Origin of the sequence: Pontixanthobacter luteolus (assembly GCF_947494915.1) — a bacterium.
GTDB lineage: Bacteria > Pseudomonadota > Alphaproteobacteria > Sphingomonadales > Sphingomonadaceae > Pontixanthobacter > Pontixanthobacter luteolus.
The window spans coordinates 1,369,934-1,481,989 of sequence record NZ_CANLWR010000001.1; the positions used below are offsets into that span (position 1 = coordinate 1,369,934).

General features: G+C 59.5%; 118 protein-coding genes, 1 tRNA gene and 1 pseudogene (2 of these 120 only partly in view). 57 read left to right on the top strand and 63 right to left on the bottom strand.

Features of this window, described 5'->3' with window-relative positions:
- On the bottom strand, positions 1-24 hold the beginning of the coding sequence (locus PO778_RS06635; RefSeq protein ID WP_160730152.1) for a cytochrome b. Its footprint begins 525 nt before the window's first position; only the first 24 of its 549 coding nucleotides appear in the window; the start codon lies at positions 22-24; its stop codon lies off the left edge, out of view.
- A 102-nt stretch (positions 25-126) separates the two neighbouring features.
- Here PO778_RS06635 and PO778_RS06640 point away from each other — a divergent pair, with 102 nt between their 5' ends.
- Positions 127-795 carry a prolyl hydroxylase family protein gene (locus PO778_RS06640; RefSeq protein ID WP_160730153.1) on the top strand — a complete coding sequence of 223 codons (669 nt, stop codon included), beginning with the start codon at positions 127-129 and terminating at the stop codon, positions 793-795.
- A 9-nt stretch (positions 796-804) separates the two neighbouring features.
- On the opposite strand, the gene PO778_RS06645 is transcribed toward PO778_RS06640, so the two are convergent.
- Positions 805-2,421, bottom strand: coding sequence for a lysine--tRNA ligase (locus tag PO778_RS06645; RefSeq protein WP_271438999.1), 1,617 nt, complete (start codon positions 2,419-2,421; stop codon positions 805-807).
- Between the two features lie 103 nt (positions 2,422-2,524).
- Positions 2,525-2,926 carry a nuclear transport factor 2 family protein gene (locus PO778_RS06650; protein ID WP_271439000.1) on the bottom strand — a complete coding sequence of 134 codons (402 nt, stop codon included), beginning with the start codon at positions 2,924-2,926 and terminating at the stop codon, positions 2,525-2,527.
- Between the two features lie 94 nt (positions 2,927-3,020).
- Here PO778_RS06650 and PO778_RS06655 point away from each other — a divergent pair, with 94 nt between their 5' ends.
- Positions 3,021-5,774, top strand: a complete 2,754-nt coding sequence (locus PO778_RS06655) for an ATP-dependent DNA helicase (RefSeq protein WP_271439001.1) — start codon at positions 3,021-3,023, stop codon at positions 5,772-5,774.
- Positions 5,771-6,298 (top strand): SixA phosphatase family protein, encoded by a 528-nt coding sequence (locus PO778_RS06660; protein WP_160730157.1) that lies wholly within the window; start codon positions 5,771-5,773, stop codon positions 6,296-6,298. Before PO778_RS06655 ends, PO778_RS06660 begins: the two co-directional genes overlap by 4 nt.
- On the opposite strand, the gene soxR is transcribed toward PO778_RS06660, so the two are convergent.
- Positions 6,295-6,735 (bottom strand): redox-sensitive transcriptional activator SoxR, encoded by a 441-nt coding sequence (soxR, locus tag PO778_RS06665; RefSeq protein ID WP_271439002.1) that lies wholly within the window; start codon positions 6,733-6,735, stop codon positions 6,295-6,297. The genes PO778_RS06660 and soxR overlap by 4 nt on opposite strands.
- 113 nt (positions 6,736-6,848) lie before the next feature.
- Between soxR and PO778_RS06670 the strand changes: the two genes are divergently transcribed.
- Together PO778_RS06670 and PO778_RS06675 are read left to right on the top strand one after the other, a co-directional pair.
- Complete coding sequence (locus PO778_RS06670; protein ID WP_271439003.1) at positions 6,849-7,220, top strand: VOC family protein; 372 nt, start codon at positions 6,849-6,851, stop codon at positions 7,218-7,220.
- Between the two features lie 129 nt (positions 7,221-7,349).
- Complete coding sequence (locus PO778_RS06675) at positions 7,350-8,612, top strand: Xaa-Pro dipeptidase (RefSeq protein WP_271439004.1); 1,263 nt, start codon at positions 7,350-7,352, stop codon at positions 8,610-8,612.
- Between the two features lie 11 nt (positions 8,613-8,623).
- On the opposite strand, the gene PO778_RS06680 is transcribed toward PO778_RS06675, so the two are convergent.
- Both PO778_RS06680 and ubiA read right to left on the bottom strand, forming a co-directional pair.
- Positions 8,624-9,244, bottom strand: coding sequence for an SOS response-associated peptidase (locus PO778_RS06680; protein WP_271439005.1), 621 nt, complete (start codon positions 9,242-9,244; stop codon positions 8,624-8,626).
- 6 nt (positions 9,245-9,250) lie between these two features.
- The gene (gene ubiA / locus PO778_RS06685; RefSeq protein WP_271439006.1) at positions 9,251-10,189 is read right to left on the bottom strand and encodes a 4-hydroxybenzoate octaprenyltransferase; all 939 of its coding nucleotides are present in this window, start codon (positions 10,187-10,189) and stop codon (positions 9,251-9,253) included.
- A 38-nt stretch (positions 10,190-10,227) separates the two neighbouring features.
- On the opposite strand from ubiA, the gene PO778_RS06690 reads away from it, so the two are divergent.
- Genes PO778_RS06690 through PO778_RS06700 form a run of 3 tightly spaced genes read left to right on the top strand, consistent with a single transcriptional unit; the run spans position 10,228 to position 12,723 of the window.
- Positions 10,228-10,986, top strand: coding sequence for a 16S rRNA (uracil(1498)-N(3))-methyltransferase (locus tag PO778_RS06690; protein WP_271439007.1), 759 nt, complete (start codon positions 10,228-10,230; stop codon positions 10,984-10,986).
- A gap of 54 nt (positions 10,987-11,040) precedes the next feature.
- Positions 11,041-12,411 carry a glutamate--cysteine ligase gene (locus PO778_RS06695; RefSeq protein WP_271439008.1) on the top strand — a complete coding sequence of 457 codons (1,371 nt, stop codon included), beginning with the start codon at positions 11,041-11,043 and terminating at the stop codon, positions 12,409-12,411.
- A gap of 12 nt (positions 12,412-12,423) precedes the next feature.
- Positions 12,424-12,723, top strand: a complete 300-nt coding sequence (locus tag PO778_RS06700; RefSeq protein ID WP_160730165.1) for a putative quinol monooxygenase — start codon at positions 12,424-12,426, stop codon at positions 12,721-12,723.
- A gap of 18 nt (positions 12,724-12,741) precedes the next feature.
- On the opposite strand, the gene PO778_RS06705 is transcribed toward PO778_RS06700, so the two are convergent.
- From PO778_RS06705 to PO778_RS06725, 5 genes are all read right to left on the bottom strand, one after another.
- The gene (locus PO778_RS06705; RefSeq protein ID WP_271439009.1) at positions 12,742-14,124 is read right to left on the bottom strand and encodes a methyltransferase family protein; all 1,383 of its coding nucleotides are present in this window, start codon (positions 14,122-14,124) and stop codon (positions 12,742-12,744) included.
- Between the two features lie 92 nt (positions 14,125-14,216).
- Positions 14,217-15,566 carry an outer membrane protein assembly factor BamB family protein gene (locus PO778_RS06710; RefSeq protein WP_160730167.1) on the bottom strand — a complete coding sequence of 450 codons (1,350 nt, stop codon included), beginning with the start codon at positions 15,564-15,566 and terminating at the stop codon, positions 14,217-14,219.
- A gap of 21 nt (positions 15,567-15,587) precedes the next feature.
- A complete protein-coding gene (locus PO778_RS06715) occupies positions 15,588-16,376 on the bottom strand; it encodes a tetratricopeptide repeat protein (protein ID WP_271439010.1) in 789 nt (262 codons plus the stop codon).
- 109 nt (positions 16,377-16,485) lie between these two features.
- Positions 16,486-17,667: a glycosyltransferase family 4 protein gene (locus PO778_RS06720; protein ID WP_271439011.1), complete on the bottom strand. Its 1,182-nt coding sequence runs from the start codon at positions 17,665-17,667 to the stop codon at positions 16,486-16,488.
- Positions 17,667-18,539: an alpha/beta fold hydrolase gene (locus tag PO778_RS06725; RefSeq protein WP_271439355.1), complete on the bottom strand. Its 873-nt coding sequence runs from the start codon at positions 18,537-18,539 to the stop codon at positions 17,667-17,669. Before PO778_RS06725 ends, PO778_RS06720 begins: the two co-directional genes overlap by 1 nt.
- Positions 18,540-18,613: 74 nt before the next feature.
- Between PO778_RS06725 and PO778_RS06730 the strand changes: the two genes are divergently transcribed.
- A complete protein-coding gene (locus tag PO778_RS06730; protein WP_271439012.1) occupies positions 18,614-20,014 on the top strand; it encodes a protein adenylyltransferase SelO family protein in 1,401 nt (466 codons plus the stop codon).
- A 209-nt stretch (positions 20,015-20,223) separates the two neighbouring features.
- Positions 20,224-21,639 carry a succinylglutamate-semialdehyde dehydrogenase gene (astD, locus tag PO778_RS06735; protein ID WP_438944381.1) on the top strand — a complete coding sequence of 472 codons (1,416 nt, stop codon included), beginning with the start codon at positions 20,224-20,226 and terminating at the stop codon, positions 21,637-21,639.
- Between the two features lie 8 nt (positions 21,640-21,647).
- On the opposite strand, the gene PO778_RS06740 is transcribed toward astD, so the two are convergent.
- A complete protein-coding gene (locus PO778_RS06740) occupies positions 21,648-22,376 on the bottom strand; it encodes a hypothetical protein (protein WP_271439014.1) in 729 nt (242 codons plus the stop codon).
- Between the two features lie 254 nt (positions 22,377-22,630).
- Positions 22,631-23,104, bottom strand: coding sequence for a glycine zipper 2TM domain-containing protein (locus tag PO778_RS06745; RefSeq protein ID WP_271439015.1), 474 nt, complete (start codon positions 23,102-23,104; stop codon positions 22,631-22,633).
- A 202-nt stretch (positions 23,105-23,306) separates the two neighbouring features.
- Between PO778_RS06745 and rarD the strand changes: the two genes are divergently transcribed.
- A complete protein-coding gene (gene rarD / locus PO778_RS06750) occupies positions 23,307-24,215 on the top strand; it encodes an EamA family transporter RarD (protein WP_271439016.1) in 909 nt (302 codons plus the stop codon).
- Here the strand turns inward: rarD and pyrC are convergent, their stop codons facing one another.
- Together pyrC and PO778_RS06760 are read right to left on the bottom strand one after the other, a co-directional pair.
- Positions 24,216-25,247, bottom strand: coding sequence for a dihydroorotase (pyrC, locus tag PO778_RS06755; protein ID WP_271439017.1), 1,032 nt, complete (start codon positions 25,245-25,247; stop codon positions 24,216-24,218). It abuts the gene before it with no gap.
- A gap of 86 nt (positions 25,248-25,333) precedes the next feature.
- Positions 25,334-26,164 (bottom strand): annotated as a pseudogene (locus PO778_RS06760) (patatin-like phospholipase family protein).
- A 51-nt stretch (positions 26,165-26,215) separates the two neighbouring features.
- Between PO778_RS06760 and ygfZ the strand changes: the two are divergent.
- Entirely contained in the window at positions 26,216-26,956 is a 741-nt protein-coding gene (gene ygfZ / locus PO778_RS06770) for a CAF17-like 4Fe-4S cluster assembly/insertion protein YgfZ (RefSeq protein ID WP_271439020.1), read from the top strand.
- Positions 26,957-26,977: 21 nt separating this feature from the next.
- On the opposite strand, the gene PO778_RS06775 is transcribed toward ygfZ, so the two are convergent.
- The gene (locus PO778_RS06775; protein WP_160730177.1) at positions 26,978-27,574 is read right to left on the bottom strand and encodes a TetR/AcrR family transcriptional regulator; all 597 of its coding nucleotides are present in this window, start codon (positions 27,572-27,574) and stop codon (positions 26,978-26,980) included.
- A 28-nt stretch (positions 27,575-27,602) separates the two neighbouring features.
- Here PO778_RS06775 and PO778_RS06780 point away from each other — a divergent pair, with 28 nt between their 5' ends.
- Both PO778_RS06780 and PO778_RS06785 read left to right on the top strand, forming a co-directional pair.
- The gene (locus PO778_RS06780; RefSeq protein ID WP_271439021.1) at positions 27,603-28,523 is read left to right on the top strand and encodes a metal-dependent hydrolase; all 921 of its coding nucleotides are present in this window, start codon (positions 27,603-27,605) and stop codon (positions 28,521-28,523) included.
- Between the two features lie 86 nt (positions 28,524-28,609).
- Positions 28,610-29,488: a metal-dependent hydrolase gene (locus PO778_RS06785; RefSeq protein ID WP_235903620.1), complete on the top strand. Its 879-nt coding sequence runs from the start codon at positions 28,610-28,612 to the stop codon at positions 29,486-29,488.
- Between the two features lie 68 nt (positions 29,489-29,556).
- Here PO778_RS06785 and PO778_RS06790 read toward each other — a convergent pair whose 3' ends face one another.
- The 3 genes from PO778_RS06790 to rplU form a co-directional block, all read right to left on the bottom strand.
- Positions 29,557-30,105, bottom strand: coding sequence for a GNAT family N-acetyltransferase (locus PO778_RS06790; RefSeq protein WP_271439022.1), 549 nt, complete (start codon positions 30,103-30,105; stop codon positions 29,557-29,559).
- 194 nt (positions 30,106-30,299) lie between these two features.
- Positions 30,300-30,569, bottom strand: a complete 270-nt coding sequence (gene rpmA / locus PO778_RS06795) for a 50S ribosomal protein L27 (RefSeq protein WP_160730181.1) — start codon at positions 30,567-30,569, stop codon at positions 30,300-30,302.
- A 26-nt stretch (positions 30,570-30,595) separates the two neighbouring features.
- Positions 30,596-31,057, bottom strand: coding sequence for a 50S ribosomal protein L21 (gene rplU / locus PO778_RS06800; protein ID WP_160730182.1), 462 nt, complete (start codon positions 31,055-31,057; stop codon positions 30,596-30,598).
- Between the two features lie 217 nt (positions 31,058-31,274).
- On the opposite strand from rplU, the gene PO778_RS06805 reads away from it, so the two are divergent.
- Together PO778_RS06805 and PO778_RS06810 are read left to right on the top strand one after the other, a co-directional pair.
- On the top strand, positions 31,275-31,787 hold the full coding sequence (locus tag PO778_RS06805; protein ID WP_271439023.1) for a hypothetical protein: 513 nt from the start codon (positions 31,275-31,277) through the stop codon (positions 31,785-31,787).
- Positions 31,784-32,479, top strand: coding sequence for a Crp/Fnr family transcriptional regulator (locus PO778_RS06810; RefSeq protein WP_160730184.1), 696 nt, complete (start codon positions 31,784-31,786; stop codon positions 32,477-32,479). The genes PO778_RS06805 and PO778_RS06810 overlap by 4 nt, the downstream gene beginning before the upstream one ends.
- On the opposite strand, the gene PO778_RS06815 is transcribed toward PO778_RS06810, so the two are convergent.
- The 16 genes from PO778_RS06815 to coxB form a co-directional block, all read right to left on the bottom strand.
- Entirely contained in the window at positions 32,480-32,914 is a 435-nt protein-coding gene (locus PO778_RS06815) for a hypothetical protein (protein WP_271439024.1), read from the bottom strand.
- Between the two features lie 98 nt (positions 32,915-33,012).
- Positions 33,013-33,462 (bottom strand): molybdenum cofactor biosynthesis protein MoaE, encoded by a 450-nt coding sequence (locus PO778_RS06820; RefSeq protein ID WP_438944382.1) that lies wholly within the window; start codon positions 33,460-33,462, stop codon positions 33,013-33,015.
- Between the two features lie 4 nt (positions 33,463-33,466).
- Complete coding sequence (locus tag PO778_RS06825; protein ID WP_271439025.1) at positions 33,467-33,679, bottom strand: MoaD/ThiS family protein; 213 nt, start codon at positions 33,677-33,679, stop codon at positions 33,467-33,469.
- 31 nt (positions 33,680-33,710) lie between these two features.
- A complete protein-coding gene (gene moaA / locus PO778_RS06830; RefSeq protein ID WP_271439026.1) occupies positions 33,711-34,712 on the bottom strand; it encodes a GTP 3',8-cyclase MoaA in 1,002 nt (333 codons plus the stop codon).
- Positions 34,705-35,022, bottom strand: a complete 318-nt coding sequence (locus PO778_RS06835; protein ID WP_271439027.1) for a Rossmann fold domain-containing protein — start codon at positions 35,020-35,022, stop codon at positions 34,705-34,707. The genes moaA and PO778_RS06835 overlap by 8 nt, the downstream gene beginning before the upstream one ends.
- Before the next feature lie 5 nt (positions 35,023-35,027).
- Complete coding sequence (locus PO778_RS06840) at positions 35,028-35,399, bottom strand: dihydroneopterin aldolase (RefSeq protein ID WP_160730190.1); 372 nt, start codon at positions 35,397-35,399, stop codon at positions 35,028-35,030.
- An 8-nt stretch (positions 35,400-35,407) separates the two neighbouring features.
- Complete coding sequence (locus PO778_RS06845) at positions 35,408-36,298, bottom strand: class I SAM-dependent methyltransferase (RefSeq protein ID WP_271439028.1); 891 nt, start codon at positions 36,296-36,298, stop codon at positions 35,408-35,410.
- Positions 36,298-37,698, bottom strand: a complete 1,401-nt coding sequence (gene thrC, locus PO778_RS06850) for a threonine synthase (RefSeq protein WP_271439029.1) — start codon at positions 37,696-37,698, stop codon at positions 36,298-36,300. Before thrC ends, PO778_RS06845 begins: the two co-directional genes overlap by 1 nt.
- An 83-nt stretch (positions 37,699-37,781) precedes the next feature.
- Positions 37,782-38,360: an SURF1 family protein gene (locus PO778_RS06855; protein ID WP_271439030.1), complete on the bottom strand. Its 579-nt coding sequence runs from the start codon at positions 38,358-38,360 to the stop codon at positions 37,782-37,784.
- Complete coding sequence (locus tag PO778_RS06860; protein ID WP_271439031.1) at positions 38,357-38,743, bottom strand: DUF983 domain-containing protein; 387 nt, start codon at positions 38,741-38,743, stop codon at positions 38,357-38,359. Before PO778_RS06860 ends, PO778_RS06855 begins: the two co-directional genes overlap by 4 nt.
- Complete coding sequence (locus PO778_RS06865; protein ID WP_160730195.1) at positions 38,743-39,609, bottom strand: cytochrome c oxidase subunit 3; 867 nt, start codon at positions 39,607-39,609, stop codon at positions 38,743-38,745. The genes PO778_RS06860 and PO778_RS06865 overlap by 1 nt, the downstream gene beginning before the upstream one ends.
- Before the next feature lie 91 nt (positions 39,610-39,700).
- The gene (locus tag PO778_RS06870; protein ID WP_160730196.1) at positions 39,701-40,309 is read right to left on the bottom strand and encodes a cytochrome c oxidase assembly protein; all 609 of its coding nucleotides are present in this window, start codon (positions 40,307-40,309) and stop codon (positions 39,701-39,703) included.
- Positions 40,310-40,311: 2 nt separating this feature from the next.
- Complete coding sequence (locus tag PO778_RS06875; RefSeq protein ID WP_268893572.1) at positions 40,312-40,437, bottom strand: cytochrome c oxidase system small membrane protein; 126 nt, start codon at positions 40,435-40,437, stop codon at positions 40,312-40,314.
- Positions 40,434-41,360, bottom strand: coding sequence for a heme o synthase (locus PO778_RS06880; protein WP_271439032.1), 927 nt, complete (start codon positions 41,358-41,360; stop codon positions 40,434-40,436). The genes PO778_RS06875 and PO778_RS06880 overlap by 4 nt, the downstream gene beginning before the upstream one ends.
- Positions 41,361-41,472: 112 nt before the next feature.
- Positions 41,473-43,176, bottom strand: a complete 1,704-nt coding sequence (gene ctaD / locus PO778_RS06885; RefSeq protein ID WP_160730198.1) for a cytochrome c oxidase subunit I — start codon at positions 43,174-43,176, stop codon at positions 41,473-41,475.
- Positions 43,177-43,213: 37 nt separating this feature from the next.
- Positions 43,214-44,257, bottom strand: coding sequence for a cytochrome c oxidase subunit II (gene coxB / locus PO778_RS06890; RefSeq protein WP_271439033.1), 1,044 nt, complete (start codon positions 44,255-44,257; stop codon positions 43,214-43,216).
- 181 nt (positions 44,258-44,438) lie between these two features.
- On the opposite strand from coxB, the gene pyrE reads away from it, so the two are divergent.
- The 10 genes from pyrE (at position 44,439) to PO778_RS06940 (ending at position 51,180) form a co-directional block, all read left to right on the top strand.
- The gene (gene pyrE, locus PO778_RS06895) at positions 44,439-45,017 is read left to right on the top strand and encodes an orotate phosphoribosyltransferase (protein WP_271439034.1); all 579 of its coding nucleotides are present in this window, start codon (positions 44,439-44,441) and stop codon (positions 45,015-45,017) included.
- Between the two features lies 1 nt (position 45,018).
- Positions 45,019-45,759, top strand: a complete 741-nt coding sequence (locus tag PO778_RS06900; protein WP_271439035.1) for a pyridoxine 5'-phosphate synthase — start codon at positions 45,019-45,021, stop codon at positions 45,757-45,759.
- Positions 45,756-46,289 (top strand): riboflavin biosynthesis intermediates N-glycosidase, encoded by a 534-nt coding sequence (ybiA, locus tag PO778_RS06905; protein WP_271439036.1) that lies wholly within the window; start codon positions 45,756-45,758, stop codon positions 46,287-46,289. Before PO778_RS06900 ends, ybiA begins: the two co-directional genes overlap by 4 nt.
- On the top strand, positions 46,286-46,693 hold the full coding sequence (acpS, locus tag PO778_RS06910) for a holo-ACP synthase (protein WP_271439037.1): 408 nt from the start codon (positions 46,286-46,288) through the stop codon (positions 46,691-46,693). Before ybiA ends, acpS begins: the two co-directional genes overlap by 4 nt.
- Positions 46,694-46,716: 23 nt before the next feature.
- A complete protein-coding gene (gene lepB, locus PO778_RS06915; RefSeq protein WP_271439038.1) occupies positions 46,717-47,589 on the top strand; it encodes a signal peptidase I in 873 nt (290 codons plus the stop codon).
- Complete coding sequence (locus tag PO778_RS06920) at positions 47,586-48,680, top strand: AI-2E family transporter (protein WP_271439039.1); 1,095 nt, start codon at positions 47,586-47,588, stop codon at positions 48,678-48,680. Before lepB ends, PO778_RS06920 begins: the two co-directional genes overlap by 4 nt.
- The gene (locus tag PO778_RS06925) at positions 48,670-49,806 is read left to right on the top strand and encodes a DUF3089 domain-containing protein (RefSeq protein ID WP_271439040.1); all 1,137 of its coding nucleotides are present in this window, start codon (positions 48,670-48,672) and stop codon (positions 49,804-49,806) included. The genes PO778_RS06920 and PO778_RS06925 overlap by 11 nt, the downstream gene beginning before the upstream one ends.
- Positions 49,803-50,273 (top strand): Holliday junction resolvase RuvX, encoded by a 471-nt coding sequence (ruvX, locus tag PO778_RS06930; RefSeq protein ID WP_420849994.1) that lies wholly within the window; start codon positions 49,803-49,805, stop codon positions 50,271-50,273. Before PO778_RS06925 ends, ruvX begins: the two co-directional genes overlap by 4 nt.
- 66 nt (positions 50,274-50,339) lie before the next feature.
- Positions 50,340-50,786 (top strand): PaaI family thioesterase, encoded by a 447-nt coding sequence (locus PO778_RS06935; RefSeq protein WP_160730205.1) that lies wholly within the window; start codon positions 50,340-50,342, stop codon positions 50,784-50,786.
- The gene (locus PO778_RS06940; protein WP_271439041.1) at positions 50,779-51,180 is read left to right on the top strand and encodes a PaaI family thioesterase; all 402 of its coding nucleotides are present in this window, start codon (positions 50,779-50,781) and stop codon (positions 51,178-51,180) included. Before PO778_RS06935 ends, PO778_RS06940 begins: the two co-directional genes overlap by 8 nt.
- A gap of 7 nt (positions 51,181-51,187) precedes the next feature.
- Here PO778_RS06940 and PO778_RS06945 read toward each other — a convergent pair whose 3' ends face one another.
- Both PO778_RS06945 and cobS read right to left on the bottom strand, forming a co-directional pair.
- The gene (locus PO778_RS06945) at positions 51,188-53,410 is read right to left on the bottom strand and encodes a transglycosylase domain-containing protein (RefSeq protein WP_271439042.1); all 2,223 of its coding nucleotides are present in this window, start codon (positions 53,408-53,410) and stop codon (positions 51,188-51,190) included.
- A 45-nt stretch (positions 53,411-53,455) separates the two neighbouring features.
- A complete protein-coding gene (cobS, locus tag PO778_RS06950; RefSeq protein ID WP_160730208.1) occupies positions 53,456-54,439 on the bottom strand; it encodes a cobaltochelatase subunit CobS in 984 nt (327 codons plus the stop codon).
- Positions 54,440-54,530: 91 nt separating this feature from the next.
- Here cobS and PO778_RS06955 point away from each other — a divergent pair, with 91 nt between their 5' ends.
- Complete coding sequence (locus tag PO778_RS06955) at positions 54,531-55,376, top strand: oxygenase MpaB family protein (RefSeq protein ID WP_271439043.1); 846 nt, start codon at positions 54,531-54,533, stop codon at positions 55,374-55,376.
- A gap of 51 nt (positions 55,377-55,427) precedes the next feature.
- On the opposite strand, the gene PO778_RS06960 is transcribed toward PO778_RS06955, so the two are convergent.
- Positions 55,428-56,015, bottom strand: a complete 588-nt coding sequence (locus PO778_RS06960) for a J domain-containing protein (protein ID WP_160730210.1) — start codon at positions 56,013-56,015, stop codon at positions 55,428-55,430.
- Between the two features lie 53 nt (positions 56,016-56,068).
- Here PO778_RS06960 and PO778_RS06965 point away from each other — a divergent pair, with 53 nt between their 5' ends.
- The 4 genes from PO778_RS06965 to PO778_RS06980 are packed head-to-tail and all read left to right on the top strand — an operon-like array spanning position 56,069 to position 58,934.
- Positions 56,069-56,335: a BolA family protein gene (locus PO778_RS06965; RefSeq protein ID WP_271439044.1), complete on the top strand. Its 267-nt coding sequence runs from the start codon at positions 56,069-56,071 to the stop codon at positions 56,333-56,335.
- Positions 56,328-57,218, top strand: a complete 891-nt coding sequence (locus PO778_RS06970) for a pirin family protein (RefSeq protein ID WP_271439045.1) — start codon at positions 56,328-56,330, stop codon at positions 57,216-57,218. The genes PO778_RS06965 and PO778_RS06970 overlap by 8 nt, the downstream gene beginning before the upstream one ends.
- Positions 57,215-58,030 (top strand): SDR family NAD(P)-dependent oxidoreductase, encoded by an 816-nt coding sequence (locus tag PO778_RS06975; protein ID WP_271439046.1) that lies wholly within the window; start codon positions 57,215-57,217, stop codon positions 58,028-58,030. Before PO778_RS06970 ends, PO778_RS06975 begins: the two co-directional genes overlap by 4 nt.
- A gap of 1 nt (position 58,031) precedes the next feature.
- Positions 58,032-58,934, top strand: coding sequence for an alpha/beta fold hydrolase (locus PO778_RS06980; protein WP_271439357.1), 903 nt, complete (start codon positions 58,032-58,034; stop codon positions 58,932-58,934).
- Here the strand turns inward: PO778_RS06980 and PO778_RS06985 are convergent, their stop codons facing one another.
- On the bottom strand, positions 58,935-59,996 hold the full coding sequence (locus PO778_RS06985; protein ID WP_271439047.1) for a DUF2332 domain-containing protein: 1,062 nt from the start codon (positions 59,994-59,996) through the stop codon (positions 58,935-58,937).
- Between the two features lie 53 nt (positions 59,997-60,049).
- Here PO778_RS06985 and hisG point away from each other — a divergent pair, with 53 nt between their 5' ends.
- The 8 genes from hisG (at position 60,050) to PO778_RS07025 (ending at position 68,782) form a co-directional block, all read left to right on the top strand.
- On the top strand, positions 60,050-60,703 hold the full coding sequence (gene hisG, locus PO778_RS06990; RefSeq protein ID WP_160730214.1) for an ATP phosphoribosyltransferase: 654 nt from the start codon (positions 60,050-60,052) through the stop codon (positions 60,701-60,703).
- Positions 60,703-61,992, top strand: coding sequence for a histidinol dehydrogenase (hisD, locus tag PO778_RS06995; protein WP_271439048.1), 1,290 nt, complete (start codon positions 60,703-60,705; stop codon positions 61,990-61,992). The genes hisG and hisD overlap by 1 nt, the downstream gene beginning before the upstream one ends.
- Positions 61,989-62,435, top strand: coding sequence for a transcription antitermination factor NusB (gene nusB / locus PO778_RS07000; RefSeq protein WP_271439049.1), 447 nt, complete (start codon positions 61,989-61,991; stop codon positions 62,433-62,435). Before hisD ends, nusB begins: the two co-directional genes overlap by 4 nt.
- Positions 62,432-63,319, top strand: a complete 888-nt coding sequence (thiL, locus tag PO778_RS07005) for a thiamine-phosphate kinase (protein WP_271439358.1) — start codon at positions 62,432-62,434, stop codon at positions 63,317-63,319. The genes nusB and thiL overlap by 4 nt, the downstream gene beginning before the upstream one ends.
- Positions 63,320-63,449: 130 nt before the next feature.
- On the top strand, positions 63,450-65,558 hold the full coding sequence (locus tag PO778_RS07010; RefSeq protein ID WP_271439050.1) for a sodium-translocating pyrophosphatase: 2,109 nt from the start codon (positions 63,450-63,452) through the stop codon (positions 65,556-65,558).
- Between the two features lie 158 nt (positions 65,559-65,716).
- Complete coding sequence (locus PO778_RS07015; RefSeq protein WP_271439051.1) at positions 65,717-66,889, top strand: GNAT family N-acetyltransferase; 1,173 nt, start codon at positions 65,717-65,719, stop codon at positions 66,887-66,889.
- Positions 66,890-66,975: 86 nt separating this feature from the next.
- Positions 66,976-67,824 carry a transcriptional regulator gene (locus tag PO778_RS07020; RefSeq protein WP_271439359.1) on the top strand — a complete coding sequence of 283 codons (849 nt, stop codon included), beginning with the start codon at positions 66,976-66,978 and terminating at the stop codon, positions 67,822-67,824.
- Positions 67,825-67,855: 31 nt separating this feature from the next.
- Positions 67,856-68,782: an acyl-CoA thioesterase gene (locus tag PO778_RS07025; protein WP_271439052.1), complete on the top strand. Its 927-nt coding sequence runs from the start codon at positions 67,856-67,858 to the stop codon at positions 68,780-68,782.
- A gap of 49 nt (positions 68,783-68,831) precedes the next feature.
- Here the strand turns inward: PO778_RS07025 and PO778_RS07030 are convergent, their stop codons facing one another.
- Positions 68,832-69,647 (bottom strand): universal stress protein, encoded by an 816-nt coding sequence (locus PO778_RS07030; protein ID WP_271439053.1) that lies wholly within the window; start codon positions 69,645-69,647, stop codon positions 68,832-68,834.
- A 183-nt stretch (positions 69,648-69,830) separates the two neighbouring features.
- Positions 69,831-71,783: an excinuclease ABC subunit UvrC gene (gene uvrC, locus PO778_RS07035; RefSeq protein WP_160730220.1), complete on the bottom strand. Its 1,953-nt coding sequence runs from the start codon at positions 71,781-71,783 to the stop codon at positions 69,831-69,833.
- Between the two features lie 223 nt (positions 71,784-72,006).
- On the opposite strand from uvrC, the gene PO778_RS07040 reads away from it, so the two are divergent.
- On the top strand, positions 72,007-73,653 hold the full coding sequence (locus PO778_RS07040) for a WS/DGAT/MGAT family O-acyltransferase (RefSeq protein ID WP_271439054.1): 1,647 nt from the start codon (positions 72,007-72,009) through the stop codon (positions 73,651-73,653).
- Positions 73,650-74,453: an esterase/lipase family protein gene (locus PO778_RS07045; protein ID WP_160730222.1), complete on the top strand. Its 804-nt coding sequence runs from the start codon at positions 73,650-73,652 to the stop codon at positions 74,451-74,453. Before PO778_RS07040 ends, PO778_RS07045 begins: the two co-directional genes overlap by 4 nt.
- Here PO778_RS07045 and PO778_RS07050 read toward each other — a convergent pair.
- The gene (locus tag PO778_RS07050) at positions 74,450-77,230 is read right to left on the bottom strand and encodes a TonB-dependent receptor (RefSeq protein ID WP_271439055.1); all 2,781 of its coding nucleotides are present in this window, start codon (positions 77,228-77,230) and stop codon (positions 74,450-74,452) included. The genes PO778_RS07045 and PO778_RS07050 overlap by 4 nt on opposite strands.
- A 253-nt stretch (positions 77,231-77,483) precedes the next feature.
- Between PO778_RS07050 and infA the strand changes: the two genes are divergently transcribed.
- The 6 genes from infA (at position 77,484) to PO778_RS07080 (ending at position 81,365) form a co-directional block, all read left to right on the top strand.
- The gene (gene infA, locus PO778_RS07055; protein WP_011413465.1) at positions 77,484-77,741 is read left to right on the top strand and encodes a translation initiation factor IF-1; all 258 of its coding nucleotides are present in this window, start codon (positions 77,484-77,486) and stop codon (positions 77,739-77,741) included.
- Positions 77,742-77,753: 12 nt separating this feature from the next.
- Entirely contained in the window at positions 77,754-78,329 is a 576-nt protein-coding gene (locus tag PO778_RS07060) for a Maf family protein (protein ID WP_271439056.1), read from the top strand.
- Complete coding sequence (locus PO778_RS07065) at positions 78,322-79,308, top strand: ribonuclease E/G (RefSeq protein WP_271439057.1); 987 nt, start codon at positions 78,322-78,324, stop codon at positions 79,306-79,308. Before PO778_RS07060 ends, PO778_RS07065 begins: the two co-directional genes overlap by 8 nt.
- Positions 79,305-79,487, top strand: coding sequence for a DNA gyrase inhibitor YacG (locus tag PO778_RS07070; RefSeq protein ID WP_160730226.1), 183 nt, complete (start codon positions 79,305-79,307; stop codon positions 79,485-79,487). Before PO778_RS07065 ends, PO778_RS07070 begins: the two co-directional genes overlap by 4 nt.
- Before the next feature lie 116 nt (positions 79,488-79,603).
- Positions 79,604-79,679: transfer RNA gene (locus PO778_RS07075), tRNA-Phe, on the top strand.
- Positions 79,680-79,745: 66 nt separating this feature from the next.
- On the top strand, positions 79,746-81,365 hold the full coding sequence (locus PO778_RS07080) for an AMP-binding protein (protein ID WP_271439058.1): 1,620 nt from the start codon (positions 79,746-79,748) through the stop codon (positions 81,363-81,365).
- Here PO778_RS07080 and PO778_RS07085 read toward each other — a convergent pair.
- From PO778_RS07085 to PO778_RS07095, 3 genes are read right to left on the bottom strand one after another with little or no spacing between them, the layout of a single operon-like run.
- Positions 81,362-82,261 (bottom strand): SDR family oxidoreductase, encoded by a 900-nt coding sequence (locus PO778_RS07085; protein WP_271439059.1) that lies wholly within the window; start codon positions 82,259-82,261, stop codon positions 81,362-81,364. The genes PO778_RS07080 and PO778_RS07085 overlap by 4 nt on opposite strands.
- Positions 82,262-82,291: 30 nt before the next feature.
- Entirely contained in the window at positions 82,292-83,044 is a 753-nt protein-coding gene (locus PO778_RS07090; RefSeq protein WP_271439060.1) for an enoyl-CoA hydratase/isomerase family protein, read from the bottom strand.
- A gap of 6 nt (positions 83,045-83,050) precedes the next feature.
- A complete protein-coding gene (locus PO778_RS07095) occupies positions 83,051-84,013 on the bottom strand; it encodes a hypothetical protein (RefSeq protein ID WP_271439061.1) in 963 nt (320 codons plus the stop codon).
- 94 nt (positions 84,014-84,107) lie between these two features.
- Here PO778_RS07095 and PO778_RS07100 point away from each other — a divergent pair, with 94 nt between their 5' ends.
- The 5 genes from PO778_RS07100 to purQ all read left to right on the top strand — a co-directional run bounded on the left by PO778_RS07100 (position 84,108) and on the right by purQ (position 90,254).
- Positions 84,108-85,412: a cation:proton antiporter gene (locus PO778_RS07100; RefSeq protein WP_271439062.1), complete on the top strand. Its 1,305-nt coding sequence runs from the start codon at positions 84,108-84,110 to the stop codon at positions 85,410-85,412.
- A gap of 118 nt (positions 85,413-85,530) precedes the next feature.
- A complete protein-coding gene (purC, locus tag PO778_RS07105; protein ID WP_160730232.1) occupies positions 85,531-86,331 on the top strand; it encodes a phosphoribosylaminoimidazolesuccinocarboxamide synthase in 801 nt (266 codons plus the stop codon).
- A gap of 59 nt (positions 86,332-86,390) precedes the next feature.
- Positions 86,391-89,240, top strand: coding sequence for a M16 family metallopeptidase (locus PO778_RS07110; RefSeq protein ID WP_271439063.1), 2,850 nt, complete (start codon positions 86,391-86,393; stop codon positions 89,238-89,240).
- A gap of 97 nt (positions 89,241-89,337) precedes the next feature.
- On the top strand, positions 89,338-89,577 hold the full coding sequence (purS, locus tag PO778_RS07115) for a phosphoribosylformylglycinamidine synthase subunit PurS (protein WP_160730234.1): 240 nt from the start codon (positions 89,338-89,340) through the stop codon (positions 89,575-89,577).
- Positions 89,577-90,254 carry a phosphoribosylformylglycinamidine synthase subunit PurQ gene (gene purQ / locus PO778_RS07120; RefSeq protein WP_160730235.1) on the top strand — a complete coding sequence of 226 codons (678 nt, stop codon included), beginning with the start codon at positions 89,577-89,579 and terminating at the stop codon, positions 90,252-90,254. The genes purS and purQ overlap by 1 nt, the downstream gene beginning before the upstream one ends.
- A gap of 36 nt (positions 90,255-90,290) precedes the next feature.
- On the opposite strand, the gene PO778_RS07125 is transcribed toward purQ, so the two are convergent.
- The 4 genes from PO778_RS07125 to PO778_RS07140 form a co-directional block, all read right to left on the bottom strand.
- Positions 90,291-92,642: a putative bifunctional diguanylate cyclase/phosphodiesterase gene (locus PO778_RS07125; RefSeq protein ID WP_271439064.1), complete on the bottom strand. Its 2,352-nt coding sequence runs from the start codon at positions 92,640-92,642 to the stop codon at positions 90,291-90,293.
- A gap of 132 nt (positions 92,643-92,774) precedes the next feature.
- Complete coding sequence (gene glmS, locus PO778_RS07130) at positions 92,775-94,598, bottom strand: glutamine--fructose-6-phosphate transaminase (isomerizing) (protein ID WP_271439065.1); 1,824 nt, start codon at positions 94,596-94,598, stop codon at positions 92,775-92,777.
- Positions 94,599-94,690: 92 nt separating this feature from the next.
- On the bottom strand, positions 94,691-95,593 hold the full coding sequence (locus tag PO778_RS07135) for a DMT family transporter (protein ID WP_271439066.1): 903 nt from the start codon (positions 95,591-95,593) through the stop codon (positions 94,691-94,693).
- 75 nt (positions 95,594-95,668) lie between these two features.
- Entirely contained in the window at positions 95,669-97,111 is a 1,443-nt protein-coding gene (locus PO778_RS07140) for a sulfatase-like hydrolase/transferase (RefSeq protein WP_271439067.1), read from the bottom strand.
- A gap of 137 nt (positions 97,112-97,248) precedes the next feature.
- On the opposite strand from PO778_RS07140, the gene PO778_RS07145 reads away from it, so the two are divergent.
- The gene (locus tag PO778_RS07145; RefSeq protein ID WP_160730240.1) at positions 97,249-98,784 is read left to right on the top strand and encodes a TadA family conjugal transfer-associated ATPase; all 1,536 of its coding nucleotides are present in this window, start codon (positions 97,249-97,251) and stop codon (positions 98,782-98,784) included.
- Positions 98,785-98,811: 27 nt separating this feature from the next.
- On the opposite strand, the gene PO778_RS07150 is transcribed toward PO778_RS07145, so the two are convergent.
- Complete coding sequence (locus PO778_RS07150) at positions 98,812-99,045, bottom strand: hypothetical protein (RefSeq protein ID WP_271439068.1); 234 nt, start codon at positions 99,043-99,045, stop codon at positions 98,812-98,814.
- 82 nt (positions 99,046-99,127) lie between these two features.
- Between PO778_RS07150 and PO778_RS07155 the strand changes: the two genes are divergently transcribed.
- Positions 99,128-100,045 carry a DMT family transporter gene (locus PO778_RS07155; RefSeq protein WP_271439069.1) on the top strand — a complete coding sequence of 306 codons (918 nt, stop codon included), beginning with the start codon at positions 99,128-99,130 and terminating at the stop codon, positions 100,043-100,045.
- A gap of 70 nt (positions 100,046-100,115) precedes the next feature.
- A complete protein-coding gene (locus PO778_RS07160; RefSeq protein ID WP_268893573.1) occupies positions 100,116-100,244 on the top strand; it encodes a hypothetical protein in 129 nt (42 codons plus the stop codon).
- A 1-nt stretch (position 100,245) separates the two neighbouring features.
- Here the strand turns inward: PO778_RS07160 and PO778_RS07165 are convergent, their stop codons facing one another.
- The 7 genes from PO778_RS07165 to PO778_RS07195 form a co-directional block, all read right to left on the bottom strand.
- Positions 100,246-100,701, bottom strand: a complete 456-nt coding sequence (locus PO778_RS07165; RefSeq protein ID WP_271439070.1) for an ABA4-like family protein — start codon at positions 100,699-100,701, stop codon at positions 100,246-100,248.
- 17 nt (positions 100,702-100,718) lie between these two features.
- On the bottom strand, positions 100,719-101,411 hold the full coding sequence (locus PO778_RS07170) for an NAD(P)H-binding protein (protein WP_271439071.1): 693 nt from the start codon (positions 101,409-101,411) through the stop codon (positions 100,719-100,721).
- Positions 101,412-101,419: 8 nt separating this feature from the next.
- Positions 101,420-102,580: a deoxyguanosinetriphosphate triphosphohydrolase gene (locus PO778_RS07175; RefSeq protein WP_271439072.1), complete on the bottom strand. Its 1,161-nt coding sequence runs from the start codon at positions 102,578-102,580 to the stop codon at positions 101,420-101,422.
- 85 nt (positions 102,581-102,665) lie between these two features.
- Entirely contained in the window at positions 102,666-103,361 is a 696-nt protein-coding gene (locus PO778_RS07180) for an aspartate/glutamate racemase family protein (RefSeq protein ID WP_271439073.1), read from the bottom strand.
- A 96-nt stretch (positions 103,362-103,457) separates the two neighbouring features.
- The gene (locus PO778_RS07185; RefSeq protein ID WP_271439074.1) at positions 103,458-104,435 is read right to left on the bottom strand and encodes an alpha/beta fold hydrolase; all 978 of its coding nucleotides are present in this window, start codon (positions 104,433-104,435) and stop codon (positions 103,458-103,460) included.
- On the bottom strand, positions 104,432-105,451 hold the full coding sequence (locus tag PO778_RS07190) for an SO2930 family diheme c-type cytochrome (RefSeq protein WP_271439075.1): 1,020 nt from the start codon (positions 105,449-105,451) through the stop codon (positions 104,432-104,434). The genes PO778_RS07185 and PO778_RS07190 overlap by 4 nt, the downstream gene beginning before the upstream one ends.
- Complete coding sequence (locus PO778_RS07195) at positions 105,448-106,662, bottom strand: parallel beta-helix domain-containing protein (RefSeq protein ID WP_271439076.1); 1,215 nt, start codon at positions 106,660-106,662, stop codon at positions 105,448-105,450. Before PO778_RS07195 ends, PO778_RS07190 begins: the two co-directional genes overlap by 4 nt.
- Positions 106,663-106,764: 102 nt before the next feature.
- Here PO778_RS07195 and PO778_RS07200 point away from each other — a divergent pair, with 102 nt between their 5' ends.
- Positions 106,765-107,193 carry a DUF2147 domain-containing protein gene (locus tag PO778_RS07200; protein WP_271439077.1) on the top strand — a complete coding sequence of 143 codons (429 nt, stop codon included), beginning with the start codon at positions 106,765-106,767 and terminating at the stop codon, positions 107,191-107,193.
- A gap of 6 nt (positions 107,194-107,199) precedes the next feature.
- Here PO778_RS07200 and PO778_RS07205 read toward each other — a convergent pair whose 3' ends face one another.
- The 6 genes from PO778_RS07205 to PO778_RS07230 are packed head-to-tail and all read right to left on the bottom strand — an operon-like array spanning position 107,200 to position 110,868.
- Positions 107,200-107,538, bottom strand: coding sequence for a hypothetical protein (locus PO778_RS07205; RefSeq protein ID WP_271439078.1), 339 nt, complete (start codon positions 107,536-107,538; stop codon positions 107,200-107,202).
- Between the two features lie 3 nt (positions 107,539-107,541).
- Positions 107,542-109,125, bottom strand: a complete 1,584-nt coding sequence (locus PO778_RS07210) for an NAD(P)(+) transhydrogenase (Re/Si-specific) subunit beta (protein WP_271439079.1) — start codon at positions 109,123-109,125, stop codon at positions 107,542-107,544.
- The gene (locus tag PO778_RS07215) at positions 109,125-109,409 is read right to left on the bottom strand and encodes an NAD(P) transhydrogenase subunit alpha part 2 (RefSeq protein WP_006833497.1); all 285 of its coding nucleotides are present in this window, start codon (positions 109,407-109,409) and stop codon (positions 109,125-109,127) included. The genes PO778_RS07210 and PO778_RS07215 overlap by 1 nt, the downstream gene beginning before the upstream one ends.
- A complete protein-coding gene (locus tag PO778_RS07220) occupies positions 109,409-109,540 on the bottom strand; it encodes a hypothetical protein (protein ID WP_271439080.1) in 132 nt (43 codons plus the stop codon). Before PO778_RS07220 ends, PO778_RS07215 begins: the two co-directional genes overlap by 1 nt.
- Positions 109,537-110,658, bottom strand: coding sequence for an NAD(P) transhydrogenase subunit alpha (locus tag PO778_RS07225; RefSeq protein WP_271439081.1), 1,122 nt, complete (start codon positions 110,656-110,658; stop codon positions 109,537-109,539). Before PO778_RS07225 ends, PO778_RS07220 begins: the two co-directional genes overlap by 4 nt.
- A gap of 12 nt (positions 110,659-110,670) precedes the next feature.
- Entirely contained in the window at positions 110,671-110,868 is a 198-nt protein-coding gene (locus PO778_RS07230) for an aa3-type cytochrome c oxidase subunit IV (protein ID WP_268893574.1), read from the bottom strand.
- 91 nt (positions 110,869-110,959) lie between these two features.
- Between PO778_RS07230 and PO778_RS07235 the strand changes: the two genes are divergently transcribed.
- Positions 110,960-112,056, top strand: partial view of a sigma-54-dependent transcriptional regulator gene (locus PO778_RS07235; protein ID WP_160730254.1) — the 5' portion only. Its footprint extends 325 nt past the window's final position; the window shows 1,097 of its 1,422 coding nt (coding positions 1-1,097); its start codon is at positions 110,960-110,962; the stop codon falls past the right edge of the window.

Here is a 112,056-nt window from a genome sequence, read left to right on the forward strand (position 1 = left end):
ACGTGCCTGTGTCGATGTATTCATGCCGGGGCCTTCCTGATTGTTTCTGGGCTGATTCTATCATCCCTGACGCTGCCGACAAGACAGCCTGTTGAAGGGCGGCATTTCGGTGCTAGACAGCGGCCGATGACAAAGACTGCAAATACACCCGACAAGGATGCGCTCAAACGTGTAGGCGCGAATGTTCGCAAGCGTTTGGAAGCCGACCCGAAAGCTTACAAGGTCAAGACTGACAAGGCGGAAATCTTCGCAATTGGCGGGTTTTTGACCGGTGCTGAATGCCAGCGTCTGTGCATGATGATCGATCTGGTCGCGCAGCCCAGCGAACTGTTCAATGTCGATTATTCAACCGGATTTCGAACGTCGTATTCCGGAAATCTCGACCCACGCGACCCGTTTGTAACCGGTATATCGCGCCGGATCGACGACCTGCTGGGCATCAAGGCGGAATGCGGCGAGGCGATTCAGGGCCAGCGTTATATGCCTGGCCAGCAGTTCAAGCCGCACAATGACTGGTTCTATACCGATCAGGATTACTGGAAGGCAGAACGCAAACGCGGCGGTCAGCGCAGCTGGACAGCGATGGCGTTTCTCAACCCGGTTGAAAAAGGCGGAGCGACGCACTTCACCGAAGTGGGCGTGAAGATCGACCCGAAGCCGGGTGTGCTGCTCGTGTGGAATAACGCGCTGCCAGACGGCACGCCGAACGAAAACACGATGCACGCAGGAACCCCAGTCGAGGCAGGCACGAAATACGTGATCACCAAGTGGTACCGCACGCGCCGCTGGGGCTGATCCCGCAGCTTAGCGTGCGAGCGCTTCCGCAATCAGGCTGCGCGTGTTTTCGATTCCATAAAGCGCGATGAAGCTGCCCATGCGCGGCCCTGCGGATGATCCAAGCAGCGTTTCATAGAGCGCCTTGAACCAGTCACGCAGACTCTCGAACGCAAACTCTTCCTGCTTGCCGATCTCGTAAACCTTGGTCTGCAGGTCTTCCGCAGACATCGATCCCGCCAATCCTGCCAGTTCGGCATCCAGCGCGCGCAGCGCCGCGGCTTCGTTTTCGCTCGGCGCGCGCTTGTTCAAGGTCGGCGCGATGAAGTCGCGGTTATAGGCAAGCGCTGCCCGAACCATTTCGTCCACCGCCGGATGCTTGTCCGGGTCTGCATCGGCAACATAGTTGGCGAGGTAGGACCAAACCTGATCCCTGCTCGCCTCTGCGCCAAGCACGCCAACCAGATTGAGCAGCAGACCGAATGTTACCGGCACCGTATCCCCGGCACCAGGGGCGTCCGGCCCGTCGAACTTCTGGTTCGCCCGCAGCAAGTGCCACACAGGGTTGCCCAGTTGCTTGTCGAGCGGCTGTTCGGCCAGACGTTCGCGGAACTGCCAGTAATCATCGACCGCACGCGGGATCACGCCGACATGCAATTGCTTGGCGCTTTTCGGGTTCGGGAAAATGTAGAAACCCAGGCTTTCTTCCGTACCGTATTCGAGCCATTGCTCGATTGTCAGGCCGTTGCCCTTTGACTTGGAAATCTTCTCGCCGTTTTCATCCAGGAACAGCTCATAAATCAGGCCTTCGGGCTTGCGGCCGCCCAGCACCTTGGCAATCTTGCCTGACTGGACACCAGTGTCGGTCAGATCCTTGCCATACATTTCATAATCGACGTCCTGCGCGACCCAGCGCATGGCGAAATCGACCTTCCATTGCAGCTTTGACTGGCCGCCCAGAGCGCTTTGCTCGACCACGCTGCCATCTTCGTCGGTGAAGCGGATCAAACCGGCATCAGCATCAACCACTTCGACCGGGACCTGCAACACGGCACCCGTGGTCGGGCTGATCGGCATGATCGGCGAATATGTCGCCGCGCGCTCTGCACGCAGCGTCGGCAGCATTATGTCGAGAATGGCCTGATTGTGGCGCAGGACGTTCCTCAGCGCATCGTCGAATGCGCCCGAATTATACCGTTCCGATCCGGCAACGAATTCATATTCGAACCCGAACCGGTCAAGGAATTCGCGAAGCTTCGCATTATTGTGGTGCGCAAAGCTTTCATATTTTTCGAAAGGATCGGGAATTCGGCTTAGCGGCTTGCCGAGGTTTTCGGTCAGCATCGCCTGGTTCGGCACATTGTCGGGCACCTTGCGCAGGCCGTCCATATCATCGCTAAACGCGACCAGCCGCGTCGGTGCGCCGCCCGTCAGCGCCTCGTATGCCCGGCGAACAAAGGTCGTCCGCAAGACTTCCTGAAATGTACCTATGTGCGGCAGGCCCGATGGGCCATATCCGGTTTCGAACAGCACCGGCTCTCCGTTCGGCTTGGTGCCGTCCGGATACCGTTTGAGCAGCCGCTGCGCCTCCTGAAAAGGCCATGCCTTGGAGTTTCGTGCGGCTTCGATCAAAGTGCTGTCAGTCATGGGAGCGCTTTTGCGCGCTTCGTCCCATGTTGCAAGTGCGAAGCGCAGGACGAAGCAGAAATAGCTGTACCGTTAAGTTCGGACACAGCTATCTCAAAACGGCTCAGGCGGTGCGGGCAACCAACATTGTGATCTTGCCGTTTTCAACCGTGTATTCGGAATATCCGCAGCACAGTTCCGAGCCGTCCTGGAATACGTAGCCAGATTCGAACCACACCACGCCGTCTGCTTGTCCGCTGGAAATCATCTTCAATTTCGGAGCGCCGGGCGCGAAATTTAGCGAATACAGCTCACGGATCTGCGCGTGTCCCTGCACCGCCACTCCGTCAATCACCACCACCGCATCGCTTGCGAAGCTACGCATGAAGGCGTTGAGATTCCTGGCCCGGTACGCATCGATGTGGCTCTGCACCACCGCAACCGGACTCTCCTGCGCGGCAGCTGGCGCATAAGCGGCAGGCACGGCGATGGCCGAAGCAGCAATGAAAGTACAGAAAGACCGCATTCGTCGGCTCCTTTGCAATTCTGGAAGCGCGGATTTCTGGAAAGCTAAGGCGCAAACGTTTACTTTTCGTTCCTCCCAAATCATAGCTGCGGAAATGCCTGCCCCTCTACCCCTCCCCGCGCTGCATTCGAGCCATGCCGGAACCTGGCTGCGGGATGCGAATGGCAGCACGAGAGGGCTATCCAAGGGCGAGGCGATCATGGCTGCCGCCGATACGCCGGCGTTGATCCTAAACGCACCGCTGGTTGCAACGCGGCTTGGCTATCCGGATCTGTCTGGTCTGGACCTGCTGGAGCTCTATGCCTTCGTTTTTCCGGCCAAATTCTGTGTACCCACGCCCAAGGGTCTTGCCCATGCGCTGGGGCTGGAAGAGCCTGCCAGCGATGATGCGGTTCCTGCGTTGCTGCAGACTGCCGCCGGTGCGATATTGGAGGTTTGCGAGAGCGAGAACTGGGAACAGCGCGATGGTGCCTGGTCGGCACTGCAATCGCTGACCAAAGCACGCTGGCCGTGGGCACAGGTTCTGGCACCGCATATCCGCAAGCCGGAACGGGCCGAAAGATGGCTGTTTTCCAAATTGCCGGAGTGGGATGAAAGTCCTGAACGTCCGCAACCCGCCCAGATCATGATGGATGACAGCGAGGTCGAGGCCCAATTAGAGCGGCTGACCGGCGAAGGTGCCGAACGCCGTGATGGCCAGCGCGCCTATGCCAAAGCCGTCGGCAAGGTTTTCGCCCCGCGCAGTTCGCAAAAGCTGCCCCACGTCCTGCTCGCCCAAGCAGGGACCGGTATTGGCAAGACGCTTGGCTATCTCGCGCCGTCATCGCTTTGGGCCGAAAGCGCAAAGGGGACCGTGTGGGTGTCCACTTTTACCAAGAACCTGCAGCGCCAACTGCGCAGCGAAAGCCGCCGCGCATGGCCGGAAAAACGCGCGGACGGGACGCAGCCAGTGGTGGTTCGCAAGGGGCGCGAGAACTACCTCTGCCTGCTCAATCTGGAGGACGCCCTGCAAGGCGGCTTCGGCGGCCGCGCCGCAATCCTGGCGCAGCTGGTCGCCCGCTGGGCCAGCTTTTCGCGCGACGGCGACATGATCGGCGGCGACCTGCCGGGCTGGCTTGGCACGCTCTATCCGAAAAGGGGTATTGCCGCACTGACCGACCAGCGCGGCGAATGTGTCTATGCCGGCTGTCCGCACTACCGGAAATGTTTCATCGAACGGGCTGCCCGCGCCTCTGCCCAGGCCGACCTCGTGATCGCCAATCACGCTCTGGTGATGATCAATGCGGCGCGCGGCCGTGATCATGCACAGCGCCCGAGCCGCATCATCTTCGACGAAGGGCATCATGTCTTTCAGGCCGCCGATTCGACATTCGCGGCGGCTCTCACCGGGGCAGAGGCGATCGAATTGCGCCGCTGGATCATCGGCCCGGAACGCAAAACCAAAGGCCGCAGGCGAGGACTGGCCGCAAGGCTGGCCGACGTCGCCAGTTACGACGATGCCGGCGGCGAAGCGGTCGAGGCTGCGATAGAGGCGGCGCAGGCCCTGCCCTCCGATGGCTGGTTGCAGCGCCTCAATGACGGCGAGGCTTACGGACCGCTGGAAAAGCTGCTCGGCGCGGTCCGCGCGCTCACTTATGCGCGCGATGAAAGCGGCGGGCAGGAAGCCGGCTACGGCATCGAGACGGAAGCCGCGCAGCTGCCGGGTAATTTCGTCCAGCTGGCCGGAGAGGCGGAGGAGGCTCTCGCCCGAATTCGGCACCCTCTGGTCAAGCTCGGCGTCCGGCTGGAGGCGATTGTAGAGGATGCACCCGACTGGCTCGACGGACAGGGCCGTGCGCGGATCGAAGGAGCCCGTCACTCGCTCGCCTGGCGGGTTGATCTGATTGGTGCATGGGAATCGCTGCTCAACCGGCTTGGCGGGCCAAGCGATCCGCAGTTCGTCGACTGGCTGGCGGTGGATCGCAGCGATGCGCGCGAATTCGATATTGGGATACACCGGCGCTGGCTCGACCCAATGAAACCCTTTGCCAAAGTCGTCCTCGAACCATCGCACGGGGTGATGCTGACATCTGCCACGCTGACCGACCGCGGGCCGGACGGCAAAGACTGGGAAAGCGCGGTAGCCGCCAGCGGCACTCCCTACATCGAGGTCAAACCGCAGATGTCGTCGGCGGAAAGCCCGTTCGATTACGCCAACCGGGCAGAGGTACTGATCGTTACCGACATCAAGCGCGGCGATCTGCCGGCACTGGCCGGCGCCTATGCCCGTATCATCGAGGCCGCCGGCGGCGGTGTGTTGGGGTTGTTCACCGCGATTCGCCGGTTGCGGGTCGTGCACGGGCGCATTGCTGACCGGCTTGCCCGGGCGGGGTTGCCGCTGTTCGCGCAGCATGTCGATCCGATCGACACCGGTACGCTGGTGGATATCTTTCGCGACGATCCTCGCGCATCCCTTCTCGGCACAGATGCCTTGCGGGACGGTGTCGACGTGCCTGGCGAAAGCCTGCGGTGCGTGGCGATGGAAGGCGTGCCATGGCCGAAACCCAGCATCCTCCACCGCGCAAGGCGCGCGGCGGGCGGCGGCAGCGCATATGACGACAGGCTTATTCGCGCCCGCCTCGCGCAAGCATTCGGGCGCCTGATCCGCAGCAAGGATGACAAGGGCCACTTCATCGTCCTGTCCGCTGCGTTCCCCAGTCGGCTGCTCAGCGCCTTTCCCGAACGCACCCCTGTCATACGCCTTACACTGGAGGAGGCTTTACAACGCGTCGCAGAAGGTGTTTCGGGAGAACGCAGATCTGCGGAGGTTCCCGCGCTGGACATCGATGAGGACGAAATCCCCTTTTGAAAACTCTTGCCCTTCTCCGCCATGCGAAGTCCGACTGGGATGATCTGGGGACGCGCGATTTCGACCGCGGTCTCAATGATCGGGGGCAGAAGGGTGCGCGTCTGATCGGCAGGCATATCGCCGATTACGGGACCAAGTTCGACGTCGTCATTGCCAGCCCGGCCCAGCGTGTAAAATTGACCGCGCAGTCTGCCCTGCCCGATGCAGAGCCGGTTTGGGACAAACGGCTTTATCTGGCCAGTACCGATACGATCATCGAGGCGATTCAGGACCATGCAGGCGATGCAGATGCGCTGCTAGTAGTAGGGCACAATCCTGGTCTTCAGGAAATGCTTTTTACGCTGGTCGCACCGTCAGCCGAAAATGCCCTGTTCGATGAGGCAGCGACAAAATATCCAACCGCGACCTTTGCGGTATTCGAACTGGATATCGACGACTGGGCTGATTTACAGGAAGATTGCGGAAAGCTCGTGCATTTCAAACGTCCGCGCGACCTTGATCCCGATTTGGGCCCAGAGTTTTAACCGAGCGCATTGCGCGGCCCCGGCCCTTCGGCAGCAAGCCGGTCATCCTTGTTGTAAATCCGGCATTTCTTCAGGCTCAGGCAGCCGCAACCTATGCACCCGTCAAGCGTTGAACGCACGCGCTGCAGTTCGTCGATTCTCCGGTCAATCTCGGACCGTATCGACGTGCTTATTCGCGCCCAGTCCCGCGCGTTCGGGGTCCGGCCATGGGGCAAACGGGCCAATTCGGCCTCGATCTGGTCAAGCGCCAGCCCCAGCCGCTGGGCGATCATGACAAAGCTGAGCCGGCGAATGTCGGAACGCAGGAAACGGCGCTGGTTTCCGCTGGTCCGCATCGCTTCGACAAGGCCGCGTTCCTCGTAGAAGCGGATTGCCGAAACGCTCAGTCCGGTGCGCCGGGCAAGGTCACCAATCGTCAGGGTATCGTTCGCTTTCATCGATTACAGTCATAGGGATTTACACACTTGACCTCAAGTTAGCTTGAGGTTGTATCTGATTCTGCATCGCAAGAACGAGGCTGATTTCGGGCCTCCCGAACAGGAGAATAGCGATGCCGAATGGACAACTCGAACACGCCAATATTTCCGTCACCGATCCGGAAAGGAGCGCCGCATTGCTGATCGATATGCTCGGCTGGAAAGAACGGTGGCGCGGCCCGTCGATGAAATACGGCAGATCGGTGCATGTGGGGGACAGCAAAACCTATCTTGCCCTGTACACCGGCAGCCATGTCTCCGGGGGATATGAGAAAGGCAATCCGCTCAACCACATCGCCTTGGTTGTGGATGATCTGGATGCAGCCGAGAAAGTCGTCGCAGACCACGGACTGACACCATTTGGCCATGATGATTACGAACCCGGCCGCCGGTTTTACTTCTTCGACTGGGACCGCATCGAATTCGAGGTGGTCAGCTATGAATGAGCCGATCCTGAGACGCCCGCTCTTCAACCCGGCTGGTTCCAAGCCACACCGGCCCGGCGGCGCAAAGCCCGTTCACAACACCGCTCTTGCCTGTATGAGAGGAAGGGGAAAATTACAGGGGACTTGATTATGAAGCATCTTTCAATCGGCATCGGCGTGGCGGCAGCAGCTTTGCTGGCAAGTCCGGCATTGGCCGAAACCACGTATGTCACCGCTGACCGGATGCTGGATGTGGAAAGCGGCCGCTATGTCGCTGCCCCCCTGATCACGATCGAGGACGGAAAAATCGTTGCAGTCAGCAGCGGCGCTTCGCCAGAAGGCGCCAATGTGATCGACCTGTCCGGCCATACGCTGATGCCGGGGTTGATCGACATGCATGTCCACCTCGACGGTCGGCCGGAATATGGCGGCTATAGCGGGCTGCAATTCAGCGACCGTTTCTGGACCGTCATCGGCGCTGCCAACGCCCGCAACATGTTGCATGCCGGTTTTACAACTGTCCGCAATCTGGGCGCGTCCGATTACAATGTGGTCGGGCTGGATCAGGCGATCGAGGCTGGCTGGGTGGAAGGACCGCGGATTGTTGGCGCGGCCCACGCGCTCGGCGCAACCGGGGGACACTGCGACCAGACGTTCCTGCCGCCGAGTTTTGACGCGAAGAGTCCAGCGGTGGGCGACAGCCCCGATGAACTGCGCAAACGTGTGCGCGAACAGCGAAAATACGGCGCAGAAGTCATCAAGGCGTGCGCAACCGGCGGCGTATTCTCTCGCAATACCGCGCCCGGCATTCAGCAGCTTACACTTGAAGAACTCACCGCTATCGCAGACGAGGCGCATTTCTGGGGCCTGAAAGCGGCAGCCCACGCTCACGGAGCAGCGGGTATCAAGGCGGCGATCCGCGCAGGGTTCGATACCATCGAACACGCCAGCTATGCCGACGCTGAAGCGATCAAGCTTGCCAAGGAACGCGGCACGTTCTTTTCCATGGATATCTTCAACACCGAATACACCCTGTCACAAGGCGCGGCGAACGGTGTGCTGGAAGAAAACCTCAACAAGGAACGCGAGCTGAGCCAGGCACAGCGCGACAATTTCCGCCGTGCTCACAAGGCCGGTGTCCGCATGGTATTTGCCAGCGATGCCGGGGTGATGCCGCACGAGGATGTGGGCGGCCAGTTCCGCGTTATGGTCGAATACGGGATGACCCCTGCAGAGGCTTACCGGGCGGCGACGGTCAATGCAGCAGAAGCTCTGGGGCAGGCAGGCAAGGTCGGCGTGATCAAGCCGGGTGCATGGGCAGACATGATCGCAGTCGACGGCGATCCGCTGAATGATGTCAGCCAAATGACCGACGTAGATGCCGTGATCAAAGGCGGTGTTCGGGTAAAATAACCGGCGGCTTTTTAAAGCAGCGATGCCTGGCTGCTGCGCGACCACGGTTCATCCGTCCGGTCGATCAGCAGCCGGTCATTCCACGGCCTGCACAGCCGCAATGCCGCCTCGGGTTCGCCTGTAAGCCAGGTTTCGTAAGTTTCCGGCGCAAGCAGCACCGGCATACGCGAATGGACCTCGGCAGCGGTGCCGGCGGCCTCGGTCATGATCATCGAATAGACGTCGCCCCATTCGTCACTGGTTCGCCAGATACCCGCTGCGGCGAACAGGTCGGTGCCGGGCATTCCCATCCATGTCCGGGTCATCGCACCCTTTGGGCCTTCCGCCTCCGCCCAGCCGGTCAAGGGGATCAGACAGCGCCGTTTCTGGAAACTCGATTTCCAGAAAAACCCGTCGAGCTTGTCCGTCCGGGCATTGTTCACCGGCTTGGGCTTCAACGGCTGGCCCGACGCGCCCTTGCGCTGCAGCGGGAAACCCCATCCCATTTGCGTGACCGCGCCGCCTGCGACGACCAGTCCGGGGTAACCGGGATAAACCTCTCCGCCGACATTCGACCCTGCCGCTTCGTTCACAGCATCGAACCAGCCTGCCACCTCATCCGGAGTTTTCGTCATACGGTAGAGATTGCACATCGGCGTTCAGGCTCCTGCATTTCCTATCACGAAACAGGCGGCGGCCATTAGCGCCCCTGCCCAGCGATTCGACCGGAACCGGTCCAGCGGATTGGATGGGTCGTCCGGGTCGAGAGTGACAACCTGCCAGATCAAATGCACCGCAACCGGCACCAAAGCCAGCAGCGCCACCCAGTCTGCCCTGAGTAGCCAGAAGCCCAGCGCCCAAAGTCCGACCGCGCAGCCGTAGAACAACGTCACCCCGCCCTTCACGCTGGCGCCCAGTCGCAGCGCAGAGGATTTGATCCCGACTATCGCGTCGTCCTCGCGGTCTTGCAGCGCATAGATCGTGTCGAAACCGATCACCCACAGGGCAGCTCCCGCATAGATGGCCGCGATTGCATCCAGATTGTCAGTGCGGAGCGCAAACCAGCCCACCGGAAGGCCCCACGTAAAGACCATGCCCAGCCATGCCTGCGGCCACCAGGTAATGCGTTTCATGAACGGATAGGCTGCCACGAGGGCCAAACTGCCCAGCGCGACAATCTGCGCCTCGATCCGCAACTGCAGAAGGACGGTTAGGCCAATCAGACACAGGAACAGCAGCCATGCCCAAGCCGCTTTCTTGCTGATCCGGCCACTGGCGACGGGCCGCGATGCGGTCCGTTCCACCTGCCGGTCCAGTTTCGCATCAACGATGTCGTTATAGACGCAGCCGGCACCGCGCATGGCAATGCTTCCCAGCAGCAACCAGCCCAGCAAATCCAGCTGCGGACCTGCCCCTGCGAGCCAGACGCCCCATGCGCAGGGCCAGAACAGCAGCCACCAGCCAATCGGGCGGTCAAACCGTGCTAACTGAGCGAGATCGCGCGGCACCTGCGGCAGGCGCGCGACAAGGCCGCGATGCTCTGTATCCGGCACGATATCTTCAGCATGCGCCGGATTGGGGACGGTCTGATCACTCATACTTGCCTACTACCGCCTGCCGGGCTTAGTGCAAAGCCATGCCCGCTACTCCCGCATGGCCTCCGCGCAGCGCACCTCGCCTATTTGTCGAAACACAGCTGAATCCGGGCGCCTCGATAGAGCTCGACGGGACCAGGGCCCACTACCTGTCGCGGGTAATGCGGGTGCGCGAAGGCGACGCGATTGTCCTGTGCGATGACCAGACCGGCGAATGGGCGGCAACCGTGACGGATGCGGGCAAACGGTCGGTCAGCGTGGCGGTCGATCAGATGATGCGGGAACGCGAACAAGTACCTGATTTCTGGCTTTGTCCGGCTCTGCTAAAAAAGGACCGCTTCGATCTGGTTCTGGAAAAGGCGACGGAACTGGGTGTTCGCCGGATCGCCCCGATCGTCACGCGGCGCTGCGTTGCGGACAAGCTTAATATGCAGCGTGCGCAAACCATTCTGACCGAGGCGGCAGAACAGTGCGCGCGGACCGCCCTGCCCGAATTGTCGCCGGTCATCCGGTTTGCGGACATGATCGGAAACTGGCCTGAAGACCGCACACTGTTTTTTGCCGACGAACAGGGCGGTGAAGATGCAGCGGCGGCGTTCGCCTACATTCGCGGTCCTTGCGCATTGATCACCGGGCCAGAGGGCGGCTTCGATGACAGCGAACGCGAAATTCTCCGATCGCACGAGCGCGTGAAACCAATTTCACTCGGCCCGCGAATACTACGAGGAGAGACCGCGACCATCGCGGCGGTGGCGCTATGGATGGGCATCGCGGGTGACTGGACGCAAGAGAGGGGTTGAGATGCGGAACTTTACATCTGGTCAGGCGCGCGCCGGTTGCCTATCGAAACTGATATGAGCACGCGCGATACCTCAGTGGTCGATGACCCGATAATCGAAAGCCGCGACCAATTGGTCGCACCAATGCAGGCAGGTGAAAAACCGCGCGATGCATGGCGGATTGGAACAGAGCACGAGAAGCTCGTCTATAAACGAGAAGATTTCCACGCCCCGTCTTACGATGAAGACGGAGGAATCCGGGATATCCTGCTGAGTTTGCAGGACTTTGGCTGGACCCCGGTCGAAGAAGGCGGCAAAATCATCGCGCTGAAGGGTGAAGACGGCGCCATCAGTCTTGAACCGGCAGGTCAGCTTGAACTTTCCGGTGCACCGCTGGAGAACCTGCATCAGACATGCGCTGAAACCGGACGCCATCTGGAACAGGTCAAGAAAATTGGCGAACGCTGCGGGGTCGGTTTCCTAGGGCTTGGCATGTGGCCCGACAAATCGCGTGACGAATTGCCGATCATGCCCAAGGGCCGCTACGACATTATGCTGAAGCATATGCCAACGGTCGGCGATCTTGGCCTCGACATGATGCTCCGCACGTGCACCATCCAGGTTAATCTGGACTATTCGTCCGAACCCGACATGGTGAAGAAATTCAAGGTCGGCCTGGCGCTCCAGCCTTTGGCGACCGCGCTGTTTGCAAACTCGCCGTTCACCGAAGGCAAGCCCAACGGATATCTTTCCTATCGCAGCCATATCTGGTCGGACACCGATCCGCACCGTACCGGCATGCTGCCGTTCGTGTTCGAAGACGGTTTCGGTTACGAGCGGTGGACCGATTATATGCTGGATGTGCCGATGTATTTCGTCTTTCGCGACGGGAAATATATCGATGCAGCCGGGCTTAGCTTCCGCGACTTCCTTAACGGTGAACTTTCTGTTCTGCCGGGGGAAAAGCCGCGCGAAGGGGACTGGTGGGATCACCTTTCCACCGCTTTCCCCGAGGTGCGCCTTAAAAGTTTCCTCGAAATGCGCGGCGCCGATGGTGGCCCGTGGAGCCGCATTTGCGCCTTACCCGCATTCTGGGTCGGACTGCTCTATGATCAGACTGCGCTCGATGCAGCGTGGGATCTGGTCAAGGATTGGTCGATGGAAGAGCGGGAAGCACTTCGCAATTCGGTCCCCAAGCTAGCTCTTGACGCGCCGATCCCCGGTGGGCGCAAACTTCGCGAACTGGCCAAGGAAGTGCTCGCCATTTCACGCGCCGGACTTGCTGCACGTGCGCGGCTGAACAGCGGCGGCGACAATGAAACCGGGTTTCTTGAAACGCTGGATGAAATCGTCGCCAGCGGGAAAGTGCCGGCACAGCGCCTGCTGGACCGATACCACGGCGAATGGGGCGGCGATATCAAGCGCATCTACAAATACAGTTTCTGACAGGAAATCAGCATGATCCAGATAAATGGCCGCATCACATTGCCCGAAGGTACGCTGGAAAAAGCACGAGCAGCAATCGTCACAATGGCCAAGGCGTCACAGGCGGAAGACGGCTGTCTCGATTATACATTCGCAGAAGATCTGACTGCGCCGGGCACGCTAATCCTGTTCGAACGCTGGCGTGATGAAGCCGCGGTGGATGCGCATGGCAAATCGGATCACATGGCGGTTTTTCAGGAGGAACTGGCCAAATATGACGGCATTAGCCGCGATATCCGGATGTACATTACGGATGACGGCCAAGCACTTTAACGCGCGCTGGGCTTCGCCTCATTCGGCAGGCTGGGCGATAACAGGGCCGCGTGGACGCAGCCTTTTGCGGATCACAGACAGCGGGCGCGTAATTATCCCGTTCTGTTCCATCCACGCGTGATATTCGCGGTATTTAGGGTCTTCCTGAAGCAAATGCGCTTCCTCCGTCCGGGCGCGCCAGTAATAGATCGCACTGACACATCCGAGGAAGAACGTGTTGCGGACCAGGTCTGTCAGCGAGTCGCTGGTCACCAGAAACGGCAGGGTCGAACACCACCAGAACAGGTTTTTCGACAGATAGGCCGGGTGCCGCGTGAACCGATACGGCCCGTTGGTCAGCACCCCGCGATAGGTCAGGTTTGAGAACCGGATGCCGAACGCAATCGTCGCCCAGGCGTACACACCTGTCAGGAACACCAACAGGGCCGCCCATATCCATAGCAACGTCGTGCTATCGGCAAACCAGAATGACCAGCCAGCCGTATTCACTTCGTAGGCCAGCATCCCGTCAGCACCCATGAATGCGAAAACGAGCGGCGGATAACAGATCAGCGCAGCGAGCCAGCCGCTGAGGAACGGATTTCCGCTGCGGATATGTGCATCGAGCGGGCGCATGGTGACCAGATAACCTACGGTGCCTATCTGCACATCTATCACGAACAACAGTTCGATCAGGCTGCGGGCCAGACGGACAGGGTCACTCGTAATTCCGGCTAGGTCAGCCGATACGATATAGGCAAAACCACCCGGCAGGATCGAGATCATGAAGGCACCAAAGAAACCCTTGATGATCCATGCCCGCCAATGCTTTTTCACTTCATCAGGATCATATGCTTCCCGCCCCAGCAGCATCGCGCCGAAATGCCATGCATGGTCGCGCGGATTAACCATCACCCGGTCAAGCCAGATGACATAGGGGATGGAGAGAATGAACATCGGTATCGCCGCACCTGCTATGACTTCCATCGCGAACAGATACTGGCCGGACCAATACCATCGCGCGACGCAGTAGAGAAAACCGATCATGGCCCATGTGGCCCAAAGGCCCGCTATCTTGACGATGGATATTTCGAGCACCGTGCTGGCCGGACGGGGATTATCCCAATCGATTCCGGTCGACGGATTGCGGTGAACCTTGTCCACAAGCACCGACCACAGCACCATCGGAATGCTCGAAAAGGCGAGCGCTGCCAGCGCCGCATACGGACCGGTCAGCGGCGCGCGCGGCCCGCCTATTCCGAAAAAGCCTGCAAAAGCCGGATAGTTACGGCAAAAAATGATCCATGCCAGCAGGCCCAGTAGGCCCACGAAACCAGTCGCCGCCGAGACATCGCTCTTGGGCGGCCGGCTGGCGTCAGGAGTGGCAGTATCCGTGCCGGGTGAAGAAGATGTCGCGCTCATCGCACGCACGGCTAGCTGAAAAGGGTTAAAGCGAGTGTAACGACTGCACAGGCCGGACCGAAACGGCCCGCCTGGTCAGCGCACCCTCACGGTCAGCGAAACGCGTGGATCGTGCCGTCATCATCCATGATGTAGAGCGTGTTGTTCGCTACAACCGGTGCCAGCGAGATCGGAGATTTCAAATCCTGATAAAGCGCCGCCGAACCTTCTGTCGTGCTGATCTTGTACACTTCGCCTTCGGTGCTTGCGACCCAAAGGGAACCGCCTGCCAGAACTGGCCCGGTCCAGAAGATCGGGCCTTTCTTGTCCTTTTCATCGCGGAAACGCTCAAGCTGGGTCATCCAGCGGATCTTGCCGGTCGAACGTGCAATTGCGAGCAGCCGAGCATCGTCTGTCAGAGCAAAAATCCATTCGCCAGCGATCGCGGGGGTGGAAATGCCTGCAACGCGGATTTCCCAGATGCGCTGGCCGGTGACCAGTTCATAAGCCGCCATGCGGCCGCCCTGCCCCAGAGCATAGACGCGGCCATTATCAACAATCGGATCAGCATCGATATCGGTCAGAGCGCCGACTTCAGTTGAAATCGATGTGCGCGCCAAGGCATCCGACCACAGGACGCGGCCATTTTCATAACGGTACGCAATCAGTTCGCCCGAGCTGTAGCCAGCGATAACCGTGCCTTGCCCGGCTGCTGGCGCCGCAACGCCGAATACGCCCGCCTGGGCGCTGGAACCGGATTCCTGCCAGAGGTTCGCGCCGTCAGCAGAATTGAGCGCAATGATCTGGTTGTCCTGCGTCATCACGAACACGGCATTGAACGCCACGGTCGGTGATCCGCGCAGAGGCCCGGCAGGTTTTACCCGCCACAATTCATTCCCGGTCGCAGCGTCGATTGCAGCAACCTCGCCAACACCGTTCGTCGCGTAAACGCGCCCGCTGTCATAGCTGGCACCACCGCCGAAAGCAGAGGATTCAAGATCGCCGTCGACCTTCATCTGATAGGCCCAGCGCCGCGAACCGGTTTGCGCGTCCAGTGCATGGACGACACCATCGGTGCCCACGGCAAACAGCATACCGCCACCGATCACAGGTGACGCGGCCAGACGGCGGCGATTGGTCGAGCCAGTGATATTGGCCGACCACGCCTTAACCGGATTATTCGCAAGCTGAAGGTGGCCGTTGGACTTGCTGGCATTGCCGCCCGCCTGCGCCCATTCGGTGTTAGCCTGTGCCGGCGGCAGTACGATCGAAACACCGGAAAGCGCCGGATCGACCACCGCACCGCTTTCGATCCGTGACAGGATCGGCGTGCGTTCACCCACAGTCGGCGTCGTTTTGGGATCCTTGCCGCCAAACAGGCCGCCGCTGCATGCTGCAAGACTACCTAGCAGAGCCAAACCCGCTGCCGTCTTGGCGATTGTCGAGATGTTTTTACCGATCATGGGTCTGGGTAATCCTAAATTTTACTGGGCGGGCTGCTGCGGGGCTTCGCCCGAGGCGGCAGCAACTTCGTCAAGAACTTCATCAACGTCTTCGATTGCATCAACCCCGAGCAGGCCGGCAAGCTGGCGGGTGCGCGACCGCATGGAATCGGGCACTTGGTCATTCTTCGAAATTTCCGCAAACAGAGCTCCGGCTTCCTTGCGTTTGCCTTGCTCGAGATAAGCCATCGCGACCATTTCACCGGCGCTGCCGAACCACGCATTGCCGGGTTCTACCATCGGCTTGAGCCGGGTGATCACATCTTCGGGTTTCATGGTATCGAATTTGGCGGAAACTTCACGGATCGTGGCCAATTCGCGGAGCAGTTGCGGTGCATCGGTGTCGGCAGCGATCTGGGCGAACAGACGCGCGCCCTCCTCGGTCTTGCCCTGTTCCATCGCGATCCCGGCCTGCAGCATCATGGCGTTCGCCTTGACCCCTGCATCGCCGCCATCCACCAGAGTGCTGAGCGTAGTAGTGGCAGTGTCGAGGTTGCCAGCTTCCAACTGATCCAGCGCGCTGGTCATTGTTTCCGACTGCTGTTCCAAAGCAGATTCCTGCTGCCCATCCCAGTAGAGGTAACCCGCGAACGCCGCGAGGCCGATCAAAACGACCGCAAGAAGCGGCTTGCCATAGCGAGCGACAAGGTCGGAAAATTCATCCTGCCGGACAGCTTCGTCGACTTCGCGCATCAGGACATCTTCCTGTGCGGCGGCGCGATCCTTGCGCTGGTCAGAGGGATTGGCGGGTGTCGTTGGTGTCAGGGCCAAGGGTGGCTCATCCGATTTGCTGCAAAATAAGGGTTTCGCGTCTTTAGACGATGGGCGCAGTGATGCAATTCATGTTTGCAACCCTGTCCCCCACCGCGTGAACCGGCAATTAAGGTAATCTGTCCGCTGAAGCCGATAATTTGATGCCCATCGCGGAGCTGTAGAGCCGCCGATACGCGTCGATCATCACCTTCTGGTCATACTCTGCCGCAGCCTTCACCCGGTTGGCCTCGCCAATCTCGCGTCGCAATTTCCGGTCCGCTGCAAGTTCGCGGAGCGCCGCCGCCAATGGCTGCGTATCGGCATCTTTGCCCTTGCATGATCTTATGAACGGGCGGTTCTGGTCGCTGACCATTTCCGCAATATCGCCAACATCGGTCGCTGCAACCGGCACCGATGCCGCCATCGCCTCGATCACGGAGATCGGGAATTGTTCGCTGTCGGACGACAAAGCGAAGATATCGAACAGGCCCATGATCCTGGCCGGTTCGCTTGCAAACCCGGGCAGGTGAACCCGGTGCCCCACATCCAGCCGGAATGCCTCATCGCGAATCGCGTCTTCTTCCGGCCCTTCACCTACGATGACCAATTGCCATTCTTCGGGCAGGTTTGCGAATGCGCGCACCAGCCGCTTCAGGTTCTTGACCGGCCTCAAGCCTGCAAGCGTGCCGACCCAATATTCATCGCTTCGTTTTACGACACCGCGCAGCGCGTCGGGTTTGGGCACCTTGGCAAATGCTTTGGTGTCGATGCCGTTCGATATCCGTTTAACCCGGCCCATTGGCTGCTGCCATGTGTCGAGCGCGATTTCCTCCAGCACTTCGGACGGGACAACCAGGCCCGACGCCTTGCCCAGCGCGATCCGGCGATACCAGTTGCGGGTCGGTTTCAGCCGCTCGCGCTCATCCTCGTTGAACCCGTCTTCATGATGGATCAGCGGGGGAAGCCCCATCGCATTGCTGAACAGCGTATGCGCCATCACCGCGTCCATCGCGCCCCAATTATACGTCAGCACCAGATCATAACCCTGCATGGCGCTGGCGATCTTGTGCAGCCGGCCCGGGGTGGGACGCCCCTTCAGCGGCGGGAAATTGCGGGGGTACGTGACCGGAATGCCCTTCGATATCAGCTGGGAGGCGCCCATTCTATCCGGTTCAGCCGAAACTATTGTGTGCGAAACACCCGGTCCGAAGGCATTGATGAGCTGCGCACAGCGGACTTCTTTTCCGCCAGCCGAAAAGGTCGAGTGCAGATGCAGGATCCGTGGCGGATCAGACCGGTCAACGCTCATCAGATTCTGGCAAGCAGATCGTCGATCGCCTTGACCGCGACCGGTTCTTCCAACAGCGGTGCGTGTCCCACATCGGGCACGGTAACCGCTGATGCATCGGGCAGCCGCCGCTGCATTTCCGCCAGCGTTTCTTTTGAAAACAGGTCTGACAACGCGCCGCGTACGATCAAGACCGGGCGCCCTGCCAGCGCGTCCAGTGCGGGCCACAAATCTGGCGGGGCGGCGCTGTCCGGCTCCTGAAATGGTTCGGCGATGCTCATGTCATAGTCGAAGCCGATCCGGCCATTCTGTTGAACCACCATGCCGCGTTTCGCCATCGTCAGCCAATCCTCGATCGCGAAGGTAGGATACGAGGGCGAATGAACCTCCTGAAGCGCGCGCGCAGCATGCATCCACGATGGATAGCTGCGGCCCTGCCCAACATATTCGCGAATCCGGTCTATCCCGCCAGTGTCCACAACAGGTCCGATGTCGTTCAGAACCGCCCCGGCAATCCGGTCCGCGTTCATGCCTGCCATGATCATTGTCATCAGACCGCCAAGCGAAGTTCCAATCGCGACGAACCGCTCAATTCCTTCCTGTGCAAGCAATGCCTCCACATCGATAACGTAGTTCAGCGGATTGTAAGTGGCCGAATCTTTTGCGTATTCGCTGTCGCCGCGGCCGCGCATTTCCGGGACCAGCACACGCCGCTTTTCCGACAGGCGTTCCGCCAACACCTCGAAATCGCGTGAATTGCGGGTCAGGCCATGCAGGCACAGAACAGGCGGGTATTCCTCGCGATCGCTGCTGCTGCGCGCAGGGTAATCGCGAAAATGAAGTTTGAGGCCGTCAGGGCTTACCCAGAAACGGTCGGTGTAGGCTTTATCCATTGCGGCGAGCTGTTTCCCATGGTCAGACACACGCGCTCCTTGCGAATTGCAGCGCGTTTCCCCACTATCGCCTGATGAAGGCCGAACCGCAAGCCGCCAACTATCGGCCAGACCCCGCAATCTCAGAACTTGCCGGATGGCTGGGTGATGCCGTGGATGCGGCTGATTTTCCGCAAACCATTGTCAGGTTTCGCAACGACCGGGCCGCCGCCACCGTCGGCCTTTCCGGACTAGACGATACGGAGTGGCAACGCCATTTCGGGCGGTTCGAGCCTTTAGAAGGCAATCTGCCCCGCCCTCTGGCGCTGAAATATCACGGGCATCAGTTTCGCACCTACAATCCGGAGATCGGCGACGGCCGGGGATTTCTGTTCGCGCAGATACGTAGCGCGGATGGCCGTCTGCTGGACCTTGGCACCAAGGGATCGGGAACGACGCCCTACAGCCGCACTGCCGATGGCCGGTTGACGCTGAAAGGCGGGGTCCGCGAAATCCTGGCGACTGAAATGCTGGAGGCCCTGGGGGGCTACACCTCGAAAACGTTCTCCATCGTCGAAACGGGCGAGGAACTGTGGCGCGGCGACGAGCCATCTCCCACCCGTTCGGCGGTGATGACACGTCTGAGCCACGGGCATATCCGCATCGGCACCTTCCAGCGGCTCGCAGCCTTGGAAGAGAGCGATCACATGGCGCAGCTGGTCGATTACTGCCTGAAACAATATCCCGGCCCGCCGCCGCCCGCAGACGCGCCAGGCCGCGATGAGCCTGCGGTGCAGTTGATGCATCTGGTCGTGGAAAGAATGGCCGATCTTGCCGCTGCATGGATGGTTGCAGGTTTCGTCCACGGCGTTCTCAACACCGACAACATGAACATTACCGGCGAAAGTTTCGATTACGGGCCGTGGCGCTGGCTGCCCAAATGGGACCCGGCCTTTACCGCCGCATATTTCGATCAGACCGGCCTTTACGCCTTCGGCCGTCAGCCAGAGGCGCTGCACTGGAATTGCGGGCAGTTCGCGGTTGCGCTGCGATCGCTGGCCGATGCGCCCCCCTTGCTTGCCGCGATGGAGCGGTTTGGACCGCTTTATATGGACGCAGTCGCACGCCGCTGGTGCTGGCGTCTGGGCGTTGTGCAGGCCAGCCCGGAAACCGATGCAGCACTGGTTGCCGCCTGCGAGAAGGAAATGCGCGAAACCGGCGAAAGCGTGGACGATTTCTTCTATCGCAACCGCGCCGGCAAAGGTTCGACTGGCGGGGTAGCAAGCGTAATTGCCGAATACGATCCCGCAGGCCCCGATCATCCATACTGGGGTGAAGGCGCACCGCAATCGATGCTGATCGACGAGGTTGAAACCCTGTGGTCAGCAATCGCTGAACGTGACGATTGGGCTCCGCTACAGGCAAAAGTCGATGCGGTCAGGCGTATGGGCGATGCGCACGGTGTGCCGCCGCGACCTGCCGGGCATTCCGGCTGACGCTTCTCCATAGATAATCATGCGAGCGCCAATCTGTCGGGTGCCTAAAATGATAGTTATGCGCAGTCAGGCGGCCCCAGCCTGTTGGCAGTCTGCCGAGTAAATTTGACCCGCTGGAAACTCTAGCTAGAAGCGAAGTGCTTCGGGCTGGAATTACCGCCTGTAAAGCCAATATAATGAATGCTTGTATGCGAGTGAGGACGACACGCGTGGCTGATAACGAGATCATTTCCTTCGAACCGGCGACGGGGGAAGAGCTTTGGCGGCGCAAGGTCGACGATGTCGATGCAGCGGTCGACCGTGCGCGCCGTGCATGGCCCGCCTGGGCCGCGCAGCCACTTGCCACACGAATCGAACTGGTACGCCGGTTTGCCAATGAAGTGCGCAAGGCATCGGACGAGATGGCCCAGCTAATCTCGAAAGAAACCGGCAAACCGCTGTGGGAAGCGCGTACCGAAGTCGAGGCCGTCATAAACAAGGTCGAGATTTCCGTGAACGCCTATGCAGAGCGGACCGGACAGAAAAGGCTCGACGGGGCGCTGCAGGGTTCATCCGCGGTACGGCACAAGCCGCACGGCGTGATGGTCGTGCTCGGCCCTTACAACTTCCCTGCCCACCTGCCCAACGGACACATCGTGCCAGCTCTGATCGCGGGCAATGTGGTGATTTTCAAGCCAAGCGAGAAGACACCGGCCGTTGGCGAATTGCTGATGACCTGCTTCAACCGCGCCGGAATTTCTGCCGCTGTCGCACAATTCGTCGTGGGCGGCCCGGAAGAAGGCAAGGCGCTGGTCGCGCATCGCGGGGTCAATGGCGTGCTGTTCACCGGGTCTGCACAGGCAGGCATTGCGATCAACAAGCGGCTAGCCAACAATCCGGGCAAGATCGTCGCGCTGGAAATGGGCGGCAACAATCCGATCGTCGTGATAGACACGCCGAAGATCACCGATGCGGCGACTTTGATCGTCCAGTCGGCGTTCACCAGTGCAGGGCAGCGCTGCACCGCCGCGCGCCGCCTGATCATCAAGGAAAGCATGTACGAACCGGTCATCACCGAGCTGAAATCGCTTGTTAGCCGGATAATCGTGGATGAGCCCTTTGCCGATCCCGCCCCTTTCATGGGTCCGGTTATCGACAACATGGCGGCAGAGCAACTTGTAGAAAGCTTTCTCTATTTCCTGTCGAATGGCGGAAAGGCAATTCGCCACATGACCCGTCCGAAAGACGACCTGCCGTTCCTCTCGCCCGCGATAATCGATACAACGGAAATGTCGGACCGGCCCGATGTCGAACTGTTTGGCCCGCTGCTTCAGGTGATCAAGGTCAAGGATTTCGACGCGGCAATCAAGGAAGCGAACCGGACGCGATTTGGCCTTTCAGCCTCGCTGATCGGAGGCAGCCCGCAGGATTACAACCGCTTCTGGGCGAATGTACGCGCCGGGATCATCAACTGGAACCGGCCGACAAACGGTGCGTCATCAAGCGCGCCATTCGGCGGATTGGGATTGTCAGGCAACCACCGACCGGCAGCATTCTATGCCGCTGACTATTGTGCCTATCCCGTTGCCAGCACCGAGATGGAACAACCGCGTGCCAATATCGGAGTCGGCCTGGGCGACAGCTGAGCGGCTGATCAACTGCCGCTGGTCACCAGGTCAACTTCGGTCAGACCGTTGGAGAGCTTGCGCGCATAGATCACATACGACGCATCGCCTTTGGTACCGGACACTATATTGTCGCCGCCGCGCAGCACATGTTCTGCGGAATATCCGCCAGTGACCGCACGGCTGTAATAGAACGCCAGCACTTCTTCCATCGGCACCGGCGTGAGGTAATTCACCACGCGAAGCGCGCAATCACCCATGTCGGTGCCCGCAGCTTCCTTAGTAGTACCGCGTGGATAGACCGGGAAAATCGCTGGCAACTTTGCTGCCCAGGACGCTGAATACTTTACACTTTCAGAACAATTTGCCCCGCCCGGCGAGACCGCGGCGCGGGCCGCTGCTGTCAGTGCAGCACTGTCGGGCAGCGCGCCTTCCATTTTCTTCGCAGCCGGAAGCTCTTTCAGTCCGTCACTGCCACCAACCAGCGCAAAGGCTGCATCGCGTGCTGCCTGGAGCGCTTCGGGTGTCATGTTTTCCTTGGGTATCGACTGGTCGGTTCCGCCAGTCAGGGCAGCATTGCCCTCGTTCTGGCCCGCCAGGTCGGGATCGACCATGATTTGATCGTTAAGCGCTTGCTCCGATGCCGGGTCCATCGTCCCATCGGCGGCGCCCTCCGGTGTGTCGTCACAGGCCGCCAGCAACAGCATGGGCGCGAGAGCGGCAGACAACATAAGGCGTTTCGATACGGGCTTTGACATGAGCGGGACTCCATCCAGGAAAATCAATTTCCACTCGCCTCGCCTGCCAAGGTTAATCAAACGCTACCAGACATGGTTAAGATTTGCGCTGTCCCTATTAGGGATGGTTTTGCCCGCAATTCCTACACTTCCTGAAGTTCCCGCAATCGTACGCAAAGAAGCGCCCGGCCGCCTGAATGACGACCGGACGCTTCACACGGATCGGTGGGAACCGCGCTGCGGCTGCTGGTGGGTGCAACCGTAGTTGAGAAATTTTAGCGGCAGCGCGAATTGCTGCGGTCGATTGCCCTGCCCAGGATTGCACCGCCTGCTGCGCCAAGGATCGCGCCGAGCGTCTTGTCCCCGCGGCCGGCAACTTCATTGCCGATCAGGCCGCCGACAGCACCGCCGATAAGCAGGCCTGTGGTGCCATCTTCCTTGCGGCAATAATAGCGGTTGTCGCGTCCGCGCCAGATGCGCGTATCGCGGTAAACCGGCTGGCCATAATCGCGGTAGTCACTGCGATAGTTGCGATAGCCACGGTCGTCGTAGCCTCGCCCGCGATTGTAAGCGCGGCGATGCTTCTTGCGCTTGTGCTCGAACACTTGGTGATTGTCGCTCTGCGCGGAGTGATAGATTTCGACGCCGTACTGGCCGTGGGAGGCAGGTGCCGCGGCTGCCGGAGTAGCCAAAATGGCGCAGGGTACTGCGGCTGCCAGGGCGAACATTCTGAATTTTGTTAGCTGCATGATTCTTTCCTTAACTGTCATCAAAGTCGGGCGAGACAGTGTGTTTTCGTCCGGCATGTTCAGGAATAGGCCGCGCTTCCTGAACAGAGTGCAACCGCACAGTCAGGAATCGAAAGCTGCGGCGAGATGAGTGAAAAACACGGTTGGACCGTTTCATTCCGGCGGACTTGCGGGAGGAATCATGCACGACTAAGGGCTGGCGATGAGCACACAGCCTGAAAACTCACCCCCATCGGGACTGCCAGCCGCGCTGGGTGCCTACGTAATCTGGGGCTTGTTGCCACTCTATCTCGTGCTGGTGAAGACGGTGCCGCCCTTCGAATTCGTCGGCTGGCGAATTATCTGGACGCTGCCCTTCTGCCTTTTGATCGTCGCCTTTCGCAAACAATTTGCTGAAGTAATCGCCGCGCTGGGCGACCGGCGGGTGGTGATGACACTGTGCGCCAGTGCGACGCTGATCGCGATCAACTGGCTGGTTTACGTCTGGGCCATCCAGAACGGGCATATTTATGCAGCCAGTCTTGGATATTACATCAATCCGCTGATCAACGTGCTGCTCGGCACGTTTGTGCTGGGTGAGAGGCTGAGCAAGCGGCAATGGCTTGCCGTGGGTCTGGCTGCATCCGGCGTCGCAATCCTGGCCGCTGGCGCGCTGACCACCCTATGGATCAGCCTGACCCTGGCCTTCAGCTTTGGCACTTACGGGCTGCTGCGCAAACAGGTTGCGGTCGGCTCTCTCCCCGGACTGACCATCGAGTCGGCGATCCTGCTGCTACCCGCAGCCGGAGTTGCACTTTTCTATGCGCAGGAACCGGCCGGGTCTTCTTTCACCGTGGATCTTTGGCTTAGCCTCGCGATCATGCTGGGCGGCGTATTAACCGCTGTACCGCTGCTGATGTTTGCGGTGGCCGCGCGCCGGATGAATTATTCGACGCTGGGTTTCATCCAGTTCCTCGCCCCGACCATCGTGTTCCTGCTCGGCCTGTTCGTGTTCAGGGAAGATCTGAAGCCTGTTCAACTGGCCTGCTTCGTAATGATCTGGACCGCCTTGGCGATATTCGTCTGGGATATGTGGGCCCGCCGGGCCAGAGCGGTAAAAACCGCGGCCTGATCAGGCGTATTTCCACCCTATCGTTTCGCCTGCATGGAACGGCACAATGGACGTCCCGTTGGCGTCGACAGTCTGCGGGACTTCATTCGCCGTTTTGGTCAGCGTGATCGTCTGCTCGTTTACCGGCAGGCCGTAGAATGCGGGGCCGTTTAGCGATGCGAACGCTTCGAACCGGTCCAGCGCGCCCTCTTCCTCGAAGACGGTCAGGTAACTTTCCAGCGCGAACGGCGCATTGAAAATACCGGCACAGCCGCAGGCATTCTCTTTCGCATCCTTTGCATGAGGCGCGCTGTCGGTGCCGAGGAAATATTTCGCAGAACCCGAAGTCGCCGCTTTGCGCAGCGCAAGCCTGTGATGTTCGCGCTTGGCAACCGGCAGGCAATAGGCGTGCGGCCTGATCCCGCCGACCAACATCGCGTTGCGGTTGATGTGCAGGTGCTGCGGCGTGATCGTCGCGCCGACATTCGCACCGCACGATTCGACGAAATCAACCGCATCAGAGGTGGTGATGTGTTCAAACACCACTTTCAAATCAGGAAAGTCGCCCACCACGCGCTTCATGTTGCGCTCGATGAAGACTTTCTCCCGGTCGAAAATGTCGATGTCGGCATCGGTCACTTCGCCGTGGATCAACAGCGGCATCCCGATCTGTTCCATCACGGCCAACACATCACGCAAATTGGCGATGTCGCTGACACCGTGCGCGGAATTCGTTGTCGCGTTCGCCGGATACAATTTTGCGGCGGTGAAAACGCCCTGGGCAAACCCGCGCTCAATTTCTGCCGGATCAGTCTCGTCAGTCAGATAGCAGGTCATCAGCGGGGTGAAGTCCATATCCGCTGGCACCGCAGCCATGATCCGGTCGCGATAGGCGGATGCGGACGCCGCATCGGTCACAGGCGGTGACAGGTTCGGCATAACAATCGCACGAGCGAACTGGCGCGCAGTGTAGCGGGCCACACCTTCCAGAATCGCGCCATCGCGCAGGTGTACGTGCCAATCGTCGGGCCGGCGGATGGTAATGCTGTCCATACTACTCATACTTGCAAATTACGCGGTTCAGGGTTGGCCGTATCCATAGGGACGAATTGCCGCAGAGTCCCGACTTAAGCGCATCATCAGGCGTCGCAGCCGCCGCCGAGCCAGCTGCGCGCATCGCGCTGCCCCTGCTCCCAAGTTCGGGTTACCTTGGTTTCGTCGGTGAAATCGATCTTGTCTGCCGCCACTTCCTTGCTTGGCTGGACATAGATATGCCGGTCACTCACGGGCAGATTGCGATAACGCCGGGTCAGCAAAACGAGAGTTCTTCCCTCGTCCGGCTGCGGCAGAGGGGCCTTGTCGAGCATTCCCCCATCGAGCACGTCGCGCCCTTCCCATTTGGGCACATCAAACACGGGCGGTATCGTCGCTGCGACGCAGATCAGATCGACCAGCCGGCCTTGTTGTGCCGCCTGCCTGGCATCGACTCGCAGCGATCGCATGCCCATCGCGCGCGGCAAGGCAAGGTGCGGGGTCGAACGGACCTGCTGGTCCAGCTGATAGGCAATTCCGGCAAAAACCGCCACAAGACGCGGGTACAGCCATTGCGGAGGCAGACCCAGTATCACCTCGAATTGCGGTCCGTCGGCAATCCGTTCGATCGCCCGATCATCGAGCGTAGTGGACACAACCGCACGGTACATTTCCTGATGCGGGGTGAAATTGGAGCGACCGGATTTCAGGTTGGCGTCGTTTTACTGAAACGCTTGCCGCATCAAATCGTAGAGGTCTTCCTCGACCTCCCCGATCCACGCGGCACCAGACAGAGCGCCGCCGGAAACGCCGCTGATCCGGTCGGGCCGCAGGTCGGCATAGCTTCCCACCTCAGACAGAAAGCCGCCATGCCAGAAACAGCGGATCCCTCCGCCCGAGAAGGCAACCTGATCAAATCCGGTGTCTCTGCTGCTCATCTGCTTGTCCTTGCCCCTTCCCTTAGGAAACCCGCGCCCTATGTGTAGCGTATGTCAGCACACAGATTGTTCCAACGCGCGGTTATCCGTTTGGCTCCTCAGGACGACACGGAAAACGTGGCCGATTTCCTGCAAGGCCTCGTCACCAACGATGTGAAGGGACAGCTACCTGTCTGGGCCGGATTGCTCAGCGCGCAAGGCAAGACGATGTTCGACTTTCTAATATGGCCTGCCGGCGATGGGCAATTGCTGATCGATTGCGAAGCTGACGCCGCAGACGATCTGGTCAAGCGCCTTTCTCTGTACCGGCTCCGCCGCAAGATCGACATCAGCCGGGACGATACAATCGGCGTCTACTGGCAGGCAGAACAGGGCGACGGGGGTGCTCGCGATCCGCGTCTCGCCGATCTTGGCCAGCGCTGGCTGTCACCCGTATCCGAAGATGACGCCGCGGCAGACCATGCCTGGCTGGAACACAGGCTGCGTCTTGGCGTGCCGGAGGGGCGCGGCGAGCTTGGCGATATTCTCTGGCTGGAAACCAATGCAGCCGAACTGCACGGCGTCAGCTTCGAAAAGGGCTGCTATATTGGTCAGGAGAACACCGCGCGCATGAACTGGCGGCAAAAGGTCAATCGCCGCCTGCTGGTGGTTCCGGCAAGCGACTCTGATCCGAAGCGGCAAAAGATAGCCTATCCCGAGCTTGGCTTTGCCATCGATCACCTGCGCGTTGCAGATATCGATCCGGCCAGCACTCCGGAATGGATGAAATTAACGGCAGGCGAGGCTGGCTGACGGTCCGAAGGCCGGCTGAAGTCAGCCCTGCCCGACCAGATCGAGCGAATCGGTCAGCAAACGCTCCGCCCGGTCTCGCGCCGCGCTTTCCGGCAGGTTGAGCGACCGGGCCAGCGCCTTGCCCATCAAAGCATCACCCAGCGCCAGCAGAACCAGCGTAAGCGTGTTTTCATGCATCGCCATCACGCCCTGATGATCGCTGGCTTCTTCCGGTGCCAGTTCATCAACCAGTTCGTGGATCGTTTCGATAATCGGATCGAGCGCATCTTCGTTACCTGTAAGCAGCATCCAGCTGGCGAGCCCGCCCGCGCCTTCCTTGTCAAAAGCGTCGAAAGCCAGATCGACCACTTCGCGCGGGCTGCCGAGTCCCGCACGGCTGGCGCGAACCGCGTCCTTGATCGTCTCGCAGACGGTTTTTGCCAAATGTTCGGCCAGCGCCTTCTGCAATCCAGAAGCTGACCCGAAATGGTGCAGCAGGTTAGCATGTGTGCGCCCAACCCTTGCAGAAACAGCCTTAAGAGTGACTGATTGCGGACCCGTTTCGATAAGTAACGCGCGCGCCGCTTCTAGCGCAGAATTGCGGGACTCTTCGGGGGTTAAACGTTTGCGAGTTGCCATTAACACTTATGCCTAGTAGATTCTTAACATGAACAAGCAGACCTCGATCGACGTAAAGCGGACCGCGGCTCTCGACAAGCCAGCGACGCAGGCCTTCACCGCGATTGATAGCGCAACGCCCGCAGAACACGAACTCATTGTTCGCGACCAGCGTTTCGACCGCAATCACAGAACGCCGCGCTGGTGGCATTCGGGTGATCCGGTGGCAACCGCATGGTACAATTCGGTGTCCGCCAGCCTGCCGCGCGGTGAAGCGTTCTTCATCGATACGATGCGGATGTTTCGCGATTCGGTGCCTGCCGAAATCGCTGCTGAGATGAAGGCGTTCACCACACAGGAAATCAATCACACCCGCGAACATGTCGCGTTCAACCGGCTCGTGTCCGATCACGGATACAATGTCGAAAGCATCGACCAGGGCATCCAGGCAATGCTGGAACTGACCGAAGGCCGGCCGAAAGAATTCAACCTCGCCATCACCATCGCACTGGAACATTTCGCCGCGATCATCAGCCATCATCTGCTGTCCGATCCGCGCTATCTGGAAGGTGCCGATCCGGTTGCCGCGGATATCTGGCGCTGGCACGCGACGGAAGAGATCGAGCACAAGGGTATCACCTATGATGTGTGGCTCCACGCGACGAAAGACTGGAGCCGGTGGAAGCGATACCGCGTCAAGACCTTGATCGCGATGCTGATCACCCGCAAATATTTCGGAAACCGCATCCGCGATGCGATCGGCTTGCTGGAACAGGATGGCTACAGCCGCCGGAAAGCCAAATGGAAGCTTTATGCGTTTCTGTGGTGGAAACCGGGCATGATGCGCCGCATGTTCTTCGAATGGGCAAAGATCCTGATGCCGGGCTTCCACCCTTGGAAGCTGGATGACCGGGCATTGATCGGCAAGCTCGACAGCCCCTATGCAGACGCGGTGATGCCCGCCGAATAACGCCGTCTCAAGCGCAACCAATCCTTATTGACATTGATGTAAGTAAGGGCTACTTACATCAATGTCAGTTATCAATGGAGTTTGCCTTGAACGCCCCTGCCAAGATCAATCTGGATGCGACAAAACGCAGCCCGACACCTAACGACCTCGACATCGTGGTCCGGGACGAACGCTTCAATCGTGAAACGACGCCAAACCGTTGGTGGGCCGGCGATGCGTTCGGAACCGCTTGGCACAACGCTCTTTCGGCGACTTTCCCTCGCGGAGAGGCTTTCTTCATCGAAGCCGTAAAGGCACACCGCGAAGGCGCCGAGCCGAAACTGGCCGAAGAAATCCGCGCTTTCGTAAAGCAGGAAATCAACCACACCCGCGAACACATTGCCTTCAACAAACTAGCTGAAAATGCGGGTTACGACATCAAGGCAATCGATCAGCGCGTGAAAGAAATGCTCGACCTGACAAAGGACCGTCCGGCGATCGCCAATCTGGCTGTGACGATGGCGCTGGAGCATTACACCGCGATGATGGCGCACGAATTCCTCGCCAACCCCAAGCATTTTGAAAATGCCGATCCGGAAGTGCGCGACATGTGGCGCTGGCACTCGGTCGAGGAAGTCGAGCATAAAGGCGTGGCGTATGACACCTGGAACCATGCGACCAAGGATTGGTCCGACTGGCAGCGCTGGAAAGTTCGCAGTCTGGTGATGGTTTCGGTGACTGGCCGGTTCTTCAAGAACCGCTGGAAAGACTCGCTGAACCTGCTTGCGCAGGACGGTATCACTGGATGGAAGGCGCGCTGGGGTCTGTTCAAATACCTGACAGTCACTCCCGGTGTCGTTCGCCGGATTTTCCCGGCATGGCTCGCCTATTTCAAACCGGGCTTCCACCCATGGGATCATGACGACCGCGAACTGATCCAGAAATATGAAGGCGAATTTGCAGACGCACTGATGCCTGCTGAGTAACAATCCCCTTTAGGACTTACGAAAAAGCCCCCGGCCTCACGGTCGGGGGCTTTGTCATTTGTGAAACATCAGGCGGCCTGTTTCATGTCTTGCGGACCGATATCATCGTCTCCGTCAAGCTTCGCCTCAAAACAGGCCACCGGATCGCGCCGACCGCGGGCAAGGCTATATGCGGGCCGGATTCGGCCAGTCGGTGTGAAACCCGCTTTCCGCAGAACCTTGCCCGAGGCAGGGTTATCGATGAAATGTGATGCCGTGATACGCTTGTGTCCAAGCGTGCCTGCGATCTGCAGCAGGGAACGGGCCGCCTCTGTCGCGAAACCCTTGCCCCACCATTCGCGTGCGATCCAATAGCCGAGCTGGACATTGCCGGTATCGTCACCAATGCCGATTCCCGCCCCACCGATGAGACCTGCTTCGGGCAAAGTGACCACGAAACTGGGCAGAAAACCATCCTGCTTGCGCGCGGCGAAATTGCGGGCGTCCTCTGCCGTATAGGGCCACGGCGCGGTGGCGAGGTTCATCACGACCTGTTGATCAGCCATGCCGCGATAGATCTCTTCCCAATCCTCGGGCCAGGCTGGCCGTAGAAACAGCCGTTCAGTGCGATGGAACATGGCGTCTTCTCCTCAAGGCCCCGCACCAGCCCCCTAAGCATGATGCGTGACATTCACATTGCGGCGAAAGCAATTTTCGCCGGTTCGTGAGGGAGATACGACAAGAGGGAGACCGGATGATCCGATCTCCCTCTGGAGTTGCCGAGTGTTCGGCGGACCATCCTGTCGGATAGCCCTGTCAGTGAACTATCCAGTTATTCGGCGGCTTCGGCCATCATGTCCACGGACACGTATTTGCGGCCTTGTTTACCTGAGTGGAATCGCACGCGACCGCCTTCGAGGGCGAAGAGCGTGTGGTCCTTGCCCATTCCGACATTGGTGCCCGGATAGAACTTGGTGCCACGCTGGCGCACGATAATGTTGCCCGGAATCACTTCCTGGCTACCGAATTTCTTCACACCAAGGCGGCGACCTGCTGAGTCGCGACCGTTGCGGGATGAACCACCTGCTTTTTTATGTGCCATTGTCTCTTACTCTTTCGAAACTTGTCTTAGTCCGCTTTCTTAGCGGGCGCCTTCTTGGCAGCAGGCTTCTTTGCAGGAGCCTTCTTCTCAGCGGCTTCCTTCTTGGGAGCAGCCTTCTTAGCCGGAGCCTTGGTCTCTTCAGAAGCTTCCTTCTTTGGAGCGGCCTTCTTCGTCGCAGCCTTCTTCGAACCTTCACCAACGTCGGTGATGCGAAGCAGGGTCATCTGCTGACGGTGACCAGCCTTGCGGCGGTAGTTATGGCGGCGGCGCTTCTTGAAAACGACGACCTTTTCGCTCTTGGCCTGCGCAATGATTTCAGCCGAAACCGAAACCTTGGAAGCATCAGCGATCGAATCGCCTTCACCGGCAAGCAGCACGTCACCCAGGGTAACGGTATCGCCAGCTTCACCAGCCAGCTTTTCAACTGCGATCTTGTCTCCTGCGGCAACCCGGTACTGTTTGCCGCCAGTGCGCACTACTGCGAACATGGTTTTGTCACTTTCAATTTATCTGCAGTGCCGCACCCATCATGAGTACGGCGCACCCGAAAAGCCGCCGAAATGGCGGGCCTGCCGGAAAGAAAGGTGCCGTTAAGGGATAGCCCCGCTCAAGTCAACGTTTTCAGGCCTGCTTTTTTCACGATCTGCTGCAACCAGCGGCACTCTCTGGATGGAAAGCCGGGGATTGCGTGCTAAGGCAAGGCCGATGTCTAGTCGAACAGCAGCGATCACACTTTTGCCTCTGGCGCTCTGCGCCGCTGGATGCGCGTCTTCAGGCAAGACCTACCCCTCGCTCGCTATCCGCGATGCCGAGCGGGTATCGGGGACTCTGCCGGTAGGCGGAGTGGATGCAGTCCAAATGGCCCCGTCCCCATTACCTGGCGATCTTATAGGCCGCATTGCCGCGCTTGAAAGCTCCGCCCGTGAATCCCATCAGCGTTTCCTCGCCGCAGCCCCCGACGCGCGCGGTGCGGTTAGGTCTGGCAGGAATGCAGCAGTCGCAAGCAATTCATGGGCGAGCGCGCAAGTTGCTCTGGCAGACCTCGATTCGATCAGGAGCCTCACCGCAATTGCCTTGGGCGACCTCGACCTCATCTTTACCGACGCGACTCTCGATTTTGTCGAACGGGGCCAGATTGCACAGGCACGGGACAAGGTATTAGCCATGGTCCGCGAAGAGGATGCAGTTCTCGCGGAACTTCGCGGCGGCGCGCAATGAGCCTTGCCTGCGCGACCTGCCCAGTACGCGACCGTGCTGCCTGCTCAGTATTGTCCGAGGCTGACCGCGACACGCTTTCCAAATCAGGCCGGCATGTCGATCTGAAGCGCGGCGATACGCTGTTTCATGCAGGTGACGAAGGCAATGCATGCGCTACCCTTCTGACCGGCGCGCTGAAAGTTACCCGGATCGACAGTGAAGGAAACGAGCGGATACTTGCGCTGATCCACCCTGCCGGTTTCATCGGCGAGTTGTTCCGCCCGTTTTCCGATTATGACGTTGTTGCGCTGGGCGAAAGCAGGCTGTGCCTGTTTGGCCGCGGAGATATGGAAAACGCGCTTGATCAGCACCCCGCCCTGGCCCGGGCGCTGCTCCGCCGTGCGCAGGAGGATTTGCACGCATCACGGGAATTGCTGGCGATGGCAGGCAAGAACAGCGCTGAAGAGAAAATCGCCACGCTTATTATGGCTCTGGCTCAGGCAGCGAGCGATTCGCCCTGTCATCCGGCCCAGCGATTCGAATTGCCGCTGACCCGCGGCGAGATTGCTAACCTTCTCGGGGTCACTATCGAAACGGTCAGCCGGCAATTATCCAAATTGGAAAAAACCGGCGTGATCGTCAAAAACGGCTCGCGCGGGATCGAGATTGTCGACCCCGCGCGGCTGCGCTTCATGAGTGATCTTTCCTCTTAATCACACCAGCGCAGCTATGGTCACGACTGTCAGACCCCACATGACAATCAGGACCGGAAGAATCAGCATCTGGATCGCCACATCCTTCATCGACAGTCTGCCAGTGTGGGTCATCACACCGCGGCTGCGCAGCTGGCCTAAGCGCATGATCTTCGCACGGGCTGCGGGGTCGGTCCGCACAAAGATGGTCGCGATGCCAAAAAACGCCGTCAGCAAGACAACCATGATCCCGATTGGCAGGATCAGGCCGGGTGTGGAAAACCCGACCGACATGATGCCGAGAAATGCGAAATAGGATCCAGCGGTCGCGACATATAGGCCGGTTGGAAGATTGAAACTGCGGTCCGCCTCGGGAACAGCCGAGGCAGAGATGGCGATCTCTTCACGGACAATGGCCTTGTCGGCAACGAGTTCGCGAGTGCTGTATTTGGACATGATAGGCTCCTTTGCGTCGGAGACCTTTGTGAACCGTGCGCCGGGATCACGCTTTGATCTGAATCAAAGGATCGAATCAGCTTGGCTAATTGTGCGCATTATTTCCAGCGGGCGAGGCTTGCATGATCGCTGGGTCGCGGCTCGATCCAGTGCCAGCCGTCGGAGCGTTTTTCGCGTTTCCAGAACCATGCTGCGCTTTTCAGATGGTCCATGCAAAAATCGGCCGCATCAATCGCATCGCGGCGATGCATCGCTGCGGCAGACACGCACACGATATCGTCCCCCGGCACCATCTGCCCGATCCGGTGAACCATCAGCAGGCCCAGCAAATCGAATCGCGTAATGGCAGCATCCGCCAGATCATGCATCCCCGGCAGGGTGAGCGGTTCATAATGCGTCAGCTCAAGTGCCTCGACACCGCCGCTGCGCCGAACCATGCCGGTAAAAGTGCAAACACCGCCAGTGTCGGGGACTTCGCTGAATGCGCGCTCCACAAGTTCGGCCGAATCGAATGGCTCGGCCACCAGCCTGACGTCGCGCAATGCCATGCAGCTATCCGCCGCTGACCGGCGGCAAAAGCGCGACTTCATCGCCGTCCTGCGCTGCGAGAGTGCGCTTGTCCGATAGAACTCTCCCGCCGCAGGCGACGTTCACACGGTCTTCGGCGATCTGATCGGCAACTTCTGCACCGACCAGCGCGAGCAGTCCGGCCCAGTCGAGCGGCGCAGGTGCAGCCAGCTCCTGCCTGCCGGCAATATCAGCCAATGGGCCAAGGAAGAGAATCCGAACCGCCATTCTACCCGCCCGTCATCGACATATGGCGGGCAAGTGCCGGCTCAGTCTCAGCATCGCCTATGCGGAAATTATGCCGCTCAGGTTTGATGTGCATCGCTGTATCAAGCGCCCGTGATAGCTCTTCTGCAGGGTTCTGCGACCGTAGCGCCGCACGCAGATCCACTTGTTCGCGCCCGCCGAGGCATGGGAAAAGCTGACCGGTCGCCGTTACCCTGACGCGGTTGCAACCGGCGCAGAAATTCTCCGTCAGCGGAGTAATCACTCCCAGTCTGCCGCCGGTCGCGTTGATGTCGTAATACCGGGCAGGTCCGCCAGTCTTGTACTGAGACGGAGCCAGTGCCCAGCGATCTTCGAGCTGGCGCACCACTCCGGGTAACGGAAGATAATGATCGGTCCTGTCTTCATCGACCACACCAAGCGGCATAGTTTCGATCAGGGTGATGTCGCACCCACGAGAATGCGCCCACTCGATCAGCGCAGGGATTTCATGCTCATTGATCCCCTTCAGCGCCACGGTATTGATTTTCACACTCAGCCCAGCGGACAGAGCGGCGTCGATCCCGGCCACTACATCATGCAAACGGCAGCGCCGGGTGAGCCGCTCAAAAATCGCTCCATCCAGCGTATCGAGCGAAACATTCACGCGCCTCACGCCGGCATTCGCCAGATCGGCGGCAAATTCGCTCAGCCGGGTGCCATTTGTGGTGAGAGTGACCTCGCGCAGCCCCTTGCCGATCTGCCCGCACATAGACCCGACCAGAGACATGATCCCGCGCCTGACCAAAGGTTCGCCGCCGGTCAGGCGGATGCGATCAACCCCGCGCTCCACAAATCCCATCGCAAGGGTGTGAAGCTCCTCCAGCGAAAGCACTTCGGCCTTTGGCAGGAAGGTCATTTTTTGCGGCATACAATAGGTGCAGCGCAGGTCGCACCGGTCAGTGACCGAAAGCCTCAGATAGCTGATCCGGCGGTTGAAACTGTCCAGCAGCGGCGCTTCATTCATCGCGCGACAGTTCCAGATACTGACCTGTCACGCCCGGAGCCTTGGCGAGATAGTCCGCCGTGGCCGAAATGCGCAAGTCATCGGACCCGGCAATGATATTGATCCGCGCCGGGGCGTGCGCCCGGGCCAGATCGCGGGCCAGGGCCCGGCGCCAGTCGCGGTGATCATACGGCGCTCCCGGCAAGACAATCGTGAGATCAGCCCCGCCCGCCAAAGTCTCCCGCGCGCTGGTCAGATATTCGCGGGTGAAAGCAGCCGCGGCATCGAGTGCCTCATTAGGCAGTGTTTCTATCCGCAGCAGTTCGTGCACTGCGATCAGCGCCTCTCGCGCGTCATGGTGATGCCGATTTTCTCGTTCGCTTCTGCAATTGCGAGTTTCACGATCTTGACCGTGATTGCCTCCACCCGGTCATCCTGCACGAACAGGGTTTCGCAGATATGATCAGCCACCGCCTCGATCAGTTTGAAATGCACCCCTTCGGGCAGCGCATCGGTCGCTGCAAACTTCAGGTCCATGTAATTCTTGCTCGCTTCCAGCGGCGTGTCCGGATCATAGCGATCGGCGATCTTCATCTTCGCCTGAATGGTAATGCGGAGCGGCTGGGGCTTGCCAGTTTCTTCGGAGTAGATGCCAGTCAGAACATCATGCTCCAGATCGGCAACTTCCAAGATTAGCGAATCGGCCATAAGGTTCCTTAGCCTTTATTCGACCAGCGCGCGAAGATCGCGGTTGGCAGCATCCTGCCGCCCTCGCCCTCTTCCCGGACCGCCAGATCGCCGTGTTCGATCGTGCCGGGCAGGTCGGCGAATTTTTCCGCGAGCAATCCGGCAAGGGCCAGGCTGGACATTCGCACGGCATAAACGGTCAGGAACAGGAACCTGCTGTCAGCATCGAGCAACTGGCGGCAATCGGACACCAGATCGGGCAGCCCTTCCTCCAGACGCCAGGTTTCGCTTTTCGGCCCCCGCCCGAACTTGGGCGGATCGAGGATGATCCCGTCATACCTGCGTTCGCGCCTTACCTCGCGCGCGGTGAACTTTGCTGCATCATCAACCAGCCAGCGAACCGGCCTGTCAGCCATTCCGGCAAGCTCAGCATTCTCACGTGCCTGAGCGACCGATTTCTTCGACGCATCGACGTGTGTCACCTTGCCGCACTGCGACAAGGCCAGCGAACCAACCCCGGTATATCCGAACAGGTTGAGCGTTTCGGCATCGGGTTTCCCATCTAGCTGCCCGCGCATCCAGTCCCACACAGGCGCCATGTCGGGGAAGAAACCCAGATGGCGAAACGGGGTGCACTGCGCGGTGAAGGACACATCGCGCCATATCATCGGCCACCCAGCCTCTGGAACCTGTTTGCTGTAATGCCAGCGTCCGCCGCCATCTTCGTCCGATCCCGGGATGAATTCGCCATGCGCATCCCAGTCTTCGAAGCGCGGTTGCCACATTGCCTGCGGTTCCGGGCGGATGAAGCGATATGGACCGTATCGCTCGATCTTGCGGCCGTGACCGCTATCGACCAGACCGTAATCGTCCCACGATTCGCCGGTGAGGAGGCTTGGCTGCTCAATCAGCTGGGCCATCAGCGGGACTCGGTCGCACGCTGCGCCACATAATCGGCAACGGCATCATAATCGCCGGGCAGCTCGTCAAACCGCTCCTCGCGCGCGAACAGGTCGCCAACGCGGGATGGCAAGGCAGGCCGCATTCCCGTTGCGCGTTCCACAGCATCGCTGAACTTCGCCGGATGCGCTGTTGCAAGCGTGACTACCGGGATATTCTTGGCCAGTTCGGTGCTGCGCGCAGCATAAAGGCCAATGGCGGTGTGCGGATCGATGATCTCGCCGCAATGGTCGCTGGCCCAGCGCATTGCCGATGCCATGTCATCTGCCCCTGCGCGGGTACTTGTAAACAGGCCGGAGGCTCCCTCACGCTGCGAATTGGTGAGCTGCATGGCCTTGCTTTGCTCAAACGCGCGCATCTGTTCGCCCAACGCGGTTCCGTCGCGGCCGCCGCAATCGAAAAGCAGCCGTTCAAAGTTCGAACTGACTTGAATATCCATCGACGGTGCGGCGGTTGGGGTTACGCTGCCAGCGGAATAGTCACCATCCGACAGCGCGCGGTGGAGAATGTCGTTCACATTGGTCGCCACAATCAAACGTTCGATCGGCAGGCCCATCTTCGCCGCGACATAGCCCGCGAAAACATCGCCAAAATTGCCGGTCGGGACGGAGAAAGCGACCTTGCGCTGCGGCGCACCCAATTGCAGGGCGGCGGCAAAGTAATATACCACCTGCGCCATCAACCGGGCCCAGTTGATCGAATTGACTGCGGTGATGCGGAAACGGCCGTTCATTTCGCTGTCGCCGAACATCCGCTTCACCATGGCCTGCGCATCGTCGAAGCTGCCATCGATGGCAATGTTGTGAACATTGGGCGCGAGCACCGTGGTCATCTGGCGGCGCTGCACGTCGCTGACCCGCCAACTGGGATGCAGCATGAAAATGTCGATCCGCTCACGCCCGGCAACCGCGTCAATCGCGGCAGAGCCGGTATCACCGCTGGTCGCGCCGACAATCGTCAGGTGATCATTGCTGCGCGACAGGAAAGTCTCGAACAGCAGCCCCAGCATCTGCAGGGCGACATCCTTGAAGGCCAGCGTCGGGCCGTGGAACAGTTCAAGCAACCATTGCTGTTCGTCGAACTGCTTGAGAGGGGTCACAGCGGCGTGGGAAAAACGGCCATAGGCCGCGGCGCATAACTCGCGCAGCTTGTCCTGCGACAGGCTGTCTCCAATGAACGGTGTCATAATGCGCGCAGCAAGCTCGGCGTAAGGCAGGCCCGCCATCGCAGCGATCTCGCTTTCAGAAAAGCGTGGCCATTCAGCCGGGATATACAGCCCGCCATCATTGGCCAGACCTGCAAGGGTTACCCCTTCGAAATCGAGCGCCGGCGCGCTTCCTCGTGTCGAAATATACTGCATCGTTCTGCGCGGTTAGCGGCAGCGGCCAGACTGGGCAAGCGAGGCACGCTTTACCCGGCCATAGCTTGCCTCTGGACCGTGTATTAGCCAGCCTTCTTGCGCACTGCCAATATGAAGATAACCAGCGCGGTCAGCGCGAACAGGAACCACTGCACAGCGTAGGACAAGTGATTGTTCGGCAAGTCGGCCGGATCGGGCTTTGCCAGCGGGCCAAGTCCCGCAAGGGGCGGATCGGCAACAATCTTGCCGCCGGGCGCCAGAATGCCGGTTACTTCGCCGCCCGCCCAATCGGGGCCTTGCGGTGTCCGCGACCAACCAAGGGCGATTTCTGCTTCGTCAGCGCCTTCGCCTGCACTGGCAAGTCGGCAGGTCGCGAGGTGCGCCCAGCCTTTGACCCCCACACTGTTGGTGCCGACGATGTCGCGTTTTGAAACCACCTCTCCGCACTGGACTGTCGTTGCCCGGTAGAGGTTCTGCTCGATCCCCTCGTCCGTCAGAGGATATTCGACCGGAGCGGCATCCTGCGGAACATTGCGGTAACTGGCCAGCAGCGCTTCTTTCTCGTCCGCCCTGCCCAATTGCCAGAAACCCAGCGCAATCATGGCGGCAACTGCAGCCGCCACGATCAGGCTCGGCAAAACCGGGAGGGACCGCAAGTTCATTCTCCGCGCCCCGCTTCGCCGGCGTTCCGATCATATTCTGCGTAGAGAAGCGCAGCCTTGGCAGCGCGCAGACCAAGAATCACTGCTGCAAAGGTGATCGGCGTCCAGATCATCGCGTGAACCCAAAATGGAGGCGCCAGGGAAACTTCCAGCCACAGGGCGAGGCCAACGATAATTGCGCCAATTATCAGGGTCAGGAAACCTGCCGGACCATCGCCGACATTGAAGCGGGTAAAATCAAGCTGGCAGGAACTGCATTTCGGCGAGAACTGAGCAACGCCTTCAAACAGCGTTTTCGAACCGCATTGCGGGCACAAACCGAAAAGGGCAGCCTGTCCAATGGACGGCTGCCCCTTCGTTTTCTCCGGAACTTCCGAAGACATTAGTGAATTTCGGCGCCCCAGCCACCCCAGACGTAGACGGCGATGAACAGGAACAGCCATACGACGTCAACGAAGTGCCAGTACCATGCCGCAGCTTCGAAACCGAAGTGCTGACGCGGGGTAAAGTGACCCTTGTAGGTACGGACCAGGCAGACGATCAGGAAGATCGTGCCGATCAGAACGTGAAAACCGTGGAAGCCGGTCGCCATGTAGAAAGCCGAGCTGTAGTTGCTCTGACCGAAGCCAAAAGCACCCAGAGCGTGCGAATATTCGTATGCCTGAATTGCAGTGAACAACGCGCCAAGTGCGATGGTCGCCCACAGACCTTTCTTGAGGCCATCGCGATCACCGTGGATCAGCGAGTGGTGCGCCCAGGTTACGGTGGTGCCCGAGCAGAGCAGGATCAGCGTGTTAAGCAGCGGGAGATCGAAGGCATTGAGAACTTCGAGACCCTTTGGCGGCCACTGTGCGATCGCCGCAGCGCCATCTTCGCCGAAGCGCGAAATTACCGCTCCATCGACATATTCGATCGGGAACGGAAACAGCGAGAAGTCGAACCAGCTCCAGAACCAACCGACGAAGAACATGACTTCCGACGCGATGAACAGGATCATGCCGTAACGCATGTGAAGCTGGACAACTGGCGTATGATCGCCGCCTTGCGCTTCACGAACGATGTTGCTGAACCAGCTGAAGAACGTGGCGATGAGGCCTGCGATACCAAGGCCGAGCACCAGATAGGCGTTAGCCATCTCGTGCATGTAGAAAACCATGCCGGTGGTGAAAGTCAGTGCCGAAACCGAGCCAATCAGGGGCCAGATGTCGGGAGCCAGAATGTGATAATCGTGGTTTTTCGTACCAGCCATGGAAATTCTCGTCCTGTCAGAGCGCCTTTGCCATACGGTGCGCCGAGATTGATGGGATGCCCTTAATCATCTGCGGGCCGCAGGTCCAGCCTCAGGATTCAGGTTTTTGGGCAGCTTTTTCGCCTTGAACCGCCGCGCCCTGGGCCGCCTTGTGGAATGTGTAACTCAAAGTGATCTGTTCGACGTCCTTGGCATTTTCATCCTGCAGGATTGCCGGGTCGACATAATACAGGACCGGCATACGGATTTCTTCGCCCGGTTGCAGGGTCTGCTCGGTGAAACAGAAACACTGGATTTTGTTGAAATAGGCACCGGTCTGTTCGGGTTCGACATTGAATGTCGCGGTACCGGTGATCGGCACATTGCTGTTGTTTTTTGCAGTGTAGAACGCAAGGTCGCGCTGCCCGATCTGGACCTTGTCGGTGACCTGAGCCGGTTTGAATGTCCACGGCATGTCGGCAGCGGTCGTCGCATCGAACCGGATCGAAATTTCGCGCGCGCCCGCACTTTGCGCCAATCGCGCGGCAATGTCGGCATCAGCCTCTGTCGCTTGCTGCGTAGTCCCGCCAAAACCAGTTACGCGGCAGAACAAATCATATAGCGGTACCGCGGCATATCCCAGTCCGAGCATCGCGAGCGCGCCGGCAAAAGCATAGATCGCGACCTTCAGGTTCTTCTGTTCGAGCGCGACAGTCGACATCGTCAGTCTCCCATTCTCACAATTGTAATGGCGTAAAACAGAACCACGAAAAACAGCAGCACAGCACCAACTGCGATGTTGCGGCCTTTGCGGCGCTTGGTGATTTCTTCCTGTTCTTCGGGTGTCATGCGATGAATCCCTGATAAAATGCTAGCCTGTCCGCCACCAGCGCGGTGAACAGGGCGAAAAGATAGATGATACTGAAGGCAAACAGGCGCTTTTCCGGTTTCATCGTGTCGCCCTCAACAGAACGGCGAAAGCTGACCGGGACGGCGAGCGCCAAGAACATGAGCGACAAGGCCAGCGCAGTTATACCATAAACAGCGGTCGTGCCGCCGATAAACCACGGGGTGGCTGCGAGGGGAACCAACAGAACGCTGTAAACGAAAATCTGCTTGCGGGTCGAAGCCTCCCCTTTGACAACCGGCATCATGGGAATGCCGACCTTGGCGTAATCGCTCTGCACGAACAGCGCGAGCGCCCAGAAATGCGGCGGGGTCCACATGAAGATGATTGCGAATAGCAGCACCGGCATCAGTGTGATGTCGCCTGTTACCGCGATCCAGCCAATCATGGGTGGAAATGCGCCGGCTCCGCCGCCTATGACGATGTTCTGCGGGGTCCGCGGCTTCAGCCAGATGGTGTAGACAACCGCGTAATAGACGATCGATACGGCTAGTATGCCCGCCGCCAGCCAGCCAACGGCCAGCCCCATCACCCCGACCGAAGCAGCCGAAAGCAAGATGCCGAAATCGCGCGCATCGGTGCGTTGCATCCGGCCTGCCGGAAGCGGCCGGGCAGATGTGCGCTTCATTCCCGCGTCGAGATCCGCTTCCCACCACTGGTTCAATGCAGCAGCACCGCCAGCGCCGATGGCAATGCAGAAAATTGCGGTAAACCCGATGACGGGATGGATGGATCCTGGCGCAGCCAGCAGTCCGCACAGACCGGTGAAAATCACCAAAGTCATCACGCGCGGCTTCGTCAGCGCGAAAAAATCGCGCCAGTCGGCGGGCAGCGCCTGTGTGGATGTTGGGTTCGCCTGTTGCATCAAATGTTCAAGCTGCCTGCTCGGCTTGCTCCTATAAAGGGGGGCGCGCCGTATCCGACGCGCCCCTCCCCGTTTTCAAATTCACGCTTCCTTCGGGGAAGCTCCGACTGGCTTATGCCGTTGCCGGACGGTGATCGTGGTAATCGTGGTGATCCTCGATAACCGGAAGAGTTTCGAACTGGTGGAACGGCGGCGGTGAGGACAGTGTCCATTCCAGCGTCGTTGCACCTTCGCCCCATGGATTGTCGCCCGCCTTGCGGCCTGCAAGGAATGCATAGGCAAGGTTGACGAAGAAGATCACCATCGAACCGGCCATGATGATGTAGCCGATCGAGGAAACCTCGTTCCAGTAGGCGTAAGCTTCCGTGTAATCCGGATAACGGCGCGGCATACCCTGGATACCCAGGAAGTGCTGCGGGAAGAAGATTACGTTCACGCCGATGAAGAACGTCCAGAAGTGCAGGTGCGAGAGAAACTCGCTGTGCATCTTGCCGCTCATTTTCGGGAACCAGTAGTAGAAGCCCGCGAAGAGCGAGAACACCGCACCCATCGACAGCACGTAGTGGAAGTGAGCCACAACGTAATACGTGTCATGAAGTGCGTCATCAACGCCGCCGTTTGCGAGGACCACACCGGTCACACCGCCAACGGTGAACAGGAAGATGAAGCCCAGCGACCAGACCATCGGCGATTTGAATTCAAGCGAACCGCCCCACATGGTTGCGATCCAGCTGAAGATTTTCACGCCGGTCGGAACCGCGATAACCATCGTCGCTGCGGTGAAGTACATCTTCGTGTTCACGTCGAGACCGACGGTGTACATGTGGTGAGCCCACACGATGAAGCCGACGACACCGATTGCGACCATGGCATAGGCCATGCCGAGATAGCCGAACACCGGCTTGCGGCTGAAGGTGGCCACGATCTGGCTGACCATGCCGAAGCCCGGCAGGATCATGATGTAAACTTCAGGGTGACCGAAGAACCAGAACAGGTGCTGGTAGAGAACGGGATCGCCGCCGCCAGCCGGATCGAAGAAGGTGGTTCCGAAATTACGGTCGGTCAGCAGCATGGTGATCGCAGCAGCAAGCACGGGAAGCGCGAGCAGCAGCAGGAATGCAGTGACCAGCACCGACCAAACGAACAGCGGCATTTTATGCAGGGTCATGCCCGGCGCGCGCATATTGAAGATGGTGGTGATGAAGTTGGTCGCACCAAGGATCGAACCTGCGCCCGCCAGGTGGAGCGAGAAAATCGCAAAGTCGACTGCCGGCCCCGCAGAGCCGCTGGTCGATAGCGGCGCATAGACGGTCCAGCCAGTGCCCGCACCATTACCCGTACCGCCCGGCACGAACATGGAGAAAAGCAGGCTGCAGAAACCGGCAACGGTGAGCCAGAACGAGATGTTGTTCATGCGAGGGAACGCCATGTCAGGCGCACCGATCATGATCGGAACGAACCAGTTACCGAAGCCGCCGATCATCGCCGGCATGACCATGAAGAAGACCATGATCAGGCCGTGGGCAGTGATCAGCACGTTCCACATGTGCAGGTTCTGGTCGAAGGCCGCTTCGCCGCCAAGCATGGTGACAACACCGCCAAGAACCTGAATGCCAGGCTCTGCCAGTTCGGCACGCATGATACCGGAAATGGCACCACCGATGATACCCGCGAAGATCGCGAAGATCAGGTAGAGCGTACCGATATCCTTGTGGTTGGTTGACATGAACCAGCGCGCGAAGAAACCGGGCTTGTGATCTGCATCATGCCCGTGATCTTCACTGTGGACCGGGAAATTTTCGGCTGTGGTTGCCATGGCTTTTCTCTAGACCTTCTTTGAAATTCGTTCGGGCTTATTCAGCAGCTGCGGCGGCGTTCGCTGCAGCAACACCTTCAGCATCGCCAGCTTCGGCAGCATCTTCAGCCGATTGCGCGTCTTCTACCGCAATTTCAGCTTCTTCGCCAATCGTGCCGCCTTTCGACAGCACCCAGGCTTCCCACTGATCGCGCGGGAGCGCTTCAACAGCGATCGGCATGTAACCATGACGCGCACCGCAAAGCTCGGAACACTGACCGTAATAGATGCCCGGCTCCTTGATCGTCAGAAGACGTTCGTTGAGGCGGCCAGGCACAGCGTCGATCTTGAACCAGAGCGACGGGACAGCGAATGAGTGGATCACATCTGCACCGGTTGTCTGAATGCGCAGCGGTGTATTTGCCGGAACAACCATGCGGTTATCGACTGCCAGCTGCGCAGGAAGACCAGCAGCAATCGCGTCTTCTTCAGGCATCATGTTCGAGATAACTTCGAAACCGCCATTGTCGGGATATGCATAACCCCAATACCACTGATAACCGATTGCCTTGATGGTGACGGCGTCTTCCGGCGGGGTTTCATACTGCCGCGCCAGCAGAGTGATAGACGGGATGGCAATGGCGACCAGCACCAGAACCGGGACCAGCGTCCACACGACTTCAATCAGCGTGTTGTGCGTCGTTTTCGAAGGTACAGGGTTCTTGGCACGGCGATAGCGAACCACAACCCACAGCAACAGACCAAGGACGAACAGGCTGATCACGGTGATGACCGGAACCAGCAGATAGGTGTGCATCTTGTATGCGAACTCACCATCGTCGGTGTATTGCGGCTGGAAATCGATCGCACCCGGCTCCGGCTGCCCCTTGATCATGTCGGGGCCGAGCGGCGTGTAGCCAGCACCGGCGTCGGCAGCTTCGGTCGTCGCAGCAACATCGGCAGAGGCATCAGCCACTTCGACAGTGTCAGCTGCGGCCACATCCTGTGCTGCGGCAGCCTGAGGTGCCAGCGCAAGCATTGCTGCCATCCAGAGTGTGGTTATCGTTCGCATTGCCCCTTTGGGCAGATCACCGAAATTCATGCGTTGACGCTTTCCGTTTTCATTTGTGGACTGCGGCAAGCAGCCCAAACCATCCCGTTCAGGGACTTTTCAGCCGCGCCTATACGCATGGTTGCCCCCTGCCTCAAGCGCTTCTAGGAGAAAAATCCGCAACCAATGTTGTCTTTGGGGCAATGAGCAATGGGATCACCGGTAAATCACCATGACTGAAGAAGAAGTTTTGTCCGAGTTTCGCGCCAGTGAAGCGCTGCTGGAAGGGCATTTCAAATTGTCCTCCGGTCGTCACAGCGCACATTATCTTCAATGCGCGCGCGTGTTAATGGACCCGATGCGGGCCAGCCGACTCGCAGCCGCCCTTGCCGCCAAACTGCCGCGCGAACTGCGCGCTGAGATCGACACGGTCGTCTCGCCTGCGATGGGCGGCATCATTATCGGCCACGAAATGGGCCGCGCACTGGGCAAGGAAGCGATGTTCCTCGAACGCCCCGATGGCACGTTCGGATTTCGCCGGGGATTCGGCCTGAAGCCGGGCGAGAAGGTGATCGTGGTCGAAGACGTGGTCACCACCGGTCTTTCATCGAAAGAGGCAATGAAAGCGGTGGAAGATGCCGGCGGCGAAGTGCTGGCGCTGGCCTCCATCGTCAACCGGTCGGTCGGCGATGTCGAATTCGACGTTCCCTATCATGCGTTGATCGAGATCAACTTCCCCACCTATGCGGAAGGTGAGATCCCCGCCGAACTGGCCGCCGTGCCGGTGACCAAGCCGGGGAGCCGCAAGTAAAGTGTCAGGCAGATTGCGTCTCGGTGTGAACATCGATCACGTCGCCACCATCCGCAATGCGCGCGGCGGTGACCATCCCGATCCGGTTCGCGCAGCACAGATTGTCGCGGCCGTCGGCGGCGACGGGATCACCGCGCACCTTCGGGAAGATCGCCGCCATATCCGTGACGACGATCTGAAGCGCATTCAGGACGCAACCGATCTGCCGCTCAATCTGGAAATGGCGGCGACTGACGAAATGCTGGAAATCGCGCTGCGACATAATCCGCACGCGGCCTGCATCGTGCCAGAGAAACGCGAAGAACGTACGACCGAGGGCGGTCTGGATGCTGCGGGCCAGCACAACCGCCTGGCACCGATCGTCTCGCGGCTTCGCGATGCGGGCATCCGGGTGAGCCTGTTTATCGAGGCGCAGGAACGCCAACTGGACGCGGCCCTGCAGCTTGGCGTTCCGGTGGTTGAGTTCCACACCGGCGAATACGCCCACGCCCACCTCGACAACGACCGCGAGCTGGTCGCTGCGGAACTCAAGCGTATATCCGACATGTCGGCCCTAGCAGCGAAGAATGGAATCGAGCCACACGCCGGCCACGGACTGACATACGAAAATGTTCAGCCGGTGGCCGCGATACCGCAGCTCGCCGAACTCAATATCGGCCACTATCTGATCGGTGAGGCTGTGTTCACCGGCCTCGAGCCCGCCGTGCGCAAAATGCGCGAACTGATGGATGAAGCGCGGTGAGTGGCGAGCGTTTCACCTTCTTTTGGAGCGGACCGTTCTCGCAGTGGTATCACAGCCCCTTCACGCTAGAGGGCGATTATTACAACACCGCCGAGCAGTACATGATGGCAGAGAAGGCGCGCCTCTTTAACGATCCGGAAATGCGCGCTCGGATTTTGGACGCTCAGGAACCGGGCGTTCAAAAAGCACTGGGCCGAAAAGTGAAGAATTTTGATCAAGGTACATGGGAAGCCGAAGCACGCAACGTAGTCTATCGAGGGAATCGGGCAAAATTCACGACCCATCGCGACTTGCTTCAAATGCTGCTCGACACGGCTGGCACATCTCTCGCGGAGGCGAGTCCAATTGACACGATTTGGGGCATCGGCCTAGCCGCTGACGCCGAATATGCGACGGATCGCTCTAAGTGGCTCGGCAAAAATTGGCTTGGCGAGACATTGCAGAAGCTTCGGGACGATTTTCTGCGCGAGAAACAAGAAGGTGGGATTCCAGAAATAGTCGAACGCACCAAAAGGAAAGCCAAGCGGTGATCATCGGCCTCGGATCAGACCTGTGCAATATTGAGCGTATCCAGGGCGTTCTCGACCGCCACGGAGAGCGCTTCGAGAAACGCAGCTTTACCGATATCGAGCGCGCCAAGGCTGCCAAGCGGCCCTTCACTCGCGCCGGAACCTACGCCAAGCGGTTTGCCGCCAAGGAGGCATTTTCCAAGGCGGTCGGCACTGGATTCTATCGCGGCGTTTACATGAAGGATATCGGCGTGGTGAACGCCAGGTCCGGCGCGCCCACCCTCGCCCTCACCAATGGCGCGGCAAAGCGGCTTGCGGAATTGACGCCCGATGGCCATGAGGCAGTTATTCATCTCACCCTCACCGATGATCATCCATGGGCGCAGGCCTTCGTAATAATCGAAGCCATTCCCATCCTCCGGTAAAGATACGAGTTTCGGCAGCAAACGTGACAAAACAGACCACCAGCGCAAACGGCGAATCGTCTGAAAAGATCAACTGGATCGCGGAAATCCGCGGGCTGGCGCTGATGCTGCTCGCGGTGCTGGCATTTCACAGCCTGGTCGCGAAACCGTTTTACATTCCCAGCACCTCGATGCTGCCCAATCTGATGGTTGGTGACCGTCTGGTGGTGAGCAAATACCCGTACGGCTGGTCGTGGGTTTCGGCATCGTTCCACGTTCTGCCGCGCGGTGATTGGCGCGTTTGGCCCGGCACGCCTGAATATGGCGATATCGTGATCGCTGTGCCGCCGGTCCGCGATGAAGATTACATCAAGCGCGTTGTCGGCCTGCCGGGAGACAGGATCGCCGTGGTCAACGGCCAGATCATCCTCAACGGAAACCCTGTTCCCCAGGCCGTCGAACCGGCCATCAGGCTGCCTATCGATCCGCAGCAAACCTGCGATGGCGGGCCATGTCTGGCCTATTTTGAGCAATACCGCACCACTTTGGATGATGGCCGCGAAGTATACGAAGTGCCGACCTACCGCGAGACGCTGCCCAACGGCGCGAGTTACCTGATTATTGACCACATGAACCAGTCGCTCGACAATTTTGACGAGATCACCATCCCCGCCGGGCACATCTTCATGATGGGCGACAACCGCGACCATTCGGCCGATAGCAGGGCAGCAACGTTCGAGCTTGGTCTTGGCGGGCCGGTTCCAATGGAAAACGTGGGCGGGCGTGCAGAATTCCTGACCTTCTCGCTGGATGGAAGCACGACCTGGAACCCGGCCAGCTGGTGGTCTTCCTTGCGCAGCGGGCGTTCCTGGACCACGCTGCGTCCGGCAATCTCGGAAACGCCGGAGAACGAATGAGCCAGGAACCAGACGAGCAGGCCTTTGACGAGGGGATTGGCGGCAGCCCTTCCCGCATCTCAAGCCCCGAACTGAGGTTCGAAGCGCAGCGTGCATTTGTCTGGACCAGCGTCATCGGCCTGGTGATCCTCGCCGTTTACATCTCACAATCGCTGTTGGTCATTTTCGGCGCGATGGTTGCCGCGACGATTATCGATGGCGGCGCGCGCCTGCTTGGCCGGGTTGTTCCCCTGCCCCGCACATGGCTGGTCGCAATCGTCCTGTTCATCGGCGGCGGATTTTTCTATTGGCTGGCCGGGTATGCCGGGTCGCAGATTTCGCGCGAGGCAGCGCAGCTTCCTGAAATTATCGAAGCGCAAGCGACGGTGGCGTTTGGCTGGCTACGCGCGCAGGGTTTCGCAGTGGCCGTCGATGATCTGCAGGGCATGGCCGGGCAGCTGATCAGCGGTGTTGGCACCGTCACTCGCGCCATTGGCGGTATACTGGGCGGGCTGACCACATTGCTGCTGATCAGCATCATCGGAGTGTATCTTGCGATGGAACCGCAGCTGTATGAACGCGGCGTCGCATGGATGCTGCCGCGCCACCGCCGCGCAGAGTTTTTCGAAACTGCATCGAAGATGGCTTATACCATGCGCCGCCTGATGGCGGGCCGTCTGGTGGGCATGATTTTCGAAGGGATTTTCACCTGGATATTGCTGGCATGGTACGGTGTGCCAATGGCGGCGTTGCTGGGCATTCTGACGGGCCTGCTGGCCTTCATCCCAAATCTCGGCGCACTGGTCGCAGGGTCGCTGATGGTGCTGGTCGGCTTTTCAGGCGGAACGGACATGGGCGTCTACACCATATTCGTCTATTTCCTTGTTCAGACATTCGACGGCTATGTAGTTATCCCGATGATCGCCAAGAAGACCGTCGATCTTGCCCCTGCACTCGTTCTCGCAGCCCAGCTGATAATGGGTATTCTGTTTGGGATCATCGGCCTGTTTCTGGCCGATCCGATGCTGGCCATGCTGAAGGTTGCCCTGGAACAGCGTGCCCAGCGTTACGACAACCGCGAAAAAGTGGAGCCTGCCAAAAATGGCGCGTAAATTCCTTTATTCCATTGCCATCATCATTGTGTTGGTGATCGCGGGCGGGTTCGTTCTGAATATCTGGTCGAAAGAACTGACCCGGCTCGCCATGGTGCCCAGCAGCGGCTTCGTGGAACAGTCCCCGCTCGAAGAGAACGCCTATCAGGATCCAGCGATGTGGTTTTCCCGGCCCGGTATCGGCCTGGACGATCCGGCTCGCTGGCAACCGGCGACGCGCGGGGAAGAACGCGCCTTGCCCCGCACAGCGAAGCCCGATCCGGAATTTGCGGTTTTCTTCGTACATCCGACAAGCTACCTCGACCGCAGCAACTGGAATGCGCCGCTGGAAGAGGGAGAATCGCAGCGCATTGCGAAACTGTATGTCCGCGGCATGGCCAGCCCGTTCAACCGCGCCAGCGAAATCTGGGCACCGCGATACCGGCAGGCAACATTCGGCGCGTTCCTGACCGACAGCGCGGATGCGCAAAAATCCATCGAAGCGGCGTATTCGGATGTGAAGCAGGCGTATGATTTCTTCATGGCGACGGTCGACGCTGACACGCCCGTTGTACTGGTCGGGCACAGCCAAGGCTCTCTGCACCTTCTCCGCCTGCTGCGCGAAGAAGTCGCCGGTAAGCCCGCGGCAGACCGGATCGCGGCGGTCTATGCCGCCGGCTGGCCCATTTCCATCGCGCACGATCTGCCCGCTCTCGGTCTGCCGGCCTGCGCCACGGCCCAGCAGGCTGGCTGTATATTGAGCTGGTCCAGCTATGCAGAACCGGCCGATCCCGGTCCCGTTCTGGAGGCATATGCTACCTCGCCCGGTTTCGACGGTCAGCTTCGCGGCGAAAGCGAAATTCTTTGCACAAACCCACTGACCGGCTCTGTCGGCGGGTCTGCACCTGCCAGCAGCAATGCCGGCACGCTGGTGCCGCAGGATGATCTATCCAATGGCGAGCTTGTCGAAAGCTATGTTCCCGCTCGCTGCGCGGATAACGGCCTGCTGTTGATCGGCCCGCCACCGGAAATGGGCAATGCGGTGCTGCCGGGCAACAATTACCATGTTTATGATATTCCGCTGTTCTGGAAGAACCTGCAGTCCGACGTTGTAAGCCGCGTCGGCAGCTGGAGTTCGGGCCGCTGATTACCGACATCGCAAACGAGTTTCGTGACGCGCTCCCCGATGGCGGTGCGTTGCTCGCGCTCGACCTCGGAACAAAGACAATCGGCCTCGCAACCTGCGATGCAGGCTGGCAATTCGCGACCGCCGGAAAAACGCTGGAACGGGGCAAGTTCGGACGCGACCGTGACCGCCTGGCCGAGCTTGTCAAAGAACGCACGATCAGGGGTATGGTAATCGGCCTGCCCCGCAACATGGACGGCAGCGAGGGACCAAGGGCACAGGCCAGCCGCGCTTACGCTCGGAACCTGTCGGCTGCGTTCGAATTGCCGGTGCTTTTGTGGGACGAACGCTGGTCCACATCATCGGCAGAACGCGACATGATCGGTCAGGATATGAGCCGCCGCAAACGTGCGGAACGGATCGACAGCCACGCGGCGGCGGTTTTCCTGCAGGGCGCAATCGACGCGCTTGCCGGCGGCGTCCTTTAATCGTTCACCCACGCTTTTGCGAAAACTACCATTGAATTGAACGGCCCACAGGATAACAGCGTCACCATGTCCGAGCCCCACAAATTCGATCCAAGCCAGGCCGCGCAATTCATGCTCCGCCATGGGCACTCTTCTGCGCTGGGTCTCGAATATCATGATCACGGGGATGACTGGGTCGAACTGGAGCTGCCTTGGCGCGAAGATCTGGTGGGCGAAGCCGACCAGGAAATTCTCGCATCGGGCCCGATCATCAGCCTGCTCGACATGGCGTCCGGCCTCTCGATCTGGACTGCGAACGGCAAATTCGTAGGCATTGCAACGATGGACCTGAGGGTGGATTATCAGCGCCCTGCCCGTGCTCGCAGCGCAGTGATTGCGCATGTGGAATGCTACCGCCTCACCAAATCAGCGGCCTTCGTTCGCGGTTACGCGCATGATGGCGATCCGGAAGATACGGTTGCAACCATGTCTGCGGTGTTCATGTCGATCAGTGGGGAGACGCGCAATGTCTGATGCAAGCACAGACCTAACCCCCTATGCGAAATCCATCGGCATCCGGATCGAGGGTGAAGAAGACGGCGCCCCCGTCCTCGCATTTGAGTTTACCGGTGATGTAGAGGGACGCCCGGAACATCTTCATGGCGGCGCGACCAGCGGCCTGCTGGAAACCGCAGGATATGCGCTGCTACGCAAGGAATTGCAGCAGCGCGGCCGGACCCACCGGCTTAAACCGATCAACATCACGGTCCAGTTTCTGTCTGCGGGGAAGCGCCACACGACCTATGCCAAGGGCCGGATCACCAAGCTAGGCCGGCGAAACGCCAATATCTCTGTAGAAGCATGGCAGGATGACCGCGACAGGCCAATTGCCACCGCCATCATGAATATCCTGATGGCAGGAGAATAACTCAGCGCTAGTTTCGCGGTGCCCGATCGTCTTCCGACCTGCCCGGATTGACCACCAGCCCGTTATCATCGAGCCGGATTTCCAGCGGCACGCCTTCGACCTGAGTTGAAATGGTCACCCCCTCGCCTTCATCGATGCGCAGACGCGATCCATTGTCATCGAGAGGGATATCTTCGAGGTTGGGCACGTCCAGCGGCTGGACCGGGCCTTCGGGATTGGTGGGTGTTGGCACAGCCTCCACAACCGTTGCACCGATAGCCTGGCGCATGAAATCGCGCCAGATACGCGCAGGAAGCCCGCCGCCACTGACCCCCGCGAGCGGCGAATTATCGTCATTCCCGATCCACACGCCGACCACCAGATCGCCCGCATAGCCGACGAACAGCGCATCACGGTTGTTCTGGCTGGTCCCGGTTTTGCCGAAATTGGGCACGCTCAAGACAGCAGCCCTGCCAGTGCCCCGGTTCACCGCAGTCCGAAGCATCTGTTCCATGTCGGCATGCGAGGACGAGGACATGCTGCCCGGCATGTTCCACAACCAGTCGAACCATCCCTGCTCTTCGCGCGGGAAAGCGTGCGGTTCGATTGGATAACTGTTTGCCGCGACTCCGGCATACGCTGCGGTGAGTTCAAGCAAGGTTACTGTCGACGTGCCCAGCGCCACGCTTGGGTCGCCAGCCGGCATCGGGGATGATATGCCGTATTCACGGGCTTTCTCGCGCACCGCTTCATCGCCCAACTGGTTGAACAACCGTACTGCTGCGACATTGCTCGACCGGGCAAAAGCATCTTCCAGCGTGATATTGGCCGAATATCGCTCACCCGCATTTTTTGGCCTGTAGGAGCCGGCTTCTATTGCAGAATTGTCGATCAGGTCATCGGGTTCCATCCCCGCATCAAGCGCTGCCAGCCAGACGAACAATTTGAAGGTCGAGCCGGGCTGCCGCTTTGCCTGAGTAGCGCGGTTGAAGGTCGATTTGCTGTAATCCTTGCCGCCGATCATGGCGACGACCTCACCATTCTTCCGCATCGCCACCAGCGCGATTTGCGCATCGCCCAGCCGGGCATTTTTGACGACCCTGCCCGCGATATTCTGCAGCCGCGAATCGAGCGTGGTCGTAACCTGCTGGCTGGAATATCCGCCGCCGGCCAGATCGCGCGCCTCGGGTAGCGCCCAATCGGCGAAATATGTGCCCGTCGGCAAATCCCTGATGGTCCGGCTGTCGACCTTGGGAAATGGCATCGCTCTGGCTTCGTTCTCTGTCAGATAGCCTGCCGCGACCATGGCATTCTTGACCATGACCATGCGGTTCTTGGCCCGGTCGTAATGGCGTGTCGGTGCGAAGCGCGATGGGGCTTGCACAAGGCCCGCCAGCATGGCTGCCTGTTCCGGTTTCAGGTTCTCGGGATGGCGATAGAAATAGTGCAGCGATGCGGCGCGAAGACCGTAGACATTATCTCCGAAATACGCGTTGGAGAGGTAGCGTTCGAGGATCTCCTCCTTCGTAAGCCAGGCCTCCAGCCAGAACGCGATCAGCATTTCGCGAGCCTTGCGCGACAATGTCTGATCCGGCGTAAGGAACGTGAATTTAGCCAACTGCTGTGTGATGGTGCTGCCGCCTTGCATCGGTCCGCCCGACACGCGCGCCCATACTGCCCGGCCCAAGCCGCGCGGATCAACACCCCAATGATCAAAGAAACGCCGGTCCTCAATTGCGAGAAATGCCTCGGTCACGTGATCAGGCAGTTTTTGCAGGTCCACCGGTTCGCCCATGATCGCGCCATTGCGCGCGATCGGGGTCCCATCCGCCGCCAGCAGGGTGATCTGCGGCGGGGCGATCGGTTCAAGCGACTTCGACAGCGGAGCAGTGACCGCCAGCCACGCAACGATCAGGAAAAATGATAGAAGAAGCGCTGCAACAATACGCGCGATCCACCAGCGCTTGCGGCGCTGGCGCCAATAACGCGGCTGCCACCACCGGTGACGCGTTCGATCGGGCGCCACGACCTGACCGTCGATCTGATCCAGCCGTTCGTCCCAGGCATCGAAATCAGGCCTGGTCGCGCGCGGTGTAGCACGCGGCGCTTCGTGCAGATCGAAATCGTCGTCATCATCTGCCCATGCGCTACCGTAGGGCTCCTGCACGGAATAATAGTCGTTGCCGCGCGGCTCCGTTTCCGGAGACGCACGCCGGCCATTTTTCAGAAAGCTCAGAAAGCGCGCAACCATTACAACTGTATTAGCAGACTAATACGCTGAATGCGAGACGCAATTTCAGCCTTTCGAGACAACACTCTCGGGCAGTTCGGTGCCGAACACGCGCTGATAATATTCAGCCACCAACATACGTTCTGCCTCGTCACATTTATTCAGGAAACTGAGACGGAACGCGAAGCCGACATCCTTGAAGATGGCCGTGTTCTGCGCCCAGGTGATGACCGTACGCGGGCTCATCACGGTGGAGATATCGCCATTCATAAAACCCTGACGGGTTAGGTCGGCAACCTTGATCATGTCGGCGATCTGCTTGCGGTCGGTGTCCGGGTTCTTCGCAGATACGATGTCCAACTCGGTCTCGGCGGGCAGATAATTCAGGCCGACAACGATGTTCCAACGGTCCATCTGGCCCTGGTTGATCTGCTGGGTTCCATGATAAAGCCCGCTGGTATCGCCCAGTCCCACCGTGTTGGCGGTGGCGAACAGGCGGAAATTCGGATCCGGGCGGATCACGCGGTTCTGGTCGAGCAGCGTCAGCTTGCCCTCTGTTTCAAGGACACGCTGAATCACGAACATCACGTCGGGGCGGCCAGCGTCGTATTCGTCGAACACGAGTGCCACCGGATGCTGGAGAGCCCACGGCAGCAGACCTTCGCGGAATTCAGTGACCTGCAATCCGTCACGCAGGACAATGGCATCCCGTCCGACAAGATCGATACGGCTGATATGCGCATCGAGGTTAATGCGGATACATGGCCAATTGAGGCGCGCTGCGACCTGTTCGATGTGGGTCGACTTACCCGTGCCGTGATAGCCCTGCACCATCACCCGGCGATTGTGCGCAAAACCGGCGAGGATCGCGAGTGTCGTGTCCGGATCGAACACATAGCTTGCGTCGAAATCGGGAACGCGTTCATCCGCTTCGCTGAAGGCCGGAACCTGCCAGTCGATATCGATGCCGAATGTGTCGCGCACATCAACAGTGGTATCGGGCGCGGCCAGCGATGTCTTGGAGGTCGGGTCGAAAGTCTTGTCTGTCATATCGCCGCAACGCCTAGCGGCGCGATAGGGTCCCTGCAAGCGCTGACACAATAACATTCCCTTGACCGCAGATTAGCCTATATTCGCCAAGATGCCTCTGCCGCTTCCATCCGATTATATTCGCACGAAATTGGTGGTCCGTGTGCGCGCGGTTTTTAACGACACCGCTTCAGGTGAAAAGCCTGTTCCGCCGTCCGATGATGCGTTGTTCGCAAAGGATTCCCCGATCCGGCTGGTTCATGCCGATGCTGTCTCGATGATGATCGGCGGTATTCGGAGCCTGCTGCTGCAGATGCTGCACCCCCACGCGCTGCAAGGGGTGCTGGATCATTCGAACTTTCGTGAAGACATGCATGGCCGGCTGCGGCGGACCGCAAAATTCATTGCGGTAACGACCTTTGGCCACAAGGATGAAGCGGAAAAGGTGATCGACAGGGTGAACCGGATCCATGCCGCAGTCGCGGGTACACTTTCCGACGGGACGCCCTATTCAGCGCAAAACCCCCGCACGCTGGCATGGGTTCACGTGGCAGAGGCAACCAGCTTTCTCGACGCCTACCTGCAATATGTCCGCCCTAGGATGAGCCTGGCCGATCAGGACGAGTATTTCCGCCAGTTCGCCGTGATAGCGAGAAAGCTAGGGGCAGAACCTGTCCCGGAAAGCAAGCGGGCAGCGGACGCCTTGATGCGGGAATTTCGCACCGAACTTCGCCCTTCTGCAGAGGCCAGACAGGTCGCTGATCTGGTCCTGACACAGCGGCCTGAGGGGACACCGCCCGGCGTGCAGCAGATGCTCGGAACCGCCGCAGTCGACATGCTGCCCGCCTATGCCCGCTCGATGCTCGGCCTGAGCAGCCCGGGGATCACCGCGATCCCGGCAAAATTGGCCGCACGCACTGCCGGACGAACACTGCGCTGGGCATTTCGGCAGGGCTGACCGGGCCAAGCAAAAGTATCGCGATGGCCGAACATATTTCAGGCTCTTAAATCAGGCGAAAGCGGCGCTTTTCCTCAGCAACTGGTACGCATCGACGACTTTCCCCAAACGCGCCTCGTGGCTTCGGTCGCCGCCATTGCGGTCCGGGTGATAGCGCCGGACAAGTTCCGAATACCGCCGGCGCAGCTTCTGCCGGTCAATATCGACTTTGAGCCCCATGACATTCAGCGCCTCCCGCTCGTGCGGGGTGAAACGCCCATATTCGGCCGTGTTTCCCGCGGCGCGCGCCCTGATATCTGCGGCCCGTCCGCCAATCGCATCGAGCGGGTCGCTGAAATCAGCCCAGCGCGGCATCCCGTCGATCCCGGCATCGGGGCGAAAGGCCCTGCTCTCGCTCGCCCAGCCTGCGGCAGGTGACTGGGCTGCCAGAATTTCTTCGGCATTCATGCCTTCGAACCAGTCGTACCCGGAGTTGAATTCGCGCACGTGCTCCAGGCAGAACCAGCGCCATTCACCCGGCCCATCAAAACTGTTTCCGCGCGATCCCGGGGCGCGGAATTCCCCCGCCTCCCTGCATCCGGGCGCCTGGCATTCTTGCCCTACATCTTCAAACCGACCATGGAACCTGTCACCGCGCATAGGGCTTTAGGATGGGGAGCCCTGCTGAAATTGCAAATCTGGAGTTTGACCTGATGACCGTTGCCCAAGAAATGGAAACCTTGCTGAAGGGCGCGTTCGCCCCGTCAAAGCTGGAAATTATCAACGACAGCGCCAAACATTCCGGCCACTCCGGCGATGATGGCAGCGGGGAATCGCATTTCACCATCGTTATCGAGAGTGAACATTTTTCCGGCGTGTCACGGCTGAACCGGCAGCGCATGATCATTGGCGCGTTGGGTGATATACCGGGGCAGCGGGTACACGCGCTCGCGATCAAGGCCAGTGCCCCTGATGAATAATATCGTCGAACAGACCATCACACCGGCCACGCACGACCTTGGTGCGTTCGAAGTGCGCCGCGCGATACCTTCCAGAGATCGCACCATGGTTGGTCCGTTCATCTTCGTCGACCAATTCGGTCCCGGCTCGCTCGATATCGGAACCGGAATGGATGTTCGCCCGCATCCGCACATCAATCTTTCCACCGTTACATGGCTGTTCCAGGGCGCAATCGATCACCGCGATTCCATTGGCAGCTATTCGACCATTCGACCGGGTCAGGTGAACCTGATGACAGCGGGCAGCGGCATCGTTCATTCAGAACGCAGCCCGCAGGCCGAACGTGACGCAGGGCCGCAGCTTTATGGAATGCAAACCTGGCTCGCGCTGCCTGATGGCCGTGAGGAGATCGACCCCGCTTTCGAGGCTGTTTCGGACCTGCCGGTGATCGAGGGAGGCGGTGCCAAGGCGATCGTCATCATGGGTGACCTGTGGGGTCAGCGGGCGGCAACCACCACGCACGCAGAAACGATTTACGCTGAGATTGCCCTTTCAACGTCAGGATCGATCCCGATCGATGACAGCGCAGACGAACGCGCGTTGATGCTGGTCGGTGGCGAGGCAGAGATCAATGGGCAAGCCTTGGGCCTTTATCAGCTGACAGTGCTCAAACCCGGAACAACGATGACTCTTGCCTCCAAATCAGGCGGGCGCGTCATGTATCTTGGCGGCGAAGCATTTGCCAGCAAGCGCCATGTGTGGTGGAACTTCGTCAGTTCCAGCCGCGAGCGAATCCAGCAGGCAAGGGAAGACTGGGACCAAGGCAGGTTTGCAGAGGTACCCGGTGACAGAGACGAATATATTCCCATCCCCGACACCCCAAAGACAGTGAGTTACCCATGAGCTTCAAAGACAAGACCATCTGGATCACCGGCGCATCGTCGGGAATCGGAGAGGCGCTGGCCAGAGAATGGGCCTCGCGCGGCGCCCGCATTATCCTCTCGGGACGCGACGAGAGCCGGCTTTCCGCAGTGGCTGAGAACCTCGGCACGGATAGCCTGATCCTCCCCTTCGACGTGCGTGACGATGCCGCGATGCACGACGCCGTCACCAAGGCGACCGCATGGACGGGCAATGTCGATGTCTTTGTCGCCAATGCGGGTATTTCCCAGCGCAGCCAAGCGCTGAAAACCGACATGCAGGTGTACCGCGACATCATCGAAATCGATCTGACGGCCCAGATTGCAGCGACGCAGGCCCTACTGCCGCATATGGCGGAGCGCGGATTCGGCAATCTGGTCTTTATCAGTTCTATCGCGGGCAAGGTCGGCGTGCCGATGCGCACTGCCTATTGCGCCGCGAAATTCGGCCTCATCGGTTATGCTGATGCGCTGAGGGCCGAATTGTCCGTAAAAGGCGTGGAAGTGCACGTGATTGCGCCCGGCTCTGTCGCAACCAATGTCTCCCGCAATGCGCTGGCGGCAGACGGATCAAAGCGCGGTAAGAGCGATGATGTAATCGACAACGGTATCCCGCCCGCTGAAGCGGCCAAGACTATGGTCGACGCGATCGAAGCCGGACAGCGCGAAATCATCGTGGCACGCGGGATGGAAGAGGCGATGGGCGAGATGCGCCGCACCCCTGACCAATTGCTCGATCAGGTCGCCGGGATGGTCGCTGCCGGATATATGGAAAAAATGGAAGCGGATGGCTGACATGGCTCTCACCCAGAAACGCGTTACGCTGGCCAACGGCATCGAACTGGATGTGGTCGATGAGGGGCCGCGCGGCGGTGAAACGCTGATTTTCCTGCATGGTTTTCCGGAATCGCACCGCACCTGGCGGCACCAGATTCCGCATCTTTCGGACCGTTATCGCTGCATCGCGCCCGATCAGCGCGGATATCGCGGTTCGTCGCGTCCAGCCGGGATCGATGCCTATACCCCTGACAAGCTGATCGGGGATGTGTTCCTGCTCGCAGATGCTCTGGGCGTCGATAAATTTACGGTGGTTGGACATGATTGGGGCGGCGCGATTGCCTGGGGTGTGGCAATCGGCGGTCAGGGCGCACGAGTAGAACGGGCGATTATCGCCAATGCGCCGCATCCGGTGATCTTTCAGAAGCTGTTATACACCAACCAGGTGCAGCGACAGGCGAGCCAGTACATGCGCGCTTTTCGCGATGCTGGTCATGATCCCTTTATCCTAGAACACGGCTTGGCCGAATTCCTCAGGCGCGAAGCCGAATGGGAAAGTGCGTCGGCAATGGAGCCGGAAGAACGCGCGGCGCAGCTGCGTGACTGGTCCGATCCGGAAACGAGCATTGCGATGCTGAACTGGTACCGCGCCAGCCAGATCGACGTACCGCCAATGGACGCCCCGTTCGATGTGCCCGAAGGGTTTGCTCCGCCGATGTTACCCAATCTGGATATTCCGACGCTTGTCATATGGGCGCTCGACGACATGGCGCTGCCGCCGGAAAATCTGGATGGTCTGGATCGGGTGATCAAAGACCTGACATTGGTAAAAGTGCCCGATTGCGGACATTTCGTCCCGTGGGAGGCACCGGAAAAGGTCAACGCGGCTATCGACGATTTTCTTGGCCGGACAGGCGGCTGATCAGCCGTCCCATTCAACCCAGGCACCATGCGGATGGCCGCAGCCCAGCGTCGCCGTATCCTCCCCGTCAGGCCAGTAACGTACGCTAAGCTCATGCCGGAAAGTTTCGCGGTTGGTTTCGAGAGCAACCCACGCAAGCGGGCGTTCCGCAGTGGCCTTCGCGCCGGCCTGTTCCATAATGTGCATGATTGTCTGCTGCGTCGCTTCCGGGATATATTGCCAGACTATCGAATGGCTGAGGACCCGCGTGACACCCGACGGCTGTTCCCGTTGAAGCATCTCGGCCACGAAATCCCCGGCATCCTGTTTGACCAGATCGGGCGGGCATTTCCCTGCTAGCTCGATCGCCGCCTCGATCCGTGCCATGCGCTGCGCCGCCTCGGGCCAGACGTAACTCTTCAGCCTTAACGCAGAATCCGGGTCGGACAGATCAACCGGAGCTTGATCGCATCCACGGATAGACACAATCTCCACCGGAAAATCAGGAGGCGGCGGCCCTTCCCAATCCGGCTCAATCCTCATCGGTGACGCACTCGGCCCGGCCGTCACGCCGCCAAGATTGAAATGATAGCGGTCCATCATTGTGTTGACGCCTGCGCTCGCGCCCAGCTCGTTTATCTCGAATTTTGGCCCAAGCTTTTCCGACAGCCATTTCAGCGCAGCCATAAACGCCCAGGACCGTCCGGCTTCGTTGGTCTGCGGCGGCCCATCCAGCCATGGCAGCAGGCGCGCATCGAATTTCTCAACCAGATCTACCACGATTGCATCGACAGCATCCTGTCCCGCGACCAGCCCTGCGTAAACCGGTTCCAGACGCCGATCCTCGCCGGTCAAAAGCAGATTGTGCAACCCGCCGGTAATCCTCAGCGGCATGGCGTCTTTCACACTCAGCCCTTCCCAATTCGCAATCCGGCGACCCACCGCCGTATCGCCTTGGAGGATCGCAAGAAGCGCCCGGACGACTTTTGCCGTATTGGGCGCGCCTGCTTCTTCCGCATGGACAGCCTGCCATTCAATCGCTTCGGCCACATTACCGATGTCCATGATCGCATTCGCAGCCATTTGGCTTCCTTTCCATTGCCCTTTGCCCCGGCTCTGCCTATTTGCCGCCCGTTATGACAGCGCAGCTTACATTTGCCGTGCCCAAGGGGCGTATCCTTGACGAAGCTCTGCCAGTGATGGCCGATGCCGGAGTAATTCCGGAGGATGGCTTTCACGACAAGAGCAATCGTGCGCTCAGCTTTGCAACGACGCGCGACGATATGCGGCTGATCCGCGTGCGCGCATTCGACGTTGCAACGTTCGTAGCACACGGCGCGGCACAATTGGGAATTGTCGGTTCCGACGTGATCGAGGAATTCGACTATTCGGATCTTTACGCTCCGGTCGATCTGGAGATTGGCAAATGCCACTTGTCAGTGGCCGAGCCGGTTGAGGGTGCAGAAGGCATCGACGGCGCGAGCCACGTCCGCGTAGCCACGAAATACCCGAACCTGACGCGCCGCCACTTCGAGGCGCAGGGTATCCAGGCGGAATGCGTCAAACTGAACGGCGCGATGGAGCTTGCCCCCAGCCTCGGCCTGTCAGGCCGTATCGTCGACCTTGTATCCACCGGGCGCACGCTGAAGGAAAACGGCCTTGTCGAGACATCCAAAATTATCGACATTTCCGCGCGTTTGATCGTCAATCGTGCAGCGCTTAAGACGGACGGGCGCGTTGCCGCGCTGGTCGAAGCCTTCCGCGCAAACGCGGCACAGGCAGCGGCCTGATGCAGCGCCTGTCTATCAGTCAGCCGGACTTCGCGAAGGCATTCCGCAGGATAGTAAATTCACGCCGCGAAAGCGACGAAGGTGTCGCCGATCAGGTGAAGACGATCCTTTCGAAGGTCCGGGCGTCCGGAGATGAAACACTGGTCGAATTGACCGCCCGTTTCGATCAGCACAACCTGTCCAGCGATGCCGACTGGTCTATTTCAAAAGCCGACTGCGAAGCGGCTTTTCACGCACTGGAGCCAAGCCTGCGGCAGGCGCTCGAACTGGCTGCGGACCGCATCCGCACATATCACGAAGCACAATTGCCTGCTGACCGGGATTACACCGACGACGCAGGCGTCAGGCTGGGCGCTCGCTGGTTGCCGGTCGACGCCGCCGGTCTTTACGTGCCGGGCGGACGCGCAGCCTATCCCTCCAGCCTGCTGATGAATGCGATCCCCGCAAAGGTGGCCGGTGTCGCACGGCTTGCCGTGGTGACACCCACGCCGCGCGGGCAAATCAATCCTCTGGTTTTGGCCGCTGCGCACCTTGCTGGCGTAGATGAGATATGGCGCGTCGGCGGCGCGCAAGCAGTCGGCGCTCTCGCCTACGGCACAGAGCGGATTTCCCGCGTCGACGTCATCACCGGCCCCGGCAATGCCTGGGTGGCCGAGGCAAAACGCCAGCTATACGGCGTGGTCGGCATCGACATGGTCGCCGGGCCAAGTGAAATTCTGGTGATTGCCGATGGGCAGAACAATCCGGACTGGATCGCCGCCGACCTGCTCAGCCAAGCCGAGCACGACCCCGTCGCGCAGTCTATCCTGATCACTGACGATGCGAACTTCGCCAGTCAGGTCGAAGACCGGATTGACGTACAATGCGCTATGCTTTCCACGCAGAAGACCGCAAAGGCCAGTTGGGATAATCACGGCGTTGTTATCGTGGTCGATGACCTGGACCAGTCAATCGCGCTCGCCAATGCTCTGGCCGCCGAACACGTCGAACTGGCCGTTGCCGATCCAGCGCCGCTGTTCGAGGGCATCCGCCATGCAGGCAGCGTGTTCATCGGCCGTTTTGCACCGGAAGCGGTGGGGGATTACGTGGCCGGGCCCAACCATGTTCTGCCGACCGGGCGGCGCGCCCGCTTCGCCAGCGGACTTTCCGTGCTCGACTTCATGAAACGATCCAGCTTCATTGAACTGGACGAAGCTGCACTAAACGCTATTGGCCCGGCAGCCATCGCGCTGGCCGAAGCCGAAGGGCTGCCAGCGCACGCACAATCTATCGAGAAACGTTTGAAATGAGCACATCCAGATCACAGGCCCGCGCAGCTGCGCGGCTCGCCGCCGTCCAGGCGCTTTACCAGCAGCATATGGAAAAAACCCGGCTGGCCAAATTGCTGGACGAATTTCACCAGCACCGCCTTGGCCGCGAGATTGAAGACGATCAGTATGCCGATGCCGATACCGACCTGTTCGACGATATCGTCGCGGGCGTCGACGCGCGCCGCGATGATATCGATGCGAAGCTGACCGAAAAACTGGCCGATGGCTGGACTGTCGCCCGTCTGGACAAAACCATGCTCCAAATCCTGCGCGCCGGAGCATATGAATTGATGGCCCGCGCAGACATCACGGTTGCGACCGTGATCAGCGAATATGTCGATGTCGCGAAAGCTTTCTTCGACGACCGCGAGGCGAAATTCGTGAACGGGGTTCTCGACGCGGTTGCCAAGGCGGTCCGCTGACCAGCGAAAGCGCCTTCATCCAGCAATTGCGGGCCATCGCCACGCATCCCGCCGCACGCGGACTCGCCGATGATACGGCGGTGCTGGAAATCGGCGGGGAAACGCTGATCCTGACACATGACGCGATGGTCGAAAACGTCCATTTTTTGCCCCAACAGGATATGGCCGACGTCGCATGGAAGCTGGCAGCGGCCAATTTGTCCGACCTTGCCGCCAAAGGCGCGCAGCCGGTGGGCGTATTGCTCGGCTATATGCTGGGCGAACAGGATGATCGCTTCCTTGCCGGGTTGGCAGAAGTACTCGATGAATATCAGGTGCCGCTGCTTGGAGGAGACACCGTTTCCGGCGATGGCCCGCGCAATTTTGGCATGACCGCAATTGGCACAGCGACAAGCGTGCCGGTCCCATCCCGTAGCGGCGCAAAGGCCGGTGACGCGATTTTCGTCACAGGTCCTGTCGGCGGGGCAATGGTTGGTTTCGAAGCCATGCGGAACGCAAAGAGCGGATCTTTAAGTGCAGAAGAAACAGCGGCCTACAGGCGCCCGCTGCCCTTGCTCGGTGCCGGTCAGGCCCTGGCGCCGCACGTAACCGCGATGATGGATGTGTCGGACGGTCTGCTTCTGGATGCAAGCCGGATGGCTTCTGCTTCAAACGTGACTATCAACATCGAGACCAGCCAGGTTCCTATTGCTGCGCCCGAACCACGCCGATCCGACGCGCTTCGCTGGGGCGATGACTACCAGCTGCTTTTCACGGCAAATCAAGAGGTTGCCCTTCCGGTTGCAGCGCACCGTATCGGCTCGGTTCTTGACCCTGCCCGAAGCCCTTTGCTGATTAACGGCAGCGAACCAGATCCCGGCGACACGCTCGGTTATCAGCACTAAACACGTGAAAACGCGGTGAGCCGTGCATTTCTGCCGCTTTGGGGTTGCGCGCCGTAACTCCGCCCCTAAAGTCCAACCACCTTTTTGGACCCGTATAAGCGGGCCAAATCATCTGCGTGAGGGGATTAATGTGCAAATTGTCTATATAGCAATCGGACTGGGATTGCTGGCCGTGGTTTACGGCTTCATTACCAGCCGCCAGGTGCTCGGCGCTGCAGCCGGCAATGAAAGAATGCAGGAAATTGCCGGCGCTGTTCAGGAAGGCGCGCAAGCCTATCTGAAACGCCAATACACGACGATCGGCATGGTCGGCGTTGTGGTCGCAATCATCGTATTCGTGTTTCTCGGCCCAATTTCGGCATCCGGTTTTGTCGTCGGCGCGATCCTGTCGGGTGTGGCTGGCTTTATCGGGATGAACATCTCGGTTCGTGCCAACGTCCGTACGGCCGCAGCGGCCCAGACAGGCCTTCAGGAAGGGCTGACCGTGGCTTTCCGCGCTGGCGCTGTCACCGGGATGCTCGTGGCGGGCCTCGCACTGTTGGCGATCGCCGGTTTCTTCTGGCTGCTGACCGGGCAAATGGGGCTCGACCTCACCGTCCTTGCTGAGAAACGCGAAGTCATCGACGCACTTGTGGGTCTGGCCTTCGGCGCATCGCTTATTTCAATCTTTGCCCGTCTTGGCGGCGGTATCTTCACCAAAGCTGCCGACGTCGGCGCCGATCTGGTCGGTAAAGTCGAAGCCGGTATCCCGGAAGATGATCCACGCAACCCGGCAACCATCGCCGATAACGTGGGCGACAATGTCGGCGACTGTGCTGGCATGGCCGCCGACTTGTTCGAAACCTATGTCGTCACCGTTGGTGCAACGATGGTTCTGACAGCACTGCTGCTGACAAGCCTTGCTGCAGCCGATCTGTTCGCATTGATGAGCCTTCCGCTGCTGGTTGGCGGCGTGTGCATCGTGACTTCGATCATCGGGACGTACATGGTGCGCCTCGGCAAATCGAACAACATCATGGGCGCGCTCTACAAGGGCTTCATCACCACTGCCGTTCTGTCGATTCCGGCGATCTGGTGGGCCACCGATTACGCGATTGGTATGGGCGCTGAATACACCGTTGGCGAACAAACGTTCACCGGCATGGACCTGTTCTGGTCGATGATGGTGGGTCTGGCTGTTACCGGCCTGATCATCTGGATCACGGAATATTACACCGGGACCGAATACCGTCCGGTTCGCTCGATTGCGAAATCGTCCGAAACCGGCCACGGCACCAACGTAATCCAGGGTCTGGCAATCAGCCTTGAATCCACCGCCTTGCCAACACTCGTGATCGTTGTCGGCATCGTCGTCACTTACCAGCTCGCTGGTTTGATGGGCATCGCATTCGCGGCAACTTCGATGCTGGCGCTCGCCGGGATGGTCGTGGCGCTTGATGCGTATGGTCCTGTCACCGATAACGCTGGCGGCATCGCTGAAATGGCTGAGATGGAAGAAAGCGTCCGTGAGAAGACCGACGCACTCGACGCTGTGGGCAACACCACCAAGGCCGTGACCAAGGGTTACGCAATCGGTTCGGCAGGACTTGCCGCGCTGGTTCTTTTCTCGGCTTATACCGCTGACCTCAAGGAGTTCTTCCCGGATCTCGCGGTCAGCTTCAGTCTTGAAAACCCGTATGTCATTGTCGGCCTGCTGCTTGGCGCCCTGCTCCCGTACCTGTTCGGTGCGATGGGCATGACCGCTGTTGGCCGCGCCGCTGGTGACGTGGTTGTCGACGTTCGTGACCAGTTCGCCAAGGACCCCGGCATCATGGCCGGCACAAGCCGTCCGAACTACGCACGGACAGTCGATCTTGTGACGAAGGCTGCAATCAAGGAAATGATCATTCCTTCGATGCTGCCGGTTCTCGCACCGATCGTGGTCTATTTCGTGATCACCGCTGTTGCGGGCCAGGCAAACGGTTTTGCCGCTCTTGGCGCGTTGCTGCTGGGTGTGATCGTCTCGGGTATTTTCGTGGCGCTTTCCATGACCGCCGGCGGCGGCGCATGGGATAACGCCAAGAAGTATATCGAAGACGGCAACCACGGCGGCAAAGGTTCGGAAGCTCACAAGGCTGCCGTTACCGGTGACACCGTTGGCGATCCTTACAAGGATACTGCCGGTCCGGCCGTGAACCCGATGATCAAGATCACCAACATCGTGGCTCTGCTGCTTCTCGCAGCACTTGCCGCAGGCTGATCCAGACTTCAGCCCAGGCTGAGCCAGAGCCCCGTCCGGAGCGATCCGGGCGGGGTTCTGTCATTTGGGGCGGGAGATCAGACGTTAAACCTTCTTCAGCATTGCTTCGCTAAGCCCCCCATGCGGCGCGCAATGCCGCACTGTATGAGGGTTAACGCTTGGCCACGCAGCCAACCGATATTGGTGCAAACGGCTCACTGCCCCACGCGGCGGCCCCGGCGCCGTGCGCCGATGGGATTGCGGTTTCGTCTCTCAATGCCTGCACCGGGCCAGATATGATCGCGCAGTGGGCCGCGCTGGAAGCAATCTCCAGCGAACCCAATCCATTCTACTCATCATGGGGGCTGCCGCCTGCCATGAAGGCGTTCGACCCCGACGGCCGGCTTGAAATCCTTCAGTTCTGGGCAGCAGGCGAACTATGCGGGCTTTTGCCCCTACAAAGATCGGGCAGCTATTACGGATATCCGATCCCGCATCTCCGCGGATGGATGCACGACAATGCCTTTTGCGGAGCTCCCTTGGTCACAGCCGGGCATGAGGGAGAATTCTGGTCAGCATTGCTGGACCACCTCGATGCGCATCCGTCACACAGCTTGTTCTTCCACCTTGAAGGCATTGCCGAGGATGGCGCGCTGTTCCGCTCGCTTGCAGATATAGTTACCGCCCGCCGCGCGACTTGTGCAATTGTCCACCGCGGGGAACGCGCTATGCTCGCATCGCCCGCTTCGGCGGAAGAATATTTCGCAGCATCCATGAGCGGCAAGAAACGCAAGGAATTGCGACGCCAGTACAATCGCCTGTCCGAATTGGGCGAACTGCGGTTCGAACGCCGCCGCGATGCGCACGACCTGGCAGATTGGGCCAACGACTTTCTGGAACTGGAGGCAGCAGGCTGGAAAGGCGCAGCCGGATCAGCGCTGGCATCAGATCCGCGCACGGCGGCCTTGTTCGCGGACATGCTGAACGGTGCAGCCGGAATAGGTAAACTTGAGCGTCTGGCCCTGTATCTCGATGACAGGCCGATCGCGATGCTCGCCAACTTTCTCTGCCCGCCCGGCGCGTTCTCTTTCAAGACCGCCTTCGACGAACGCTATTCGCGGTTTTCGCCAGGCGTTCTCCTGCAGCGGGAAAACCTCGACATTCTGCAAGAACCGTCGATCGAATGGACAGATAGCTGCGCTGCCGCAGATCACCCGATGATCGAACGGATTTGGCGCGAAAAACGGTCGATGGTCCGCCTTAGCGTGGGGATCGGCGGAAAATTGAGACAAGCCGCATTCCGTCAATTGCTGAAGGCGGAAAGCGGCAGCGAAATTATGGGAACCGAATGATGGAACACAGTCACGATTTTTCCCGGTCCGGCGAAATTTCGGATTCCGGACAGGCTTGCGCACCGCACCCGTCGATTAGCGACAAACTGCCGGTATTCGGCCCATCGGCGCGGGCCTTGTTTGCAAGAAATTACCCCGAGACGCCGCATACCCTGCCGCACAATTTGACTGAACATTCACTGCTCACGCTGGATGCGCTGGCTGAACTGGGTGCGGCGCTGCCAGAAAGCTCTACCGAGTATAACCGGGGCGACCTTCCCATCGGCGTCGACGGCAAGCCCGGCGGAACAGGTCTGTCGATTCAGGACACGATCCGCAAGATCGCCACAAGCAACAGCTGGGCTGTCCTGAAGAATATCGAGCAAGTGCCTGCCTACCGTGATCTTCTGATGTCGCTCCTTGCTGAAATCCAAGCCGAAATCGAAACGAAGACGGGCGCCATGCTACGCCCGCAAGGGTTTGTATTCATATCCTCGCCCAATGCCGTCACTCCCTATCATTTCGACCCGGAACACAACATCTTGCTGCAGCTGAAAGGGTCGAAAGTGATGACCCAGTTTCCAGCCGGGAATGCACGCTTTGCACCGGATACCGTCCATGAAAGCTACCATTCGGGCGGCGCGCGGGAACTCGAATGGCGCGATGACTTCGCCGCCGAAGGTACCGAACTTGCCATCAAAGCGGGTGAGGCATTGTTCGTTCCGGTCATGGCACCGCATTTCGTGCGCAATGGACCAGACAGTTCAATCTCGCTGTCGATCACATGGCGCAGCGACTGGAGCTTTGAAGAAGCGGACGCGCGCGGTTTGAACCGAATATTGCGTAACAGGGGTCTCGCACCGGCCAGCACATCGCGCTGGCCCGGCTCCAACAAGGCCAAGGCCTACACATTCCGGGCGCTCAGAAAGCTGCGTCTGACCGGTCAAGCGCGTTGACGTTGCCGCAGCTGCAAAGCAAAGCAGCGGGATGAGTGACAACAAGACTTCGCAAGAACTGGTCGATGGGCTCGTTAGCCTGCTGACAGTCGAACAGAACGACGAAAACAGCTTCACCGGGCAGCCACAAAAGGACGGCGTTGGCCGCGTCTTTGGCGGACAGGTGATCGCGCAGGCTTTGATGGCCGCGCAGCGATCAGTCCCGGATGACAAGATCGCTCACTCATTGCACGCGTATTTCCTGCGCGGCGGGAAAGAAGGGCCGGAAATCGATTACCGGATCGAACGCGATTTCGATGGCCGCAGCTTCGCAAATCGCAGGGTCGTGGCCAGTCAGGCAGAGGAAGATGGCAATCTTCGTCCGATCCTAAACCTCACCGCCAGCTTCCAGACGGCGGAAGACGGACTGGAGCATCAGGACTGCGCAATGCCCGATGTCGCCCCGCCAGAAGACCTGAAATCGGACATGGAACTGCGCCGCCAATATGTCGACGCGCAGCCGAACATTCCCGAGGCCGCCCGCAAGCTGATGCTGCGCCCCCGGCCCATAGAAATGCGCACGATAGATCGCCTGCACTGGATGAACAGCGAGCCAAAAGAACCTTGCGCCCATACCTGGTTCAAAACGGCTGGACCGCTGCCGGACGATCCCGCGCTGCACCGCGCGGTCATCGCCTATGCCAGCGATTACACGTTGCTGGGCACCGCCGCCTTGCCGCATGGACTTAGCTGGATGCGGGGCGAACTGACCGGGGCCAGCCTTGACCATGCGGTTTGGTTCCACCGCCCTGCCCGCGCCGATGACTGGCTGCTCTATGCGACAGACAGTCCGTGGAGCGGCAGCGGCAGAGGGTTCAACCGTGGCCGGATTTTCAACCGGGCTGGCGAACTGGTCGCAAGTGTGGCGCAGGAAGGCATGATGCGCCGCCGGCGGTCCAAGGACCAAGACAAAGCGTGACGCTGGCAATCGGCCTGTTAAGCGCCGACTGCCAGCAATCTTCGCGCGGTCAGTGAGCCAGCACCAGCGGGATCTTCGGATCCTTCAGAATGCGCCGCGTAACGCCGCCGAACACCAATTCGAACATCCGCGCATGGCCGTATGCGCCCAGCACGATATAGCCTGCATCCCTGACAGTCGCAGCTTCCAGCAGGATTTCCGCAGGATGACGGCCAAGCGCCGGAACCTCGACAATCTCGCATGAAATACCGTGGCGCGAGAGATATTCCGCACCTTCAGAGGGCGGCAGATCGTATTTCTTCGCATCTTCTTCGCCGGTCACGGTGACCAGCGTCACGCTGTCTGCCTTGCGCAGCATCTCCAGCGAAGCGCGCAGGGCATGCGCAGCTTGCGGCGAGCCATTCCACGCAACGACCGCCGGTTTTGTGGCATCGAACCCCTTGGCATCCTTGGGCGTGACCATGACGGGAGTGCGGCCATGGATCGCCAAGGCCCCGGCAAGACGCGATGGCTGCGTTTCAGAACCCATTGGTGCGACCGAGCCGACCAGCACAAGATCGTTCAGGCCCGCATGGCTCATCAGCCGACTGTCTGGCATGCCGACTTCCTGCACCCAGTCCCAGCGGACATCCTCGTCAGCCAGACGTTTTTCAACCGCGCGGCGCAGCTCGTCGGCCTGTTCCTGCACTACTGGCATCATCTGCGCCGTCAGCGTGCCGGTATAATCACCGGGGATCAGCACCTGGTGCGTGACCGCTTGCAAGAAAGTAACGTGCGCATCGAACGAACGCGCCAGATCAAGCGCAATTTGCAGGCGCGCTTCCAATCCCGGGTCATTGTAGACATGAACAAGTATCGATCGCATGGCGTGTCTCCTAGTTTTCAGGAGCGCTGCGCATCTCGCAGAAACGATCACTCCTTATGCTTTCATCATGGGCACTTGCACACACCTGCGCATTGATCTGAATCAAATATATACGGCAATATACGGAAGGCGGACTGGCCCTGCCTGACTACCCGCTCTGGCCAGCTGCCATCGCTGCCTGCCTCATCCGGCGGCGTGGTAGAAATCGTAGATCGTCTGGGCCACCGCTGCGCTGACCCCGGGCGCTCTTTGCAGATCCTTCAGCGATGCCGCCCTGACCTTGCCTGCGGTCCCGAAATGCAGCAGCAAGGCCCGCTTTCTGGTTGGGCCGATGCCTGGTATCTCGTCCAGCGGCGATGCGGTGATCGCGCGGCTGCGCTTCGCGCGGTGCGCGCCGATTGCAAAGCGGTGTACTTCGTCACGCAAGGTCTGGAGGTAGAACAGCACCGGCGAGTTGACCGGCAGCGTCTTCTCTCGACCATCGGGAAAGTGGAACACTTCGCGACCCTCGCGGCCGTGATGCGGCCCCTTGGCGATGGCGATTAGCGGCACGTCCTCGATACCCAGTTCTTCCAGCGTATCGCGCACCGCGCTCATCTGTCCCTTGCCGCCGTCAATCAGGACCAGATCGGGCCAGACGGTTTTCTCCCCGCTCGTCTCGCGGTCCGGGTCTTCCTTCATCGCGCGACTGAACCGGCGGTGCATGACTTCGCGCATCATTCCGAAATCGTCATTGCCCTGCGCGGTCTTGATGTTGAACTTTCGGTACTGGTTTTTCAGATAGCCTTCCGGCCCGGCAACCACCATTCCCCCAACCGCCTTGGTCCCTTGAATGTGGGAGTTGTCATAAATTTCGATGCGCTGCGGCACATCGGGCAGCTCCAGAAATTCGGCCATTTCACGCAGCGTCTTCGCCTTGGTCCCGCTTTCCGCAAGCCGGCGGTCCAATGCCTCAACCGCATTGCGCTGGGCCTGCTGCATCAATTTGCGCCGGTCGCCGCGCTGCGGGATCGAGATTTCCACGCGGTGTTCTGCGCTGGCGGCAAAGGCTTCCTCGATCAGCGGCTGTTCGGGCAGTTCGCGGTCCACCAAAATGGTGCGCGGCGGCGGCACCTCTTCGTAAAACTGTGCCAGCACGTCAGCGAGGATTTCGTCATCTTCGACATCTTTGGTGTGGGTCGGAAAGAATGCGCGGTGGCCCCAGTTTTGCCCCCCTCGGATGAAGAACGCCTGCACTGCGATCTGGCCGCCCTTGCTCGCCAGCGCGAAGACATCGGCATCGCCGACACCGCTGGCATTGATCGCCTGACTGCCCTGAATGAAGGTCGCGGCGCGCAAACGGTCGCGCAGGATCGCTGCCGTTTCGAAGTCGAGATCCTGAGCCGCCTTGGCCATCTGACGCTCAAGATCCTGCTGCACGGCGGATGATTTTCCGCCGAGGAAATCCTGCGCCTGCTTCACCAGGCCCGCATAACCATCTTCGTCGATCCGCCCCACACATGGCGCGCTGCAACGCTTGATTTGATACAGCAGGCAGGGCCGTTCACGGCGGCTGAAAAAGCTGTCTGTACAAGACCTTAGAAGGAACAGTTTCTGCAGCGCGTTAATTGTCGTGTTGACACTGCCGGCGCTGGCGAAGGGGCCGTAATAATTGCCCTTTGCGCGCCTTGCCCCGCGGTGTTTCATAATCCGCGGGAAACCGTGGTCAGTCCGCAGCAGGATGAACGGGAAACTCTTGTCATCGCGCAAAAGGACGTTGAACGGTGGGCGGAAGCGCTTGATAAACTGCGCCTCCAGCAGCAATGCTTCCGCTTCGCTGTTGGTGGTGACAATTTCCATCCGGCGCGTCTGGCTGACCATCCGCAAGAGCCGCTGCGTCAGATTGTTCGCCTGGGTATAGTTCGCAACGCGGTTCTTCAGCGCGCGCGCTTTCCCGACATACAGGACATCGCCGCGCGTATCGAGCATCCGGTAAACGCCGGGAACAGGCTTCAGGGTTTTCACCGTATCGCGGATCGCCTTCAGCCCCGCCTCCAGATCGGGCTTGGCCGAAGCAACCGTATAGGCAGCGCGCTCTTCATTGAAGCGTTCTGCACCTCTCGGGTCATGCGGGGTTCCGGCGGGGGTCTTGGCCATGCTTGTTACATAGGGGACAGCGCAACGAATGGAAGAATTCCGGCGAGTTTCGCACAGCCTAATGGCATGGACGCGCATCGGACGCGGAACCAGCAGAACGCTTTGAGCCCCAGCCGAAGCGGCGGATACCGCATTTCCCGGCCATTGACGCGGCGTTTTACCATGTTACGCCTGTGTTACGCATCCGGCGAAGAACGGAGCGAAACAGGAGGAGTGCCGACTATTGCGCCAGTTACAGGGTATGGATGCGTCGTTCGTTGCGTTGGAAACGCGCAATTCCCCGATGCACATCGGATCGCTGCTGATCTACAACCCTGAGACCGCGCCTGGCGGATTTGTCCGCTTCAAGGACATTCTGAATTTCTTCGAGAGCCGGATGCAGCTGTCTCGCACTATCCGCCAGCGGATGGTCAAGGTGCCTTTCGATCTGGATTATCCTTATTGGATCGAAGACCCGGATTTCGATCTCGAATACCATGTCCGCCATGTTGCCCTGCCCAAACCTGGTGACTGGCGCCAGCTGTGCATTCAGGCCGCGCGCATCTTTGCCCGCCCGCTCGACCTGACGCGGCCGCCGTGGGAATTCACAATCGTCGAAGGGCTCGACAATATCGAAGGTGTCACCAAGGGCAGTTACGCCATGGTCACGAAGGTGCACCATGCGGCCATCGACGGAATGAGCGGCGTCGATCTGCTGGAAGCGATGCACACGCTGGAACCCGATGCACCGCCGCCGGAAACACCCGATACCTGGCAGGCGGAAAAAATACCCAGCGCAGTCGAGCTGCTGGGCCGGTCATATGTCAGCGCGCTTGCCAACCCGATGAAGCAGCTCGAAGTCGCGGCAAAGGCTGCGCCGGGAATTGCGAACGCGATCAAGGGTCTGGCGGTCAAGGATTTCAAGGTCGGCGCAGACATGGTTGCGCCGCGATGCCGGTTCAATCGCGTCATTTCCCCCAACCGGGTGGTCGAAGGCCGAAGCGTGCCACTGGCCGACATAAAGGCAATCCGCGCTTTGGCGCCGGGCTGCAAGGTCAACGATGTGTTCCTCGCGATTGTCGGCGGGGCAATGCGCAAATACTTGCTCAGCAAGGACGATTTACCCGGGCGCACGCTCACGGCGATGGCACCGATTTCAGTCCGGTCCAAGGATGAAAAGGGGGATATGGGCAATCAGGTCGCGGCCATGATCGCACCGCTGGGTACCCATATCGAAGATCCCGCTGAACGGCTTGCTTTCGTGCATGACAAGACGACCAACAGCAAGGCGATGACCGAGGCGATGGGCGCGCGCAACATGACTGAAATGAGCAAGGTCAGCCCGGCACTGTTCATGGCTTTGGGGGCGCAGCTGTACACACGGCTCGGCCTCGCGAACCGCGTCAGCGCGCCGTATTCGACGGTTGTGACGAATGTGCCCGGCCCGCCCGTTTCGATTTATTCGAGCGGGGCGCGGCTGGAAAGCCAGATGGGCCTTTTGTGCCTGACCGACGGGCTTGGCCTCGGCCATGTCGTGCAAAGTTACGTTGACGAGGCGACAATCGCCTTCACCGCTTGTCGCAGCCTAATGCCTGATCCCGATTTCTATGCACAGTGCATCGAAGAAAGCTTCGAGGAACTAAGGGACCTCGCCAAGCGTAACGAGACACCTGCTGAAGCAAAAAAGGCTGCGCCGCGCAAAGGGCCGGTCAAAAAACCAGCTGCTAAGAAACAATCTGCTGCCCGAAAGGCACCGGCGAAGAAAACCGCTGCCACCAAGGCCGCACCGAAAAAGGCCGCTGCTAAAAAGACAGCGGCGAAGAATTCCACGGCAAGCAAGGCGCCGCAAAGAGCGCGCAAGGTCGCAACCAAAGGAAAATCAACCAAATGACAGCACTGACCATCGAAGCGGCAGCAAAGCCCGCGCGTCCTCCGCACCGTTTGCTCACGCTGGCGGAACCGGGCCGGGCAATGGCAGAATTTGCCAGCTTCCTGGCCTTGCGGCCGGCAATGAGCACTTTGCCGAAAGGTGACGGTCACGGCGTGCTGGTACTACCCGGCTTCATGGCGACCGACAGTTCAACCCGGCCGATGCGGTCGCTGCTCGACAGCCTGGGATACCAGACTGCAGGCTGGCAGCTGGGCCGCAACGTGAAAGTCGATAACGACCGCGTCGAAGCCATGGCCGCATGTGTTGAGCAATTGCACGGGGATACCGACGGGAAAATCTCCATCGTTGGCTGGAGCCTTGGCGGTGTATTCGCCCGCGAACTCGCGAAAATGTTGCCAGAGAAAGTCCGCTGCGTCATTTCGCTTGGCAGCCCGATCAGCGACGACCGTGATCACACCAGCGCGCGCCTGTTGTTCGAATATCTCAATGGCAAGGAACCTGAGCCGATCAAGGCAGGTCGTTTCACCGGGCTGGATGCTGCCCCGCCCGTCCCGACCACTTCGATCCTGACCAAGACCGACGGTGTGGTTCACTGGCGCGGTTCCGTCCAGCAACCCGGCGAAGGATTACCCGGTCAGACGGAAAACATCGAAGTTCACGCCAGCCACTGCGGCCTTGGCGTGAACCCGACAGTGATGCTGGCCATCGCGGACAGGCTTGCCCAGCGTGAAGGCGAATGGAAACCTTTCGCACCATCTGGACTTGCCAGTCTGCTATTCCCCAGAACGCGCCTGCACTAGAACAGTTTGCGAAGGTCGATGCCGACGTAGCGGCCGACCGGATCGATCAGTAATGGCTGGAAACCGATAGGTGTCTGGCCATTGCTGTCTGTCACCCGCTGCCGGCCATCGAATACATTGTCGATCCGGAAGCTTGCGCGCATCCCCTTCAGCAGGCCTTCATCCTGTTTGAAAACGGTGCCGAGGTCTGCAAACAGACGCAGATCGAGCGTCGCCAGATCATCCAGGAACAGATTTGTGCTGCTGGCACCGTCCGTCCCATCGATGCGGGACGATCCGGTATAGCGCGCCGAAAGCCGCATTCCGTATCCGTTGGAAAAAATTCCACCCTCAAGCTGAGCCGAATGGCGCGGGTTGCCGGAAGACGTCAGGCTGTCTCCGTCCAGAAGGTCCAGCAGCGGGCCGTTCTCGGCAATCAGGATTTCACGCTCCAGTTCGATACTGTGCGACAGATTGAGGAAATACCGCGTACCTTGCGGCCGGCCCGGCAGTCCGCGCGGCATACCGCCCCGCGGACTCCGTTGCTGGCCTTGGGCGCGCTCCTGTCCGTTACGATCCCCGGTTGCGTCCGCGCGCGGGAAGGCGTCGCTGTCGCAGATGCGTGTGCGGAAGGCAGCCAGCCGTTCTTCGTCAATGCTTCCGTCTTCGCTGCGGAACCGGTCGATCATCTGGCGCAATCGTTCAGGATCGAAACCGGGGATATCCGCCGGTGCCTCACCCGCCGCTAGAGCCTGGGCGACGCGCTTCAGGAATTCATCGCCATCATCGGCACAAAGCCGCTCGCGGAATTGCATGAAGCGTTCGCGCTGTTCGTCGGTGACCGGCCCTCTGGGGCCTTCAGCCGCCCTGTCCGGACGCACCGCCCCATCCCGCGCACTCGCGCGCGGCGGGCCGCCACTGCCCGGTCGTCCACCGCGATCACCGGACCCGATAGAACCGCGCAAGGTCAGCCCGAATGTCAGCCGCTTTGTCCGTGTTTCAAAGAAATCCACGGGCCGCTGATCAACCGCGATCAATTGGCCTGTATTGTCCCGCGTAACCCGGTCCGGAAACGCCGCTTCGACGTCAGGGGTAAGATACGGGAATGATGAAGAGACGTCGCTCGATCGATTGTTGACATATTCGGCCCTGAGCCGTGCACCATCGATAAAGGGCAGTTCCCAGTTGGCAGAGAAATTCCAGTCAGACTGTGTTTCTGCTTTCAGATTCTGATTGCCGCCGCTGGTGACAGTGACGAGCGAAGTGTCGCCGGTTGCAAAGTCGAAAGTGGGCACGTTCAGCGTCTCCACTTGCGGACTGCCCAGCTGTGACAAAGAAGGCGGCACTTCGCGCCAGACATATGTCGCTTGCAGGTCGAGCGTGTCCGTAGGTGCCCAGGTGACGCCCCCCGTCAGCCGGTAAAGCGTGCCGAAATCGGAATAGTGATTGAACCCGGCCTGCCCGTTCAAGGTGACGCTGCCGACAGCGGCGAGCACGTCATCGCGAACGCTGGTGACCGGTACAGCCACGTTGATCCCGCCATTGACGTTGCCGCGGGTAAGCTGGATTGCTGACCCGGCGCGCGAATCTTCGCTTTCAATCCGGTCCCAGTCGTAACCCAGATCGAAAGTTGTCGACAATTCGCCTGCGGGCAGCAGGACAGGCGTGCCCCGCAAGGTCAGCTTGCTCGTCGCCGAATAGGTGTCGGTATCTGCGATATCGAAACCCGGATCGGCTAACGCCGGCAGGGCGGCATCAATCGCAAGCGTGCCAGCCGCCGCGGCAGCGACAAGGTCCGACGTATCCGCACGTCGGTCGATCTTCGCCGTTGAAGACACGTAGCTCGCATCTGCAGTTGCGGTGAGCTGGAAATCACCCACAGGCCGCGAATAGGATGCTGCGGAGGAGAAAGTATCCGACTGGCTGCGCCGCACCAATGGATTATCCGCGCCCAGCGTCCGGACCGCGCTTTCGCCGCTTGGCGCGGTCAGTATGACTGTGTTGAGGCCCGACAGGCTGCGGCTTGATGATCGCTCATAGGTTCCGTTTGCGCTCAGCGAAGCACCGCTGTCTGTGAATGCCTTGGCCCAGTTTGCTGTCGCTTCGATATTCGCACTATCCGCGATCAGGCTACGGTATTGCGCAGGGTCGGGATCGCCAGGGACGCCAGGGATGCTACCCGGTGTCTGGATGATACCGCGCTCCGCTTCGGTCAGTAGCGACCTGTCACTGAATTCCAGATTCAGGTTCAGCCGTCCGCCGCCAGTGATTTTCAGAAGCGTAAGTTCCTGTTCGTTATACGAATATCCGCCATCGAACGGCTGTTCGTATTCCACTTCTGCGGTGAGCGCGGAAAAGTCGTCCTTGAGCAGGAAATTGATGACCCGGCGGTCAGGCGGAAAGCCAAATTTCTGAGCAGTTTCTTCCGGGAGCACCTCAACCTTGCGGATCGCCTCTGGCGGGTAGGAGCGAAACTCACGGAAACTGCCGACCCTGATCCCGTTGACCAGAAAAACCGGACGTCCGCCGCCGCGACCGCGCGAGGATCCGGTCTGCGGCTCGATAGCGGCGAGCAAATCTTCAATCGAGGATACGCCGTAAGCCGCGATATCAGCTTCATCCAGTTCCAGGATCGGTGCCTGAGAGCTTTCAATCTGTCCGCGCAACCGGTCAGCAATGACAAGAATTTCATCGCCTGAAGAGGCATCTGGCAGCGGTTCTCCCTCGGCGCTTTCCTGCGCCGAAAGGGGCGCGCAGATGGCGAGAGCGATGATCGAGGCTGAGGTGGTAAAACGCATCAGAGCATTGGCTTTCCATAAAACGGTCAGTTCCCACCCTTGCCCGCCAATTGCCGCCGACCTCCGGTCCGGTCAACCGGCGGTCGTGTATCGGATTGTCTCACGGCCTGAATGATGCGGCCCTGACGAATAAGGATTTAAGAACTTCGAACACGCTCAATACGCAGGAGGCTTCCCTTTTATCCCGCCGGGGGCTATGGGCGCGCAACATTATTCGACCAACTGCAGATCACATACGGGAAAACGAACACACATGGCGAAAGAAGAACTCCTCGAAATGCGCGGCAAAGTGGTGGAGCTACTGCCCAACGCGATGTTCCGGGTAGAGCTTGAAAACGGCCACGAAGTGCTCGGCCACACCGCAGGCAAGATGCGCAAGAACCGCATTCGCGTGCTGGTTGGCGACGAAGTGCTGTGCGAACTGACCCCGTATGACCTGACCAAGGCGCGTATCACCTACCGCTTCATGCCGGGCCGTGGCGGCCCCGGTCAGGGCCCTGGCCCACAATAAGCGGCGGCGGATTTGTCCGCTCTCTCCCTGATACTGGCATCGGCCAGCCCCAGACGGCGCGAATTGCTTGGCCGCTTGGGGATCGAACCTGCGCGCATCGCGCCCGCCGACATTGACGAAACCCCGCAGCCGACTGAACTGCCGCGCGACTATGCAAAACGCATGGGCCGCGAGAAAGCGCTGGCCGCTACATCTTCAGACGGGTTTGTTCTGGCGGGCGATACAGTGGTTGCAGCCGGCCGCAGAATCCTGCCCAAGGCTGAAGATGAAGAAACCGCACGCGACTGTCTGACGCTGCTGTCAGGGCGGCGGCACCGGGTCTTGTCGTCTGTTGCCCTGCTATCGCCGGATGGCACGCTGCGTGAAAAGCTCAACGAGACAATCGTCAAGTTCAAGCGCCTCTCTGCAGAAGAGCTCGACGCCTATATCACCAGTGGTGATTGGGAGGGAAAAGCAGGCGGCTACGCAATCCAGGGGCAGGCAGAAGGCCTGATTGAATGGATCCGCGGCAGCCATTCCGCAGTGATGGGCTTGCCGCTGTATGAAACGCGTGCGCTTCTGAAATCCGCAGGTTTTCCAATTGGCTGAATGGCTGGTCGAACACGGTATCGGCGAAGACCGTGCCGTTTTGTGCGATCATGGCAGGATCCTTGAAAGCCGTGTTTACCGGCGCGGAATGCTGGGCCCGGGCCATGTGTCCGATGCCCGGCTGGTGTCGCGCGCGAAAGGCAGCAAGCGGGGGACGGTGCAATTTGCCAGCGGCGAAGAGGCATTGGTCAGCGGGCTTGCGGTGTCGGCCAGCGAAGGCAGCACCATTCGCTGCAAGGTTGTACGCTCGCAGGTTCCTGAAAGGGACCGCCGCAAACTCGCCCATGCCGTGCCGACCAATGAAGCCCCCACCGCCGCAGACACGCTTTTCGATCAGCTGACGGCGCAGGGGTGTAAGCCAAAGCTCGTCCGGCGCTTCCCCGATTGCGATTGGAACGAATTGTGGCTGGAGGCATGGAACGGCGCCGTACCGTTTGATGGCGGCGAGCTGATTTTCGCAGATACGCCGGCGATGATGCTGATCGATATCGACGGCGGCGGTAATGATGCAGCCGATGCGCGTTTGCTGGCCCTGTCAGCTGTAAACCCGATTGCGGAATCGATCGGCAGGTTCAATCTTTCCGGATCGATCGGGATTGATTTCCCTACCCTGCAGGCAAAAGCCGACAGAAAGGCCGTAGATCAGGCCATAGAGGCTGCGCTGGATCACTGGCCGCACGAACGCACTGCAATGAACGGGTTCGGCTTCATTCAGATTGTGGCGCGCTTTGAGCGCCCTTCCCTGATCCAGCATATCCATTACGCTCGCGCCGCTTCTGCTGCATGCCTGCTGCTTCGCAAGGCAGAGCACGTGACAGAGCCCGGCGCATTGCAGCTCAATTGCCATCCGGCTGTCGCGGGCAAGTTTCAGGATGCCTGGTTGGCCGAACTTTCGCGCCGGACAGGCCGCGAAGTGCGGACGGCAATGGACCCGTACCTTGCGCTTGAAGCCGGATTCGCGCAGGCGGTGCCGCTATGACCAAGACCAAAGCCTGCCCCATCTGCAAGAAATCGCGCTCGGAGGAATTCGCACCGTTCTGCTCGAGTCGCTGCCGGGACCGCGATTTGAACCAGTGGTTCAGCGACGGATACGCCGTGCCTGGCCGGCCTGCTGCACCTGAAGAGCTGGCGCCGGAGGACTGGGAACTCCAGGAATAGGCCTAGTTGGTCGTTTTTCCTGCGCTTAGCTCTATTACCCCCTTGCCAATCATCGGCGCCTTCGCCATAGCGCCGCTTCCAACAAGCGCTGGGGATTAATTGGCCCCGGTGGAGATGCCCGGATAGCTCAGTTGGTAGAGCACACGATTGAAAATCGTGGTGTCGGCAGTTCGAATCTGCCTCTGGGCACCATCTCCCCCCTCTTCCAGAACCGCTGTAAGTTCTTGGCAATGCCTGCCGCGATGCTAGGCTTTGCAAATGAATTGGCGTGGCGAGAATTTCGGCGTTGCAGCGAAAGCGATTGCACAGTGTGTTGAACGCGGCAGGCCTTCGCTGGTGCATGACACTCGCACGGTTAGCTGGCAGGAACTCGATGCGATAACGGATTCGATTGCCTGCGGACTGATCAATGCAGGAATGAGGCCGGGTGACGTTGCCGGCCAGATGCAGCGCAATTCGCCTGAATACATCCTCGCCTATATCGGCTGCGCAAAAGCCGGCGTGATCCCGGTGAATGTCAATTACCACTATCAGGAAGGCGAGCTGCGCGACATATTCACCCGTTTCGGGCTGAAAGTTCTGTTCGCCGAAGATGAATTCACGGATATCGCCTTGTCCGCCAGGTCTTCTGTTCTGGAACACGTTATCTCCAGCAATCCGGCATCTGACCAATGGCGCGCCTTATCAGCTCATCCGGTTGCAGAAGGTTTCAACCCGCACAGTGACCCGCAAGCGCTGTTTTTCACAGCTACAGGCGGGACGACCGGAATGCCAAAGGCGGTGATGTGGCCGTTCGAAGATGCCTGGGAAGCTTTCCAGATCTCGCATTGGCCGCAGGGCATTGGGGAACCGCCCAAGATTGCGGCTTCGCTTGCAGAACATTCGGCATTCGCTGCCGCCCTTCCTCCTTCGGCAGAAAGCTCCATTGCGCCTCTGCTGCTGCTCAGCCCGTTGATGCACGGCGCTGGTCAATTCGCTGCGATGATCCATCTGATGCGCGGCGGAACCTTGGCGACTGTGCCTGCGACGCGGTTCGACCCCGATCAGGCAATCGACGCGGTCCGCCAGTATCAGGCGCGTTCGCTTACATTCGTCGGGGATGCGTTCGCGATGCCGCTTGCCGATGCCCTGGAAGCGCGCAGCGACGCGGCAGAGGCTATAGCAAGCCTTCGCATGATCACTTCGTCGGGCGCGGTGTTCAGCCAGTCGGTCAAACAGCGCCTCATCGCCGTAAACCCTGCATTGATTATCGTGAATGCGCTGGGTTCCAGTGAGAGCGCCGGAACGGCAGTCACGATCACCACTGCCGCTGGTACATCCGGCGGCGGCAATTTTGCCGCCATTCCCGGACGCGACACAAAGGTCTTGGGCGACGACCTGCGCGAGATCGAACCGGGCTCGGACCAGTTCGGCATCCTCGCTCGCTCAGGCCCGTTGCCCCTGGGCTATCTGGGGGAAGACGAAAAGAACGCGCAAACCTTCCCCACAATAGACGGCAAACGCTGGCTGATGACCGGCGACCGGGCCCGCTATCGCAGCGACGGCAGCATCGAATTCCAGGGCCGCGACAATATGTGCATCAACACCGGCGGCGAGAAAGTCTTCCCGGAAGAAGTCGAAGCCGTTCTGCAGGAAGTCAGCGGAGTGGCCGATGTTCGGGTCGTCGGCGTTCCTGATCCGCGTTTCGGCCGCAAGATCGCCGCCGTCATCTGCGGGGACGCAGCGCTTCAAAACGCGCTGGACTCGCACGTGCGCTCCCGGCTGGCAGGATACAAGGCGCCGCGCCTCTACGTGTTTACCGGCAGGTCGCTAAGGCTCAACAATGGCAAGCCGGACTACAGGACCGCTCAGACGCTGGCGGAAGACGCTGCCGCCTAGGTCGCCCGGTCTGCCTTGTCCTTGGCATTTGTGCCCTTGATCATTGCGCGCATCTGGTCCCACTCTTCATCGCCGAGGGGGCTCAGCATCTGATAGAAATTGCCCCCGGTTGCCTGATATCCTGCGCCATCGATCGCGATTGTCTGTCCGTTTACCCACTCTGCGCCAGGCCCCATGAGAAACACGGCCAGATTGGCGAGTTCATGCATTTTGCCGTGACGGCCCATCGGGTTCATCCGGTCGTTCGAGTTATCACCGCGCCCGCCGGGCGATAACCGCGCGCTCATGCCATCGGTCGGGAACAGGCCCGGTGCGATGGCATTGAAACGCAGGCCATAGCGGCCCCATTCCACCGCAAGGCTCTGCGTCATGGTGTTGATTGCGGATTTGCTCATCGCAGATGGAACGACGAACGGCCCGCCATTCCAGACCCAGGTTGTGAGGATCGACAGGAAGCTGGCTTTCTTCTCTTCCGCGATCAGCCGTTTCCCGATTTCGTGCGTGACATAAAAGGTCCCGCGGAAAACGATGTCGGAAATCGCGTTAAACCCGTTCACCGACAAATCTTCCGTGCGGCTGATGAAGTTTCCGGCTGCATTGTTAACGACGCCGGTCAGCGCGCCGCCCTCGGCCCAGATCGCATCGACCATGCCCTTGATCGCATCAGCATCGCGGATGTCGCACGCGTGCCCGGTTACTTTCCCGCCATGAGCCGCCATCAATTCCTCGGCAGCTTCATCCAGCTTGTTCTGCCGCCGCCCGCAAATATGAACATCAGCGCCAAGCTTGAGGAACGCCTCGGTCATTTCCCGCCCCAGTCCGGTCCCGCCGCCGGTGACAAGAATGCGTTCGCCATCCATCAGGCCGTCCCGGTACATCAGCTTGGAAATATCCATCACTTCGCTCCATTTGGTGTGTGGTTCTTTTTACGAGAAATCGGGCGCTCTCTTTTCGATAAAGGCTTGCGCGCCTTCCAGAAAATCCGCCGACCGGAAACCATCTGCAAACAGGGCTTGCGTCTTTGCATCCTCTGCCACCTGCCCATCGAGAATGCGGCGCATCAACGCCTTCATCACCCGATTGGATGATCCGGAAGCCTTGCTGATGGCCCGCTCAAGCGCATCGGGGCTGCTGGCGATAATCTCGATCAGGCCAATGTCGCGCGCTTCAGCAACGTCGATCAGATCGCCGGTGTAAAGCAGTCGTTTCGCCTGCCCCGGCCCGACCAGTTCGATCAGCAGTTTGATGTCGTGGAACGGGTAGACGATCCCCAGCTTGGCAGGTGTGATCCCGAACCGGGCGCGCGGGGTAGCCACGCGAATGTCGCACGCCAGCGCAAGCCCGCATCCGCCGCCAATGCAGTCACCGTCAATAAATGCCACAGTCGGCAACGGGCATCTCTCAAGGCGGTGCTGCGTTTCCGAGATCGCGGCATGGTTGGCAGCTCGCCAATCATCATCGTCCTTGTTTGCCAGCAATTCGCGAATATCCGCACCCGCACTGAAATATCCATCGTCGGCGGATTTCACGACCAGCACTGAAAGGCCTTCTTCCGCCTCCACTTCATCGAGCAGACTGGGGATCGCCTGCCACATTTCAAGCGTGATTGCGTTGCGGCGGTCAGCCCGGTCGATCAGAAGGTACCCCGTCGTGCCCTCCCTCTGGTATCGAATAGTCATGCCCGTCTACTCGGCCAGATCGCGCACGGCTGCAATGTCTGAAAGCATTTTATCGACCTGCAAACACACATTCGGCAGCAATTTGAAATCCCTCGGCCTGCCTATCCGGTAGATCGGGACATTGCTGGCGATCCGCGCACAATGGACGATCTGTTCAGCAAGCGTGCCCATCAATTCCAGGTATTCCTTTCTGTACATCGATGCCTCGGCCAGCCCGCGCACGGCCTCCGCCCCGCGTAGCCTTTCGCCAGTCAGGCGATCATCCCATCCCAGAATGAAAATCGCGGCCAAGGGCTGAGGCTGCGCCGCCAATTGGCCGGGATCAACGGCAAGGTGATATTTATCGTCGCGGAAGAAATCGCGCTCCAGCCCCTCGCTATTCAATCCCAGATGATGAAGCGCGCTGTCCCACAATTTGAGCCGGGCAGATGACGGGTGGATCACCGGTGTATGCCCTGCCCCGCCCGGCTCGATCCGGCTCAAATCGTCACCGACCAGCTTCCAGCCGCGTTCAGTCATCGCCGCCGCCAGCGTCGATTTGCCCTGGCCCGCATCCCCGCAAAACAGAACCGCGGTGTCATTCCTCGCCACAGCGCTGCCGTGCAACATGGCCCAGCCGCGCTGATAACCCAGCGCGCCCCACGCGCTGCCGAGTGTGAAAAGCCGCAGCTCCCTCGCCCCAATGCCCGGATGGGGATGTACGGCAATCTCTCGCCCGCCACTAACCGTCCATGATCCGATGCTATCGACCGCGAAGCAAAGCGTCCCATCGTCGTAAGTTCCATGCCCCGGTGGCGGCTCTGCTGACCCCGCATCGGGCGCAAGAATTATGCGAATATCCACGCCGCTCGCGCCCTGCTCGTCATCTGCGAACGCCGACCACTCGGGCAAACGAATGTCCGAACAAATGCGCACGCCTGAGTGGCGATAATGAAAGCGTTCGCTTTCCAGAGAAGACATTGCGGCCATAAGGCGGTTCTGGCTGACCGCACGCTGCGCGGCAAGTATCTGAACGATTGCGCATTTGATTGGAATCGCCCGGCACGCGGGGTATGCGCTGTGAATGCACGAAACATCGACCACGCTTTCGCCTTTCGATATTGCCGCGATCCTCGTGGTTGCCTCTGCTTTCCTCGGCTGGCTGAACCATCATTTCATCAAATTGCCCCATGTCATCGGCCTGACCGTAATGGGCGCGCTGGGCGCAATCGGCCTGATGGTGGCGGACGCTTTCATTCCGGGGATTATCCTGGATGACTGGGTCGCCGGCCTCCTCGAACAGATGGATTTCACCGACACGCTGCTGCAGGGCATGCTCAGTTTTCTATTGTTCGCCGGTGCATTGCATGTCGATCTGGACCGGTTGAGGGTCGCCTGGCTGCCGGTGCTGTTGCTGTCTACGGTCGGTGTCGTAATTTCGACATTGCTGATCGGTGCGGCAAGCTGGGGGCTCGGCTTGCTGCTCGGCCTGCCGATCACCCCGATCTGGTACTTTGTGTTCGGCGCGCTGATTTCCCCGACTGACCCGGTTTCGGTACTGGGCGTTCTCAAGGAAGAAAATGTCCCGGCATCGCTTCAGTCTGCGGTCGCCGGCGAAAGCCTGTTCAATGACGGCGTGGGCATCGTGGTGTTCGTGATCCTGCTCGGCGCAGCAGTTACCGGCAACGATTTCTCGCTTGCCGAAGGGGCCCGCCTGTTCGCGATCGAGGCGGGCGGCGGCGTGCTGGTCGGCCTGGTATTCGGCTTCATCGGCTACCGTGCGCTTGCCAGCATGGATGAATACACGCTGGAAGTGCTGATCACACTCGCAATCGTGATGGGCGGCTATGCGCTGTGCACCCAGCTGCACATTTCCGGACCGCTCGCGATGGCTGTTGCAGGTCTGCTGATCGGCAATCACGGGGTTACTTATGCGATGAGCGATGTGACCCGCGATTATCTTATCAAGTTCTGGGAGCTGGTCGACGAATTGCTGAATTCCGTGCTGTTCTTGTTGATCGGTCTCGAATTGATTGCCCTCGCGCCCGGAACCGATGCGGCAATCTTCGGATTGGCAGCGATTGTCATCACCCTGGCAGCGCGGGCAATCGCGGTCGGCAGCGCAACCAAGATCATTCCCGCCGCGCGGCTGGACAATAAAGGCGCCGGACGCGTGCTGTGGTGGGGCGGCCTGCGCGGGGGCATTTCGATTGCTCTCGCGCTGTCGCTGCCCGCCGGGCCCACGCGCGACCTGCTGCTTGCTGCAACCTTTGCTGCGGTCCTGTTCTCTGTCCTTGTTCAGCGTGCCACCCTGGGCAAGCTGATCGAGAGCCTGAAGGCCGAACACGCACCAGCGGTGGAAGAAGAAAGTTCGCCTTCCGCTCACTGATTGCACTTTCGCCTCACTGACGGTAAAAGCCGTGCACGCCCCGGCGTTCGAAGCGGACCGTTTCGTCAGCCGGGGCGCTGCATTTTTCGCGCCTGTAAGCGCACCGAAGGAAACGCCCATGTCCCGTCGTCGCCAGATTTATGAAGGCAAGGCCAAGATTCTCTACGAAGGTCCTGAGCCAGGCACGATCATCCAGTATTTCAAGGATGATGCCACCGCATTCAACGCGCAGAAAAAAGGCACGATCAACGGCAAGGGTGTGATCAACAATCGCATTAGCGAATATGTGTTCACGCGGCTAAGCCATATCGGCATCCCGACGCACTTCATTCGCCGCCTGAACATGCGTGAGCAGCTGGTCCGGCAGGTGGAAATTGTTCCGATCGAAGTGATCGTGCGTAATGTTGCGGCAGGCTCGATCTGCACACGGCTTGGCCTCGAAGAAGGTGAACCGCTCCCGCACACGCTGATCGAATATTGCTACAAGGACGATGCACTGGGCGATCCACTGGTCGGCGAAGAACACATCGCCTGCTTCAACTGGGCCAGCCAGGACGAAATGCAGGACATTTCCAGCATGGCGATCCGGATCAACGATTTCCTTTGCGGGATGTTCGCTGCAATCGACATCCGCCTGATCGACTTCAAACTGGAATTCGGCCGCATGTATGACGGCGACTTCAGCCGCATTATTCTAGCCGATGAAATCAGCCCCGACGGCTGCCGCCTGTGGGACATGAAAACCAACGAGAAGCTCGACAAGGACCGGTTCCGCCGTGATCTTGGCGGCGAGGAAGAGGCCTATCAGGAAGTGGCGCGCCGCTTGGGAATTCTCGGTAATGAGGACAACGGCCCGGGCGAAGTGTTCGACCTCAGCGCGCACCGCGGCAAATTGCGCGAAACCAAGCCGAAGAAGTAAGTCAGCTGCGGGCCGTTAATCGTCTCGACAGCGCCTTTGGATTAGGCCGCTGACCTGAGATGAGATTCGCCCTCGCTGCTGCATTATCGCTTGTATTCGCCGCTCCGGTTCTCGGGCAGGAAACTGCGCCGCCTGCGCAGCCAGTATGGGCATTCGAGGAAAGCGATGTTCCGGTAGACCCGGCGTTTCGTTTTGGCGCGCTCGAAAACGGGCTCCGCTACATCATTCGCGAAAACAATCGGCCAGAAGGTACCGCGCTGGTGCGGATGCAGATCGGTTCCGGCTCTCTGTCGGAACGCGATGAGGAACGCGGGCTGGCGCACTTTCTTGAGCACATGGCGTTCAATGGATCACGGCGCATTCCGGAAGGCGAGATGATCAAATTGCTGGAACGCGAAGGTCTGGCATTCGGTGCCGACACCAACGCCAGCACCGGTTTCGAGAACACCAGTTACCGGCTTGACCTGCCACGAAATGATCCGGCTCTGCTGGACACTGCGCTGATGCTGATGCGCGAGACCGCTAGCGAACTCAATCTGAACCCGGACGCTATCGACCGGGAACGCGGCGTTATTCTGGCAGAGCGCCGCGACCGCCGGAATTATTCGCAGCGAGAGACGGAAGACCGCTTCGCATTCCTCACCCCCGGCGCGCGTTATATCGATCGTTTTCCGATCGGCATTCCCGAGGTGCTTGAGCAAGCAACTGCCGATCAGTTCCGCGAATTTTACGCGCGTGAATACGTACCAGCCAACACGGTGCTGATGATCGTCGGCGATTTCGAAACTGACAGCGTAGAAACAGCGATCCGTGACCATTTTTCAGACTGGGCGGCAGCACCATTGCCGGTTGAACCACCGGTAGGGCCGATCGCGCTGGAGCGTGCCGGTGAAACGGACATTTACCTCGATCCGGCATTGTCCGAACGGGTTGCGATATCCCGCAACACAGCCGCGCTGGACGAGATCGACACCGTGGCTAGCCGCCAGCAGAACCTGCTTCGGCAAATTGGATACAGGGTGATCAACCGCCGGCTACAGCGCCTTGCCCAAGGGGAGGATGCGCCCTTTCGTTCGGCAGGTTTCGGCACCGGCACGATTTTCGAAGATGGGCGGACCACCAACCTGATCGTAGATACCGCCGATGGCGGATGGGCAAAGGGTCTGGAAGCTGCCGCGTTGACCCTCCGAACCGCTCTCGCGTTCGGCTTCTCCGATGCTGAGGTAAGCGAACAGGTCGCGCGAACACGCGCCGGGCAGGAAAACGCAGTTTCAGCAGCATCCACCCGGCGCAATAGCAGCCTGATCAGAGCTGCGTCTGCTCTGATCGACGACGGGATTGTTCCCTCCACTCCGCAAAGTTCGCTCGAACGATTTGAACGTTTTGCACCCTACATAACTCCTGCTGCTGTGCTGGCTGCGGTAAGGAACGATGCTGCACGGCTCGACAATCCGATGATCCGGTTCCGTGGCAGAATCGCGCCGGATGGCGGGGCAGCGGCGCTTCGTTCAAGCTGGAACGAGCTCGCCTCGCGCAAGATCAGCAGACCTGAAACAATTGCCGCCAGCCAATTCGCCTATACCGATTTTGGGCCAGCCGGACAGGTCGTGTCGGATGAGAAAGATGCCGATCTCGGTATCCGAAAAGTCCGGTTTGCAAATGGCGTAATGCTTAACCTGAAACAGACTGACCTGTCGCAGGATCGGATCAGTTTCAGGATGAATGTCGATGGCGGCGATTTGCTCAACACCAGACAGAACCCGCTTGTGACGTCACTTGTCGCAGCGATTCCTGCTGGCGGCCTGGGCAAACACTCGGTCGATGAACTCCAGACCATACTTGCCGGGCGCAACGCCCGCATCACGATCAGCAGCGGCAGCGATACTTTTGTCAGCAGCGGCACCACCACGGGGCGTGATCTGGAATTGCAGCTGCAACTGCTTGCAGCGACGCTGACCGATCCGGGTTATCGCAAAGAGGCACAGACCCGGTATCGCCGCAATGTAACCAATTATTTCAAGACCCTGGACGCGACGCCCGGCAATGCTCTGTCAGCCTCTCTCGGCAGCATCCTGTCTGACGCTGACCCGCGTTTTTCGTTGCAAAGCGAGAAGGCGTTGAAGGAGAGGACCTTTAGCCAGTTGCGCGCCGACATCGCCGGGCGATTGACGGGCGGGGCGCTGGAAATTGCGCTGGTCGGTGATTTCGACCCTGAACAGGCCATCGGCCTTGTAGCGCGAACGCTCGGTGCCCTTCCCCAAAGAGAGACAGAATTCCAGCCCTATACGGAGGCTCGCAACCGCCAATTCACCGCCGACCGCTCTCAAAGGATTGTCACCCATCAGGGCGAACCTGATCAGGCCTTGCTGCGTTATACGTGGCCCACCCGCGACGATGAAGACTTGCGCGAAGCGCAGACGCTCGAGCTACTGGAACGGGTGACCCGGCTGTGGCTTCAGGAAGAGCTGCGCGAGAAATTGGGCAAGGCGTATTCGCCAACCTCCAGCAATGCACTGTCGGGGATTTTCCCGGGTTATGGGACCTTCTCTATAACAGCATCAGTGGACGTGTCCGACATCGAGGAAACCCGCGCGGCGATATCCAGAGCGGTCAATGCGCTCAAAGAACATGCGGTTGATGCCGACACCCTTGCCCGAGCGCGTCAGCCCTTGCTGGAGGCGTATTCCAATGCCCTGAAAAGCAATGGAAGCTGGCTCGGCCTCGTTGATAGGGGCCAATCCCATCCAGAAGACATCGCCCGCTTTCTGAAATCGGAAGACGTCATCAAAGGCATTTCCGCAGAGGACGTCCGCATGATGGCGGAAAGGTATTTGAGCGAAGATGCCGCTGTCGAAGTGCTGGTCCTGCACGAGAGCAAGGCAAAGCACGAAACCGTCAGCGGCGGATAATGGCCAGCTTCGCCTTGCAGCGAAGCGAGTCGCACGTCATAGGCTGCGGGCAAGTTCGAACCCGGCGCCGCTGCGCCATATGCGGGAGCACTCGCCCATGAAAGTCCACATTCACGTTTCGCTGAAACCCGGCGTGCTCGACCCGCAGGGCCGCGCAATCCATCACGAACTCGAAGCGCTTGGCTTCGCAGGCGTGAATGATGTTCGCGCAGGCAAACTGATCGAACTCGACGTGGCAGATGATACGAGCGATGATGATCTCGATCAGATGTGCCGCAAATTGCTCGCCAATATGGTCATCGAAAACTACCGGATCGAAAAACTGGAAACAGCCTAATGTCGTTTCGTTCTGCCGTAATCACTTTCCCGGGTTCCAACTGCGACCGGGATATGGCCGAGGCACTGGCCAAGGTCTCTGGCTCAGCGCCTTTGCGCGTGTGGCACGGTGATGCCGAACTTCCCGAAAAACTGGATTTCATCGCCCTGCCCGGCGGCTTCTCCTACGGTGACTACCTCCGTTCAGGCGCAATGGCCGCGCGCAGTCCGATCATGAAGGCAGTCATTGCTGCCGCTGAACGCGGCGTGCCGGTTCTCGGTGTATGCAACGGTTTTCAGGTGTTGACGGAAAGCGGCCTGCTGCCCGGCGCCCTGATGCGCAATGCGAGCCAGAATTTCATCTGCCGCACGGTCGCTCTCAAGGTTGAAAACAACCAGAGCCTGTTTACCGGCGGCTATGAAGCGGGTGAAACGATCCATATTCCGGTTGCCCATCACGATGGCAATTTCTTTGCCGATGAGGACACTCTCGACCGGCTTGAAGGCGAAGGCCGCGTGGCATTCCGCTATCTTGAGAGCTGCAACGGTTCCCGCCGTGATATTGCCGGTATCCTGAACCAGGCCGGCAACGTGCTGGGCATGATGCCGCACCCTGAGCGGGCGATTGAACCGGAACATGGCGGCACCGACGGGCGCACTCTATTTGAAAACGCTGTGCACGGGCTTGTTCACGCCTGACCGGCGCTCGCTCCATGCGATCAGGCGATCAGGCGATCAGGCGATCAAACGTCCGCCGTCTTCAAACAGTGACAACGCTTCGACCGCCGGCATCGGTCGACCGAAGTAATAACCCTGGATCTTTGTGCAGCCGAGTTTGCGGATCAATTCAGCTTCCTCCGCATTCTCAACTCCTTCGGCGGTCGTGGTCATTTCAAGGCTGTCGGCCATGGCCACAACTGCGCGGATAATCGCCAGGCTTTCGGCACTGTTTTGCGCCGCACCCTGAACGAAGCTGCGGTCAACCTTAATGGTCGAGAAGCTCAGCTTGCGGAGATACCCCAGTGAAGAATAGCCGGTGCCGAAATCGTCCAGCGCGACGGTGCAGCCCAGTGCGATCACCTGTTCGAGAGCGGCCCTGGCGATATTCGCATCGCGCAGGAAGATACTTTCCGTAACTTCGATTTCGAGCCGGCTCGCCTCCAGTCCGCTTTGCGACAGCGCACGAATGACAGAGGCGGCAAATTCCGGTTCGATCAATTGTTCGCCCGATACGTTTACCGCGATCCGCACATGGCGCGGCCACCGCGTCGCCTCTTGGCAGGCCTGTTCCAGCACCCAAGTTCCTATCGGCACGATCAGGCGCGTATCCTCTGCCAGCGGGATGAATTTGTCAGGCGGCACAAAGCCATGTTCCTGGCTGTTCCAGCGCAGCAGGGCTTCGAAGCTGACAATTGTTTCCTCATGCGCATCGACCACAGGCTGAAAGTTGAGCGACATCTCGTTGCGTTCAAGCGCACGCCGGAGCGAAAATTCGAGTTTGCGCCGCTCCTCCGCTGATGCGTGTAGCGACGGTTCATAGGCGAAGTGCTCGCCCCCGCCTTCATCCTTCGCGCGGTACAATGCGAGGTCCGAATTGCGCATAATCTCTTCAACGGAATTGCCGTCTCGCGGGCCGACAGCCGAACCGACACTGGCCCCGACATACAAAGTATGGTTATCGATGTCGTAAGGCTGGGAAAGCCGTGCGATCACCTTGCGCGCCAGATTTTCGATCGTGCCCTTTTCGGATGCGTCCCTGATCACGATTGCGAACTCATCCCCGCCCAGACGGCCGCACATCGTGTTATCGTCCATCAATTCCTTGAGCCGTTTCGACACCTTCGCCAGCAATTGGTCGCCGACCAGATGGCCGAGCGAATCGTTCACGGCCTTGAACCGGTCCAGGTCCAGCATCAGGAACGCACAGCGCGTGCGCCATTGTTCCGCATAGCGGATCGCATCACGCAGCGCCTCGTTCAGCATCAGCCGGTTCGGTAGGCCGGTAAGCGTATCGTACCGCGCAAGATAGGCAATCTTCTCGCTCGATTCGCGCTGTTCGGTCACGTCCGACCCCACGCCCCGGAACCCCATATAGGTCCCCTGTTCGTCGAGGATCGGTGTGCCGGACAGCTCCCACCAGCGATGCTCTGCATTGATGGTGACCTTGACGATCAGGTTGGAGAAGTTCTCGCGCCGCTTGAGCCTCTCGGCCAGATCGTGAAGACTTGGCACGAAATGGCCCGTCTCCCACGCATCGCCGGCGATCAGCTGGATGAAAGGCTTGCCTTCGATCTCTTCCGGCGGTTTGCCCAGCGCGAATGCGAAACGCGGCGAGATACTGCGCACCTTGCGGTTGGTATCGACCTGCCACAGCCAATCGGCCTGGTTTTCCTCAAATTCGCGAAGAAGCAGCGACACGACTTCGCTTTTCTCAGCAACACCTGCTTCGGCAATTCGTGCGGTGAGGTAGGTTCGTGCGCTTTCTATCGTTCCCACGCAGAGCAGGCCAGCGAAGAACATGGAGATCGCGGAAGTGGCATAATCGCCGAGGATCAAGCCAGTAATTGCCGCCGCCAGCGCCGTGATGGTCACAAATATAATGGTCCCCAGCGGAGCAGCCGCCACGACCAGCACGGATCCAACTGAAAGAGTGCAGGCTATTGCCCATATGGCGAGCAATTCCCGCGGGCCCGCCAGTAATGAAAAGCCGACTATCGGTATGCACCAAACCAAGCTGATCAGCACCACCGCGACCCAGTGTTTTCGAAATTCGTCGCGGGTCAGCCGCCGGCTTTCGGCATCAGCCAAACCCTGATCGCAGCGGTTTCCGTAATAAAGCACGCCTGCCAGCGCCGCAGTCCAGGCGGCAATTGCAATCGGCCCCACGCTTGCCCAGAAAATCCAGAACACCAGCGCTGCGGCCACGCCGTGCGCGATCATGCGTGGCAAAACCCCCTTGGCCAACTTGGCGTATTGCAGGCCGCGCAAGCGCGCCCAGTCATCCTGTCCGGGACTGGTGATCCCGACGACAGCCAGCGCAGGAAGGCGCGCCGGCAGCGCGGGAAGGTCAGATGGGTTTTTGTTCACCCGTTGCCGGTAACCGAGAAAGGTTAGCGGGCAGTAAAACAAGCCCCGCGCAAAGATGCCCCGACCCGGCATTCAGAGCGGGGCAAATTTACTTCAGATCAGAAACTTAAAGGAAAATTCCTGCTCACACCATCACTCGACCGTCACCGATTTGGCGAGGTTTCGCGGCTGGTCGACATCGGTGCCTTTAACGCAAGCCGTATGATAAGCGAGCAGTTGGACAGGCACAGCGTAAACCAGCGGAGCGATAAGCGGGTGAACACGCGGCATCTCGATCGTCGCGATGCAACCTTCGCCCGCCGCGTCCAGACCTTCACGGTCGGAGATCAGTACAATTTGGCCACCGCGCGCACGGACCTCCTCCATGTTGGAGACGGTTTTTTCAAACAGCGGACCAGATGGCGCAATAACGATGACTGGAACCTGATCATCGATCAGCGCAATCGGGCCATGTTTCATTTCACCCGAAGCATACCCTTCGGCGTGGATGTAGCTGATTTCCTTGAGTTTAAGCGCACCCTCGAGTGCCAGCGGGAAGTCAGGCCCGCGGCCCAGATACAGTACGTCGCGCGCCGGAGCGATCAGATGAGCCATGCTGGCGATATCATCATCGTGATCAAGCGCCGCGTTCAGACACGCAGGTGCCTCAAGAAGGTGTCCAACCACCTCGCGTTCTTCATCCCGGCTCATGTGGCCTTTCTTCACCGCCAGATGCGCAGCGAGAGCGGCAAGCACTGCCAGCTGGCAGGTAAACGCCTTGGTCGAAGCAACGCCGATCTCTGGACCGGCATGGGTCGGAAGTAGAAGATCGGCCTCGCGTGCCATCGAGCTGGTCGGCACGTTGACGACCACGCCGATGGTTTGCCCTGCCTGTTTGCAGTGACGCAGGGCTGCGAGCGTGTCTGCGGTTTCACCCGACTGCGAAATGAACAGGGCCAGCCCGCCATCTTCCAGCACCGGCTCGCGGTAGCGGAATTCGCTCGCGACATCGATATCGACCGGCACTCGGGCAAACTGTTCGAACCAGTATTTCGCGACCATCCCAGCGTAAAACGAGGTTCCGCAGGCGACGATGGTGACGCGTTTGATCGTGGAAAGGTCGAAATCGATCTGCGGCAGTGCCACGGTTTCCTGAGCCCGGTGAACATAGCTCTGCAATGTCTGCGCGACCACGGTCGGCTGCTCGAAAATCTCTTTCTGCATGTAGTGGCGGTAATTGCCCTTCTCTACTGCAGCTGCCGACGCTCCCGAAGTCGTAATTTCGCGCTCTACTGGATTGTTTTCACTGTCGAATATCCGCGCCTCACCCTTGGTGATCACGACCCAATCACCTTCTTCCAGATAGGCGATTTTCTGGGTCAGTGGGGCCAGTGCGAGTGCATCGGAACCAAGGAACATTTCGCCTTCGCCGTAACCCACGACCAGCGGCGAGCCGAGGCGTGCGCCGATGAGCAGGTCCGGATTCTGACGGAATGCAATCGCCAGAGCGAAAGCTCCGCGAAGTTTCGGCAGCACTGCCTTCACCGCATCTTCGGGGCTGGCGCCGCCTTCAATCTCTTCCGACACCAGATGCGCAACCGCCTCTGTATCGGTGTCGCTTTCCAGCGACCGGCCCTTTGCGATCAGATCATCGCGCAGCTGCTTGAAATTCTCGATAATTCCGTTGTGGACCAGAGCAACCTCGCCAGTCGCGTGCGGGTGCGCGTTGTGTGTGGTTGGCGCGCCATGCGTGGCCCAGCGGGTATGGGCTATGCCGATCGTTCCGGGTGCCGGATTGCCAGCCAGCTCTTCGACCAGATTGTTCAGCTTGCCCTGCGCCCTGCGGCGCACCAGCTGCCCGTTATCGATCGTGCACACGCCTGCACTGTCATAGCCGCGATATTCCATCCGCCTCAGGCCATCGACTAGCCGATCCGCAACCTGGTTTTCGCTGACAATCCCGATAATACCGCACATGGAATGAAGCCTTACTTTCAAGTTCTTGCAAATGTTCGGGCAGCTTTACCCGAAACAGCTTTCCGCTTCGTGTAGCGACTGCTGCAGTCGTTTCAATCGCTGATTGGCAGTGTTCGCGGTCTGCCCGCGTACCACAGCATCAAACCGGCAGCGATGATGATGCCCGCACCGGCAAATGTGGCAATGTCAGGCACATCGCCGAACCACAGCCAGCCAAGCGATGCTGCGACCAGTATCTGCACGTAAGTCATGGGCGCGATGGTGGCCGCGCCCGCTTTCGTCGTGCCGATGAACACCAGCCAGTGCGCTGTGCTGGCAGTTACCGCGACAAGCGCGCAGCGGGCGATCACCGTCCAGTCAGGCACGCCGATCGACAAGATTGGTTCACCGCTGAAATGACCCGCGGCAGCAGCAAGGATCAGAGTGGGCGCAGCAACCCCAGCCATGAAAACCTGCATCGAAAGGGCACTTCCGTCACGCGCAACCGCCCTGTTGGCCAAGACCAGAAGGCTCATGAACAGCGCAGAACCCAGCGGCAGACACGCCGCCCAGCCCAGTTCCAGAAAATTCGGGCGCAAGATGAGCATCACGCCGCCAAACGCAGCAAGCGATGCCAGCCACGTTATCCGCGGGACACGCTCTTTCAAGATCGGACCACTGAGGATGGCCGTGATAATGGGAGCAACGAAAATCAGCGATGTCGCCTCTGCAAGCGGCATCAGGAAAACTGCCGAAAAGAAGCCAATCGTTGCCATTGCAAGGCACAGGCCCCGGCCAAATTGCAGCCATGGCCTGCGCGGGCGAAAAGCCGGTGGGCCTTGCTGGACCAGCAACAGCGCAGACAATCCGATTGCCCCGAATACAAACCTCAGTGCAGCTACCGCGATTGGCGACCACTGGCCGGCCATCGTTTTGATCACAGCATCGCCAACCGACAATAACGCAAAGCCTGCCAGCGCGTACAGCAATCCGGTTCTGGTATCGTGTTCTGCCATCAGTGCCCCTGCGAAAGAGGCGCCCTATGGCGGAGATTGACAAATTGCCAGCACAGACTTTCGCAGCGGGCCTGCCTAGGGTGCGTGCTGGCTGGAGGCGGCGGCTTTACGCTCGAGTGCTTCCCTGTTTTGCAGGTAGATCCAAGGCACGTGCGCGGCATCGAAACGAGACCGGATTGCACGCGGGAAGAACGGAGGCATATGATCACCCACGATCAGAATGTCGGATTCAGGGAAATCGTCCGACATGATCTCTTTAAAGATCGAATCCGCCACCAGTTCGTGAACGCGGTAGCTGCGACATAGCATCGGGTAACTGTCACGCCAGTCCGCATCGCCCAGCGTACAATTTTCCGTCCCGAGAACCTCGTCCGAAGCAACCGGAAGGTGCGCGTTAAGGGTTAGCCAGTAAACGAAATTTCTCTCGGATTTGGAGTTTTTCAGATCCTTGCCGAAGACTGCCGGCACATCGACGTCACACGCACCAGCAAAGACGCCGTCACAGAAATGCGCACCATCTGCGCGGAGACTTTCTTCAAAGTGACTGCTCTCGAAGCCGAGCTTGGGATACCATTCCCAGCGGCTGAAAAATTCGCTGTTGAACGAATGATATGCGGTTGCCGAAAAACCGGCTTCCCTGAAGCGTTCTGGAAGGCAGTGGGAGTTGTCGAAGTCGAACGAGTTATGATCCGCCCAGACGCCGCACAGTTCACGCACTTCGGCGTTGGTTGTGGAGCCATAATATTCGCTGATCCCGCGCGAGGCCGTGTAGCGTTGCTGCAGCTGGGATGTATCCCACACAGCGCGATCGATACCTTGGTCAAAATCGTTATTCGGAACACCCCAGCTTTCAACAACAATGACAATCAGGTTCTTCGCCGCAATCGATTGAGGATTGATACCATTTTGCAGGATCGCGGAATCAATCGGAGTCCCGGCCGGCGCGACGGCTTTGTAACTGCCCCTTGTCCCTTCCGTTGCCAGCGTATCGACATTCACCAGCAGTGCGACCGCAGCAAAGGCCATCACATATTGTTGCCGTGAGACGAACTTGTGCGTGCGAGACCCGAAATGAAGAGCCAGGCCCATGGAAATCAGCAGGATCACGCCAGCGGCCACATATTCAGGCGACTGCGCCGGCGACAGCTCGCCAACGTATTGATCGACATGGATGATGTTCTTCAAACCAATGTTGAAGGATTTGGTCACGTAAACCGCCAGAACCGTCAGAAAGATGCCTAGCATCGCGCCCATGCGGATCACTCGGTGTGGCTGCTGCGCTGCAATCATCGCAAAAATGCCGCACAGGAACATAGGGGTAGCCATCGAAGGTCCACCGACCGGCCACATCGCCACAATTGCGAGGTTTGGTAGCAGCACCCACCAAAGCGCCCACTTCCAAGGCATTTCCTTGAATAGCTCGAATTTGAAAAGCCCGCTCATGATACCCCCTGCGATCGGTACTCGACTGATAAAGAACGATATCCAAAGGTGGTTAACAAAGCGTTCGTGCCGCACCGGCCCGCAGATTTGCGCGTTTAGGAAAAAATAAGGTTTCCAACCTATTCACCATTTCTGATCACAACTGCTTGGGCATAACGCGTCAGCAGAGATTTAGGATTTACCGGGCTTTGGCCCACATGAGGGGACTCTCGATGAGCGCTTTTGGACGTAAGAATGGACCTGGCGGGATGAATTCCGGTGGCCGTCCGTCTTTCGGTGTCGCGCGCCCCATGAAGGGCGGCGATAGTAAACCAGCGCCAAAAGACGACGCACCTCTGCCAGGGGGCGAGCAATTCCCGCCCCTGCCGGGCGAAGGCGAGGCCTCAGCCGAAAGCGGCGGCGGCCAGCCGAACAAAAGCGATGCAATGACCCGCCTGACCGACCGAGCCAATGCGGTCATGGCGGACCAGACTGAAGTTGGCGGTTTCGAAGCCAGTGTTCACAAGATCAAGGAGCAGGTGCTGCCGCGCTTGCTCGAACGCGTCGATCCGGAAGCGGCCGCAACGCTCAGCAAGGAAGAATTGAGCGAAGAATTCCGCCCGATCATCATGGAAGTGCTGGCGGAACTCAAGGTCACGCTGAACCGCCGCGAACAGTTCGCGCTGGAAAAGGTGCTGATCGACGAACTCCTCGGGTTCGGCCCGTTGGAAGAGTTGCTGGGCGACCCGGATGTATCCGATATCATGGTCAATGGCCCGCAGCAGACCTACATTGAAAAAGGCGGTAAACTGATCATCGCCCCGATCCAGTTCCGCGACGAACAGCATCTGTTCCAGATCGCGCAGCGGATCGTGAACCAGGTCGGCCGCCGCGTCGACCAGACCACACCACTCGCCGATGCCCGTCTCAAGGACGGTAGCCGTGTTAACGTGATCGTCCCGCCTCTGTCTCTCAAAGGCACCGCGATCTCGATTCGTAAATTCTCTGAAAAACCGATCACGCTCGACATGCTCAAGGGTTTCGGTTCGATGGATGACAAGATGTGTACCGCGCTGAAAATCGCGGGCGCTTGCCGGATGAACATCGTGATCTCCGGCGGTACGGGTTCTGGTAAAACCACTATGCTCAACGCTCTGTCGAAAATGATCGATCCGGGCGAACGCGTTCTGACGATCGAGGATGCCGCGGAACTCCGTTTGCAACAGCCGCACTGGTTGCCGCTGGAAACGCGCCCGCCAAACCTTGAAGGGCAAGGCGCGATTACCATTGGTGACCTGGTGAAGAACGCTCTGCGTATGCGTCCTGACCGGATCATCCTGGGTGAGATTCGTGGTGCAGAATGTTTCGACCTTCTCGCCGCCATGAACACGGGCCACGACGGTTCGATGTGTACGCTTCACGCCAACAGCCCGCGCGAATGCCTTGGCCGTATGGAAAACATGATCCTTATGGGCGACATCAAGATTCCGAAGGAAGCCATTTCGCGCCAGATCGCGGAATCGGTCGACCTGATCGTACAGGTCAAACGTCTTCGCGACGGTTCGCGCCGCACCACCAACATCACCGAAGTGATCGGGATGGAAGGTGATGTGATCGTGACGCAGGAGCTGTTCAAGTTCGAATACCTGGACGAAAGCGAAGACGGCAAGATCATCGGTGAATTCCGTGCATCGGGCCTGCGCCCGTACACACTGGAAAAATCGCGCCAGTTCGGTTTCGATCAGGCCTATCTGGAAGCCTGCCTCTAAGTCAGGCTTCTACTGCCGCGTACCGCATTAACCTGCGGCAAAGCTCTTTATCGCCAGCAACATCATTGCTGATCCGATCATCGTGCAGAAAACGAAAATGCTGGTCCACGGCACCCAGCCGACATTGTCGAAGCGCGCGGTGCGTGCCCGGCGGCGCTCTGCCCACAGGGCGATCACGGCCATCACCAACACAGCCGCCCCGCCCAGTCCGACCAGCTCGGCCTCGCTGGCAAATAACAGATGATTGGCGATAGCGTTCACCCGGCGCATATGGGCAGGAGTTATGCGGCTTGCAATATGGCCTGCACGTTGCACAACGCGCAACTTGCCCTATTGCTGCGCCGTGAGCAGCGAAGAGACCACCGAACCCGTTCAGCGGCCGCTTTACGCGCTGTTGATCCGCCTGGGCGCTGCGTTTGTACTCTCGGTGATGTTGGTGCTGGTCAAACTGTCTAGTGAAAGCGGTATCCATCTCGCCGAAATCCTGTTCTGGCGGCAGTTGCCAACAATCCCGATCCTTCTTCTGTGGTTTGCATCCACCGGCGCACTTTCGGCGCTGAAAACGCAGCGACTTGGCAAACACGCGCAGCGCGCACTGTATGGCATCACCGGAATGTTCCTGAACTTTGGCGCGGTTACCCTGCTCCCGCTGGCTGAAGCGACCACGTTCGGCTTCACCTCGGCAATCTGGGCAGTGATTCTGTCCGCCTTGCTGTTGAAGGAACAAGTGGGCCTTTACCGGTGGGGAGCAGTCTTTCTCGGTTTCGCAGGGGTTCTTATTATCGCCCAGCCAGGTGACGGACACATACCGCTATTCGGCGCGATGGTCGCGCTTGCCGCGCCGTTCATGATCGCGCTCATATCGATCCAGATCCGCGATCTGACCCGGACTGAAAGCCCGATGACGATCGTGTTCTATTTCTCGCTATTCACGGCCCCGCTGCTCGCCCTGGCATTGCCCTTCACCTATGAGCCCCATTCACCCTATCAATGGGCATTGCTCGGCGGGTTGGCACTATCGGGATTGATGGGACAATTCCTGCTGACTGCCGCGCTGAAATACGGCGCAGTCGCCAGTGTCATCGTGATGGATTACAGTTCGCTCCTGTGGGCCACTGTGTTCGGTTTCTGGTTTTTTGACCGCCTGCCAACCGCAGCCCTGTGGATCGGCGCCCCGCTGATCATCGGTGCAGGACTGATTATCGCATACCGTGAACACCGTGTCGCAGCAGCGGTTCGATCCGTCCCCCGTATACCCTGAGGCCGGAACCTATTACCTTGTCACGTAGTTTATTTTCCACACGGGCCATTCCGGCCTTTTGGAGCACGATATGATCAAGAAGATCCTTATTTCGACGGGCCTCGCCGCAATGCTGCTTGGCACCGCCGCCTGCAACACCGTGCGCGGTGTTGGCGATGACCTTCAGTCTGCTGCCGACGCTGTCGACGAAGAAACATAAGTCAGTTCTTCATCCGGCCCAGTTTGCGCGCACGTCCCTCGCGGATGATGAGCCACAGGAATAATCCGACTGGGCCGACAAAGAAGGTTGCGAGCAGGATCGGCGCCTGAAGCCAGCGCGAAAACTCTTTCGCATCTGCATCCTTTGCAATCCACAGGCCAACGAACAGGTCAAACGCCAGATAGTGAATCCAGCCGATTGTGACCCCGCCTTGCGAGGAAAAAATCGCGCGCACGCCTTCGATGGTTGAAAAGCTGGTCTTTGCATCGGCGGGGCCGACCGGGTCCGCCCAGCCGGCGAGAATGCTGACGATGCCCGCCGTGTAGACAAGACATAACAGCCCCACCCCCAGATACATGATCGCGCTCATCACCAGTGGCTTTCGCGGCAGCAGGATAAGCATGGCCCATGCGATCATCGCCAGCATATTTCCCGAACTGAATATTGCTTCCCACATGGCAGGCTCCGATTGATTTAGTCTTGCAGGACCGGAAGGCTGTTGGCCGCCCTTCTGATCCCGTCAGTGTCGTGTACGAATTTACCGGCGGCCTTGCGCATCGAAAGGGCCAGCGCGGCTCTTCCTACCGTTTCTGCGGGTACAGACCGGTATTTTCGGTATTTGCCCTGCATCATCGCATCGATCAGCGGACTGCCGATCATGGCGAGCTTTTCCCCGACACGCATGTCATCTTCGCGTTTCCCGCGCAGCAATCCCGGGCGGAAAATATCCACCCGGTCGAAACCTACCTTCAAAAGGTCGCGATCGGTTTCGCCCTTCACCCTGAGGTAAAAATTTTTGGACGCCGCATCTGCTCCGGCGGAGCTGATGGAAATGATATGCTTCACCCCGGCCTTTTGCGCCGCCTGCGCTGTTTCGAGCACAAGGTCGTGATCGACTGCGCGAAACGTATCCTCGTCTTTTCCTGCTTTCTTCCAAGTCGTGCCCAGCGCGGATATGATCACGTCGGGCTTTACCCGCTCCAGCACCGCACCCCATTCGCCCGGTTGCGCAACAACCATCTCCATACACGCATGGGTCGGCATTCTCGCCTCGCGGCGGGCGATACCAAGCACACGCAGGTCCGCGCGGTGGGCGCTTTCTTCCATGATCGTGCGGCCAATCAGGCCGGTCGCGCCGACCAGAGCAATTCGAACGGGGTCACTCATGAATAAACTCAGACATTTGAGAGGCCTTCCGGCATCGTCCCGTAAATTTTTGCGCACTGATCGATTGCAAACCGATCGGTCATTCCGGCGATAAAATCGGCAATGTGCCTGCTTCGATCAGGCTCGTGATCGGGCAAGGTATCCTTCCAGCCAGAAGGCAGCAGGTTGCTGTCCTGTTCGAAAGCCGCATACAGGCGCGCCACCACGTTCCGCGCGTTTTCAGCCGTGGCGATCTGTTCCGGGTGGTAATAGAGCTTGTCATACATGAAGTTCTTCAACTGGCGCTCTGCCCCAGCCATCGCAGGGGAGAACCCGCCCAGCGCAGCGCCCGCTTCACGCACCTGATCGATCGTTTCGACATCGGCGGTCGTTTTTTCCGTATGTTCGATCACATCGTTGACCATCAGTCCGATTTGTCCCCGCACCAATTCACGCAACTGGCGGTCGCGGTCGGCACTTGGGAAGCGTTTTTCGACCGTGCGCCACTGATCCGCGACGAAGTCTATCGTCAGCAACTCTTCAAGCTCAAGGAAGCCTGCCCTCAGCCCGTCATCGATATCATGATTGTCATAGGCGATATCGTCGGCGACCGCTGCGATCTGCGCCTCCAGAGAAGGATATTTGGCAAGTTCCAACGAGAAATCGGCATCCAGTTCAGCAAGCGCCCATCCGGGCGATAGAACCGGCCCGTTATGTTTTGCCAACCCCTCCAGCAGTTCCCATGTCAGGTTCAGCCCTTCGTGTTCGCAATAGGGGCTTTCCAATCGCATCAGCGTGCGCAGTGACTGCGCGTTGTGATCGAAACCGCCGTGCTTTTCCATCGCCTGCGACAGCGCCTTTTCCCCGGCATGGCCAAAGGGTGGATGACCAATATCGTGGGCCAGACAAAGCGCCTCGGTCAGGTCTTCGTCCAGGCCAAGGGTTCGCGCGATCACTCGGCCAATCTGGGCAACTTCGAGTGAATGGGTCAGCCGGGTGCGGTAATGGTCCCCGTCGGGGGCGATAAAGACCTGCGTCTTGCTACGCAGCCGGCGGAAGGCGATGGAATGGATTATCCGGTCCCGGTCGCGCTGAAATTCGCTGCGCGGCCCCCGCGTCCCATCGCGGTTCTCATCGAATTCACGGCCACGCGACGCGGCAGGATCGGCAGCAAGGTGTGCGCGTTTCATTCTGCTGCGCGGCTTAGGCGGTCAGACCGGCGCGAACAACGGGAACAATCGGGCAACATCACGAAAGCCGGACCCGCAGGCCCTTTTACTCTTCGCCCATGATCCAGTCGGCTGCCGCATGGCAATGGATTCTGGCGGAATCGAAAATCGGCAGCACGTTGGCGTCGATATCCACCACCAGTTCCAGTTCGGTGCAGGCGAGAATGATCGCACTTGCCCCGGCCTGCTCTTTTTGGGTGATGATTGTTTTTAGCGCGCGTTCCGCATCACGGCTTACCTTGCCGGCCATCAACTCCTCGTCGATTATCCTGTCGATCTGTTCGACATTGTTCATATCAGGAGGCAGCAGATCGACACCGTGCGCGACAATCCGCTCGCGAAAGAATGCCTCCGTCATGACATTGCGGCGCCCGATCAGCGAGACCTTGGTCTTCCCAGCTTCGGCAACGCGTTTCCCAATGTAGTCTGCCGCGTGGAGGATTGGAATGTCGACCGCCTCGGAAATGCGGTCGAAATTCTTGTGCATGGAGTTGGCACAGATCACCAATGCCTCTGCCCCGGCCTGTTCCAGCTTGGTAGCCGATTCAATCAGTCTCTCTCCGGCGTTGTCCCATCCGGCACCATCGCGGGTACCATGCAGTTCTGCGAAGTTAAGACATTCAACCAGAAGTGGTGCCGTTGTTCGGGGGGTTGTGCGGCGCTGTATCAGCCGGTTGATCTGTTCAAGGTAAACCCGGGTGGAGATCCAGCTCATCCCCCCGATCAGTCCCAAATTACGCACGCATTACTCCTGCTCGCAGGTCCGATGACTGATTTCGATCAATCCCGGCCAATCTGATTTCATCGGATATTAGGCATAAGACGAGATCAAAGTGAATTAGTTTTGATCGCTAGTGGTTAATTGGACCTGCGCCAGCCACGTCCGGACTGCTTCGGCCGTTTGGTCCGGCGCTTCTTCCATTGGCAGGTGCCCAATCCCGTCCAGAACCAGCAGCTCGCTGCGCGGCAGATTGGCACCGAGCCATTCGCCTGCGGATAAGGGGATGAGAGCGTCTTCCGCCCCCCAGATCACAAGCGCCGGCATATCCAGCCCGGCAACTTGCTCAGCTGTCAGCGGCACACGCTTCTGACCGAACCGGAAAATCGTCGCTTCGCGGTTGCCGGGATACCGCAGCAATTCCCAATACCGATCAACCGCTTCGGGTGTGACCACTTCCTGCCTGCTCACGCTTTGCGACAGGCTCTGTTCGACGAGACTGCGCGGAGTGATATGTTTCATCAGCTGGTTCAGCACGGGCGTGCGGGCGATAGTAAAGCCGATATTGCCGGCGCTATCGTCGTCATCGCTTTGCATTTGCGGCGGACCTGATGCGTCGACCAGTATCATCCCATCGACCCTGTCCGGATGCGCGAGCGCATATTGCAGCGTATGGCCGCCGCCCATCGAATTGCCGCCGAGGATGAAACTGTCGATCCCCAGCTTGTCCGCTACCTGGTCTATCGTCTTCACGTACGTGCCGATCCCGTAATCGCCATCAGGGGTTGCCCCGGTCAATCCATGGCCAGGCTGATCGAACCGTATGATGCGGTAGTCGGATTTAAGCCGGTCAACCCATGGCTGCCAGGTGTGCAAATCGGCATTGGACCCATGCAACAGCATGATGACCGGTGCTTCTCTCGGCCCCTCGTCACGCAAGTGGACAGTGAGGCCGCTTTCGATCTGAACGAACTGCGAAGGCGGCGTCCCGTACTTGGCGCGCATTTCGGTCGGGTCTGTGTCAGGCGTTCTGAAGATCAGAAATACTGCGACAAGCAGCACAGCAATTATCACGACACCCTTGGCCAAACGCGTCATTGGTCCATCTCCGCAATCCATTGATCTATCACTGCCAGACCGGCTTCATCGACGGTCGATTTTCCCAGTTCCGGCATGGCGACGCCGGGCGCGGTGCTGCCCATGCGGTACGACAGGATAGAGCGCTCAGGATGACCAGGATCAATGTCGAATTCATGCCCGCCAGACCCGCGCCCGGCAGCAACGGGCCGCTTGCGCACACCGAAGGCAAAGGGTTCGTTCTGCTCCCAGCGGAGGTCCAACCCCGAATTCGATGCAGTCGCCCCCGGCCTGTGGCAATGGGCGCAATTGACGTCGAGGTAAGCCCGGGCAGCTGCGTTTAGGTCGCTGCCTTTACGATCTTCCCAAACTGGTAGCGCATCGTGCTTATCCGGCAGTTTATCCAGCCGCGAACGACTGGCCATATCGGACAGCCACTTATGCGACAGATTGCGCGCCTTAGGGCCAATAGGAACCACTGCGCCTTGCAAGCCGTGGCATTCCTTGCACTGGTTCTTGTTCGGTATCCGGTAACTGATCTGGCCGCTGTCGCCGGCATCGACATCCACCCGCGCGCCCGCCAATGCCAAGGCTGCATCGCTCTGTTCATCGTTCCAGCGATAAGGCAGCGCAAGCCATCCGCTTTCCCGGTGCAGCAACACCCGCGTTTCGATTAACCGCCGCGCATTCCCATCGCCGAACGCAAAAGTCTTGATCAGTGCCGCACCTACCGGAAATTCCAGCAGCCCGGCCCCGTTTGCGCGCATTTTCGTACCGGCAGGCAAATATACAAAGCGAAGCTTCTCCGCCCCGTCAGAATACAGCGGAGTGTTCAGCCGGTAGGGCGTCACACCAGCGCTGGGGATTTGTCTGCTGCTATCAACAAAGAACGCAAAATCGCTCAGGCTGCGCGGCAGGTTTTCTCCGACAATCACAGCATGATTGACGGCCTGCGGCGCACTCGAATTCGCTGAATAAGACGCGCTCAAAGCCAGCGTGATAGCGGCTGCAAGAAATACGCCGGCGCGGGCGATCATCCCAGCCTGTCCTCCAGCTCCGATGGGGCGCCGACGCCTTCTGCCTGGAACGTCTTACCGGGCGCATCAACCACCAGCGGGCCCGGATTTGCATCGCCAAGGCCCTTCCCCTGCTCGGTAAGGCTTAGCGACCAGCCTGCAGTGCCATCCACCGCATAGAGCGCAGTGGTGCCGTCTTCCGACAGGCCGTCCCACAATACGGATGGAAGCGAACCACCGAATGCCGTCATCAGCATTTCCGCTCCGTCGAGCTGCGGGTTTCGTCCGCTGCGTGCATAGACGTTCGGACCAACTGTTACTTCTCGCGGATAGGGGTTGTAACGATCATCATCGAATGGCTGCGTATAGGCGATGACCATGATGTCTGCCGTATCATTGTCGGTAAGCACATTGTTTTCGACCAGCACATTGTCGTTCGCCATCACCATGATGCCTGTGCCGCGCCGCACCCCTGCCACGATATTTCCGGGGGGCGCGAAATTATCCGTGTCATTGTCGACCACCAGATTGCTGCGCACAATCACGTTTCCGCCGCCCATCACCGGCAGCCCAGGAAGGTCGAAGATCAGAATCCCGCCAGTGTTGCGGGTGGCGATATTGTTTTCGACCAGCGCGTTGCGGCTGTTTTCAATCTCGATGCCAGCAACATTTGCCTCTGCAATCGAATTGCGGACTGTAATATCGAAGCTTTGCCCCACATAAATGCCTGCATCGGATGCACCGGACACTTTGGTCCCATCGATCAGCACGCCGGTGCTCTCGACCGGATAAATACCATAGGCGCCGTTGTTTTGATCAGGCCCGTTGGTCCAGGTTACGCGAATGCGGTGATAGACGATCGCATCTGCCCCCTTCGACTTGATGCCATCACCCTTGGGATTTTCCAGCGCGAAGTCCCGCAGCGTAACGAAGTCGGAAGTGACCAGCAGCCCCTCGCCCGCGCCCTGCTGTCCGGTGAAATCGAGCACGGTCTGGTCCATGCCCGCACCGCGAAGTGTGACACTGTCGACATCCAGACTAAGCCCGTCGGTAAGCTCGAAGCGGCCTCCCTGCAGAACAATCTCATCACCGGGCTCTGCAAGGATCAGCGCTTCCTGCAGTCGTTCCTGAGCACCCTCGCCAGCCGCTACATTGATGGTTTCAGCCCATGTCGGTGCAGCAATAAATGCCGTCATCGACAGCGCCAGACACGCCGCATTCAGTTTCGCCATTGCATCTCTCCCTCTTGGCATCACTATGCGCGATTAATTGATCGAAACCAAGCCGCTGCTTGAAGCGTATATGAGCGACAGATATCTTTCGGGGACCCGGCGATGAAATTACCCAAAACCGCAATTCTTGCAGCAAGCGCTGCGATGGCCGCTCTGACGCTTGGCTCTCCTGCCAGCGCAGCGCCAGCGCCGATCACAGGCGCCTGGAAAACGGACGACGGGAAATCCGTGATCCAGTTCTACAAATGCGGTCAATCCATGTGCGGGAAGATTTCGCAATTCCTGGTGCCGGAACCGGCGGGCGGCGCGCGCGACACCGAAAACCCGGACAAGGCGAAGCGCGACCGCAAATTGCTGGGCATGCGCATTTTCTGGAATCTCTCCGCTGACGGATCGCGTTTCGAGGGTAAGGGATACAGCCCCGAAGACGGACGCTATTTCGACGCAGAAGTCTGGCGCGACGGTAGCGAGCTGAAGGTGAAAGGCTGTGTGCTGGTATTCTGCCGCACCGCCAAATTCACCAAGGCCTGATCTGAACTAGCCGATCCCTATAGCGCACAGGGCTGCGCTGCTGCCCGTCACCGCGACGACTTCAGCATCACCGATCCGGTCAACCCGGCGAAGGAAGTCGCGGATGCCGGTGGGGCTTTCCGGCTCGCCATCCTGCGCTTCCATGTTCCGCAGTTTCAGCAATTGAGGAACGCTGAGGCGGTCGGTCATGCGCGCGGCCATGCATTCCGCGCGTTTTTCGCCGATACCGTTCTCAACCAGTGCAGAACGCACCCGCCATTCGACCACGCTGTCCGCAAGACCGGTTGCGATTGCAAAGCCGATCAACCCGGCGATCAAGGCCAGGGTCAGGATTAGTTTCTTCATCGATCAGTCCAGATTCTTGACGATTTCTTCGACCATCTTCTTCGCATCGGACAGCAGCATCATCGTCTGGTCCATGTAGAAGACATCGTTATCGACGCCCGCATATCCCACGCCGCCCATCGAACGCTTGATGAAGAACACCTGCTTGGCCTTGTCCACGTCGAATACCGGCATCCCGTAGATTGGCGATGACTTGTCGGTCTTTGCCGCCGGGTTCACAACGTCGTTCGCACCGATGATGAAGGCGACATCGGCCTGGGCAAATTCGCTGTTGATGTCTTCCAGTTCGAACACCTTGTCGTAATCGACCGAAGCCTCTGCCAGCAGCACGTTCATATGCCCCGGCATACGGCCCGCGACGGGATGGATGGCGAATTTCACCTCCACGCCCTTTTCCTCCAGCAGATCAGCCATTTCGCGCAAGGCGTGCTGTGCCTGCGCCACCGCCATACCGTAACCCGGGATGATGATGACCTTCTCCGCCTGTTCGAGCATGAAGGCCGCATCGGCCGCGCTGCCCTGCTTGTAGGGGCGCTGCTCCTTCGCCTCGCCGCCGCCCGCGCTGGCGTCCGCACCGAAGCCGCCCGCGATCACGGAAATGAAGCTGCGGTTCATCGCGCGGCACATGATGTAGCTCAGGATCGCGCCCGAAGAACCGACCAGCGCGCCGGTGATGATCATCGCCGTATTACCGAGCGTGAAGCCCATCGCCGCCGCCGCCCAGCCCGAATAGCTGTTTAGCATCGACACCACGACCGGCATGTCCGCCCCGCCGATGGGGATGATCAGCAGGAAGCCGATGAGGAAGGCGAGCACCGTCATGGCGACGATGAGCGGCATGGTCTCGGAAGGCCCGGCCATTGCAAAGAGCGCGGTCAGCACGATGATTGCGGCCAACACGCCGAGATTGATGACATGGCGCGCAGGGAGCAGGATCGGCGAACCGCTCATCCGGCCCGACAACTTGAGGAAGGCGATGACCGAACCGGAGAATGTGATCGCGCCGATGGCGATGCCGAGGCCCATTTCGATCTTCGAGACCGCGCCGATCTGCATGGGCAAACTATAGTCCGTGCCGATCGTGTCCATCGGAACGAGCAGCCCAAACGCGCCCGGATTGAGATAGGCCGCCCAGCCCACCAGCACGGCGGCAAGGCCGACGAGCGAGTGAAAGGCTGCGACCAGTTCCGGCATGGCGGTCATGGCGATGCGGCGGGCAATGGTGATGCCGATGATTGCGCCGATGGCGATGGCGATGAGGATTTCGCCCATCGAAAAGAGATCAAACCTTTGAACACAATCATGCACGCAGGCGACGTCGATCCCGACGGGCGTCTCGCCAACTGGTGCGCTCATCGGGAAATGCGTCACCAGCGTCGTCACGACAGCGATCAGCATGCCGATCATGCCGAAGCGGTTGCCCGTCCGGCTCGTCGCGGGCGAGGACAGGCCGCGCAGCGCGAGGATGAAGAACACGCCTGACACGAGATAAGCGAGCGCGACCCACGGGTTCACCGCTTCGCCGGTCGCAGCATGGGCAGGAGCGGCCAGCACGGCAAAAGGCGCGGCTAGGAGAAGGCGACGCATCACTTCTTCTCCTTCTTCTTGTACATCGCGAGCATTCGCGCCGTCACCGCAAACCCGCCGAAGATATTGACGCTGGCGAGCACGATCCCGAGCAGACCCAGCCACTTCGCCCCCGGCACATCCGCCGCCGCCGCCGCAATCAGCGCGCCGACGATGATCACACTGGAAATCGCGTTGGTCACCGCCATCAGCGGCGTGTGCAGCGCGGGCGTGACCGACCAGACCACGTAATAGCCGACGAAACACGCCAGCACGAAAATCGACAGAATCGAAATGAAGTCCATCAGATTTCTCCCTCCGCCGCCACTTCGACCTCGTCCAAGTGCTCTCCCACCAGGAAGCCCATATTCGCGCCAACCACAAACAGCAGGACGAGCAGGATACCGATCAAAATCAACCACCCGGCCCGCGTCACGATAGCAACCTTTCATTCACAACTTTGTCGCCCTGCGTCAGCCGCACGGCATCGCCGATTTCCTCGTCGAGCACGGGTTTGCCCGCTTCCTTGTCCCAAAAGGCAGCAAGGAAATTGTAGAGGTTGCGCGCGAACAGAGCCGAGGCATCAGCAGGCAAATGCGCCGGCGTGTTGGAATATCCCATGATCGTAACGCCGTGTTTTTCAACCAGCGTATCGGGCGCCGAACCCTCGACATTGCCGCCTTGCGCCACCGCAAGGTCGAAGATCACGCTGCCGGGCTTCATGCTCGCGATCTGCGCGTCCGAAATCAGTCGCGGTGCCGCCCGCCCCGGTATCAGAGCGGTGGTGATCACGATATCCTGCTTGGCGATGTGCAAACTTACCAGTTCGGCCTGCGCCTTCTGGTATTCCTCCGACATCTCAGTGGCATAACCGCCACTTCCCTCGCCTTCGATCCCGGCCACGTCTTCCACGAAGACAGGCTTTGCGCCGAGCGATTGTATCTGCTCCCTGGTGGCCGAGCGCACATCGGTTGCCGAAACCTGCGCGCCCAAGCGTTTGGCAGTTGCAATCGCTTGCAGACCAGCAACGCCAACCCCCATCACGAAAACCTTTGCCGCCTGAATTGTACCGGCAGCGGTCATCATCATGGGGAATGCGCGGCCATACGTATCGGCAGAGGCGATTACCGCCTTGTACCCGGCAAGGTTGGACTGGCTCGAAAGCACGTCCATGCTTTGTGCGCGGGTGATGCGCGGCATGAATTCCATCGACAACGCTTCCAGCCCGGCTTTCGCGTAGGCTTCTACCCTGTCCTTGCGGCCGAATGGATCGAAAGTGGCGGCGACCCATGCACCATTTGACGCACCTTTCAGCGTATCCACATCGGGCGCCTGCACGCCCAGGATGATGCTGGCCCCTGCGACCGTTTTGTCTGCAGGGCCGACTTTCGCACCCGCTGCCTTATAGTCGGCATCTGAAATCGACGCAGCCTCCCCCGCGCCGGTTTCAACCGCAACACTCGCACCCAAAGCGATGAATTTCCTCACCGTTTCAGGAGTGACCGACACGCGCTTTTCCCCCGCCGCGCGTTCTTTCAGGGCTGCTATGTGCAAAGCGATACTGGCTTAGTTCGCAATAAGCATGACAATGATCGCCGTGATTACCGCGATCAGCGGGACCGACCATTTGAGATTGGAAATGAAGCTGCTGTAGGTCTTTTCTGCTGCTTTCATGTCGTTTGCCGAAGCCATCGTTAGTCTTCCTCGAGATAAAGTATTTGAATTGCTGGGTGCGGGTTTATCGCGGTGCCCGCTGCGCTTCAAGCCCGCCGACGCTGTTCTTAGCCTTAATCGGAACTTTACCCATCGTCCCTAAATGGGTCGCCTGTACCGCTACGGGACGGTTTGGGAAATTATGTCAGACAGCGAATCACGCCTTTTAATGCTGATCGACGATGAGCCGGCACAGAGCCGGCTGATCACCGCACTCGCCGCGCGCGATGGATGGCGCACGCTGGTGGCCAAGGATTCCGAGACGGCGATTGCCATGCTCGGCACGCGCCAGGGGATGCAGTGTTCTGCGATCATACTCGATCAATGGGTGCCCGGCGATGATGCCTGCTCGCTGATTGAGGAATTGAAGGCACGGCGGCCCGCAATGCCGATCCTGATGCTGACCACCAGTGCGAGCCCGCTGCTTGCGGTGGAGGCTATGCGGGCCGGTGCCACTGATTATCTTATCAAACCCGTTTCACCCGACCGCCTGATGCAGGCATTGCGCAGCTCCACGCGGATCGAGGCACCCAAAGACGAATTGCAGCCGCTGACAGAGAAGCTGAACGCTTCGCTGGATTTCGACGCCATGATCGGAAACGCACCCGATTTCCGTGCCGCCCTTGCCAAGGCAGCCAAGACAGCGCGAGGGCACGGTCCGGTGCTGATCGAAGGGGAACGCGGCACGGGCAAGGAAATGCTGCTGCGCGCGATGCACGCGGCCAGCCCGCGCTCCAAGAGCGTAATCCGTCTGATTAACGCCCGCAGCGTTCCGGCCAACTCGATAGAATCGGTGCTGTTCGGACATGAACAAAACGCCTTTCCCGGCGCTTTCGACCGGCAAGTGGGTGCTCTGCAGCATTGCGATGGCGGCACACTTATCCTCGACGAAATCGACCGTTTGAGCGAAGATTTGCAGGCAAAGCTCGCGGAAACCTTGTCCACCGGTATTGTGCGCCCGGTCGGTGCAAAGCACGGCTTCCGCGTCGATGTCAGGATCCTCAGCGCCAGCAATCTGCCCTTGGCGGACCTGAATGATGCTGGCCATTTTCATCCCGATCTCCTGAAAGAGATTTCGCAGACGAAGATTACCCTTCCGCCGCTGCGCAAGCGGCCCGGGGACATTCCGGCCCTGACCCGCCATTTCCTCGCGCGGATCGGGGAACAGCCCGGCCTCAGGCATATGTCCATCAGCGAAAGCGCACTTTCGCTGCTGCAAGCGTTCGACTGGCCAGGCAA

What these genes read in the sequence shown, in the direction of transcription:
- PO778_RS06640 (WP_160730153.1), top strand. Translation starts at nt 127, where the DNA reads ATGACAAAGACTGCAAATACACCCGACAAGGATGCGCTCAAACGTGTA.
- PO778_RS06645 (WP_271438999.1), bottom strand. Translation starts at nt 2,421, where the DNA reads ATGACTGACAGCACTTTGATCGAAGCCGCACGAAACTCCAAGGCATGG.
- PO778_RS06650 (WP_271439000.1), bottom strand. Translation starts at nt 2,926, where the DNA reads ATGCGGTCTTTCTGTACTTTCATTGCTGCTTCGGCCATCGCCGTGCCT.
- PO778_RS06655 (WP_271439001.1), top strand. Translation starts at nt 3,021, where the DNA reads ATGCCTGCCCCTCTACCCCTCCCCGCGCTGCATTCGAGCCATGCCGGA.
- soxR (WP_271439002.1), bottom strand. Translation starts at nt 6,735, where the DNA reads ATGAAAGCGAACGATACCCTGACGATTGGTGACCTTGCCCGGCGCACC.
- PO778_RS06670 (WP_271439003.1), top strand. Translation starts at nt 6,849, where the DNA reads ATGCCGAATGGACAACTCGAACACGCCAATATTTCCGTCACCGATCCG.
- PO778_RS06675 (WP_271439004.1), top strand. Translation starts at nt 7,350, where the DNA reads ATGAAGCATCTTTCAATCGGCATCGGCGTGGCGGCAGCAGCTTTGCTG.
- PO778_RS06680 (WP_271439005.1), bottom strand. Translation starts at nt 9,244, where the DNA reads ATGTGCAATCTCTACCGTATGACGAAAACTCCGGATGAGGTGGCAGGC.
- ubiA (WP_271439006.1), bottom strand. Translation starts at nt 10,189, where the DNA reads ATGAGTGATCAGACCGTCCCCAATCCGGCGCATGCTGAAGATATCGTG.
- PO778_RS06690 (WP_271439007.1), top strand. Translation starts at nt 10,228, where the DNA reads ATGCCCGCTACTCCCGCATGGCCTCCGCGCAGCGCACCTCGCCTATTT.
- PO778_RS06695 (WP_271439008.1), top strand. Translation starts at nt 11,041, where the DNA reads ATGAGCACGCGCGATACCTCAGTGGTCGATGACCCGATAATCGAAAGC.
- PO778_RS06700 (WP_160730165.1), top strand. Translation starts at nt 12,424, where the DNA reads ATGATCCAGATAAATGGCCGCATCACATTGCCCGAAGGTACGCTGGAA.
- PO778_RS06705 (WP_271439009.1), bottom strand. Translation starts at nt 14,124, where the DNA reads ATGAGCGCGACATCTTCTTCACCCGGCACGGATACTGCCACTCCTGAC.
- PO778_RS06710 (WP_160730167.1), bottom strand. Translation starts at nt 15,566, where the DNA reads ATGATCGGTAAAAACATCTCGACAATCGCCAAGACGGCAGCGGGTTTG.
- PO778_RS06720 (WP_271439011.1), bottom strand. Translation starts at nt 17,667, where the DNA reads ATGAGCGTTGACCGGTCTGATCCGCCACGGATCCTGCATCTGCACTCG.
- PO778_RS06725 (WP_271439355.1), bottom strand. Translation starts at nt 18,539, where the DNA reads ATGGATAAAGCCTACACCGACCGTTTCTGGGTAAGCCCTGACGGCCTC.
- PO778_RS06730 (WP_271439012.1), top strand. Translation starts at nt 18,614, where the DNA reads ATGAAGGCCGAACCGCAAGCCGCCAACTATCGGCCAGACCCCGCAATC.
- PO778_RS06740 (WP_271439014.1), bottom strand. Translation starts at nt 22,376, where the DNA reads ATGTCAAAGCCCGTATCGAAACGCCTTATGTTGTCTGCCGCTCTCGCG.
- PO778_RS06745 (WP_271439015.1), bottom strand. Translation starts at nt 23,104, where the DNA reads ATGCAGCTAACAAAATTCAGAATGTTCGCCCTGGCAGCCGCAGTACCC.
- rarD (WP_271439016.1), top strand. Translation starts at nt 23,307, where the DNA reads ATGAGCACACAGCCTGAAAACTCACCCCCATCGGGACTGCCAGCCGCG.
- pyrC (WP_271439017.1), bottom strand. Translation starts at nt 25,247, where the DNA reads ATGGACAGCATTACCATCCGCCGGCCCGACGATTGGCACGTACACCTG.
- ygfZ (WP_271439020.1), top strand. Translation starts at nt 26,216, where the DNA reads ATGTCAGCACACAGATTGTTCCAACGCGCGGTTATCCGTTTGGCTCCT.
- PO778_RS06775 (WP_160730177.1), bottom strand. Translation starts at nt 27,574, where the DNA reads ATGGCAACTCGCAAACGTTTAACCCCCGAAGAGTCCCGCAATTCTGCG.
- PO778_RS06780 (WP_271439021.1), top strand. Translation starts at nt 27,603, where the DNA reads ATGAACAAGCAGACCTCGATCGACGTAAAGCGGACCGCGGCTCTCGAC.
- PO778_RS06790 (WP_271439022.1), bottom strand. Translation starts at nt 30,105, where the DNA reads ATGTTCCATCGCACTGAACGGCTGTTTCTACGGCCAGCCTGGCCCGAG.
- rpmA (WP_160730181.1), bottom strand. Translation starts at nt 30,569, where the DNA reads ATGGCACATAAAAAAGCAGGTGGTTCATCCCGCAACGGTCGCGACTCA.
- rplU (WP_160730182.1), bottom strand. Translation starts at nt 31,057, where the DNA reads ATGTTCGCAGTAGTGCGCACTGGCGGCAAACAGTACCGGGTTGCCGCA.
- PO778_RS06805 (WP_271439023.1), top strand. Translation starts at nt 31,275, where the DNA reads ATGTCTAGTCGAACAGCAGCGATCACACTTTTGCCTCTGGCGCTCTGC.
- PO778_RS06810 (WP_160730184.1), top strand. Translation starts at nt 31,784, where the DNA reads ATGAGCCTTGCCTGCGCGACCTGCCCAGTACGCGACCGTGCTGCCTGC.
- PO778_RS06815 (WP_271439024.1), bottom strand. Translation starts at nt 32,914, where the DNA reads ATGTCCAAATACAGCACTCGCGAACTCGTTGCCGACAAGGCCATTGTC.
- PO778_RS06820 (WP_438944382.1), bottom strand. Translation starts at nt 33,462, where the DNA reads ATGGCATTGCGCGACGTCAGGCTGGTGGCCGAGCCATTCGATTCGGCC.
- moaA (WP_271439026.1), bottom strand. Translation starts at nt 34,712, where the DNA reads ATGAATGAAGCGCCGCTGCTGGACAGTTTCAACCGCCGGATCAGCTAT.
- PO778_RS06840 (WP_160730190.1), bottom strand. Translation starts at nt 35,399, where the DNA reads ATGGCCGATTCGCTAATCTTGGAAGTTGCCGATCTGGAGCATGATGTT.
- PO778_RS06845 (WP_271439028.1), bottom strand. Translation starts at nt 36,298, where the DNA reads ATGGCCCAGCTGATTGAGCAGCCAAGCCTCCTCACCGGCGAATCGTGG.
- thrC (WP_271439029.1), bottom strand. Translation starts at nt 37,698, where the DNA reads ATGCAGTATATTTCGACACGAGGAAGCGCGCCGGCGCTCGATTTCGAA.
- PO778_RS06855 (WP_271439030.1), bottom strand. Translation starts at nt 38,360, where the DNA reads ATGAACTTGCGGTCCCTCCCGGTTTTGCCGAGCCTGATCGTGGCGGCT.
- PO778_RS06860 (WP_271439031.1), bottom strand. Translation starts at nt 38,743, where the DNA reads ATGTCTTCGGAAGTTCCGGAGAAAACGAAGGGGCAGCCGTCCATTGGA.
- PO778_RS06865 (WP_160730195.1), bottom strand. Translation starts at nt 39,609, where the DNA reads ATGGCTGGTACGAAAAACCACGATTATCACATTCTGGCTCCCGACATC.
- PO778_RS06870 (WP_160730196.1), bottom strand. Translation starts at nt 40,309, where the DNA reads ATGTCGACTGTCGCGCTCGAACAGAAGAACCTGAAGGTCGCGATCTAT.
- PO778_RS06875 (WP_268893572.1), bottom strand. Translation starts at nt 40,437, where the DNA reads ATGACACCCGAAGAACAGGAAGAAATCACCAAGCGCCGCAAAGGCCGC.
- PO778_RS06880 (WP_271439032.1), bottom strand. Translation starts at nt 41,360, where the DNA reads ATGCAACAGGCGAACCCAACATCCACACAGGCGCTGCCCGCCGACTGG.
- ctaD (WP_160730198.1), bottom strand. Translation starts at nt 43,176, where the DNA reads ATGGCAACCACAGCCGAAAATTTCCCGGTCCACAGTGAAGATCACGGG.
- coxB (WP_271439033.1), bottom strand. Translation starts at nt 44,257, where the DNA reads ATGAATTTCGGTGATCTGCCCAAAGGGGCAATGCGAACGATAACCACA.
- pyrE (WP_271439034.1), top strand. Translation starts at nt 44,439, where the DNA reads ATGACTGAAGAAGAAGTTTTGTCCGAGTTTCGCGCCAGTGAAGCGCTG.
- PO778_RS06920 (WP_271439039.1), top strand. Translation starts at nt 47,586, where the DNA reads ATGAGCCAGGAACCAGACGAGCAGGCCTTTGACGAGGGGATTGGCGGC.
- PO778_RS06925 (WP_271439040.1), top strand. Translation starts at nt 48,670, where the DNA reads ATGGCGCGTAAATTCCTTTATTCCATTGCCATCATCATTGTGTTGGTG.
- PO778_RS06935 (WP_160730205.1), top strand. Translation starts at nt 50,340, where the DNA reads ATGTCCGAGCCCCACAAATTCGATCCAAGCCAGGCCGCGCAATTCATG.
- PO778_RS06940 (WP_271439041.1), top strand. Translation starts at nt 50,779, where the DNA reads ATGTCTGATGCAAGCACAGACCTAACCCCCTATGCGAAATCCATCGGC.
- PO778_RS06945 (WP_271439042.1), bottom strand. Translation starts at nt 53,410, where the DNA reads ATGGTTGCGCGCTTTCTGAGCTTTCTGAAAAATGGCCGGCGTGCGTCT.
- cobS (WP_160730208.1), bottom strand. Translation starts at nt 54,439, where the DNA reads ATGACAGACAAGACTTTCGACCCGACCTCCAAGACATCGCTGGCCGCG.
- PO778_RS06955 (WP_271439043.1), top strand. Translation starts at nt 54,531, where the DNA reads ATGCCTCTGCCGCTTCCATCCGATTATATTCGCACGAAATTGGTGGTC.
- PO778_RS06960 (WP_160730210.1), bottom strand. Translation starts at nt 56,015, where the DNA reads ATGCGCGGTGACAGGTTCCATGGTCGGTTTGAAGATGTAGGGCAAGAA.
- PO778_RS06965 (WP_271439044.1), top strand. Translation starts at nt 56,069, where the DNA reads ATGACCGTTGCCCAAGAAATGGAAACCTTGCTGAAGGGCGCGTTCGCC.
- PO778_RS06970 (WP_271439045.1), top strand. Translation starts at nt 56,328, where the DNA reads ATGAATAATATCGTCGAACAGACCATCACACCGGCCACGCACGACCTT.
- PO778_RS06975 (WP_271439046.1), top strand. Translation starts at nt 57,215, where the DNA reads ATGAGCTTCAAAGACAAGACCATCTGGATCACCGGCGCATCGTCGGGA.
- PO778_RS06980 (WP_271439357.1), top strand. Translation starts at nt 58,032, where the DNA reads ATGGCTCTCACCCAGAAACGCGTTACGCTGGCCAACGGCATCGAACTG.
- PO778_RS06985 (WP_271439047.1), bottom strand. Translation starts at nt 59,996, where the DNA reads ATGGCTGCGAATGCGATCATGGACATCGGTAATGTGGCCGAAGCGATT.
- hisG (WP_160730214.1), top strand. Translation starts at nt 60,050, where the DNA reads ATGACAGCGCAGCTTACATTTGCCGTGCCCAAGGGGCGTATCCTTGAC.
- hisD (WP_271439048.1), top strand. Translation starts at nt 60,703, where the DNA reads ATGCAGCGCCTGTCTATCAGTCAGCCGGACTTCGCGAAGGCATTCCGC.
- nusB (WP_271439049.1), top strand. Translation starts at nt 61,989, where the DNA reads ATGAGCACATCCAGATCACAGGCCCGCGCAGCTGCGCGGCTCGCCGCC.
- PO778_RS07025 (WP_271439052.1), top strand. Translation starts at nt 67,856, where the DNA reads ATGAGTGACAACAAGACTTCGCAAGAACTGGTCGATGGGCTCGTTAGC.
- PO778_RS07030 (WP_271439053.1), bottom strand. Translation starts at nt 69,647, where the DNA reads ATGCGATCGATACTTGTTCATGTCTACAATGACCCGGGATTGGAAGCG.
- uvrC (WP_160730220.1), bottom strand. Translation starts at nt 71,783, where the DNA reads ATGGCCAAGACCCCCGCCGGAACCCCGCATGACCCGAGAGGTGCAGAA.
- PO778_RS07045 (WP_160730222.1), top strand. Translation starts at nt 73,650, where the DNA reads ATGACAGCACTGACCATCGAAGCGGCAGCAAAGCCCGCGCGTCCTCCG.
- PO778_RS07050 (WP_271439055.1), bottom strand. Translation starts at nt 77,230, where the DNA reads ATGCGTTTTACCACCTCAGCCTCGATCATCGCTCTCGCCATCTGCGCG.
- infA (WP_011413465.1), top strand. Translation starts at nt 77,484, where the DNA reads ATGGCGAAAGAAGAACTCCTCGAAATGCGCGGCAAAGTGGTGGAGCTA.
- PO778_RS07070 (WP_160730226.1), top strand. Translation starts at nt 79,305, where the DNA reads ATGACCAAGACCAAAGCCTGCCCCATCTGCAAGAAATCGCGCTCGGAG.
- PO778_RS07080 (WP_271439058.1), top strand. Translation starts at nt 79,746, where the DNA reads ATGAATTGGCGTGGCGAGAATTTCGGCGTTGCAGCGAAAGCGATTGCA.
- PO778_RS07085 (WP_271439059.1), bottom strand. Translation starts at nt 82,261, where the DNA reads ATGGATATTTCCAAGCTGATGTACCGGGACGGCCTGATGGATGGCGAA.
- PO778_RS07090 (WP_271439060.1), bottom strand. Translation starts at nt 83,044, where the DNA reads ATGACTATTCGATACCAGAGGGAGGGCACGACGGGGTACCTTCTGATC.
- PO778_RS07095 (WP_271439061.1), bottom strand. Translation starts at nt 84,013, where the DNA reads ATGGCCGCAATGTCTTCTCTGGAAAGCGAACGCTTTCATTATCGCCAC.
- PO778_RS07100 (WP_271439062.1), top strand. Translation starts at nt 84,108, where the DNA reads ATGCACGAAACATCGACCACGCTTTCGCCTTTCGATATTGCCGCGATC.
- purC (WP_160730232.1), top strand. Translation starts at nt 85,531, where the DNA reads ATGTCCCGTCGTCGCCAGATTTATGAAGGCAAGGCCAAGATTCTCTAC.
- PO778_RS07110 (WP_271439063.1), top strand. Translation starts at nt 86,391, where the DNA reads ATGAGATTCGCCCTCGCTGCTGCATTATCGCTTGTATTCGCCGCTCCG.
- purS (WP_160730234.1), top strand. Translation starts at nt 89,338, where the DNA reads ATGAAAGTCCACATTCACGTTTCGCTGAAACCCGGCGTGCTCGACCCG.
- purQ (WP_160730235.1), top strand. Translation starts at nt 89,577, where the DNA reads ATGTCGTTTCGTTCTGCCGTAATCACTTTCCCGGGTTCCAACTGCGAC.
- glmS (WP_271439065.1), bottom strand. Translation starts at nt 94,598, where the DNA reads ATGTGCGGTATTATCGGGATTGTCAGCGAAAACCAGGTTGCGGATCGG.
- PO778_RS07135 (WP_271439066.1), bottom strand. Translation starts at nt 95,593, where the DNA reads ATGGCAGAACACGATACCAGAACCGGATTGCTGTACGCGCTGGCAGGC.
- PO778_RS07145 (WP_160730240.1), top strand. Translation starts at nt 97,249, where the DNA reads ATGAGCGCTTTTGGACGTAAGAATGGACCTGGCGGGATGAATTCCGGT.
- PO778_RS07160 (WP_268893573.1), top strand. Translation starts at nt 100,116, where the DNA reads ATGATCAAGAAGATCCTTATTTCGACGGGCCTCGCCGCAATGCTGCTT.
- PO778_RS07165 (WP_271439070.1), bottom strand. Translation starts at nt 100,701, where the DNA reads ATGTGGGAAGCAATATTCAGTTCGGGAAATATGCTGGCGATGATCGCA.
- PO778_RS07170 (WP_271439071.1), bottom strand. Translation starts at nt 101,411, where the DNA reads ATGAGTGACCCCGTTCGAATTGCTCTGGTCGGCGCGACCGGCCTGATT.
- PO778_RS07175 (WP_271439072.1), bottom strand. Translation starts at nt 102,580, where the DNA reads ATGAAACGCGCACACCTTGCTGCCGATCCTGCCGCGTCGCGTGGCCGT.
- PO778_RS07185 (WP_271439074.1), bottom strand. Translation starts at nt 104,435, where the DNA reads ATGACGCGTTTGGCCAAGGGTGTCGTGATAATTGCTGTGCTGCTTGTC.
- PO778_RS07190 (WP_271439075.1), bottom strand. Translation starts at nt 105,451, where the DNA reads ATGATCGCCCGCGCCGGCGTATTTCTTGCAGCCGCTATCACGCTGGCT.
- PO778_RS07195 (WP_271439076.1), bottom strand. Translation starts at nt 106,662, where the DNA reads ATGGCGAAACTGAATGCGGCGTGTCTGGCGCTGTCGATGACGGCATTT.
- PO778_RS07200 (WP_271439077.1), top strand. Translation starts at nt 106,765, where the DNA reads ATGAAATTACCCAAAACCGCAATTCTTGCAGCAAGCGCTGCGATGGCC.
- PO778_RS07205 (WP_271439078.1), bottom strand. Translation starts at nt 107,538, where the DNA reads ATGAAGAAACTAATCCTGACCCTGGCCTTGATCGCCGGGTTGATCGGC.
- PO778_RS07210 (WP_271439079.1), bottom strand. Translation starts at nt 109,125, where the DNA reads ATGCGTCGCCTTCTCCTAGCCGCGCCTTTTGCCGTGCTGGCCGCTCCT.
- PO778_RS07215 (WP_006833497.1), bottom strand. Translation starts at nt 109,409, where the DNA reads ATGGACTTCATTTCGATTCTGTCGATTTTCGTGCTGGCGTGTTTCGTC.